113 protein-coding genes and 7 tRNA genes (1 of these 120 running past the window's edge) are annotated in these 115,343 nt (G+C 53.9%); 55 read left to right on the forward strand and 65 right to left on the reverse strand.

All coding sequences use genetic code 11. The features are described 5' to 3' along the window. Positions 1–215: 215 nt before the first annotated feature. The 19 genes from cpoB to sdhC form a co-directional block, all read right to left on the reverse strand. Positions 216–1,025 carry a cell division protein CpoB gene (gene cpoB / locus IBT47_RS06205; protein ID WP_105591098.1) on the reverse strand — a complete coding sequence of 270 codons (810 nt, stop codon included), beginning with the start codon at positions 1,023–1,025 and terminating at the stop codon, positions 216–218. A 9-nt stretch (positions 1,026–1,034) separates the two neighbouring features. After that, positions 1,035–1,550: a peptidoglycan-associated lipoprotein Pal gene (pal, locus tag IBT47_RS06210; RefSeq protein ID WP_105591097.1), complete on the reverse strand. Its 516-nt coding sequence runs from the start codon at positions 1,548–1,550 to the stop codon at positions 1,035–1,037. Between the two features lie 42 nt (positions 1,551–1,592). Further along, positions 1,593–2,885 (reverse strand): Tol-Pal system beta propeller repeat protein TolB, encoded by a 1,293-nt coding sequence (gene tolB, locus IBT47_RS06215; protein ID WP_105591096.1) that lies wholly within the window; start codon positions 2,883–2,885, stop codon positions 1,593–1,595. A gap of 109 nt (positions 2,886–2,994) precedes the next feature. After that, entirely contained in the window at positions 2,995–4,308 is a 1,314-nt protein-coding gene (gene tolA / locus IBT47_RS06220; RefSeq protein WP_200559815.1) for a cell envelope integrity protein TolA, read from the reverse strand. Positions 4,309–4,337: 29 nt separating this feature from the next. Continuing rightward, positions 4,338–4,766 (reverse strand): colicin uptake protein TolR, encoded by a 429-nt coding sequence (gene tolR, locus IBT47_RS06225; RefSeq protein WP_105591094.1) that lies wholly within the window; start codon positions 4,764–4,766, stop codon positions 4,338–4,340. Between the two features lie 12 nt (positions 4,767–4,778). Beyond that, the gene (gene tolQ / locus IBT47_RS06230) at positions 4,779–5,456 is read right to left on the reverse strand and encodes a Tol-Pal system protein TolQ (RefSeq protein WP_200560051.1); all 678 of its coding nucleotides are present in this window, start codon (positions 5,454–5,456) and stop codon (positions 4,779–4,781) included. 5 nt (positions 5,457–5,461) lie between these two features. Then, on the reverse strand, positions 5,462–5,866 hold the full coding sequence (gene ybgC, locus IBT47_RS06235) for a tol-pal system-associated acyl-CoA thioesterase (protein ID WP_105591092.1): 405 nt from the start codon (positions 5,864–5,866) through the stop codon (positions 5,462–5,464). A gap of 250 nt (positions 5,867–6,116) precedes the next feature. Next, positions 6,117–6,410 (reverse strand): cyd operon protein YbgE, encoded by a 294-nt coding sequence (ybgE, locus tag IBT47_RS06240; protein ID WP_200559816.1) that lies wholly within the window; start codon positions 6,408–6,410, stop codon positions 6,117–6,119. After that, positions 6,410–6,517, reverse strand: coding sequence for a cytochrome bd-I oxidase subunit CydX (gene cydX, locus IBT47_RS06245; RefSeq protein WP_105591090.1), 108 nt, complete (start codon positions 6,515–6,517; stop codon positions 6,410–6,412). Before cydX ends, ybgE begins: the two co-directional genes overlap by 1 nt. 14 nt (positions 6,518–6,531) lie before the next feature. After that, positions 6,532–7,671: a cytochrome d ubiquinol oxidase subunit II gene (gene cydB / locus IBT47_RS06250; RefSeq protein ID WP_105591089.1), complete on the reverse strand. Its 1,140-nt coding sequence runs from the start codon at positions 7,669–7,671 to the stop codon at positions 6,532–6,534. A 15-nt stretch (positions 7,672–7,686) separates the two neighbouring features. Next, entirely contained in the window at positions 7,687–9,255 is a 1,569-nt protein-coding gene (cydA, locus tag IBT47_RS06255) for a cytochrome ubiquinol oxidase subunit I (RefSeq protein WP_105591088.1), read from the reverse strand. A gap of 606 nt (positions 9,256–9,861) precedes the next feature. Beyond that, positions 9,862–10,737, reverse strand: coding sequence for a succinate--CoA ligase subunit alpha (gene sucD, locus IBT47_RS06260; RefSeq protein ID WP_105591087.1), 876 nt, complete (start codon positions 10,735–10,737; stop codon positions 9,862–9,864). Beyond that, a complete protein-coding gene (gene sucC, locus IBT47_RS06265) occupies positions 10,737–11,903 on the reverse strand; it encodes an ADP-forming succinate--CoA ligase subunit beta (RefSeq protein WP_105591086.1) in 1,167 nt (388 codons plus the stop codon). The genes sucD and sucC overlap by 1 nt, the downstream gene beginning before the upstream one ends. A 91-nt stretch (positions 11,904–11,994) precedes the next feature. Beyond that, positions 11,995–13,215 carry a 2-oxoglutarate dehydrogenase complex dihydrolipoyllysine-residue succinyltransferase gene (gene odhB / locus IBT47_RS06270; protein WP_200559817.1) on the reverse strand — a complete coding sequence of 407 codons (1,221 nt, stop codon included), beginning with the start codon at positions 13,213–13,215 and terminating at the stop codon, positions 11,995–11,997. A 14-nt stretch (positions 13,216–13,229) separates the two neighbouring features. Continuing rightward, positions 13,230–16,037, reverse strand: a complete 2,808-nt coding sequence (gene sucA / locus IBT47_RS06275; RefSeq protein ID WP_200559818.1) for a 2-oxoglutarate dehydrogenase E1 component — start codon at positions 16,035–16,037, stop codon at positions 13,230–13,232. A 229-nt stretch (positions 16,038–16,266) separates the two neighbouring features. Further along, positions 16,267–16,983: a succinate dehydrogenase iron-sulfur subunit gene (locus tag IBT47_RS06280; RefSeq protein ID WP_105591083.1), complete on the reverse strand. Its 717-nt coding sequence runs from the start codon at positions 16,981–16,983 to the stop codon at positions 16,267–16,269. Between the two features lie 15 nt (positions 16,984–16,998). Beyond that, positions 16,999–18,765, reverse strand: coding sequence for a succinate dehydrogenase flavoprotein subunit (gene sdhA / locus IBT47_RS06285; RefSeq protein ID WP_105591082.1), 1,767 nt, complete (start codon positions 18,763–18,765; stop codon positions 16,999–17,001). Continuing rightward, a complete protein-coding gene (gene sdhD / locus IBT47_RS06290; protein ID WP_105591081.1) occupies positions 18,765–19,112 on the reverse strand; it encodes a succinate dehydrogenase membrane anchor subunit in 348 nt (115 codons plus the stop codon). The genes sdhA and sdhD overlap by 1 nt, the downstream gene beginning before the upstream one ends. Next, positions 19,106–19,495, reverse strand: a complete 390-nt coding sequence (sdhC, locus tag IBT47_RS06295) for a succinate dehydrogenase cytochrome b556 subunit (RefSeq protein ID WP_105591080.1) — start codon at positions 19,493–19,495, stop codon at positions 19,106–19,108. The genes sdhD and sdhC overlap by 7 nt, the downstream gene beginning before the upstream one ends. Before the next feature lie 628 nt (positions 19,496–20,123). Here sdhC and IBT47_RS06300 point away from each other — a divergent pair. After that, positions 20,124–21,407 carry a citrate synthase gene (locus IBT47_RS06300; protein WP_105591079.1) on the forward strand — a complete coding sequence of 428 codons (1,284 nt, stop codon included), beginning with the start codon at positions 20,124–20,126 and terminating at the stop codon, positions 21,405–21,407. A 76-nt stretch (positions 21,408–21,483) separates the two neighbouring features. Here the strand turns inward: IBT47_RS06300 and nei are convergent, their stop codons facing one another. The 8 genes from nei to IBT47_RS06340 form a co-directional block, all read right to left on the reverse strand. Beyond that, positions 21,484–22,275 carry an endonuclease VIII gene (gene nei / locus IBT47_RS06305; protein WP_200559819.1) on the reverse strand — a complete coding sequence of 264 codons (792 nt, stop codon included), beginning with the start codon at positions 22,273–22,275 and terminating at the stop codon, positions 21,484–21,486. Positions 22,276–22,403: 128 nt separating this feature from the next. Next, entirely contained in the window at positions 22,404–23,156 is a 753-nt protein-coding gene (pxpA, locus tag IBT47_RS06310; RefSeq protein ID WP_200559820.1) for a 5-oxoprolinase subunit PxpA, read from the reverse strand. After that, positions 23,153–24,079 carry a 5-oxoprolinase subunit PxpC gene (gene pxpC / locus IBT47_RS06315; RefSeq protein ID WP_200559821.1) on the reverse strand — a complete coding sequence of 309 codons (927 nt, stop codon included), beginning with the start codon at positions 24,077–24,079 and terminating at the stop codon, positions 23,153–23,155. The genes pxpA and pxpC overlap by 4 nt, the downstream gene beginning before the upstream one ends. Then, complete coding sequence (gene pxpB, locus IBT47_RS06320; protein ID WP_200559822.1) at positions 24,073–24,729, reverse strand: 5-oxoprolinase subunit PxpB; 657 nt, start codon at positions 24,727–24,729, stop codon at positions 24,073–24,075. The genes pxpC and pxpB overlap by 7 nt, the downstream gene beginning before the upstream one ends. Positions 24,730–24,851: 122 nt before the next feature. After that, positions 24,852–25,595, reverse strand: coding sequence for a type 2 GTP cyclohydrolase I (locus IBT47_RS06325; RefSeq protein ID WP_105591074.1), 744 nt, complete (start codon positions 25,593–25,595; stop codon positions 24,852–24,854). A 2-nt stretch (positions 25,596–25,597) separates the two neighbouring features. Continuing rightward, complete coding sequence (gene phrB, locus IBT47_RS06330) at positions 25,598–27,028, reverse strand: deoxyribodipyrimidine photo-lyase (RefSeq protein WP_200559823.1); 1,431 nt, start codon at positions 27,026–27,028, stop codon at positions 25,598–25,600. Positions 27,029–27,046: 18 nt separating this feature from the next. Continuing rightward, on the reverse strand, positions 27,047–28,024 hold the full coding sequence (locus IBT47_RS06335; RefSeq protein WP_200559824.1) for a 2-thiouracil desulfurase family protein: 978 nt from the start codon (positions 28,022–28,024) through the stop codon (positions 27,047–27,049). 184 nt (positions 28,025–28,208) lie between these two features. Next, a complete protein-coding gene (locus tag IBT47_RS06340; RefSeq protein WP_200559825.1) occupies positions 28,209–28,415 on the reverse strand; it encodes a YbfA family protein in 207 nt (68 codons plus the stop codon). Positions 28,416–28,715: 300 nt separating this feature from the next. Between IBT47_RS06340 and kdpE the strand changes: the two genes are divergently transcribed. Further along, the gene (gene kdpE, locus IBT47_RS06345; protein ID WP_200547386.1) at positions 28,716–29,399 is read left to right on the forward strand and encodes a two-component system response regulator KdpE; all 684 of its coding nucleotides are present in this window, start codon (positions 28,716–28,718) and stop codon (positions 29,397–29,399) included. 68 nt (positions 29,400–29,467) lie between these two features. Here kdpE and pgm read toward each other — a convergent pair whose 3' ends face one another. Both pgm and seqA read right to left on the reverse strand, forming a co-directional pair. Then, the gene (gene pgm, locus IBT47_RS06350) at positions 29,468–31,108 is read right to left on the reverse strand and encodes a phosphoglucomutase (alpha-D-glucose-1,6-bisphosphate-dependent) (protein WP_200559826.1); all 1,641 of its coding nucleotides are present in this window, start codon (positions 31,106–31,108) and stop codon (positions 29,468–29,470) included. A 24-nt stretch (positions 31,109–31,132) separates the two neighbouring features. Further along, entirely contained in the window at positions 31,133–31,669 is a 537-nt protein-coding gene (seqA, locus tag IBT47_RS06355; RefSeq protein WP_105591068.1) for a replication initiation negative regulator SeqA, read from the reverse strand. 262 nt (positions 31,670–31,931) lie between these two features. Here seqA and ybfF point away from each other — a divergent pair, with 262 nt between their 5' ends. The 4 genes from ybfF (at position 31,932) to fur (ending at position 34,638) form a co-directional block, all read left to right on the forward strand. Further along, a complete protein-coding gene (gene ybfF, locus IBT47_RS06360) occupies positions 31,932–32,696 on the forward strand; it encodes an esterase (RefSeq protein WP_200559827.1) in 765 nt (254 codons plus the stop codon). A 146-nt stretch (positions 32,697–32,842) separates the two neighbouring features. Next, positions 32,843–33,124 carry a LexA regulated protein gene (ybfE, locus tag IBT47_RS06365; protein WP_105591066.1) on the forward strand — a complete coding sequence of 94 codons (282 nt, stop codon included), beginning with the start codon at positions 32,843–32,845 and terminating at the stop codon, positions 33,122–33,124. A gap of 145 nt (positions 33,125–33,269) precedes the next feature. Further along, positions 33,270–33,800, forward strand: a complete 531-nt coding sequence (fldA, locus tag IBT47_RS06370) for a flavodoxin FldA (protein WP_123336569.1) — start codon at positions 33,270–33,272, stop codon at positions 33,798–33,800. Positions 33,801–34,194: 394 nt separating this feature from the next. After that, positions 34,195–34,638, forward strand: coding sequence for a ferric iron uptake transcriptional regulator (fur, locus tag IBT47_RS06375; RefSeq protein ID WP_105591064.1), 444 nt, complete (start codon positions 34,195–34,197; stop codon positions 34,636–34,638). Between the two features lie 56 nt (positions 34,639–34,694). Here the strand turns inward: fur and mtr are convergent, their stop codons facing one another. The 3 genes from mtr to IBT47_RS06390 form a co-directional block, all read right to left on the reverse strand. Then, complete coding sequence (gene mtr / locus IBT47_RS06380) at positions 34,695–35,942, reverse strand: tryptophan permease (RefSeq protein WP_200559828.1); 1,248 nt, start codon at positions 35,940–35,942, stop codon at positions 34,695–34,697. A gap of 116 nt (positions 35,943–36,058) precedes the next feature. Next, positions 36,059–36,448 carry a hypothetical protein gene (locus IBT47_RS06385; protein ID WP_200559829.1) on the reverse strand — a complete coding sequence of 130 codons (390 nt, stop codon included), beginning with the start codon at positions 36,446–36,448 and terminating at the stop codon, positions 36,059–36,061. Next, positions 36,445–37,800, reverse strand: a complete 1,356-nt coding sequence (locus IBT47_RS06390; RefSeq protein WP_370569863.1) for an MFS transporter — start codon at positions 37,798–37,800, stop codon at positions 36,445–36,447. The genes IBT47_RS06385 and IBT47_RS06390 overlap by 4 nt, the downstream gene beginning before the upstream one ends. Positions 37,801–37,886: 86 nt before the next feature. Between IBT47_RS06390 and IBT47_RS06395 the strand changes: the two genes are divergently transcribed. Then, entirely contained in the window at positions 37,887–38,783 is an 897-nt protein-coding gene (locus IBT47_RS06395) for a LysR family transcriptional regulator (protein WP_200559830.1), read from the forward strand. Between the two features lie 104 nt (positions 38,784–38,887). On the opposite strand, the gene glnS is transcribed toward IBT47_RS06395, so the two are convergent. Continuing rightward, on the reverse strand, positions 38,888–40,555 hold the full coding sequence (gene glnS, locus IBT47_RS06400; protein WP_105591057.1) for a glutamine--tRNA ligase: 1,668 nt from the start codon (positions 40,553–40,555) through the stop codon (positions 38,888–38,890). Positions 40,556–40,712: 157 nt separating this feature from the next. Continuing rightward, entirely contained in the window at positions 40,713–42,668 is a 1,956-nt protein-coding gene (nagE, locus tag IBT47_RS06405) for a PTS N-acetyl glucosamine transporter subunit IIABC (protein WP_200559831.1), read from the reverse strand. Between the two features lie 332 nt (positions 42,669–43,000). Here nagE and nagB point away from each other — a divergent pair, with 332 nt between their 5' ends. The 12 genes from nagB (at position 43,001) to IBT47_RS06465 (ending at position 49,935) form a co-directional block, all read left to right on the forward strand. Beyond that, positions 43,001–43,801 carry a glucosamine-6-phosphate deaminase gene (gene nagB / locus IBT47_RS06410; RefSeq protein WP_105591055.1) on the forward strand — a complete coding sequence of 267 codons (801 nt, stop codon included), beginning with the start codon at positions 43,001–43,003 and terminating at the stop codon, positions 43,799–43,801. A 101-nt stretch (positions 43,802–43,902) separates the two neighbouring features. After that, entirely contained in the window at positions 43,903–45,051 is a 1,149-nt protein-coding gene (nagA, locus tag IBT47_RS06415; RefSeq protein WP_200559832.1) for an N-acetylglucosamine-6-phosphate deacetylase, read from the forward strand. Between the two features lie 7 nt (positions 45,052–45,058). After that, positions 45,059–46,279 (forward strand): N-acetylglucosamine repressor, encoded by a 1,221-nt coding sequence (locus tag IBT47_RS06420; protein WP_200559833.1) that lies wholly within the window; start codon positions 45,059–45,061, stop codon positions 46,277–46,279. A gap of 17 nt (positions 46,280–46,296) precedes the next feature. Continuing rightward, positions 46,297–47,049, forward strand: coding sequence for an HAD-IIA family hydrolase (locus IBT47_RS06425; RefSeq protein WP_105591052.1), 753 nt, complete (start codon positions 46,297–46,299; stop codon positions 47,047–47,049). Positions 47,050–47,316: 267 nt separating this feature from the next. Further along, the gene (gene asnB / locus IBT47_RS06430; RefSeq protein ID WP_105591051.1) at positions 47,317–48,981 is read left to right on the forward strand and encodes an asparagine synthase B; all 1,665 of its coding nucleotides are present in this window, start codon (positions 47,317–47,319) and stop codon (positions 48,979–48,981) included. 221 nt (positions 48,982–49,202) lie between these two features. Then, a tRNA-Met gene (locus tag IBT47_RS06435) sits at positions 49,203–49,279 on the forward strand. 11 nt (positions 49,280–49,290) lie between these two features. After that, positions 49,291–49,375, forward strand: a tRNA-Leu gene (locus IBT47_RS06440). 26 nt (positions 49,376–49,401) lie between these two features. After that, positions 49,402–49,476, forward strand: a tRNA-Gln gene (locus IBT47_RS06445). A 55-nt stretch (positions 49,477–49,531) separates the two neighbouring features. After that, a tRNA-Gln gene (locus IBT47_RS06450) sits at positions 49,532–49,606 on the forward strand. A gap of 28 nt (positions 49,607–49,634) precedes the next feature. Continuing rightward, positions 49,635–49,711, forward strand: a tRNA-Met gene (locus tag IBT47_RS06455). 6 nt (positions 49,712–49,717) lie between these two features. Next, positions 49,718–49,792, forward strand: a tRNA-Gln gene (locus tag IBT47_RS06460). A gap of 68 nt (positions 49,793–49,860) precedes the next feature. After that, positions 49,861–49,935 (forward strand) — tRNA-Gln (locus tag IBT47_RS06465). 131 nt (positions 49,936–50,066) lie between these two features. Here IBT47_RS06465 and ubiF read toward each other — a convergent pair. Next, positions 50,067–51,245: a 3-demethoxyubiquinol 3-hydroxylase gene (ubiF, locus tag IBT47_RS06470; protein ID WP_200559834.1), complete on the reverse strand. Its 1,179-nt coding sequence runs from the start codon at positions 51,243–51,245 to the stop codon at positions 50,067–50,069. A 179-nt stretch (positions 51,246–51,424) separates the two neighbouring features. Between ubiF and miaB the strand changes: the two genes are divergently transcribed. The 5 genes from miaB (at position 51,425) to lnt (ending at position 57,092) form a co-directional block, all read left to right on the forward strand. After that, on the forward strand, positions 51,425–52,849 hold the full coding sequence (gene miaB, locus IBT47_RS06475) for a tRNA (N6-isopentenyl adenosine(37)-C2)-methylthiotransferase MiaB (RefSeq protein ID WP_200559835.1): 1,425 nt from the start codon (positions 51,425–51,427) through the stop codon (positions 52,847–52,849). A gap of 203 nt (positions 52,850–53,052) precedes the next feature. Then, positions 53,053–54,117: a PhoH family protein gene (locus IBT47_RS06480; protein WP_105591048.1), complete on the forward strand. Its 1,065-nt coding sequence runs from the start codon at positions 53,053–53,055 to the stop codon at positions 54,115–54,117. Next, entirely contained in the window at positions 54,114–54,581 is a 468-nt protein-coding gene (gene ybeY / locus IBT47_RS06485; protein ID WP_200547372.1) for an rRNA maturation RNase YbeY, read from the forward strand. The genes IBT47_RS06480 and ybeY overlap by 4 nt, the downstream gene beginning before the upstream one ends. 83 nt (positions 54,582–54,664) lie before the next feature. Further along, positions 54,665–55,543: a CNNM family magnesium/cobalt transport protein CorC gene (gene corC, locus IBT47_RS06490; protein ID WP_105591046.1), complete on the forward strand. Its 879-nt coding sequence runs from the start codon at positions 54,665–54,667 to the stop codon at positions 55,541–55,543. Positions 55,544–55,550: 7 nt separating this feature from the next. Continuing rightward, a complete protein-coding gene (gene lnt, locus IBT47_RS06495; protein ID WP_200559836.1) occupies positions 55,551–57,092 on the forward strand; it encodes an apolipoprotein N-acyltransferase in 1,542 nt (513 codons plus the stop codon). A gap of 44 nt (positions 57,093–57,136) precedes the next feature. On the opposite strand, the gene IBT47_RS06500 is transcribed toward lnt, so the two are convergent. Then, positions 57,137–57,325: a hypothetical protein gene (locus tag IBT47_RS06500; RefSeq protein ID WP_200559837.1), complete on the reverse strand. Its 189-nt coding sequence runs from the start codon at positions 57,323–57,325 to the stop codon at positions 57,137–57,139. A 355-nt stretch (positions 57,326–57,680) separates the two neighbouring features. Here IBT47_RS06500 and IBT47_RS06505 point away from each other — a divergent pair, with 355 nt between their 5' ends. From IBT47_RS06505 to IBT47_RS06520, 4 genes are all read left to right on the forward strand, one after another. Then, positions 57,681–58,601 (forward strand): amino acid ABC transporter substrate-binding protein, encoded by a 921-nt coding sequence (locus tag IBT47_RS06505; protein ID WP_105591044.1) that lies wholly within the window; start codon positions 57,681–57,683, stop codon positions 58,599–58,601. Positions 58,602–58,794: 193 nt separating this feature from the next. Continuing rightward, a complete protein-coding gene (locus IBT47_RS06510) occupies positions 58,795–59,535 on the forward strand; it encodes an amino acid ABC transporter permease (protein WP_200559838.1) in 741 nt (246 codons plus the stop codon). Continuing rightward, on the forward strand, positions 59,535–60,212 hold the full coding sequence (gene gltK, locus IBT47_RS06515) for a glutamate/aspartate ABC transporter permease GltK (protein WP_200559839.1): 678 nt from the start codon (positions 59,535–59,537) through the stop codon (positions 60,210–60,212). The genes IBT47_RS06510 and gltK overlap by 1 nt, the downstream gene beginning before the upstream one ends. Further along, on the forward strand, positions 60,213–60,938 hold the full coding sequence (locus tag IBT47_RS06520; protein ID WP_105591041.1) for an amino acid ABC transporter ATP-binding protein: 726 nt from the start codon (positions 60,213–60,215) through the stop codon (positions 60,936–60,938). A gap of 90 nt (positions 60,939–61,028) precedes the next feature. On the opposite strand, the gene IBT47_RS06525 is transcribed toward IBT47_RS06520, so the two are convergent. After that, complete coding sequence (locus IBT47_RS06525) at positions 61,029–61,511, reverse strand: zinc ribbon-containing protein (RefSeq protein ID WP_200559840.1); 483 nt, start codon at positions 61,509–61,511, stop codon at positions 61,029–61,031. Positions 61,512–61,739: 228 nt separating this feature from the next. On the opposite strand from IBT47_RS06525, the gene leuS reads away from it, so the two are divergent. From leuS to lipA, 13 genes are all read left to right on the forward strand, one after another. Then, positions 61,740–64,322 (forward strand): leucine--tRNA ligase, encoded by a 2,583-nt coding sequence (gene leuS / locus IBT47_RS06530; protein WP_200559841.1) that lies wholly within the window; start codon positions 61,740–61,742, stop codon positions 64,320–64,322. Between the two features lie 14 nt (positions 64,323–64,336). Continuing rightward, complete coding sequence (lptE, locus tag IBT47_RS06535; RefSeq protein WP_105591038.1) at positions 64,337–64,933, forward strand: LPS assembly lipoprotein LptE; 597 nt, start codon at positions 64,337–64,339, stop codon at positions 64,931–64,933. Next, the gene (holA, locus tag IBT47_RS06540) at positions 64,930–65,961 is read left to right on the forward strand and encodes a DNA polymerase III subunit delta (protein WP_200547367.1); all 1,032 of its coding nucleotides are present in this window, start codon (positions 64,930–64,932) and stop codon (positions 65,959–65,961) included. Before lptE ends, holA begins: the two co-directional genes overlap by 4 nt. After that, positions 65,954–66,634, forward strand: a complete 681-nt coding sequence (gene nadD / locus IBT47_RS06545) for a nicotinate-nucleotide adenylyltransferase (protein ID WP_200559842.1) — start codon at positions 65,954–65,956, stop codon at positions 66,632–66,634. The genes holA and nadD overlap by 8 nt, the downstream gene beginning before the upstream one ends. Before the next feature lie 49 nt (positions 66,635–66,683). After that, positions 66,684–67,001 carry a ribosome silencing factor gene (gene rsfS / locus IBT47_RS06550; RefSeq protein WP_105591035.1) on the forward strand — a complete coding sequence of 106 codons (318 nt, stop codon included), beginning with the start codon at positions 66,684–66,686 and terminating at the stop codon, positions 66,999–67,001. A 3-nt stretch (positions 67,002–67,004) separates the two neighbouring features. Then, entirely contained in the window at positions 67,005–67,475 is a 471-nt protein-coding gene (rlmH, locus tag IBT47_RS06555; protein WP_105591034.1) for a 23S rRNA (pseudouridine(1915)-N(3))-methyltransferase RlmH, read from the forward strand. 33 nt (positions 67,476–67,508) lie between these two features. Beyond that, entirely contained in the window at positions 67,509–69,413 is a 1,905-nt protein-coding gene (mrdA, locus tag IBT47_RS06560; protein ID WP_105591033.1) for a peptidoglycan DD-transpeptidase MrdA, read from the forward strand. Between the two features lie 5 nt (positions 69,414–69,418). Continuing rightward, entirely contained in the window at positions 69,419–70,531 is a 1,113-nt protein-coding gene (mrdB, locus tag IBT47_RS06565; protein WP_105591032.1) for a peptidoglycan glycosyltransferase MrdB, read from the forward strand. An 11-nt stretch (positions 70,532–70,542) separates the two neighbouring features. Beyond that, on the forward strand, positions 70,543–71,679 hold the full coding sequence (gene rlpA / locus IBT47_RS06570; protein WP_200559843.1) for an endolytic peptidoglycan transglycosylase RlpA: 1,137 nt from the start codon (positions 70,543–70,545) through the stop codon (positions 71,677–71,679). A gap of 98 nt (positions 71,680–71,777) precedes the next feature. Further along, a complete protein-coding gene (gene dacA, locus IBT47_RS06575) occupies positions 71,778–72,989 on the forward strand; it encodes a D-alanyl-D-alanine carboxypeptidase DacA (protein WP_105591030.1) in 1,212 nt (403 codons plus the stop codon). 157 nt (positions 72,990–73,146) lie between these two features. Beyond that, on the forward strand, positions 73,147–73,410 hold the full coding sequence (gene ybeD / locus IBT47_RS06580; protein ID WP_105591029.1) for a DUF493 family protein YbeD: 264 nt from the start codon (positions 73,147–73,149) through the stop codon (positions 73,408–73,410). Positions 73,411–73,494: 84 nt separating this feature from the next. Next, positions 73,495–74,163 (forward strand): lipoyl(octanoyl) transferase LipB, encoded by a 669-nt coding sequence (gene lipB / locus IBT47_RS06585; protein ID WP_105591028.1) that lies wholly within the window; start codon positions 73,495–73,497, stop codon positions 74,161–74,163. Between the two features lie 225 nt (positions 74,164–74,388). Then, complete coding sequence (lipA, locus tag IBT47_RS06590; protein ID WP_105591027.1) at positions 74,389–75,354, forward strand: lipoyl synthase; 966 nt, start codon at positions 74,389–74,391, stop codon at positions 75,352–75,354. Between the two features lie 65 nt (positions 75,355–75,419). Here the strand turns inward: lipA and tatE are convergent, their stop codons facing one another. From tatE to pagP, 5 genes are all read right to left on the reverse strand, one after another. Further along, positions 75,420–75,623 (reverse strand): twin-arginine translocase subunit TatE, encoded by a 204-nt coding sequence (gene tatE, locus IBT47_RS06595; protein WP_200559844.1) that lies wholly within the window; start codon positions 75,621–75,623, stop codon positions 75,420–75,422. Between the two features lie 106 nt (positions 75,624–75,729). After that, the gene (locus IBT47_RS06600) at positions 75,730–76,530 is read right to left on the reverse strand and encodes a deaminated glutathione amidase (protein ID WP_200559845.1); all 801 of its coding nucleotides are present in this window, start codon (positions 76,528–76,530) and stop codon (positions 75,730–75,732) included. A gap of 3 nt (positions 76,531–76,533) precedes the next feature. Continuing rightward, positions 76,534–76,959 carry a GNAT family N-acetyltransferase gene (locus IBT47_RS06605; RefSeq protein WP_200559846.1) on the reverse strand — a complete coding sequence of 142 codons (426 nt, stop codon included), beginning with the start codon at positions 76,957–76,959 and terminating at the stop codon, positions 76,534–76,536. Positions 76,960–77,438: 479 nt separating this feature from the next. Further along, positions 77,439–77,648 (reverse strand): transcription antiterminator/RNA stability regulator CspE, encoded by a 210-nt coding sequence (cspE, locus tag IBT47_RS06610; RefSeq protein WP_004156612.1) that lies wholly within the window; start codon positions 77,646–77,648, stop codon positions 77,439–77,441. Positions 77,649–77,798: 150 nt separating this feature from the next. After that, positions 77,799–78,368 carry a lipid IV(A) palmitoyltransferase PagP gene (gene pagP / locus IBT47_RS06615; RefSeq protein ID WP_105591172.1) on the reverse strand — a complete coding sequence of 190 codons (570 nt, stop codon included), beginning with the start codon at positions 78,366–78,368 and terminating at the stop codon, positions 77,799–77,801. A gap of 532 nt (positions 78,369–78,900) precedes the next feature. Between pagP and IBT47_RS06620 the strand changes: the two genes are divergently transcribed. The 6 genes from IBT47_RS06620 to IBT47_RS06645 all read left to right on the forward strand — a co-directional run bounded on the left by IBT47_RS06620 (position 78,901) and on the right by IBT47_RS06645 (position 82,952). Beyond that, positions 78,901–79,113, forward strand: coding sequence for a hypothetical protein (locus IBT47_RS06620; protein WP_200559847.1), 213 nt, complete (start codon positions 78,901–78,903; stop codon positions 79,111–79,113). Between the two features lie 303 nt (positions 79,114–79,416). Beyond that, on the forward strand, positions 79,417–80,136 hold the full coding sequence (locus tag IBT47_RS06625; RefSeq protein WP_105591023.1) for an MtnX-like HAD-IB family phosphatase: 720 nt from the start codon (positions 79,417–79,419) through the stop codon (positions 80,134–80,136). Beyond that, positions 80,133–80,978: a carboxylesterase gene (locus IBT47_RS06630; protein ID WP_200559848.1), complete on the forward strand. Its 846-nt coding sequence runs from the start codon at positions 80,133–80,135 to the stop codon at positions 80,976–80,978. Before IBT47_RS06625 ends, IBT47_RS06630 begins: the two co-directional genes overlap by 4 nt. Further along, positions 80,975–81,331: an EamA family transporter gene (locus tag IBT47_RS06635; RefSeq protein WP_105591021.1), complete on the forward strand. Its 357-nt coding sequence runs from the start codon at positions 80,975–80,977 to the stop codon at positions 81,329–81,331. The genes IBT47_RS06630 and IBT47_RS06635 overlap by 4 nt, the downstream gene beginning before the upstream one ends. Then, positions 81,331–81,732, forward strand: a complete 402-nt coding sequence (locus IBT47_RS06640) for a multidrug efflux SMR transporter (RefSeq protein ID WP_105591020.1) — start codon at positions 81,331–81,333, stop codon at positions 81,730–81,732. The genes IBT47_RS06635 and IBT47_RS06640 overlap by 1 nt, the downstream gene beginning before the upstream one ends. Next, positions 81,729–82,952 carry a DegT/DnrJ/EryC1/StrS family aminotransferase gene (locus IBT47_RS06645; protein ID WP_200559849.1) on the forward strand — a complete coding sequence of 408 codons (1,224 nt, stop codon included), beginning with the start codon at positions 81,729–81,731 and terminating at the stop codon, positions 82,950–82,952. Before IBT47_RS06640 ends, IBT47_RS06645 begins: the two co-directional genes overlap by 4 nt. Here IBT47_RS06645 and IBT47_RS06650 read toward each other — a convergent pair. The 8 genes from IBT47_RS06650 to ltnD all read right to left on the reverse strand — a co-directional run bounded on the left by IBT47_RS06650 (position 82,941) and on the right by ltnD (position 91,781). Beyond that, positions 82,941–83,837: a hypothetical protein gene (locus IBT47_RS06650; protein WP_200559850.1), complete on the reverse strand. Its 897-nt coding sequence runs from the start codon at positions 83,835–83,837 to the stop codon at positions 82,941–82,943. The two genes, IBT47_RS06645 and IBT47_RS06650, sit on opposite strands and share 12 nt — an antisense overlap. Continuing rightward, the gene (locus IBT47_RS06655; RefSeq protein ID WP_200559851.1) at positions 83,813–84,904 is read right to left on the reverse strand and encodes a GNAT family N-acetyltransferase; all 1,092 of its coding nucleotides are present in this window, start codon (positions 84,902–84,904) and stop codon (positions 83,813–83,815) included. The genes IBT47_RS06650 and IBT47_RS06655 overlap by 25 nt, the downstream gene beginning before the upstream one ends. Further along, on the reverse strand, positions 84,894–86,276 hold the full coding sequence (locus IBT47_RS06660; protein ID WP_200559852.1) for an aspartate aminotransferase family protein: 1,383 nt from the start codon (positions 86,274–86,276) through the stop codon (positions 84,894–84,896). Before IBT47_RS06660 ends, IBT47_RS06655 begins: the two co-directional genes overlap by 11 nt. Before the next feature lie 429 nt (positions 86,277–86,705). Further along, a complete protein-coding gene (locus tag IBT47_RS06665; protein ID WP_200559853.1) occupies positions 86,706–88,061 on the reverse strand; it encodes a GntP family transporter in 1,356 nt (451 codons plus the stop codon). 142 nt (positions 88,062–88,203) lie between these two features. After that, positions 88,204–88,980 carry an HPr family phosphocarrier protein gene (locus IBT47_RS06670; RefSeq protein WP_200547347.1) on the reverse strand — a complete coding sequence of 259 codons (777 nt, stop codon included), beginning with the start codon at positions 88,978–88,980 and terminating at the stop codon, positions 88,204–88,206. A 4-nt stretch (positions 88,981–88,984) separates the two neighbouring features. After that, positions 88,985–89,608, reverse strand: a complete 624-nt coding sequence (locus IBT47_RS06675) for an aldolase (protein ID WP_200547346.1) — start codon at positions 89,606–89,608, stop codon at positions 88,985–88,987. Next, positions 89,605–90,867, reverse strand: coding sequence for a 3-oxo-tetronate kinase (gene otnK / locus IBT47_RS06680; protein ID WP_200559854.1), 1,263 nt, complete (start codon positions 90,865–90,867; stop codon positions 89,605–89,607). The genes IBT47_RS06675 and otnK overlap by 4 nt, the downstream gene beginning before the upstream one ends. Beyond that, positions 90,867–91,781: an L-threonate dehydrogenase gene (gene ltnD, locus IBT47_RS06685; RefSeq protein WP_200559855.1), complete on the reverse strand. Its 915-nt coding sequence runs from the start codon at positions 91,779–91,781 to the stop codon at positions 90,867–90,869. Before ltnD ends, otnK begins: the two co-directional genes overlap by 1 nt. 319 nt (positions 91,782–92,100) lie before the next feature. Here ltnD and ygbI point away from each other — a divergent pair, with 319 nt between their 5' ends. From ygbI to IBT47_RS06700, 3 genes are all read left to right on the forward strand, one after another. Further along, positions 92,101–92,862 (forward strand): DNA-binding transcriptional repressor YgbI, encoded by a 762-nt coding sequence (gene ygbI / locus IBT47_RS06690; RefSeq protein WP_200559856.1) that lies wholly within the window; start codon positions 92,101–92,103, stop codon positions 92,860–92,862. A gap of 294 nt (positions 92,863–93,156) precedes the next feature. Further along, a complete protein-coding gene (locus IBT47_RS06695) occupies positions 93,157–93,402 on the forward strand; it encodes a hypothetical protein (RefSeq protein WP_200547343.1) in 246 nt (81 codons plus the stop codon). 333 nt (positions 93,403–93,735) lie between these two features. Continuing rightward, positions 93,736–94,806 (forward strand): malate/lactate/ureidoglycolate dehydrogenase, encoded by a 1,071-nt coding sequence (locus IBT47_RS06700; protein ID WP_200559857.1) that lies wholly within the window; start codon positions 93,736–93,738, stop codon positions 94,804–94,806. A gap of 45 nt (positions 94,807–94,851) precedes the next feature. Here the strand turns inward: IBT47_RS06700 and IBT47_RS06705 are convergent, their stop codons facing one another. Continuing rightward, positions 94,852–95,478: a LysE family translocator gene (locus tag IBT47_RS06705; protein WP_200559858.1), complete on the reverse strand. Its 627-nt coding sequence runs from the start codon at positions 95,476–95,478 to the stop codon at positions 94,852–94,854. A gap of 758 nt (positions 95,479–96,236) precedes the next feature. Here IBT47_RS06705 and IBT47_RS06710 point away from each other — a divergent pair. From IBT47_RS06710 to IBT47_RS06720, 3 genes are all read left to right on the forward strand, one after another. After that, positions 96,237–97,661, forward strand: a complete 1,425-nt coding sequence (locus tag IBT47_RS06710) for a cytochrome ubiquinol oxidase subunit I (protein ID WP_105591008.1) — start codon at positions 96,237–96,239, stop codon at positions 97,659–97,661. A 1-nt stretch (position 97,662) separates the two neighbouring features. After that, the gene (gene cydB, locus IBT47_RS06715) at positions 97,663–98,670 is read left to right on the forward strand and encodes a cytochrome d ubiquinol oxidase subunit II (RefSeq protein WP_105591007.1); all 1,008 of its coding nucleotides are present in this window, start codon (positions 97,663–97,665) and stop codon (positions 98,668–98,670) included. A 154-nt stretch (positions 98,671–98,824) separates the two neighbouring features. Further along, positions 98,825–99,079: a CsbD family protein gene (locus IBT47_RS06720; protein ID WP_105591006.1), complete on the forward strand. Its 255-nt coding sequence runs from the start codon at positions 98,825–98,827 to the stop codon at positions 99,077–99,079. A 60-nt stretch (positions 99,080–99,139) separates the two neighbouring features. On the opposite strand, the gene IBT47_RS06725 is transcribed toward IBT47_RS06720, so the two are convergent. Further along, on the reverse strand, positions 99,140–99,397 hold the full coding sequence (locus IBT47_RS06725; RefSeq protein ID WP_105591005.1) for a hypothetical protein: 258 nt from the start codon (positions 99,395–99,397) through the stop codon (positions 99,140–99,142). A 229-nt stretch (positions 99,398–99,626) separates the two neighbouring features. Here IBT47_RS06725 and IBT47_RS06730 point away from each other — a divergent pair, with 229 nt between their 5' ends. Both IBT47_RS06730 and IBT47_RS06735 read left to right on the forward strand, forming a co-directional pair. Further along, complete coding sequence (locus IBT47_RS06730) at positions 99,627–100,013, forward strand: carbohydrate porin (RefSeq protein ID WP_200559859.1); 387 nt, start codon at positions 99,627–99,629, stop codon at positions 100,011–100,013. Positions 100,014–100,342: 329 nt separating this feature from the next. Next, a complete protein-coding gene (locus tag IBT47_RS06735) occupies positions 100,343–101,656 on the forward strand; it encodes a carbohydrate porin (protein WP_370569864.1) in 1,314 nt (437 codons plus the stop codon). A 187-nt stretch (positions 101,657–101,843) separates the two neighbouring features. Here the strand turns inward: IBT47_RS06735 and fetB are convergent, their stop codons facing one another. From fetB to xylB, 13 genes are all read right to left on the reverse strand, one after another. Further along, positions 101,844–102,605, reverse strand: coding sequence for an iron export ABC transporter permease subunit FetB (gene fetB, locus IBT47_RS06740; RefSeq protein WP_105591003.1), 762 nt, complete (start codon positions 102,603–102,605; stop codon positions 101,844–101,846). Continuing rightward, positions 102,592–103,257, reverse strand: a complete 666-nt coding sequence (fetA, locus tag IBT47_RS06745) for an iron ABC transporter ATP-binding protein FetA (protein ID WP_200559860.1) — start codon at positions 103,255–103,257, stop codon at positions 102,592–102,594. Before fetA ends, fetB begins: the two co-directional genes overlap by 14 nt. A 58-nt stretch (positions 103,258–103,315) precedes the next feature. Continuing rightward, entirely contained in the window at positions 103,316–103,699 is a 384-nt protein-coding gene (gene arnF, locus IBT47_RS06750; protein WP_200559861.1) for a 4-amino-4-deoxy-L-arabinose-phosphoundecaprenol flippase subunit ArnF, read from the reverse strand. Beyond that, positions 103,699–104,034 (reverse strand): 4-amino-4-deoxy-L-arabinose-phosphoundecaprenol flippase subunit ArnE, encoded by a 336-nt coding sequence (arnE, locus tag IBT47_RS06755; RefSeq protein WP_200559862.1) that lies wholly within the window; start codon positions 104,032–104,034, stop codon positions 103,699–103,701. Before arnE ends, arnF begins: the two co-directional genes overlap by 1 nt. Then, positions 104,031–105,692, reverse strand: coding sequence for a lipid IV(A) 4-amino-4-deoxy-L-arabinosyltransferase (arnT, locus tag IBT47_RS06760; RefSeq protein WP_200559863.1), 1,662 nt, complete (start codon positions 105,690–105,692; stop codon positions 104,031–104,033). Before arnT ends, arnE begins: the two co-directional genes overlap by 4 nt. 6 nt (positions 105,693–105,698) lie before the next feature. Then, positions 105,699–106,595: a 4-deoxy-4-formamido-L-arabinose-phosphoundecaprenol deformylase gene (arnD, locus tag IBT47_RS06765; RefSeq protein ID WP_200559864.1), complete on the reverse strand. Its 897-nt coding sequence runs from the start codon at positions 106,593–106,595 to the stop codon at positions 105,699–105,701. Beyond that, a complete protein-coding gene (gene arnA / locus IBT47_RS06770; protein WP_200560054.1) occupies positions 106,592–108,574 on the reverse strand; it encodes a bifunctional UDP-4-amino-4-deoxy-L-arabinose formyltransferase/UDP-glucuronic acid oxidase ArnA in 1,983 nt (660 codons plus the stop codon). The genes arnD and arnA overlap by 4 nt, the downstream gene beginning before the upstream one ends. Continuing rightward, positions 108,574–109,548, reverse strand: a complete 975-nt coding sequence (gene arnC, locus IBT47_RS06775) for an undecaprenyl-phosphate 4-deoxy-4-formamido-L-arabinose transferase (protein ID WP_200559865.1) — start codon at positions 109,546–109,548, stop codon at positions 108,574–108,576. Before arnC ends, arnA begins: the two co-directional genes overlap by 1 nt. A 1-nt stretch (position 109,549) precedes the next feature. Beyond that, positions 109,550–110,689, reverse strand: coding sequence for a UDP-4-amino-4-deoxy-L-arabinose aminotransferase (gene arnB, locus IBT47_RS06780; RefSeq protein WP_200559866.1), 1,140 nt, complete (start codon positions 110,687–110,689; stop codon positions 109,550–109,552). Between the two features lie 444 nt (positions 110,690–111,133). After that, complete coding sequence (locus IBT47_RS06785) at positions 111,134–112,123, reverse strand: substrate-binding domain-containing protein (protein WP_370569866.1); 990 nt, start codon at positions 112,121–112,123, stop codon at positions 111,134–111,136. Between the two features lie 78 nt (positions 112,124–112,201). Beyond that, on the reverse strand, positions 112,202–113,239 hold the full coding sequence (locus tag IBT47_RS06790) for an ABC transporter permease (protein WP_105590994.1): 1,038 nt from the start codon (positions 113,237–113,239) through the stop codon (positions 112,202–112,204). A gap of 83 nt (positions 113,240–113,322) precedes the next feature. After that, entirely contained in the window at positions 113,323–114,828 is a 1,506-nt protein-coding gene (locus tag IBT47_RS06795; protein WP_200547331.1) for a sugar ABC transporter ATP-binding protein, read from the reverse strand. Further along, positions 114,825–115,343 carry the 3' portion of a xylulokinase gene (gene xylB / locus IBT47_RS06800; RefSeq protein ID WP_200559868.1) on the reverse strand. 996 nt of this gene lie beyond the right edge of the window, so 519 of the gene's 1,515 nt are visible here — the last part of the coding sequence; its start codon lies off the right edge, out of view; the stop codon is at positions 114,825–114,827. Before xylB ends, IBT47_RS06795 begins: the two co-directional genes overlap by 4 nt.

Consider the following 115,343-nt stretch of genomic DNA (forward strand, 5'->3'; position numbering starts at 1 on the left):
TGCGACCAATTGATTAAAAGTCAACTGCTCTACCAACTGAGCTAACGACCCAATTTTGTGCTGCTGGATGCTATTTACATATCCCCCGGCAACGGCGGCATATATTACTGATTTGAATTTCCAGCGCAACCACTATTTCAACACATTACGTTCAACTGCTTAGCTTTCACGCGTTAAGACCAGAATTCAGGCGTATTCTGGTCAAATCGCGCCAGTTAAAGAGCTGCGGAACGCTTTTGCGCCTGCTTTGCCGCTTCACTGTTTGGATAAAGTTTTATAACCTGCTGGTAAACGGCTTTGGCTTTTGCCTTATCGCCCTTCTCCTGCATGATCACTCCAACCTTAAACAACGCGTCGGCGCTTTTTGGCGATTTAGGGTAATTTTTGACAACCGTAGCGAAATAGTAGGCCGCATCGTCTTTTTTGCCCTTGTTGTAATTCAACTGCCCAAGCCAGTAGTTGGCATTAGGCTGATAGGTTGAATCCGGATACTTTTTCACAAAGGCCTGAAACGCTGCGATAGCCTGATCGTACTGTTTTTTTTCCAGTACCAGCGCCACCGCTGCGTTGTAGTCGGTATTCGCATCGCCGCTTTGCGTCGGCGCGGCCGTTGGGGCCGCCGCCGTTGCATCGCCTGCCGCACTGCCAGTTGCAGCCGCCGCTCCGGCGGCTGCATCTCCCGCACCGCTGGCCTGCGCACCGGCATTAGCACCACCGCTGCTCAGACTGTCGATCTGCTGAAGGATACCTTTCTGTCGCTCAACAACCTGGTTCAGCTGATAGCTGTTTTCCTGGATCTGGCCGCGCAGAGAATCAATATCGTTTTGCGTGTCGGATAGCTGCTGCTGGAGCTGCTGGAGGAGTTGTGCCTGAGCATTAGAAATACGCTCAAGAGTGGTGACGCGGTCTTCGACCGAGCCTGAGCCAACGCTACTGATTGTTGCCTGGGCATTAGCGGCCCAGGGGGCCGCTATGCCAATCAGTAACGACAGACTCAATAGTTGAGTTCTGAAGCTACTAATCATGTGAGTCTCTTAGTAAACCAGTACGGCACGACGGTTTTTAGCATAGGCTGCTTCGTCGTGGCCCAGTACAGCTGGCTTCTCTTTACCGTAAGAAACGATAGAGATCTGGTCAGCAGAAACACCTTTACCCTGCAGGTACATCTTAACTGCGTTAGCACGACGCTCGCCCAGTGCGATGTTGTACTCAGGAGTACCGCGCTCATCCGCGTGACCTTCAACAGTCACTTTGTAAGACGGGTTGCTACGCAGGAAGTTAGCGTGCGCATCCAGCATCTGAGCGAATTCAGACTGGATGTCATATTTGTCCAGACCGAAGTAAACGATGTTGTTCTGCTGCAGCTGCTGCATCTGCAGACGCGCCTGCTCGTCAGAAGACATGTTGCCGCCGTTGTTGTAGCCGCTGTTAGAACCGTCCAGGCCTGCATTGGTCTGGTCGTTGTTGTTGTTCTTATGTGAGCTACAAGCCGCTACCGCGATTACTGGCAGTGCCAGCATTAAGCCTTTCAGCACTTTGTTCAGTTGCATTTTTGATTCCTAATTATTGTTTGTCATACATATTTATATGCATTACAGATACGGCGACCAGGCAGGAAACTTGACCTGTCCATCAGTTGCCGGAAGACGCGCTTTGAAACGCCCATCCGTCGAAACCAACTGCAATACGGAACCCATACCCTGAGTTGAGCTGTAGATTACCATTGTGCCGTTAGGTGCGAGACTTGGCGTCTCATCCAGGAACGTGTCCGTTAATTGTTGAACGGCTCCCGTTACCAGATCTTGTCGGGCGACGTGTTGAGCGCCACCGTTGGTGCTGATCATCACCATTGATTTGCCATCAGCGCTCACGTCCGCATCCTGGTTCTGTGAACCTTCCCAGGTAATACGCTGCGGTGTACCACCGCTTGCACTGACTTTATAAATTTGTGGGCGTCCGGCCTGGTCAGAAGTATAGGCCAGGCTCTGGCTGTCCGGGAACCAGGTCGGCTCGGTGCTGTTGTAACGACCGTCGGTCACCTGGCGGATCTGGCCGGAGCCAATATCCATCACGTACAGGTTCAAACTGCCGGTTTTAGAAAGAGCGAAAGCCAGCTTGCTGCCGTCCGGTGAGAATGCCGGTGCGCCGTTGTGACGTGGGAACGAAGCAACCTGACGGATAGCACCGTTGGCCAGCGTCTGGATCACCAGCGCTGATTTACCGCTCTCAAAGGTCACATAGGCCAGTTTGCTGCCGTCCGGAGACCAGGCCGGGGACATCAGCGGCTGAGGTGAACGGTGAACCACAAACTGATTGTAGCCATCGTAGTCGGAAACGCGCAGCTCATACGGGAACTGGCCGCCGTTGGTGGTTACCACGTAAGCGATACGCGTACGGAACGCACCTTTAATGCCGGTCAGCTTCTCAAAGCTTTCATCACTGGCGGTGTGCGCCGCATAGCGCAGCCACTGTTTGGTGACTTTGAACTGGTTTTGCGCCAGTACCGCACCCGGGTTGCCGGAGGTATCGACCAGCTGGTAGGAAACCAGATAGCTACCGTCGGCACCAGGCTGCACCTGACCAACCACCACGGCATCAATACCCAGCGCGGTCCATGCAGCAGGCTGCACTTCAGCGGCAGAGGTTGGCTGCTGTGGCAGACGTGAACGATCCAGCGGGTTAAATTTGCCGCTGTTACGCAGGTCGGCAGCAACGATGCCACCAATATCTTCCGGGGCAGCGCCAGGGCCATCCCACTTAAACGGAACCACGCCGATAGGGCGCGCGGTGTTCACACCCTGAGTAATTTCAATGCGTACTTCTGCATGCGCCACGGCGACAAACAGCAGTAAAAAACTCAGCGCTACACGAAATGCCTGCTTCATTATTTCTCCCTTATCCGGACAAAACGCCCATGATAATTAGCCTTGTATCAACAAACCTAAGAGTACGGCATGTTTAACATAGTTCAACATGCCGCTGGTTACCGGATTCTTACGGTTTAAATTCCAGCGTTGCATCTTTAACAGCCTGCCACACTTCCGGGCTAGGTGGTTTAGGAATCTTCGCCATATTGGCGGCATTCACCGCTGCCTGGCAAAGTGCCGAGTCACCGCCCGCCGGCTTCGCGGAGATCAGTAATCCGTCTGCTGCCAGTTTAATCCGAACATCGCAGGTTTTACCGGCGAAGGTATCTGCATCATAGAACTTACTCTGGATCGCACCTTTAACCTGCCCCAGATAACTGTCTATTGCCGCGCCGGAGGCACCGGATTTTTTCTGTGTACCCTGCCCTGCAGCGCCGCCACCGCCTGCGGCATTACCTGATTTCGGCGCATTCTTACCGGAGGAGAGATCCCCCAGCAGGTCGCCTACGTCACCGGCATCTTTCGCTGCCTCGGCTGCCGCTTTCTTCTTGGCTGCGGCATCCGCTTTGGCTTTGGCCGCGGCGTCGGCTTTCGCTTTCGCGGCAGCATCGGCTTTTGCCTTCGCTTCAGCGGCAGCTTTCTCTTTGGCTTCCGCTGCGGCTTTTTCTTTTGCTTCTGCGGCGGCCTGGGCTTTCGCCTCGGCAGCAGCCTGCGCCTTGGCTTCCGCTGCTGCAGCTTTCGCATCCGCGGCTGCTTTCACTTTAGCCGCTTCCGCAGCGGCCTGCTTAGCCTGCTCTTCCGCTTTTTTCTTCGCGTCAGCAGCAGCCTTTTTGACCTCTTCTTCCGCTTTTTTCTTGGCATCCGCTGCGGCTTTCGCCTGAGCATCGGCCTCTGCTTTAGCCTGCGCCTGAGCGTCGGCCTTGGCTTTCGCCTGGGCATCCGCTTTCGCCTTAGCCTGTGCGTCCGCTTCGGCTTTCGCTTCGGCCTTGGCTTTTGCTGCAGCCGCCTCGGCCTGTTTCTGTTCCTGCTGCGCCTGTTTGGCTGCGGCTTCCGCCTGTTTCTGCTCGGCTGCCTGTTCCGCTGCCTGTTGCTTAGCGTCTTCCTGCGCCTGCAGACGCTCTTTTTCCAGCTGCTTCAGCCGCTGTTGCTCAGCGGCCTGCTTCTGCTGCAGCTCTTCCGCCTGCTGTTTTGCCTGCTTCTGACGCTGCTGCTCGGCGCGCTTGCTGTCGCTCTGCTGATTTTGTTGGCGATTGTACTGTTCAACGACAGCACCAGGATCGACCATCACCGCGTCAATATCGCTACCGCCACCGCCGCCGCTGGCGTCGATATTTTCGTCAAACGAGCTCCATACCAGCGCCGCAATCAAAATGATATGCAGCACCACGGAAATGGTTATGGCTCGTTTTAACTTATCGTCTTGCTCGGTTGCCTTCGACACTCTCGGTTCCCAAAAACGGTTCGGATGAATTAAATCGGCTGCGTCATCAGTCCGACGGACTTAACGCCTGCCTGATGCAGCAAGTTCAGCGCCTTGATGATTTCGTCGTAAGGCACTTCTTTAGCACCGCCAATCAGGAACACGGTCTTCGGATTCGCCGTAATGCGGCTTCGCGCTTCGGCAATCACCTGTTCCGGCGGCAGCTGCTCCATCCGGTCGTGATCGACCACCAGGCTGTACTGTCCGACGCCCGCAACTTCGACAATCACTGGCGGATTATCGTCACTGGAGACTGTTTTTGAATCGGTTGCGTCCGGCAGATCCACTTCCACACTCTGGGTGATAATCGGTGCCGTTGCCATGAAAATCAGCAACAGCACCAGCAGCACGTCCAGCAATGGAACAATATTGATTTCGGACTTCAGATCGCGACGACCGCGACCACGCGTTCTGGCCATAAAACCTCCGACTTACTTGCTTGCGTCGCTGGAGAAAGCCTGACGATGCAGGATAGCCGTAAACTCTTCCATAAAGTTGTCGTAGTTCTGTTCCAGCTTGTTCACACGCTGGTTCAGGCGGTTATAGGCCATAACGGCCGGAATCGCCGCGAACAGACCGATCGCAGTGGCAATCAGTGCTTCAGCAATACCCGGAGCAACCATTTGCAGGGTGGCCTGTTTCACCGCGCCCAGCGCGATAAAGGCATGCATAATCCCCCACACCGTACCAAACAGGCCGATGTAAGGACTGATGGAGCCCACTGTACCGAGGAATGGAATGTGGTTTTCCAACGCTTCCAGCTCGCGGTTCATGGAAATGCGCATGGCGCGCGTCGCCCCTTCCACCGCCGCTTCGGGGGCATGGTTGTTCGCACGATGAAGACGTGCAAACTCCTTAAAGCCCGCGTAGAAGATTTGTTCAGAACCGCCAAGTTCATCGCGACGCGCCTGGCTTTCCTGATAAAGACGAGACAGTTCGATACCCGACCAGAACTTGTCTTCGAAGGCGTCCGCATCGCGTGCAGCAGCATTAAGGATACGGGTGCGCTGAATAATGACCGCCCAGGAAGCGATTGAAAACCCGATCAAAATCAACATGATAAGTTTGACCAGAAGGCTCGCCTTCAGGAACAAATCAAGAATGTTCATGTCAGTCACTGCTTGAACTCCGCGACAATAGACTTGGGAAGCGCTATCGGCTTCATTAGATGTGGGTTGATGCAGGCGATAAGGACTTCTGCTTCATTGAGCACACGGCCATCTGCATTAAGGATACGCTGGGCAAATGTCATGGTCGTTCTGCTCATGGCAATGACCTCGCTCTGCACGTCGAGCATATCGTCGAGGCGGGCAGCTGCAAGGTAATCGACCGTGATACGACGCACGACAAAAGCGACCTGTTGTTCCAGAAGCGCCTGCTGATTGAAATGACGCTGACGCAGCATCTCAGTCCGTGCTCGTTCATAAAAAGCGACATAGCTGGCGTGGTAAACCACACCACCGGCATCGGTGTCTTCGTAATAGACGCGAACCGGCCATTGAAACAGCGTTGTACTCACTCTACATCCCGGTAATGCTTAAACGTTGGTACATGAAAACGTTGCTACTATACGCAAGAGATTACGCCTTTGGAATGGGTTGCCAGAGGGGAACGAAAATAATTATCAGCCGGTAACAACTTAGCTGATTTCAGCACATTTATCAGACAAAGACTGACAGAAATGCAGCTAAAAAAAGATTTCTTAGCACTGAATCGAACAGAAGGAAGAAGAGAGTGAAAGGGCCAGCCACTGCTGACCCCAGAGGCGTTTATAAAAAGAAAAATGCCAGACCGATGATAAGTACCACCAGAGCCGGGAGCGGCGAGAAAAATCCCTGCCAGCGCAGGCGGCGCGGACGAAAGCCTACGCCGTGAATCACTCCGCTGCAAACGGCCCACATCAGCACCAGTCCCTGCCAGATGGCAAGCTGGCTACTGTTAGCAGCAAAGCGTGACGGGTCCCAAAACATACAACCCGCCAGCAGCAGTGCGGCTATCAGTGAAAGGGCCCGCAGCGGGCCCTTATCCATCAGCCGATAAAGATGAGCGATGCCCTGCCCCATTAATGTTTATCTTTCGCTGTTGCTTCTGCCTGCTCCAGAGCCAGCGCGGTGATCACACCGAAAGCACAGGCCAGCAGCGTGCCAAGTATCCAGGCAAAATACCACATAGTGTCGCTCCTTCTTAGTAGAGAGAATGGCTGTTACTTTCAATCTGCTCTTTGGTCACGCGACCGAACATTTTGTAGTAACACCAGATGGTGTAAGACAGGACGATTGGCACAAAGATAATTGCCACTACGGTCATTACTCTCAGCGTCAGCAGAGTCGACGTTGCATCCCACATTGTCAGGCTGACGTTAGGTACGGTTACTGAAGGCATGATGAATGGGAACATCGCCACGCCCGCGGTCAGGATAACGCAGGCCATCGTCAGAGAAGAGAAGACGAATGCCCAGGCCCCTTTCTCCAGACGAGAGCAGAGAATCGTCAGCAGCGGCAGCACAACGCCCAGCGCAGGAATTACCCACAGTATCGGAGCGCTGTTGAAGTTCCGCATCCAGGCTCCCGCTTCATGGCTTACTTCTTTCAGTAACGGATTAGAAACGCCGTTATGATCGATAGCGGAAGTCACTACATAGCCATCAATGCCGTAAACAACCCAGACACCTGCCAGCAGGAAACACACCATCATCACCAGTGCAGAAATCTGCGCGGTAACGCGTGAACGCAGATGCAGTTCACCCACGGTACGCATTTGCAGATAAGTTGCCCCCTGGGTCAGGAACATCGTCAGGCTGACGATACCTGCCACCAGGCCAAACGGATTCAGCAGCTGGAAGAAGTTGCCGGTGTAGAACAGGCGCAGATCGCTATCAATGTGGAACGGCACACCCTGCAGCAGGTTACCAAACGCCACACCGATCACCAGCGGCGGCACAAAGCTACCGATGAAAATGCCCCAGTCCCACATTCCGCGCCAGCGCATGTCTTCAATTTTCGAGCGGTAATCAAACCCAACCGGACGGAAGAATAAAGACGCCAGCACCAGAATCATCGCCACGTAAAAGCCGGAGAACGCCGCGGCATAGACCGTTGGCCAGGCAGCAAACAATGCACCACCAGCAGTAATCAGCCAGACCTGGTTACCGTCCCAGTGCGGTGCAATACTGTTAATCATCACGCGGCGCTCGGTATCGGTTTTACCCAGAATACGCGACAGCATACCCACGCCCATGTCAAAGCCTTCGGTGACGGCAAACCCAATCAGCAGTACACCGATCAGCACCCACCATACAAAACGCAATATCTCGTAAGAAAACATGTGAGAACTCCTGTCTTAGCGTGCTGGCTGCGAATGAGTACTGGACAGCTCATAGTGATAGCGTCCGGTTTTCAGGCTACTCGGTCCAAGGCGGGCGAATTTAAACATCAGATACATTTCCGCGACCAGGAACAGGGTATACAGTCCGCAAATCAGACCCATTGAGAACAACAGGTCACCAGCGGTCAGTGAGGAGTTCGCCACGGCAGTTGGCAGCACTTCACCGATTGCCCAAGGCTGACGACCGTACTCGGCAACAAACCAGCCGGACTCAATAGCAATCCACGGCAATGGAATACCGTACAGAGCACACTTGAGCAGTGTTTTGCAGTTACCAATGCGGTTACGAATTACTGACCAGAACGACAGACCGATAATCAGCAGCATCAGCACGCCACAGCCAACCATGATGCGGAAGGAGAAGTAGAGCGGTGCTACGCGTGGAATTGAATCCTTGGTTGCCATCTCGATTTGCGCTTCGCTGGCATCAGTGACGTTTGGCGTATAGCGTTTGAGCAGCAGGCCATATCCGAGGTCATGTTTCGCCGCATTGAAGGCAGTACGAACAGCCGGGTCCTGGTTGCCGCTGCGCAGTTCCTGCAGCAGTTCATAGGCTTTCATCCCGTTACGGATACGGACTTCATGCTGGCCAAGCAGTTCTTTCAGACCGGTTACCTGTTTATCCACCGAACGGGTAGCAATCAGGCCCAGCGCCCACGGAATTTGCACCGCGTATTTATTTTCCTGCGTATCCTGATCGGGAATACCGAACAGGGTAAACGCAGCAGGAGCCGGCTGGGTTTCCCACTCGGCCTCTATCGCCGCCAGTTTAGTTTTCTGTACGTCACCAATTTCATAACCGGATTCATCACCCAGTACGATAACCGACAGAATAGCGGCCATACCGAAGCTGGCAGCAATCGCGAATGAGCGTTTAGCAAATGCCAGATCGCGGCCACGAAGCAGATAGTAAGAACTGATACCGAGGATAAACATCGCTCCGCAGGTGTAACCCGCAGCAACGGTGTGAACGAATTTAACCTGAGCGACCGGGTTCAGCACCAGCTCAGAGAAGCTGACCATTTCCATACGCATGGTTTCGAAGTTAAATTCTGAGGCAATCGGGTTCTGCATCCAGCCGTTGGCGACCAGAATCCACAGCGCAGAAAGGTTTGATCCCAGCGCAACCAGCCAGGTCACAGCCATATGCTGCACTTTACCCAGACGATCCCAACCGAAGAAGAACAGGCCGACAAAGGTCGATTCGAGGAAGAACGCCATCAGGCCTTCGATCGCCAGCGGCGCACCGAAGATATCGCCTACGTAGTGAGAGTAATAGGACCAGTTGGTACCGAACTGGAACTCCATGGTGAGTCCTGTTGCGACGCCAAGAGCAAAGTTAATCCCAAATAACTTGCCCCAGAACTTAGTCATATCCTTATAGATTTGCTTACCTGAAAGCACATATACCGTTTCCATTATTGCCAGCAGAAACGCCATACCCAGCGTTAATGGTACAAACAGGAAGTGATACATGGCAGTCAAGGCAAACTGTAACCGCGACAGTTCGACAATATCCAACATTTTGACTCCTTGCTCCGCTAATGGGTCGTGGCAAAAAATAATTGAGTAAATTACTCAGGTATATTCCGCTGACCCGAAAATACATAATTATTCCTGGTATTGGTTTCAGACGCATAACAGCGCGCCTCCCGCCAGGGTGATCTAAAAGTTAAAGACAGGTTAAAAAGCTCGGTAAGACTTGCACCAGCTATAATACGCCCCAATAGACTTATATTTAAAGGGGTTTATCACTGCATTATTGTTTTTTATATCCAGATCAAATTTCTGCACATGGCGGGCCAGAACATCCATTTGATATAGCGCAATTTATACCAAAATTGACAAATTCTTCCAGTTAAATACCTGGTAAATAACTCGCGTTTTTTTGATCTAAAATAACATTTAGACTATTAGCAAATGGTAGCAAAGGCATAATTGTTAATTATTTGTACCTTATATTTACGTAACAGTTAAACATTAAGGTAATATGATGGGCAATTTAAGACATGACGAGAAATATTATATTAAATAATAAATAAGCCATTTTTTGATGAACTGCTTAAAGCCTGGCAGAGGATCAAAAAAAAGGCCACCCGAAGGTGGCCAATATGTCGAGTTTTTTTAACGTTATTTCTGTGGCAGAACGGCTTTAACCGCATCGCCGATGTCAGCCAGGCTACGCACGGTTTTAACACCGGCCGCTTCCAGTGCTGCAAATTTCTCGTCAGCAGTACCTTTACCACCGGCGATGATCGCACCGGCGTGGCCCATACGCTTGCCCTTCGGCGCGGTAACACCAGCAATGTAGCCTACAACAGGTTTGGTGACGTGTTCCTTGATGAACGCCGCAGCTTCTTCTTCAGCGCTGCCGCCGATTTCACCGATCATCACGATCGCTTCAGTCTGCGGATCGTCCTGGAACAGCTTCAGAATATCAATGAAGTTAGAGCCAGGAATTGGGTCACCGCCGATACCGACACAGGTAGACTGGCCGTAGCCGATATCAGTCGTTTGCTTAACGGCTTCATAAGTCAGGGTACCGGAACGTGAAACGATACCGATACGACCCGGCTGGTGAATGTGACCAGGCATGATGCCGATCTTACATTCGCCAGGGGTGATAACGCCCGGACAGTTAGGACCGATCATGCGCACACCGGCTTCGTCCAGCTTCACCTTCACGGTCAGCATATCCAGCGTCGGAATACCTTCGGTGATGGTGATAATCAGTTTGATACCGGCATCGATAGCTTCCAGGATACCGTCCTTACAGAACGGAGCCGGAACATAGATAACAGATGCGGTTGCGCCTGTCGCTTCTACGGCTTCACGCACGGTGTTAAATACCGGCAGACCCAGGTGCTCAGTACCGCCTTTGCCTGGCGTTACGCCGCCAACCAGCTGCGTACCATAGGCCAGCGCCTGTTCGGAGTGGAAGGTACCCTGACCGCCGGTGAAACCCTGGCAGATCACTTTGGTGTTTTTATCGATCAGAATTGACATTATTTACCCTCCGCTGCGGCAACAACGCGCTGCGCCGCGTCACTCAGGCTGGTTGCTGCAATAATATTCAGGCCGCTGTCTGCCAGTTTTTTGGCACCCAGTTCAGCATTGTTACCTTCCAGACGCACAACAACCGGTACGTTTACACCCACTTCCGCCACGGCACCGATGATACCGTCAGCGATCAGGTCACAGCGAACAATGCCGCCGAAGATGTTCACGAATACCGCTTTCACTGCGTCATCGGACAGAATGATTTTAAACGCTTCAGTCACGCGCTCTTTGGTTGCGCCACCGCCAACGTCCAGGAAGTTAGCAGGCTGGCCGCCGCTCAGCTTAACGATGTCCATGGTACCCATCGCCAGACCTGCGCCGTTAACCATACAGCCGATGTTGCCTTCCAGCGCCACGTAGTTCAGTTCCCACTGTGCTGCGTGCGCTTCACGAGAATCTTCCTGGCTTGGGTCGCGCATTTCGCGCAGTTCAGGCTGGCGGAACATCGCGTTACCATCGGCAGTCAGTTTGCCGTCCAGGCAGACCAGATCGCCCTGCTTGGTGATCACCAGCGGGTTGATCTCAACCAGTGCCAGATCGCGCTCCAGGAACAGCGTTGCCAGACCCATGAAGATTTTGGTGAACTGACCAATCTGCTTACCGGTCAGGCCCAGTTTAAAGGCCAGCTCGCGACCCTGGAAAGGCTGCGGGCCAGTCAGTGGGTCCAGCGCCATTTTATGAATCAGGTGCGGGGTCTCTTCCGCCACTTTTTCAATTTCCACGCCGCCTTCGGTTGACGCCATAAACACAACGCGACGCGTTGCACGGTCAACCACTGCACCAAGATACAGCTCCTGGTCGATGTCGGTTGCCGCTTCAACCAGAATCTGGTTTACCGGCTGGCCGTTAGCATCGGTCTGGTAAGTAACCAGGTTTTTACCCAGCCAGTTTTCAGCAAAAGCACGAATGTCTTCTTTGCTGTTAACCACTTTCACACCGCCCGCTTTACCGCGGCCACCGGCATGAACCTGACATTTCACTACCCACGGACCGGCGCCGATTTTAGAGGCGGCTTCTTCTGCTTCACGTGGCGTGGTGCAGGCATAACCGGTTGGTGCCGGTAAGCCATACCGTGCAAACAACTGTTTTGCCTGATATTCGTGTAAGTTCATGATGTTCTATCCATTCAGGTCTGAAAAGACTTAGCCGTCAGCAACGGCTACACATAGGATGGGTGCGGCACAAGGCCGCACGCCAGGGGTTTTAAACGTCCAGCAGCAGACGAGCCGGATCTTCCAGCAGTTCTTTAATCGCCACCAGATAACCGACGGATTCGCGGCCATCAATCAGACGGTGATCGTAAGAAAGTGCCAGATACATCATTGGCTGAATCACAACCTGACCGTTTACCGCCATAGGACGATCTTTAATGGCATGCATGCCCAGGATCGCGCTCTGCGGTGGGTTGATGATCGGCGTGGACATCAGTGAACCAAAGACGCCGCCGTTGGTAATGGTGAAGTTACCGCCGGTCAGTTCATCTACGGTCAGCTTGCCGTCACGGCCTTTAATAGCCAGCTCTTTAATTTTCTTCTCGATGTCCGCCATGCTCAGGGCATCGACATCTTTCAGCACCGGAGTCACCAGGCCACGTGGAGTGGAGACTGCAATGCTGACGTCGAAGTAGTTGTGGTACACCACGTCTTCGCCGTCGATTGAGGCATTCACTTCCGGGTAACGCTTCAGCGCTTCTACCACGGCTTTGATGTAGAAAGACATAAAGCCCAGACGCACACCGTGACGTTTTTCGAAGGCTTCACCGTACTGCTTGCGCAGTGACATGATTGGCTGCATGTTCACTTCGTTGAAGGTGGTCAGCATGGCGGTGCTGTTTTTAGCCTGCAGCAGACGTTCAGCTACGCGCTTACGCAGACGAGTCATCGGCACGCGTTTTTCACTGCGGTTGCCCAGCGAACTGGCTGGTGCAGCTTCAGCTGCTTTAGGTTCGGCGGCTTTCGCTACCGGTGCCTTAGCCAGGTGTTTCTCCACATCTTCACGCGTCAGACGACCGCCGACTCCGCTACCTTTAATTGCGGCTGCATCAAGGTTGTGCTCCGCGATCAGGCGACGAATTGCCGGGCTCAGGGCATCGTTGCTCTCTTCTTCCAGAGAAGCGCTCTGACGCTGTGCCGGAGTCGACTCTTTGCTGTCGGCTTTCGCTGACGTTTCTTTGCCCGCGCTGTTGCCCTCTTTCAGGCGACCCAGCACCTGACGAGACGTTACGGTTGCACCTTCATCTTCAACGATCGCTTCCAGTACACCGTCTGCTGAAGCAGGAACTTCCAGGATCACTTTGTCAGTTTCGATCTCGACCAGCACTTCATCACGCTGAACGCTATCGCCAGGTTTTTTATGCCAGGTTGCAACAGTCGCATCAGCAACGGATTCTGGCAGATCGGGAACAAGAATCTCTACACTACTCATTATTTTTCCTTAATTTATTCAACGTTCAGCGCGTCATCAACCAGATCTTGCTGCTGCTTCTGGTGAACGGACATATAGCCAACTGCCGGCGATGCAGATGCGGGACGACCGGCATAACGTAATGAAGCCCCAAACGGCACGACTTCGCGGAAATGATGCTGACTGCAATACCATGCACCCTGGTTCAGAGGCTCTTCCTGACACCAGACAAAATCATGCACGTGAGCGTACTGCTGCAGGATATCCTGTACCGCTTTATGCGGGAACGGATACAGCTGCTCGATACGAACGATGGCCACGTTGGTTTGCTCGTTTTTACGACGTTTTTCCAGCAGGTCGTAATAAACCTTACCGGAACACAGCACAACGCGCTTCACGCCCTGCGGATCAAGCTCATCGATTTCACCGATAGCAGGCTGGAAACCGCCGTTAGCCAGTTCTTCCAGAGAAGATACCGCCAGCGGATGACGCAGCAATGACTTCGGTGACATCACCACCAGCGGACGGCGCATACCGCGCAGCGCCTGGCGACGCAGCATGTGATAAACCTGAGCCGGTGTGGACGGCACGCAAACCTGCATGTTCTGCTCGGCGCAAAGCTGGAGATAACGCTCCAGGCGTGCGGAAGAGTGCTCCGGTCCCTGACCTTCATAGCCGTGCGGCAACAGCATCACCAGGCCACACATACGGCCCCACTTCTGCTCGCCGGAACTGATGAACTGATCGATTACCACCTGAGCACCGTTGGCGAAGTCGCCAAACTGCGCTTCCCAGATGGTCAGAGTACGGGGTTCTGCGGTGGCGTAACCGTATTCAAAGGCCAGTACCGCTTCTTCTGAGAGTACAGAGTCCCAGACTTTGAAGGTCCCTTGTCCATTGTGCACGTGCTGCAGTGGAGTATAGGTAGAACCGTTGGACTGGTTGTGGATCACTGCGTGGCGATGGAAGAAGGTACCGCGCCCCATATCCTCACCGGACAGACGGCATGGGATGCCCTCATCAACCAGCGTGGCGTAGGCAAGGTTTTCAGCTGCGCCCCAGTCGAACAGTTTATTACCCGCGGCCATTTCGGCACGGTCGTTATAAATTTTCGCTACGCGCGACTGCATTTCAACCGCTTCCGGCACTGTACTGATGCGCTTAGCCAGTTCCTGCAGGCGCTTCAGATCTGTGGTTTCCGGATATTTCTCGTCCCACTCGTGGTTAAGATAAGGAGACCAGGTAAAGGAGTGCAGGCTCATCGGACGCCACTCAGGCACCACGCATTCACCAGCATCCAGAGCATCACGGTACAGATTGACCATTTCCGTGGCATCTTCCAGGCTGGCGACCTTCTCGGCTTCCAGCTTGTCAGCATAGAGTTTACGCGGCGTAGGGTGTTTCTTGATTTTCTGGTACATCACCGGCTGCGTCGCACTTGGCTCATCAGCTTCGTTGTGGCCATGACGGCGATAGCAAACCAGATCGATAAAGACGTCGCGTTTGAAGGTGTTACGGAAATCCAACGCCAGACGAGTGACAAAGGCAACGGCTTCCGGATCGTCCGCGTTTACGTGGAAAATCGGTGCCAGCACCATTTTACCAATATCGGTACAGTACTGAGTCGAACGGGCATCTTTCGGGTTTGAGGTGGTGAAACCAATCTGGTTGTTGATCACGATACGTACGGTACCGCCCACTTCATAACCACGAGCCTGCGACATGTTCAGGGTTTCCTGCACCACGCCCTGCCCGGTGACTGCTGCATCGCCATGAATGGTAATCGGCAGTACTTTATTGCTGCTCGGCTCATCAAGACGATCGAGGCGCGCGCGAACGGAGCCCATAACCACCGGGCTAACGATCTCCAGGTGCGATGGGTTGAATGCCAGCGCCAGGTGCACGCTGCCACCCTCTGTTTCAACATCAGAGGAGAAGCCCATATGGTACTTAACGTCGCCGGTACCCAGATGTTCTTTATGCTTGCCGGAGAACTCGTCGAACAGCTCCTGCGGCCTTTTACCCAGCACGTTGATCAGCACGTTAAGACGTCCGCGGTGCGCCATACCCAGCACCACTTCACGCGTGCCGCTCTTACCGGCATGACGGATCATCTCATTGAGCATTGGCACCAGTGCATCGCCGCCTTCCAGTGAGAAGCGTTTAGCACCCGGGAATTTTGCCCCCAGATAGCGCTCCAGACCTTCTGCTGCGGTCAGCTGCTTGAGGAAGCCTTTCTTCTCTTCTGGAGAGAACGAAGCGCGCCCCATTACCGACTCAAGACGCTGCTGAATCCAGCGCTTCTCATCGGTATTAGTGATGTGCATGTACTCAGCGCCGATTGAACCACAGTAGGTTTGCTTCAGTGCTGCATACAGGTCGGACAGCTTCATCGTGTCTTTGCCGATGGCAAATGAACCGACGTTGAAACTCTCCTGGAAGTCAGCCTCACTTAATCCATGATAGGCAGGATCAAGATCCGGAACCGTCTCCAGTTTCCACAGCCCTAACGGATCGAGGTTGGCATGCTGATGTCCGCGGAAACGGAAAGTGTTAATCAGCTGGAGAACCTTGACCTGCTTGGCGTTGGTTTCAGGATCGCTAACGGAGGTGGTATAACGCGATGCGTCTTTCGCCAAACGACGAAAGTACTCGCGAGTCGTGGAATGAAATTGCTCAGGTTTAACCCCAGTACCGGGAAGCTGCTGGAAAAGAGATTTCCATGCATCATCGACAGAGTCAGGATCGGTTAAAAAGTCCTCATAGAGTTGCTCTATGTAGGACTGGTTCGCGCCGGCCAGCCAGGAGGAGTCCAGCCAGGGTTTCATCGCGCTGTTCTGCATTGTGATCCCTTAAGCATTTTTTGCTTTTTTTCGCCGTGGTTGTTTAATGGAACCTTTGCAAGTCCCGCGCCGCGTAAACGGCTTACCGAAATACGGTTCTTCGATACGAGCGACCGGCCCGTAAGGGAACCTTTGCAAGACGTTTCCAACAACTGCACTCTATTGGAAACATCTTACAAAGATGTCCTGTTAAAACTCCGGGAACCAGAGGTTCCCGGAAACAACACTATTATGCACCACGCTGCAGCAACATCGACTTGATATGGCCGATGGCTTTGGTCGGGTTTAGCCCTTTCGGGCAGACACTGACACAGTTCATGATGCTGTGGCAGCGGAATACACTGAAAGCATCACTCAGATTATCCAGACGCGCATCGGTTTCTGTATCGCGGCTGTCAATCAGGAACCGGTACGCAGCCAGTAACCCTGCCGGGCCAATAAATTTGTCCGGGTTCCACCAGAATGACGGACATGAGGTGGAACAGCATGCACAAAGAATACACTCGTACAGGCCATCCAGTTTTTCACGCTGCTCCGGCTGCTGCAAATGCTCCCTTGCTGGTGGTTTTTTCCCATTATTCAACAGGTAAGGCTTAATCTTCTCATACTGAGCATAGAATTGCCCCATGTCTACCACCAAATCACGAATAACCGGTAATCCTGGCAGCGGGCGGATAACAATTTTCTTTTTGCCATTGCCCAATGCGGAAACCGGTGTGATGCAGGCCAGACCGTTTTTACCGTTCATGTTGATACCGTCAGAACCACATACCCCTTCACGGCACGAACGGCGGAAGGCTAATGTCGGATCTTTCTCTTTCAAACGCATCAGCGCATCCAGTAGCATCATGTCGCGGCCTTCTTCAGACTCCAGCGTGTAATCCTGCATCCGCGGAGCATCATCGACATCCGGGTTGTAACGATAGATGGAAAATTCGAGTCTCATGTGTTTCTCCGCAAACTAGTAAGTACGCGCTTTCGGCGGGAAGGCCGCACGCAGTTTCGGCTGCATGTTCACCTCACGGCGAGTCATGCTTTCACTTTGCGGCAGATACAGGCTGTGACATAACCAGTTCGCATCATCACGCTCAGGATAGTCGAAGCGGCTGTGCGCTCCACGGCTTTCGGTGCGGTAGTTAGCCGACACCGCGGTGGCATAAGCCGTTTCCATCAGGTTATCCAGCTCCAGGCACTCAACGCGCTGGGTGTTGAAGTCGCTGGAACGATCGTCAAGACGGGCATTTTTCAGGCGCTCACGCAGAACTTTAAGTTCGGCCAGGCCTTTCGCCATCGCATCACCTTCACGGAATACCGAGAAGTTATTCTGCATACAGGACTGAAGCGCTTTACGAAGCTCGGCAGGATCTTCACCCGAAACGTTGTTATTCCAGCGGTTCAGACGTGCCAGAGAAGCTTCGATCTCTTCTTCTGTCGCATCGCGCAGCTCACCCTGCTCGGCGATAGATTCCTGCAGGTGCACACCCGCAGCACGGCCAAAGACCACCAGATCGAGCAGCGAGTTGCCGCCCAGGCGGTTAGCACCGTGTACCGATACGCAGGCGATTTCGCCCACGGCAAACAGGCCAGGGATCAACACATCTTCACCCTGTTCATTTACCGTCAGCGCCTGGCCGCTTACGCGGGTCGGAATGCCACCCATCATATAGTGGCAGGTCGGTATAACCGGGATCGGCTCTTTCACCGGATCGACGTGCGCAAAGGTACGGGACAGTTCGAGAATGCCCGGCAGACGCGCTTCTAAAACATCTTTACCCAAGTGATCGAGTTTCAGCTTGGCGTGCGGGCCCCACGGACCATCGCAGCCGCGGCCTTCACGAATCTCGATCATGATCGAGCGTGCAACCACATCGCGACCGGCCAGATCTTTTGCATTCGGCGCGTAGCGTTCCATAAAACGCTCACCGTGCTTGTTCAGCAGGTAGCCACCCTCACCGCGACAGCCTTCCGTTACCAGTACACCGGCACCGGCAATACCCGTCGGGTGGAACTGCCACATTTCCATATCCTGCACCGGCACACCGGCACGCAGTGCCATACCCACGCCGTCACCGGTGTTGATATGCGCATTGGTGGTTGACTGGTAGATACGTCCGGCACCGCCGGTTGCCAGCACGGTAGCGCGGGCTTTGAAGTAAACCACTTCACCATCTTCAATATTCAGTGCGGTACAACCCACGATGGCACCGTCGGCGTTTTTCACCAGGTCCAGCGCGTACCATTCGGAGAAGATAGTGGTGTGGTTTTTCAGGTTCTGCTGATACAGCGTATGGAGAAGCGCATGGCCGGTACGGTCTGCGGCTGCTGCGGTACGAGCCGCCTGCTCACCGCCGAAGTTCTTCGACTGGCCGCCGAACGGACGCTGGTAGATTCGGCCATCATCAAGACGGGAGAACGGCAGGCCCATATGCTCCAGTTCCAGAATCGCTTCCGGACCAACGTTGCACATATATTCAATCGCGTCCTGGTCTCCGATGTAGTCGGAACCCTTGACGGTATCGTACATGTGCCATTCCCAGTTATCTTCGTGGCTGTTACCCAGCGCTACGGTAATACCGCCCTGAGCAGACACGGTGTGGGAACGGGTTGGGAAAACTTTCGACAACAGGGCACAGGTCTGGCCCGATTGGGAAATCTGCAGTGCGGCGCGCATACCTGCACCACCGGCACCAATAACTACGGCATCAAATTCTCTGACTGGCAAACTCATTACGCACCCCACACCACTACAGTTCCATAAATTGCATATACCAACAGCGCAACCACTATCACCAGCTGCAGCATCATGCGCAGCGCCAGTGGTTTAATGTAGTCGGTCAGTACCTGCCACATACCGATCCAGCCGTGCACCAGGATGGAGAACAGCGTCAGAAGGGTGAAAACTTTAGTAAAGGAAGAGGCGAAAAAACCACGCCAGATGTCATAGGTCAGGGTCCCAGACATCACCAGAAAACCGAGGATATAAATCACATAGAGGGTCATCACCATGGCGGCGGCACGTAGCAGCAGCCAGTCATGGATGCCATTACGACCCAGTGCAGAAGCATTGCTTACCATACAAGGACTCCAGCCAGGATTGAGAGCACGACAGTAATACCGAACGCAATTTGCGCAGAAAGTTTGCCCGTTTCTAATGTTTCACCCAGATAGCCAAAGTCCATCATTAAATGGCGAATGCCGCCGGCAATGTGATAAGCCAGCGCGGTCAGAATGCCCCACATAATGAATTTAGCGATAAAGCTGTCCATCACGGCGGATGCCTGCTGGAAGCCTTCGGGTGAAGAGAGTGACAGACCCAGTAACCAGAGCAGGATCCCGATCGCCACGAAGGTGATCACACCGGAAACGCGGTGGAGAATGGATGCTATTGCAGTAACGGGAAACCGGATCGTAGTGAGATCCAAGTTGACAGGTCTTTGTTTTTTCACGGTTTTGCCCACACAGCTTTTCTTATTTTGCTTCCTCCGGTCCTGAGGGCGGGTCAGACAGCGTTAACAAGTCAAACATTGCGCCAGGCACCTAAAACAACATCCAGTGTCAAAACGACGCGTATGAAACGCTGGGTGGCTCCTACAACAGGGTATTCCCGGAGACCTGGCGGCAGTATAGGCGGATCACATTCTCATTACAATTCCCCTACAAACACTTTGGAGACATTTCGATAGAACAGTGATCGCATTCACGGTTTTCATATTTGATACAAATTTAATTATCTGATTTGACATAACTTCAACATCTCTGTTACAAACTGAGCAATAAAAGTTCTATGATGCACAAAAGTTATGGGGATACACTTTCCCCTAAGCACAAGTTATGTAACATTGAGTCGTATTCTTTATAAAGCAACGGTATTGGTTATAACGTAAGCATGTTTAGACCGGATCTCTTAACTACCATGCTACACTCTCAGGAATGTGCCTAACCCAGCCCACGAGCGCCCGTCACTCTGTACCCTGCACGCCTTAAAGATGCCACAGAGATGATTACCTTCTGCGCCTGGCAATGAGCTGGGAGTGCGTGACTTCCCGGTGTTAAAGATCCCTATATAAGGCGCTAAGGAGACTATAAATGGCTGATAAAAAAGCGACGCTAACCCTCGAAGGCGAAGCTCCTATTGAACTTAATGTGCTAAAAGGCACATTAGGTCAGGAAGAGATTGATGTCCGGGCTTTAGGTTCTAAAGGGTATTTCACCTTTGATCCAGGCTTTACCTCTACCGCGTCCTGCGAATCAAAAATTACCTACATCGACGGCGATGAAGGCATTTTGCTGCATCGTGGTTTCCCCATCGATCAGCTGGCTCTGCATTCCAACTATCTGGAAGTGTGCTACATCCTGTTAAACGGCGAAGCCCCGACAAAAGCCCAGTTTGACGAATTCAGAACGACAGTGACCCGTCACACCATGCTGCACGAGCAGATCCACCATCTGTTCCGCGGCTTCCGTCGCGACTCGCATCCGATGGCCGTTATGTGCGGCGTAACCGGCGCGCTGGCTGCTTTCTATCATGATGCCATGGACGTTAATATCGAACGCCATCGTGAGATCGCCGCTTTCCGCCTGCTGTCTAAAATGCCTACCATGGCGGCAATGTGTTACAAATATTCAATCGGTCAGCCGTTTGCCTATCCGCGCAACGATCTTTCCTATGCCGGTAACTTCCTGCACATGATGTTCTCCACACCGTGTGAGGATTATGTCGTGAATCCGGTACTGGAAAGAGCGATGGATCGTATTCTGATCCTGCATGCCGATCACGAGCAAAACGCCTCCACCTCTACCGTGCGTACCGCCGGTTCTTCCGGTGCGAACCCGTTTGCCTGTATCGCCGCGGGCATCGCCTCGCTGTGGGGACCGGCTCACGGCGGCGCGAACGAAGCCTGCCTGCGCATGCTGGAAGAGATCAGCACCGTTGAACACATTCCTGAGTTCCTGCGCCGCGCCAAAGATAAGAACGATTCGTTCCGTCTGATGGGCTTCGGCCACCGCGTGTACAAAAACTACGATCCGCGTGCCACCGTGATGCGTGAAACCTGCCATGAAGTGCTGAAAGAGCTGGGTATGAAAGATGACCTGCTGGAAGTCGCCATGGAACTGGAGCACATCGCGCTGAACGATCCGTACTTTATTGAGCGCAAACTCTATCCAAACGTCGACTTCTATTCCGGCATCATTCTGAAAGCAATGGGCATTCCATCTTCAATGTTTACCGTTATCTTCGCGATGGCGCGTACCGTTGGCTGGATTGCACACTGGAAAGAAATGCACGACGACGGCGTGAAAATTGCCCGTCCGCGCCAGCTGTACACCGGCTACGACAAACGCGATTTTACCTCTCATCTGAAGAAGTAACTGCGAGGCTGGCCTGATTTTCAATCAGTGCCAGAAAAGAGCCAGTAAAAAGCCGGGATCTGCATCCCGGCTTTTTTTATTTCTGGCAACCGGGGCACCAATAAAACGGCCGGGACGATAGCGTGGTTTTCACAATGGTTTCTCCGCAGCGCTCGCAGGCCTGCCCTGCACGATGAAATACCTTAAAGCTGAAAATCGCGCCGTGATGGCGGTTTTCATCGGCTTCACCCCGCGTTCGGTAAGAAAGTCGCGGTATGGCCAGCAGTGCTTCCGCCAGTACATCACACTGCGCATCACTCAGGTCCTCGGCCCGATGACTCGCCGCCAGCTCAGCCTGCCAGAGAATTTCAACCCGCAGGTAGTTACCCAATCCGGCGAGAAAGCTTTGATCGAGCAACAGTCCGCTGAACTGACGACGGCGAAAACGCTTCGACAGCAAACGCTCGCGTACCTGCTCAGCCGTCAACTTCATATCCAGCACGTCCGGCCCGACTCGGTTCAGAAACGGATGGGCGGCCACGCCGTTGGCATCCAGCAGTTCGATATCCGATGCGCTATATAAAAGCAGCGTTTTGTCCGCCGTTGACAGTTTGACCCGCAGCACACGCTTGCTGTCAGGCTCTTTGCCGGTTGGCACCACGCGCCATACACCGTAAAGCTGATTGTGGCTGTATAGCGTCAGCCCGTTGGAAAAGTGAGTCAGTAAGGCCTTACCGCGCGTCTCAATTGCCGTCACCCGCTGCCCCACCAGCTCATGCTGACGGGCCTGCAGCGCAGGATAGGCGAACCAAACCTCGGTCAGCACTTTACCTTGAATTGCCTCTTCCAGGCGGTCCGCCGCCCGGCGAATTTCAGGACCTTCCGGCATGCAAACTCCGTTGCGTCTGTAAGAAAAAACCGGCGACAGAAACATTTCTGACGACGACCGTGGAATAATCAGCTTGTAAGGCTTTATGACCGGGAACGCTGCGCCGTTACAAAAAGAGAGTATCTTGACTAAGAATGGCGGGTTTCATGGCAGGTAACATCGATTTGATGCGCACGAAAAGCCTGCCGAAGCCGCTGTGCAAAGTTAAGCGCGTGGGGCCCGTCGCCGTGCAGGCAGACCGTTTCAGCCCGAACGGCCACCCACTCCCCCGTCACGCTCTGCACTTCGCCACGCTGTACCATATCCAACGTCTGGCGAATCGCCAGCTCCGCCTCTTCGATTAATGCGCCTGGCTGGCCGCGCGGCACCAGTGAACCATCATACTGATAGCCGCGATCGGCAAACACTTCTTCACAGGTTACCAGCCCCTGCGACCGCGCAGCACGAATGGATTCACTACCGGCTAACCCGACCAGCACCAGTGCCGGATCGACAGCTTTTACCGCCTGAGCTATCGCCTCCGCCAGCGGTGCTTCTCTCGCCGCCTGGTTGTACAACATACCGTGAGGTTTGACGTGAACCAGCCTGCCGCTGAGGCTTTCGGTCAGCGCCTTCAGCGCGCCAACCTGATAGATCACCTGCGCATAGACCTCTTCCGGTGGCAGATGCATCGCCGTACGACCAAAGTTTTCCCGATCCGGAAAGCTGGGATGTGCGCCAATCGCCACGCCAGCCTCCAGCGCCTGTCGTACCGACTGCAACATGGTGGAGGCATCGCCTGCGTGGAAACCGCAGGCGATATTCACCGAGGTGACCAACGTCAGAAGCTCACGCTCGCCGGAGCATCCTTCACCGATATCAGCATTCAGATCGATCTTCATGCACGTAACCCCCAGGCGATCTGATCCAGAACTCGCTGCTGTTCCCTTTTGGCCCGCAGCGCCTCTTCCAGAGTACAGTGCACAAAGTGGATCGGCTCTCCCAACCGCAGCTGCGCCAGATGATAAAGATCCGCTTCAATGACGCAGGCAATGCGCGGATAGCCACCGGTTGTTTGTGCGTCGGCCAGCAGCACGATTGGCTGCCCTCCGGCGGGAACCTGGACTACGCCGGGAACCAGCCCGTGGGAAAGTAGTTCACGATCGGCATCGCGCTGTAGCTTACGCCCCTGCAGGCGGTATCCCATCCGGTTACTTTGCGGATCGAGCCGCCATGCAGTGCGCCAGAAGGCCTCACGGCTCTCGGCACTGAATTCATGATACTCCGGCCCTGGTAATGCGCGTACCCGGTTACCCCACAGCAATTGCCGTACGCCTGCGGGTTCACTAAAATCACACGTCGCGGCCCTCAGAGGAAGCCGATCGCCATCCTGAATCTTGCGCCCATCAAGCCCGCCAAAACCCGCTTTCAGATCGGTGCTCATCGACCCCAGCTGCGGTTCAACAGCAAAACCGCCATTGATGGCCAGATAGCTGCGCATACCACGCTGCGGCATACTTAAAGTCAGCCGCTGGCCTTTCTTTACTGCGGTTCGCCAGCCGGTCCAGACGGTCTTTCCGTCCAGTTTTGCGTTACAGCCCGCGCCGGTCAGTGCCAGCCAGCCGTCGCGGCCAAACTCCGCAGTAAACTGCCCAAGAGTGATTTCCAGCACCGCATCCTCCGGCGGGTTGCCTACCAGCATATTTGCGGTCTGCATTGCCGGATTATCCAGCGCTCCACATCGGCTGATGCCGTACTGACGCCAGCCGGTGCGACCAGCATCCTGGATGCTGGTGCTGATCCCGGCGCGAATGATTTTTAGCATATCCCCTCCTTCTGTGGCACAAAGCGCACCCGATCGCCGGACCGCAACAGCACCGGCGGCTGATGTCCAGGGGTGAATAGCATCGTTTTCGCCTGACCGATCAGTTGCCAGCCACCGGGTGTGGCCAGAGGATAAATACCAGTTTGTGCCCCGCCGATACCAACCGAACCGGCAGGAACCGTGAGCCGGGGATCGGCACGCCGTGGAGTGTACAGACGACGGTCAAGGCCGCCAAGATAAGGAAAACCAGGCTGGAAACCGATGAAGTAGACGACGTACTCCACTGCGCTGTGGCATTCAACCACCTGTGAGGCACTCATTTCGCAGTGATGTGCAACCTGATCCAGGTCGGGACCTGCCGCTCCACCGTAGATAACCGGTATCTCGATTAACCGTGACGCCGGTACCTGAACCTCGCTATTTTCCCACCACTGCTGCAGCCACTCGATGGCATCCAGTGCGGTTTGCTGCGGATCGCTTAACACGACGGTAATATTATTCATCCCGGGGACAACATCGATAACTTCAGGACGATCGTGAAGGCGCTGAGCCAGTCCCCATATTCGCTGCTGGCTGCTGAGTGAAACCGGCGGGTCCAGTTCCAGCACCACCGTGCGTTCTCCTAACAAATAACATCGTGCTCGCTGCACTCAAGCCTCCTGAGCGGAAGTGATAGCCATTAACGGACAGGAAAATAGTTATGCGAGATTGCGGTAACGGTGTCAACCCGCCGGGCTTCGACGATCGCACCCGGCAGGTTGCTTATCTGGGATCAGACCGGGTTATTGATATCGATAAAAGTGACATCCAGCCCGTGATTTTCTGCCAGCCACTCGCCGAGCGCCTGTATACCGCAGCGTTCGGTGGCGTGGTGACCGGCGCCATAAAAATGCAGCCCCTGCTCGCGCGCGCTGTGAATGGTCTGTTCGGAAGCTTCACCGCTGATAAACGCATCGACGCCGAACGCGGCGGCGGCATCAATAAAGCCCTGTCCGCCGCCGCTGCACCACGCCACGCGTTTAATCAGTGCCGGTGCATTGTCGCCACAGTGCAGAGGAGTGCGCCCCAGCGTATCTTCAATACGCTTCGCCAGCTGTTCACCGCTAACCGGCTGGGCAAATTCGCCCCAGAACAGCAGTTCTTCCACTTCACCTTTAACTTCAATCCCAAACAGCTTCGCCAGCAGCGCGTTGTTGCCCAGTTCAGGGTGCGCATCCAGCGGCAGATGCCAGCCAAACAGGTTAATGTCGTTTGCCAGCAGCGTTTTCAGGCGCTGGCGCTTCATCCCTTTGATAACAGAAGGTTCGTTCTTCCAGAAATAGCCGTGATGCACCAGTACAGCATCGGCTTCCAGCCGCACGGCTTCGTCGAGGAGTGCCTGGCAGGCGGTGACGCCGGTGACGATTTTTTTAATTTCGCTTCTGCCTTCAACCTGCAACCCGTTCGGGCCGTAGTCTTTGAAGGCGGCGGCATTCAGTAACTGGTTAACCAGCTGTTCGAGTTCACTATTGCGCATAATTAATCCATCTGTTTTCGTGCAGCTTCAAAGGCGTCCAGCGTTTGCTGGCGTGCCTGTTTATGTTCCACGATCGGCACAGGATAATCGAGCTTTTGGTTAGTTTTCTTTGCCCACTCGTGGGGCTGATGGATATATTTTTCCGGCACCTGCCGCAGCTCTGGCAGCCACCGGCGGATAAACTCACCTGCCGCATCGAAACGTTCACCCTGTGTGGTCGGGTTAAAAATGCGGAAATAGGGTGCGGCATCGGTGCCGGTAGACGCGGCCCACTGCCAGCCGCCGTTGTTAGCCGCCAGGTCACCATCGATCAGCTGCGACATAAAGTAGCGTTCGCCCTCGCGCCAGTCGATTAGCAGATCTTTCACCAGAAAACTGGCAGTAATCATCCGCAGCCGGTTGTGCATCCAGCCAAGGCTGTTTAGCTGGCGCATAGCGGCATCGACAATCGGATAGCCTGTTTTGCCTTCCTGCCAGGCGGCAAGATGCCTGGGTTCATCGCGCCAGGCGACTTTTCGCGTCCAGCGAACAAAAGGCTGATGGCGGCACAGCGCCGGATAAGCCACGATCAAATGGCGATAAAACTCGCGCCAGATAAGCTCATTCAGCCAGACAAAAACCTTACCGTCTTCCAGTCCGCGCGGATGTTCTTTGAGCAGTCGATAAAGGCATTGACGCGGAGACAGCACGCCGATGGTCAAATAGACTGAAAGACGGCTGGTGCCGTCAAGCGCAGGCAAATCACGCCGGTCGGGGTAGTGTGTCACAGGCTGCTGGCTGAACTCCCGCAACCTGGCAATCGCGGCCTTCTCGCCGACGGGAAACAGCGAGCTGTCGACGGATTCTCGTGGATAGTTAAACGGCTTCAGCGGAGAAACGTCTTTTATCGGCCCGCTTTCTCGTGCGGCAGGTGCTGAAAAGCATTCAGGTAATCCTTCCTGCAGGCGCTTAACAAACGCCTTGCTGAACGGTGTAAACACCTTATACATCTCACGATTACCGGTCAGTACGCTGCCGGGAGGTAACAGCAGGCTATCGTCAAAACCCTGCGCCATCACATCATTATCAAACAGCACCCGTTCGGCAGCAGCATCACGCTGGCGCTCATTGACCTCGTACTGATAGTTATAGAACATCCGGTCAACATGGTGCTTCTGGCAAAAGTCCAGTAGCACATCTACGGAAGCGCTGAAATCATCACATTCAGCGAGGTGCAGCTCAATGCCCTTTTGCGCCAGCGATTGCTGCAGGTCCTGCAAATTCTGCCAGATAAACTCCGCCTGCTTCGCCGCCATATCATGGCTGTGCCACTGTTTCGGCGTGGCGATAAATAGCGCAATGACTTTTGCGCTGTTCGAGCGACAGGCGGCATAAAGGGCATGATTGTCATTGATGCGCAGATCGTTACGCAGCCAGACAAGGTGGGTTGTCATAATGTTCCCTGAATTTAATTAGTATCCATAACGCAGCCGCAGGGCTTCGGGATAAGGAGAGAAGTAACGCTGCGCGCTCAGCCAGGGATGCGGATACTGCGCCATATAGTGTTTCAGCAGGGTCATCGGTGCCAGTAAAGGCTGGATGCCACGGCGGTAACTGTCAATCAGCATGGACAGCTCCTGGCGCTGCGGCGAATTGAGCTCGCGACGGAAATAGCCCTGAACATGCATCAGTACATTGGTGTGGTTGCTGCGCGAGGCAGGCAGCTTCATCAAATCCATCAGCAGCTGGCGGTAGGCAAAAGCGAACTCCTCCAGCGATTCCCAGCGATCCATTTTTGCCACGAACGGGCCGATTTCCCGGTATTTTGGCTGGGAGTGGGCCAGCAGCAGCAGTTTGTATCGGCTGTGGTAGTCCATCAGTTTTGCCCGGGTCAGGCCACCTGCCCACAGCTGGTTAAATTCATGCAGCGCGTAAACGCGCGCGACAAAATTCTCCCGCAGGATAGGGTCGTGAAGCCGCCCGTCTTCTTCCACCGGCAGCCACGGCAGTTGTGCCATCAGCTCGCGGGTGAAAATGCCGACGCCCTCTTTTTGATTATTATTATTGTCAGGTTGATAGACACGGACGCGTTCCATGCCGCAGCTGGGCGATTTGGCACAAACAATGTAGCCGCACAGGTGGTGAAGCTGGGCCACCTTTTCAGCGGAAAACGCCTGCATATCTTCTGTGACGGCAGAGTTCTTCCCGCTGACGGCAGACTCTTTGCCGTTACTGAAGCGAAGGGCTACATCCCCGCCTTCAACTTGAGTCAAACGAAGTGCGGGTCGGGGAGCAGGTAAACCAATCGCCATTTCCGGGCAGATCGGTTCATAGTGAAGATAAGGGGCCAGCTCTTCTGCAGCGAAAACAGAACGCTTATGCCCACCGTCAAATCTCACCCGCTCACCCAGCAGGCAGGCACTGATGCCAACAGGAATTTTTTTGCTCATATCTATACAACCAAATAATTATTGTACAGGTTTGAGTGTAGATCAATTTCGCTATTTTTTCTCTTAAAACCTTAATCGCTGAATTTTTCGCAAAAAAAATCCCGCACTCCGGCGGGATAGTAAACAGAACAAATTCATTGAAATCGTTGGGGTTAGCTTTAGAGCTGTAACATCAAAGCGATACTTAATAAAAATCGCAGCAGGCCGATTCAGCTTCGGCCAGCCAGACGGGCTTATCGCTGGTTTTTACCCAAACACGATGCAGATAACTGTAAAAGCGGGCACGGTCGGCGCGGAAAAGCATAACCGGCAGCGCGAGCACACCGGCGAGCACTACCGCTGCACGACGCATGAAAATCCGCGTAGTGGAATAAGAGTGATAAAGATTCATACGTCCTCCTCAAATCGGCTAAAAGATTGTCTGTAATCTGAGCAAAATAATACCGCCTTTAATGTAATTTTACTACTGATCGGACCACTTTTTTGACGAAAAATTGTGCTGTTTTTGCTCTGACTGTAATTCTGTTACAGAATGGTTAATTAAGGCTTAAAAAAGCCGTTAATAAGATCGATTAATTAACAATTACCCTCCGGCAAAACTGCGATGGGCGAGCCGCATCATCTTTTGCTAAATTACCCGCCATAATGACGTTTTCCGGCAAGGCTCTCTGGCTGCCGGTGCGGAGGAACCTTGACCACTATTCTGATCGTTGAAGATGAAAAAGAGATCCGCCGTTTTCTGCGCGTGGCACTTGAAGGCGAAGGCTTTCGCGTGGTTGATGCCGATACACTCAGCCGCGGGTTAATTGAGGCCGCTACACGCAAGCCTGAGATGGCGATCCTCGATCTCGGATTGCCGGACGGCGACGGTATTCAGTTTATTCGCGAGGTACGTCAGTGGAGCAGTATGCCGGTGATTGTCCTGTCAGCCCGCAGTGACGAACAGGACAAAATCAACGCGCTGGATGCCGGTGCGGATGATTTCCTGACGAAACCTTTCGGCGTGGGTGAACTGCTGGCGAGAGTGCGTGTTGCCCTGCGCCACCGCCCGAGTTCCACCAGCAGCAGTGAACAGGCGCAAATTACCTTTGGCGAGGTCAGCGTCGATATTGCTGCCCGGCGAGTCACACGCGATGGCAGCGATCTGCATCTGACGCCGATTGAATTTCGTCTGCTGGTCAGCCTGCTGAACCATCCAGGCAAAGTGATGACCCAGCGCCAGCTGCTGGTTCAGGTCTGGGGACCTAATGCGGTTGAGCACAGCCACTACCTGCGGATCTATATGGGGCACCTTCGCCAAAAACTGGAACGCGATCCTGCCCAGCCGCAGCATTTGCTGACGGAAACCGGCGTTGGCTATCGCTTTATTCCCTGAATCACGGCAATAAAAAAGGCCATTCAGTGAATGGCCTTTTCATATTTACTGCAAAAATAACGTCAGACTCAGGCGTTTTTCAACACCGCGCTAACGATCTCTACTGCTTCTTTCTCTATCTTCTCGCGATGCTCGGCACCGAGGAAGCTTTCACAGTAAATTTTGTAGGCATCTTCAGTACCTGAAGGACGCGCGGCAAACCAGCCGTTTTTGGTCATCACTTTCAGGCCACCAATGGAGGCTCCGTTGCCTGGCGCGGCGGTCAGACGATCGGTGATCGGATCGCCTGCCAGCGTGTCTGCACTCACCATTTCCGGCGAAAGCTTCGACAGCGCGGCTTTCTGAGCAGACGTTGCCGCTGCCTGGATACGGTTGTAGCTTGGGGCACCAAAACGCGCGGCCAGTTCATCATAGTGCTGCTGCGGATTCTTACCGGTTACGGCGGTGATTTCTGCCGCCAGCAGACACATGATGATACCGTCTTTGTCGGTCGACCATGGGGTGCCGTCGAAGCGCAGGAAGGATGCACCCGCGCTCTCTTCACCGCCGAATCCGAAGGTCCCGTCAAACAGGCCATCAACGAACCACTTAAAGCCCACCGGCACTTCCACCAGCTTACGGCCGATATCGTCAACCACACGGTCAATCATTGCACTGGACACCAGCGTTTTGCCGACTGCAACATCTTTGCCCCACTGCGGACGATGCTGGAACAGATAGTTCACCGCAACCGCCAGATAGTGGTTAGGATTCATCAATCCGGCAGGCGTGACAATACCGTGGCGGTCATAATCCGGGTCGTTAGCAAACGCCAGATCGAACTTGTCGCGCAGCGCCAGCAGGCCCGCCATTGCACACTCGGATGAGCAGTCCATACGGATCACGCCATCTTTATCCAGGTGCATAAAGCGGAAAGTCTGATCGACCGCATCGTTAACGATGGTCAGATCGAGCTTGTAGAACTCAGCGATCCGCTGCCAGTAGGCAATGCCGGAGCCACCCAACGGATCGACACCAATCTTCAGGCCCGCTTTCTGGATTGCCGGGATATCAACGATCTGCGCCAGGCCTTCGATGTACGGCTGGATCAGATCCTGCTCCTGAAGATGGCCGCTGGCCCATGCCTGATCCAGAGAAATACGCTTAACGTCTTTCAGACCGCCCTTAATTAAGGCATTGGCACGATCTTCCACCACTTTGGTGACGTTGGTATCCGCCGGTCCGCCGTTTGGCGGATTATATTTGATGCCGCCATCTTCCGGTGGATTGTGGGAAGGCGTAATCACAATGCCGTCCGCCAGTACCGCGCCAGCTTTGTTATGCTCAAGGATGGCGTTGGAAATCGCAGGGGTCGGCGTATAGCCATTATCCTGCTGCACAATCACATCCACACCGTTTGCCGCCAGCACTTCCAGCACCGAGATAATCGCCGGTTCAGACAGCGCATGGGTGTCCTTACCGACGTAGCAAGGCCCGGTCACGCCGTTCTTTTTACGTTCTTCGGCAATAGCCTGAGCAATAGCCAGGATATGCGTTTCATTGAAACTGTGACGACCCGCGCTACCGCGATGGCCTGAGGTACCGAATTTTACTGCATGTTCAGCATTACCCAGTTCAGGCTGCAATACGTAGTACTGCGACGTTAATTGTGCAACGTTAATTAAATCGCTCTGCCGGGCTGGCTGCCCGGCACGGGGGTGATTGGCCATTGGCGCTTCTCCCTGACGCTTCGGTTAAAGGGTACCGCAAACTTTCTCGGTCAGTTCCGCCGGGAACTGCATCGATAACATGATATGTTCCACCATGCTGCGCTTGCGGCCGGTATTAGTGTTGGTGATTACCCAGTAAGGGGTACCCGGAATATGCTGAGGCTTGGTATGCGTACCATTCTGAGTCAGCGTCTGCTGGTTACCCGCGAAATAGACCCGCGTGCGGCCATGCAGCGACTCGGTGGCATCGCCAAAGGCTTTGGCGTCCAGGGTGTATAAAGTCGATAAAATCAGCATAAACCTGTTCACCACTTTCTTCTGCTCGGCATATTCGTCAGAAAGCAGCAGTTCACGCACGGCGCGAACGCGATCCTGCGGGCGAGGTTCAGATTTCACGACAGCGGGCTCTTTAACCACCTGGGCAACGGGTGCCGCAGGCGCGGTCTGCCCCGCAGTGAACTTCAGCATACGGCGTAAAATGTCCGATGCGCTTTCCCCAATATGCTGAGTATGGCTGGCAATATAGCGGTATAGCTCTTCGTCGACTTCTATCGTTTTCATCTTTATCCAGTACGGTTGTTGCTTCTATCAGAATCGAGCGCAAAAACAGATACGATCTTCAGGATCGTCTGCTTTCTGGAACCCGGATCCTAACTTCAGGATTATAAAGTTAAATCCAGCCCGGGTGTAGCCTAAGCCCTCTTTGCCAGCAAAAGTCAGAATTTGCCGTAAAAAGATCGTTGGCAGCGCCTGTGCTATCCCCGGCAGAAAATGTAAAATCCATGATACCCTAAGCCTTCGTCCCAACTGTAAGAACTTTGCTATGAATTTGAATGTCCGCCTGCAATCTGAACAATCTGCAACAAACGATCTGCCTCTGGTATTGATCCACGGGCTTTTTGGCAGTCTTGATAACCTGGGAATCCTCGCTCGTGACCTCAAGCAGAACCGTCGGCTGATTCAGATTGATGTACGCAATCATGGTCTGTCGCCACGCTCGAACGAAATGAGCTACGCGCTGATGGCGCAGGACGTGCTGGAAACGTTAGACGGGCTGGGCATTGAGCGTTTCGGCGTTATCGGCCATTCAATGGGCGGCAAAATCGCCATGATGCTAACCGCGCTGGCACCGGACCGCGTGGCAGGACTGGTGGTGATTGATATGGCACCGGTCGCCTACCCTACCCGCCATCATGATGATATCTTCGCCGCGCTCCAGGCAGTTACCCATGCTGGTATCACCTCACGTAGTCAGGCCGCAGCGCTCATGCGCCAGACACTGGCGGAAGAGGGCGTGATCCAGTTTCTGTTAAAATCTTTCCACGAAGGTGAATGGCGTTTTAATGTCCCGGTGCTGTATCAATGCTACGACCAGATTATTGGCTGGCAGCCAGTGCCTGCCTGGCCGCATCCTGCGCTGTTCATTCGCGGTGAGCGTTCCCCCTACCTGGCCGATGAATATCGTGACGCACTGCTGGCACAGTTTCCTCAGGCGCGGGCGCATGTTGTGGCCGGGGCCGGTCACTGGGTTCACGCTGAAAAACCTGATGCAGTTTTACGCGCAATTCGTCGATTTTTTGTGCTGTAAAAACAATTATTTCCCTATGTTGTTAAAACATTGTCGTCATCACTTTCACTGGGGTATGATGCGCGCTGACATTTTTCCGCTGGTGATTTTTACGGCGGATAACGGCCTGACACATCAGAAATCCAGCCTTTCAGTATCACTAATCTATGGCAAAAGAGAACACGGACCGCACAACGATCGATCTGTTCGCAGATGAACGTCGCCCGGGACGACCGAAAACTAATCCGCTGACGCGTGATGAGCAGTTGCGCATCAATAAACGTAATCAGCTTAAACGCGATAAAGTTCGCGGGCTTAAGCGTGTCGAGCTGAAAATGAACAGTGAAGCCGTTGACGCACTTAACCAACTGGCCGAAGCGCGCAATATGAGCCGCAGTGAACTGATTGAAGAGATGTTGCTAAACCAGTTAAAACACCTTCAGTCCTGAATACACCGCGTGCTATCAACGCACAAAGCGACAAATGCCGCAGCATTACTCATTTATCCATTGACGGCGGTCTGCTATTATTACGGCTATCTGCAAAAATTTTGGCAGCCACCATATCATTAAGATTCAAGAGGTTATTAAACTCATGGCAATCGTAGGCATTTTCTTTGGCAGCGATACAGGCAATACGGAAAACATTGCAAAGATGATCCAGAAACAGCTGGGTAAAGACGTTGCAGAAGTTCGTGATATTGCCAAAAGCAGCAAAGAAGACCTTGAAGCCTTCGACATTCTGCTGCTGGGCATTCCCACCTGGTATTACGGTGAAGCCCAGTGTGACTGGGATGACTTTTTCCCTACGCTGGAAGAGATCGACTTCAACGGTAAGCTGGTAGCCCTGTTCGGCTGTGGCGATCAGGAAGACTACTCAGAATATTTCTGCGATGCGATGGGCACTATCCGCGACATCATTGAACCAAACGGTGCGATCCTGGTGGGCCAGTGGCCGACCGAAGGCTACAATTTCGAAGCTTCTAAAGGCCTGGCGGATGACAACCACTTCCTGGGTCTGGCGATTGACGAAGATCGTCAGCCAGAACTGACCAACGAACGCGTTGATAAGTGGGTTAAGCAAATTTTTGATGAACTTCAGCTGAAAGAAATCATCGAAGCCTAAGCTAAACGGCCTGATGTGAGAGACATCTCACATCAGGCCAGTGATTTTTCCTATAGAAGTAATAGATACGTATTTGTAACTTCCACCTGTAAAAATGTACAATAACCCTATCGGTTACCCGCTTTCTCATCCTTCAGCCTCTCTAAACGATCTTTTGCGATCGCCGTGCGGCGGAGTGAGATAGAGCGAAATGTTAACTTTGTAAGATTTGGACGCAGGCCTCACTGGACGTAATGACATTAATCCTTACATCCAATAGTGGTATCAGACATTCCTTGTTGTTTTCATTTCGATGTATGAGTTCTATACTGTGACGCATCCAACTCTAGCGTCAACCGATGTTCAGGGCTTTTCAGCCACTAAGTGACTAGCAAAGTAACAGGACAATATCCGCATGACTGACAACAATACCGCATTAAAGAAGGCCGGCCTGAAAGTCACGCTTCCACGACTGAAAATTCTGGAAGTGCTTCAGGAACCAGAAGGCCATCACGTCAGTGCGGAAGACTTGTATAAGCGCCTGATTGATATGGGCGAAGAAATCGGTTTAGCCACGGTCTACCGCGTGCTTAACCAGTTTGATGACGCAGGGATCGTTACCCGTCATAATTTTGAAGGCGGTAAATCCGTTTTCGAACTGACTCAGCAGCACCACCACGATCATCTGATCTGCCTGGACTGCGGTAAAGTTATTGAATTCCGCGACGAGTATATCGAAGCACGTCAGCGTGAAATCGCGACTCGCCACGGAATCAAGCTGAGCAATCACAGCCTGTATCTCTATGGCCATTGCTCTAAGGGCGACTGCCGCGAAGACGATACGCTGCACGACGAGTAATCCGTTCTGAAATCAGTATGAAACCGGTGGCTATGCCCACCGGTTTTTTTTGCGCGTTATCCGGCATAGACCGGCAGGACGTTCCAGTACGAAAGTATGGAAACCAGCGCATTCACCGCGCCGAAGATCAGCACCAGAACGATCGGTGCCGTCCCTCCTCTCACCTGCCAGGCCGCGTTGGTGAAACGTTGTCGGGCCTTTCTCGCCAGCATTGCCGGAGTGATCACCGCCCACAGCGTAGCCGCCAGCCCGGCATAACCAATCGCCACAAGAAAACCGTTTGGCCAGATCATCGCCGCCGCCAGCGGCAGAATAAAGGTGACCACCGTCGTTTTTAACCGACCGAAGGCTGAACGATCAAACTTAAACAGATCGGCAAGATAGTCGAAGAACCCCAGACTGACACCCAGGAATGAACAGGCGACAGCAAAGTTCGAGAAGATATCCAGCAGCAGATTCAGATAGGGGCTGTGCAGCACACCCGACAGTGCGGCGACCAGCACGTCGATATTTCCGCCCTGTGCTGCAATCGCTTTGAATTCGTGGCGCGGGATATTGCCCATCGTGCCAATAATCCAGATAAAGTAGATCACCAGTGCCAGCAGTGTGCCAAACACCAGACAGCGACAAACCCGGCTGCCGTTCTTTTGATAGTAGCTGATCAGCCCGGCGATATTACCGTGATAGCCAAATGAAGCGAGGCAGAATGGGATCACCATCCACAGATAGCGCAGGTAGTGGCTTTCCTCCCCATGACTGTCCAGCAGTTTCACCGGTTCGATATGCCACAGCAGTCCGCCAAAGATAATCAAAAACGTAATCACTTTCGCGCCGAGAAAAATCAGCGTCATACGACTGACCATTGCCGTACCCAGCCAGATAAACAGCGCTACCAGTAGCGTAAAAGCGAACCCAGCGCTGCGGGCAGAAACCGGCAATGATAGCTGGCTCAGCGTATGCTGAATAATCGCTCCGCTGGCTGAGATATAGGCATAGGTCAGTATCCCCAGAACAAAGGCGACGGACAGACCGTTAATCAGATTCCAGCCCCGTCCCAACAGATCGCGAGTGATCGTGTCAAAGCTGGAACCGGCCGGATAATGCAGGCTGGCCTCCAAAAACAGCAACCCGGAAAGCAGCATGCAGAACCAGGTGATAATCAGTAATGCTGACGACCAGAGAAACCATGCACCGGACATCACCACCGGTAACGAGAACATCCCGGCACCGATAATCGTGCCGCTAATAATTAGCGTTCCCCAGAGTGTAGAAGGCAGGCGGGCGATGGAAACCGGTAAATCCATGACTAATCCTTAGCAAAAAACGGAAACTTACCGCCATCACCGGAATTATTCACTGGATGCACGGCATTAATGCCGCATATTCTACACCAGGCCGAACCCGCGAACTAGTACGATAATCAGTTTGTTACCATGGTTTCCTGCAGATAACGCCAGCTCGGCGGCTGGGTTGCGCAGTTAATGACCGCCAGCGAAATACGATGCGAATGATTATTCTGCTGCTGTTGCAGTTCGTGATACTGGATGACCACCTCATCCCCCCGCTGCGAAATAACGTTGAACTGCTCAATGCTTATCGTCATCCCCTGACGCGCGCCGGTTAAGCGGTTGAATAAGTCCTCAACGTCTGCCAGCGCCAGGCTTTTACCGGTCGGGGTGACCATCACAAAATCTTCAGCAAAATGCGTGAGCAGCTCAGCAGTCTTGCTGCCGTCGCCGTGAAAGACAGCCTCAATCAGCTGATGCAGAACAATGACGCTCTGTGATGCCTTGTTAGTAAGATCGATCATTGGATTTCCTTATGAAAACGTCGTTGATAAATTAGCCACAGCGGTAGTAAACCGCTCACGGCTGCAATAATAAATGCCAGATGCCACGCCAGTTCACCAGGAAAATAACGGCTCAGCACCGCCAGCAGCAGCGTAAACAACGCGGTGCCGAGGCTGAACGTCAGCTGCCGGTTAATATTCCACAGCGTACTTCCCCCACTCATTTGCTGCTCGTTCAGTTCAATTAACACCGTGGTCTGCGCGCAGTTTGCAGCAATCCCGCCGCCAATCCCCATCAGCAGATAGGCCGCACACAGGATCCCACTGCTACTTGTATCACTAACTAAGGACAGCAGCGCAATGCCGCCGCTATGCAGCAACATGCCGCAGGTGAATAAGCGAGGTGCGCCTGCGCGATAATAAATCCGCCCGGCCACCAGCATCGCCGCCAGCGCGCCGACGCCGTAAAGCAGCATAAAGCTACCGGTATGCCCGGCACTGAAATGCAAAACCTGCTGCAGGTAGAAAATGTTAAGCAGGTTAACCCCGGTAAACACGCCCGGAACGGCATAGTAAACGGCGATGGACAGATTCAACTGAGGATTGCGCAGCAGGCTGAGATCGAGAATGGCCGTCGACTGGCGGCGGTAGTGCCGTAGATAGCCCCACCCCAGCAGTAAAGAAACGCCCAGCCATAATGCAGCCTGCGGTACAGCGTGCTGCTCGCTAAACAGCGACAGGCTTCTCAACAGCGTACCCAAAGTGCCGCAGACCAGAATGATCCCGGTGATATCTGCACGTGTGCGCTCCATTGCCTGTGGGCGAATCCATATCGCCGCCAGCAGCGCCGCAAGCAGGCTGAAAGGAATATTGCTATAGAAGATCCAGCGCCAGGAAAGCACATCCACCAACATGCCCCCCAGCAGAGGGGACAGCGCCGGGGCAATCAGCGCTACGCACATGATCAACGTCGATATAGCGGCGCGCTGCCGCCCCTGAAACAAATTAAAGGTTAGCGCCTGCCCTACCGGGATCAGCAACCCTCCACCCGCGCCCTGGATAAAACGCCATGCAACCAGCGTGCTAAAAGAGTCGGCCTGCGCACAGCCCAGCGCAGCGATGCTGAAAATCAGCATTGAGGCGACGATGGTTTGTCGTGTGCCAAAACGCGAAGCCAGCCAGCCGCTCAACGGCACGATCAGCGTCAGCCCCAGAATATAACTATTAGCCACCCAACTGATGGATTCCGTCGCCACCGACATCTGCACCGCAATCGACGGTAGCGCAATGGCTGACATAAAAATATTAATACAATCAATGAAAAAGCCGAGCAGAAAGATCGCTGCAACCCGATAACCATAGTGCATTGTCATACCTCCACGCGCAGCATAGCGGTGGTTGACCTGGCAAATAAAGGCGCATAAATTTAAATGATTGTTTGATTAAACTGAATAATCCCATGCATGCCCATCTCGATAAGATCCACACCTTTTTTGCCATTGTCGACAGCGGCAGCTTTACCCGGGCCGCCAGTAATCTCGGCTTGAGCCGCGCGATGGTCAGCCTGCATATCAAAAGCCTGGAACAGCTGCTTGGCGTCACACTCCTGGTACGCAATACCCGTAGCCTCGCCCTCACCGGCCACGGACAGCAGTTTTATCAGGATTTTAAGCTGATTTTCGCTGATATTGACCGGGCGGTATCGCGAGTCGCCACAGAGCATCACTCACTTTCAGGGGAACTGCGCATCACCTCCACGTGGGAGTATGGTCAGCAGTTCCTGATGCCGCTGGTCAGCGAATTTTGCCAGCGCCACCCGTTGCTGAAACTGAACTACAGCGTGGGGGCTTCACTGGATGATTTGGTCAGTAATAAACTGGATGTGGCGATAAGACTGGGTGCACTGCGCGACTCATCGTTAAAAAGCCGCAGGCTGGCAGACTATGCCATTTTACTGGTGGCTTCACCTGCTCTGGTAAACCGCTTTCACCCGCAGGATCTGCAGGAGGTTTCCGCCCTGCCCTGGATACACAACAGCAACCTGACTCATCCCGGCCGCTGGACGTTTCGTGGAGCGGATAATCGTTTGTCCGAACTGAAGTCCGATGCTGCTTATACCGCCAACTCCGCGCAAATCGTCCGCCAGATGGTACTGGCCGGGATGGGCGTCGCGGTGCTGCCGGAATGGCTGGTACGCGAAGATATTGCCGCAGGCAGGCTACAGCATCTGTTTAAGGCGTGGCAGCTGCCGGATCAACCGGTCAGTGCCGTATTTTCCGGGCAGGGGGAAATGCAGCGAAAAACCCGGCTGTTTATCGATTTTCTTTCTCAGAAACTGTCGATACAGCCGGGTTAGATCCGATTGGGAGTGGCATAAGGTATTCTACAGGGCACTGCGGTTACGGTGATTAAGGCGAAAAAAAAGGGCGAATCATCGCCCTTTTATTAAAACAGAATCGGTTAGTCGCCGATTTTAGCCCAGGTATCACGCAGGCCTACGGTACGGTTAAATACCAGATTATTGGCTGAAGAATAAACGCTGTCAGCACAGAAATAGCCTTCACGCTCAAACTGATACGCCGCTGAAGCTTCCGCTTTCTGCATGCCCGGCTCGACGAAACCGTGACGGATCACCAGAGATTCCGGGTTGATGCTGGCAAGGAAATCTTCCGCTGCCGCCGGGTTTGGCACGCTAAACAGGCGATCGTACAGACGGAACTCTGCCGGTAGCGCATGCACGGCGGAAACCCAGTGGATCACGCCTTTTACTTTACGGCCATCGGCGGGATCTTTGCTGAGGGTATCAACGTCGCAGGTGCAGAACAGGCAGGTAATATTGCCGTCTTCATCCTTCGCCACGCGTTCGGCTTTAATTACATAAGCGTTACGCAGGCGAACTTCTTTACCCAGCACCAGACGCTTATACTGCTTGTTCGCTTCCTCACGGAAATCGGCGCGATCGATATAGATCTCGCGGCTGAACGGGACTTCACGGGTGCCCATTTCCGGCTTGTTCGGGTGGTTCGGCATGCTAATCATCTCTTCATGATGAGCAGGCAGGTTTTCAATCACCAGTTTAACCGGGTCCAGCACCGCCATCGCGCGCGGGGCGTTTTCGTTGAGATCGTCACGAATACAGGATTCGAGAGCGGCCATCTCAACATTGTTGTCCTGCTTGGTCACACCGATACGACGGCAGAACTCACGGATTGACTCCGCGCTATAACCACGACGGCGCAGACCGGAAACGGTCAGCATGCGCGGATCGTCCCAGCCCTCAACCACGTTCTCGCTCACCAGCTGGCTCAGCTTGCGCTTCGACATAATGGCGTATTCAAGATTCAGGCGAGAGAACTCATACTGACGCGGGTGAACCGGGATAGTGATGTTATCCAGCACCCAGTCATACAGGCGGCGGTTGTCCTGGAATTCCAGCGTACACAGGGAATGGGTAATTCCTTCCAGCGCATCAGAAATACAGTGCGTAAAGTCGTACATCGGATAGATGCACCACTTAGAACCGGTCTGATGGTGGTCCGCGAATTTAATGCGGTACAGCACCGGGTCGCGCATCACGATAAAGTTTGACGCCATATCGATTTTGGCACGCAGGCAGGCTTTCCCTTCTTCAAAACCGCCGCTGCGCATTTTCTCGAACAGCGCCAGGTTCTCTTCTACGCTGCGATCGCGATAAGGGCTGTTTTTGCCCGGCGCGGTCAGGCTGCCGCGGTATTCACGGATTTGCTCCGGTGAGAGTTCATCCACATACGCCAGCCCTTTTTCGATCAGTTCTACTGCATAGTTGTGCAGCTGGTCGAAATAGTCAGATGAGTAACGCACCTCGCCGCTCCATTCGAAGCCGAGCCACTGCACGTCACGCTTAATTGACTCAACGAACTCCAGGTCTTCCTTCACCGGGTTAGTATCATCAAAACGCAGATTGCACTGACCCTGGTAATCATTCGCGATACCAAAGTTCAGGCAGATCGACTTAGCGTGGCCAATATGCAGGTAGCCGTTTGGCTCAGGCGGGAAGCGGGTATGCACGCTCTTGTGCTTACCGGACGCCAGATCTTCGTCGATAATCTGACGAATAAAGTTCGTTGGGCGGGCTTCAGCCTCACTCATCTCAATTTCCTCAATTAATGCCTGGAATAAATTCGCTACGAAATAACGGAGTATGATCCACAAAGCGGGGGACTGAGACAACCGTTTGTTACGGAAATCCAATAAAAAAAGGGCGGGAATTGCTCGCCGCCCTTTCTGCTTACGTTAGTATCGTATTTTAGCCATTAATCTCGTAGATACGGCTCTCACCGGCAACCACGGTATCGCCTGCCAGCAGCGTTAATCCGGAGAAGTCCTCGATGTTGCTGACCACGACCGGGCTTATCATCGAACGGGCATTCGCCTCAAGGAAAGCCAGATCCATCTCCAGCACCGGCTGACCGGCAACCACATGAGCACCCTCTTCCACCAGTCGGGTAAAGCCTTTACCCTGCAGCGCAACGGTATCCAGCCCCATGTGCACCACGATTTCTGCCCCTTTTTCCGTTTCCAGACAGAAGGCATGATTGGTGTTAAAGATTTTCACCAGCGTACCGCTGGCTGGCGCAACAACGGTGCTGCTGGTCGGTTTGATCGCCAGACCGTCACCTACCGCTTTACTGGCAAAGGCTTCATCAGGTACCTGATCAATCGCTACAACGGTACCGCTTACCGGTGCCACCAGCGTACCAACAATCCCTTTGCTGGCGTTTGGCACGGCCTGTGGCGCAGCAGCAGGTGCTACAGGAGCGACTGGCGTAGCGGTAGCCGCTGCCGCCGCGACAGGTCCTTTAGCAATCAGTTTTTTCATGCTTTCAGCGATGGATTCCGCTTTCGCCCCCACAATCACCTGAATCGTCTGTTTGTTCAGCCGAACAATACCGGATGCGCCCAGGCGCTTACAGGCCGCATCGTTAACCAGTCCGGCATCTTTCACCGACAGGCGCAGACGAGTGATACAGGCATCTATGACATTGAGGTTATCGGAACCACCAACGGCCCCGATATACTGACGGGAAAGCTGCTCCATCCCCTCTTCGGTATTGCTGTTTGCCTCTTCTTCTACCACCAGGTCAGATGCATCCTCGCGGCCCGGCGTTTTCAGGTTCATCAGGCGGATGACGGCGCTGAACAGCACAAAGTAAATCACGAAGGCAACAACACCCATCACCAGCAGCATCCAAACGTTCTTACTGGCGGCAGGCAGGTTGTACATTAACGCATAGTCGATGGCGCCCGCAGAGAAGGAGAAACCGGCATGAATACCCAGCAGCGTGGCGACAAACAGGCTGATGCCGGTTAGCAATGCGTGGATCAGATACAGCATCGGTGCCAGGAACATGAACAGGAATTCAAGCGGTTCGGTAACACCGGTCAGGAAAGCGGTTACCGCAACGGACAGCAGCATACCGCCAACCATTGGACGACGCTCTTTTGGTGCGGCCATATACATCGCCAGCGCGGCGCCCGGCAGACCGAACATCATGATCGGGAAGAAGCCCGACATAAACATCCCTGCGGTGCCATCACCGGCGTAGAAACGGTTGATGTCGCCGTGGAAGACGGTGCCTGCTGCGTTGGTGAATTCACCAATCTGGAACCAGGCAATGGTATTCAGCACCTGATGCAGACCGGTAGGAATCAGCAGACGGTTAACGAAGCCGAACACGCCTGCCCCGAATGCACCTTCTGCCACAATCCACTCACCACCGGCGTGAATTGCGTTCTGAACCGGCGGCCAGACATAGCCAAAAATGGCTGCCAGCACCAGACAGAAGAAGCCCGTCGCGATTGGCACAAAGCGCTTGCCGCCGAAGAAACTGAGGAAGTCAGGCAGTTTGATGTCGGCCCAGCGGTTATAGGTTGCGCCCGCGACCAGACCGGTGATGATCCCGGCCAGCACGCCCATATTGATCGCGGGATTGATGGTGACCATCGCTTTAGTCAGGATGAAATAACCCACTGCACCAGCCAGCGCTGCCGCACCGGCATTATCTTTTGACCAGGTTGACGCCACGCCGATGGCGAAGATTAGCGCCAGGTTATCGAAGATTGCACCACCGCCCTGCGCGATGAACGGCATATTCAGTAAATCAGGCTGACCAAAGCGCAGCATCAGTGCAGCAACCGGTAGTACGGCTATCGGCAGCTGTAGCGAACGCCCCAATCGTTGAAAGAATCCTAAAATATTCACCTTTTCCCCCTTTGAACCCGTTAAGGTGCCAGAAATCGTTTATTTTTTTACGGTCTTCTGCAGTCTGAGTGACAGTATACACCACAGCCATAAGTGTAAAAAAAAATTAATTCGCTTCGCAAATTATATCGCTACTTATGTGACTAAAATCACCAAAAAGAGCATTTTTGTAACCATTTCACTGGTCAACAGAACAAACTTATTTTATGATACGAAAAATCAAAACGGACTTATCCCTCTGTTATCTGTTCGTAATCACGTTACGATAATTCTTAACTAGCAGAGCAGCGTTTTCAGACCCATTTCATATTGCGCAATTGACGAGGTTCATCATGAGACTGATTCCACTGGCAACATCTCCTCAGGTCGGCAAGTGGGCAGCACGCCACATTGTTAACCGCATTAATAACTTTAAGCCTACCGCAGAGCGCCCTTTCGTTCTCGGCCTGCCGACCGGCGGCACTCCACTGGAAGCCTATAAACACCTTATTGATATGCATAAAGCGGGCCAGGTTAGCTTCAAACATGTTGTTACGTTCAATATGGACGAATATGTAGGTCTGCCAAAAGAGCACCCTGAAAGCTATCACAGCTTTATGCACCGTAATTTTTTCGATCACGTTGATATTCAAAGCGAAAACATTAATCTTCTCAATGGTAATGCGCCTGATATTGACGCAGAATGTCGTCAGTATGAGGAAAAAATTCGTGCTTACGGCAAAATCCATCTGTTTATGGGTGGCGTAGGCAACGACGGACACATCGCCTTTAACGAACCCGCATCCTCTCTGGCTTCACGTACCCGCATTAAAACGCTGACCCACGATACCCGTATCGCCAACTCGCGTTTCTTCGGTGGCGATGTGGATCAGGTACCTAAATACGCGCTAACCGTGGGCGTCGGTACGCTGCTTGATGCAGAGGAAGTAATGATTCTGGTTACCGGGCACCTGAAAGCCCATGCCCTGAAAGCGGCCGTTGAAGGCAACGTGAATCATATGTGGACCATTAGCTGCCTGCAGCTGCATGCTAAATCCGTTGTTGTCTGCGATGAGCCAGCGACCATGGAATTGAAAGTGAAGACCGTGAAGTACTTCCGCGAAATGGAAGCGGAAAATATCACCGGTCTGTGATGCCGGGAGCTAAGCCTCCCCTTCACCGATCGCATCCGGCCAAACGCGGTTTCGTTAACGCTGGCCGGATCGTACCAGCATTAAAAGTCAGGAGAATGACTATGTACGCTTTAACACAGGGTCGCATTTATACCGGCCATGAAGTCCTCGACGGGCACGCAGTGGTGATCGCTGACGGCCTGATCGACCGTGTTTGCCCGCAGGGCGATGTGCCTGCCGGTATTGAAATCCGTGACGTCAACGGTGCCATTATTGCCCCTGGCTTTATCGATCTGCAGCTTAACGGCTGTGGCGGCGTGCAGTTCAATGATGATCCTGCTGCAATCAGCGTTGAAACGCTGAATATTATGCAGAAAGCGAATGAAAAATCAGGCTGCACCAGTTTCCTGCCGACGCTTATCACCAGCACGGACGAGCTGATGAAGCGTGCGGTTGAAGTGATGCGAGCCTGGCTGGCACAAAACAGTCATCAGGCGTTGGGTCTGCACCTGGAAGGTCCGTGGCTGAATCCACTGAAGAAAGGTACGCACAACCCGGCACTGATTCGTGCACCGGATAAAGCGCTGGTCGACTTCCTGTGTGAAAATGCGGATGTTATTACCAAGATCACCCTCGCCCCTGAAAAAGTGGGCACGGAAGTGATCCGCCAACTGCGCGCGGCCGGAATCGTGATTTCCGCCGGGCATTCTCACGCCACGTATGACGAAGCGCGCAGCGGCATCTCCGCGGGCGTCAGTTTTGCGACCCACCTTTACAACGCAATGCCAACCACCACCGGCCGTGAACCGGGTTTGATCGGTGCACTGTTTGATTCACCGGATGTCTGGTGTGGCGTGATTGCCGACGGTTTACACGTTCATTTCGCCAACATTCGGAATGCAAAACGCATCAAAGGCGACAAGCTGGTACTGGTTACCGATGCCACCGCACCGGCAGGCGCTAATATTGACCAGTTCATTTTTGCTGGCAAAACAATATACTATCGTAACGGGCTGTGCGTTGATGAGAACGGCACGCTGAGTGGTTCTGCGCTAACTATGATTGAAGCTGTCGAGAACAGCGTCGAACATGTTGGTATCGCTCTGGATGAAACGCTCCGTATGGCAACGCTTTATCCCGCCCGTGCAATGGGGGTTGATAATCAGTTAGGGTCAATTGAAGCCGGAAAAGTGGCGAACCTGACGGTATTCACCCGCGACTATAAAATCACCCGGACCATCGTTAATGGTAACGAGGTCTTTAGCGAGTAGATATTTAATGACCACTGGCGGCCAGGCCCAAATTGGAAATGTTGATCTTGTTAAACAACTGAATAGCGCAGCCGTGTACCGGCTCATCGATCAGCAAGGGCCGATATCGCGCATTCAGATTGCCGAACACAGCCAGCTTGCACCCGCCAGCGTCACCAAGATCACCCGGCAGCTCATTGAACGCGGGCTGATCAAAGAAGTTGAGCAGCAGGCTTCAACCGGCGGCCGCCGGGCAATATCGATTGTCAGCGAAACCCGTGGCTTCAACACCATTGGCGTTCGTCTTGGCCGTAACGATGCCACGCTGACCCTGTTCGATCTCAGCGGCAAATCGCTGGCGGAAGAGCACTACCCTCTGCCAGAGCGCAGCCAGGAAACGCTGGAAAATGCGCTGTTTAATGCCATAGCCGCCTTCCATGAGCAGCATCAGCGCAAGCTGCGCGAACTCATCGCGATCTCGGTTATTCTTCCCGGACTGGTCGATCCGAAGAACGGTGTGATCCGCTATATGCCGCATATCAGCGTCAGTCACTGGCCGCTGGTCGCCAACCTCGAAAAACGCTTTAACGTCACCAGTTTTGTCGGACATGACATCCGTAGCCTGGCCCTGGCGGAGCACTATTTTGGTGCCTCGCGCGACTGCGCAGACTCCATCCTGGTGCGCGTTCATCGCGGAACGGGGGCGGGAATCATCGCCAACGGGCATATCTTCCTCGGTAGTAACGGCAATGTCGGTGAGCTGGGGCATATCCAGGTCGATCCGCTGGGAGAGCGCTGCCACTGCGGCAACTTTGGCTGCCTGGAAACCATTGCCGCTAACAGTGCGATTGAAAATCGCGTACGGCATCTGCTGACGCAGGGCTATCCGAGTAGCCTGAGTCTGGACAATTGCCAGATCCAGCATATTTGCAGTGCCGCCAATCGCGGCGATGTGCTGGCCGCCGAGGTTATCGAACATGTGGGCCGACATCTGGGTAAAGCGATTGCCATTGCGATTAACCTGTTTAACCCGCAGAAAATTGTTATCGCCGGTGAAATAACCGAGGCCGATAAGGTCCTGCTACCCGCGATTGAAAGCTGCATCAATACCCAGGCGCTAAAAGCGTTCCGAAAAAATCTGCCGGTAGTACGCTCAGAGATCGATCATCGCTCGGCTATCGGCGCCTTTGCGCTGGCAAAACGGGCGATGCTTAACGGCATCCTGCTACAGCGACTTCTGGAAGCGTAATCAAGGACAGTAAGTGCATGACGATTAAGAACGTAATTTGCGATATTGATGGCGTATTAATGCATGACAATACTGCCGTACCCGGGGCTCGCGAGTTCCTGCAGCGGATCATGGGAAATAATATGCCGCTGGTGGTACTGACCAACTACCCGTCACAAACCGCCATGGATCTGGCCAACCGTTTTGCCTCTGCGGGTATAGACCTCCCGGACAGCGTCTTTTATACCTCTGCCATGGCTACCGCCGATTTTCTTAAGCGCCAGGAAGGGAAAAAAGCCTATGTCGTCGGCGAAGGCGCACTGATTCATGAGCTGTATAAAGCCGGGTTTACGATTACCGATATCAACCCGGATTTTGTGATCGTCGGCGAGACGCGTTCCTTTAACTGGGACATGATGCACAAAGCCGCCTTCTTTGTGGCGAACGGTGCGCGCTTTATTGCCACCAACCCCGACAGCCATGGTCACGGGCACTCCCCTGCCTGCGGCGCGCTCTGTGCAGGAATTGAACGCATCTCCGGCCGGCAGCCTTTCTACGTCGGTAAGCCCAGCCCGTGGATTATGCGTGCCGCACTGAATAAGATGCAGGCCCATTCAGAGGAAACGGTTATCGTTGGCGATAACCTGCGCACCGATATTCTGGCCGGATTCCAGGCCGGACTGGAAACCATACTGGTGCTTAGCGGCGTTTCCAGCCTCAGCGATATTGACGCCATGCCCTTCCGACCGACATGGGTTTATCCCTCCGTCGCGGATATTGACATATTTTAATCCCCAGCCCGGTTAACCCCGGGCTTTATACTTCCATATCGCGCAAAATTCATCCGCTTTTTGCCATCTTTTGCTGATTCAACAATAAAAACACCCATTAATTGAATAATCATCAAAGATAAGGCCAGGTCAACAGGCTATTTTTCAGGTATTGGCTAAATTGCTTGCATAGTCTGCTCTGTTAGCGCATTTTCTTATACATCAGGCGGCAACTCTCGCCTCAAACCAATATCAATACCGCAAGGTAAGTCGTTTAGGGAGCTGTGTATGTGTTCTATTTTTGGTGTACTCGATCTGAAAACCGATCCTACTGAACTGCGTAAGAAAGCGCTGGAGCTTTCTCGCCTGATGCGCCACCGTGGCCCGGACTGGTCTGGCATTTATGCCGATGACTATGCCATCCTGGCACACGAGCGTCTGTCGATCGTTGACGTGAACAATGGCGCACAGCCACTGTACAACGCTGCGCACACCCACGTTCTGGCGGTTAACGGCGAGATTTACAACCATCAGGCACTGCGCGCTGAACTGAGCGACCGCTATGAATTCCAAACGGATTCCGACTGCGAAGTGATCCTCGCGCTGTATCAGGAAAAAGGTATCGACTTCCTCGACGATCTGCAGGGCATGTTCGCCTTTATTCTGTATGACACAGAGAAGAAAACCTGGCTGATCGGCCGTGACCATATCGGTATCATTCCGCTGTATATGGGCAACGACGAGCACGGTAACCTGTACGTCGCTTCTGAAATGAAGGCGCTGGTGCCGGTTTGCCGCACAATCAAAGAGTTCCCGGCGGGCAGCTATATGTCCAGCACCGACGGTGAAATCAAGCGCTACTGGCAGCGTGACTGGTTCGACTATGCCGCAGTGGCTAACAACACCACGGATGCAGCGGCTCTGAAAGGCGCGCTGGAAGAGTCAGTAAAAAGCCACCTGATGTCAGATGTGCCTTACGGCGTTCTGCTGTCCGGCGGTCTGGATTCTTCCATCATTTCCGCGGTGACCAAAAAATTTGCTGCCAAGCGCGTAGAAGATCACGACAAGAGCGAAGCCTGGTGGCCGCAGCTGCACTCCTTTGCCGTGGGTCTTGAAGGTTCACCGGACCTGAAAGCAGCGAAAGCCGTGGCTGAGCATCTGGGTACCGTGCACCATGAAATTCACTTCACCGTGCAGGAAGGTCTGGATGCGATTCGCGATGTGATTTATCACATTGAAACCTATGACGTGACCACCATTCGTGCATCCACCCCGATGTATCTGATGTCACGTAAGATCAAAGCAATGGGCATCAAGATGGTGCTGTCCGGCGAAGGTGCGGACGAAGTCTTCGGCGGCTACCTGTACTTCCATAAGGCACCAAACGCACAGGAGTTCCACGAGGAGAACGTGCGTAAGCTGCATGCGCTGCACATGTTTGACTGTGCGCGTGCCAACAAGGCGATGTCAGCCTGGGGCGTGGAAGCTCGCGTACCGTTCCTGGACAAGAAATTCCTTGATGTGGCGATGCGCATCAACCCGGAAGACAAAATGTGCGGTAGCAACGGCAAAATGGAAAAACACATCCTGCGTGAGTGTTTTGAATCCTACCTGCCGGCAAGCGTAGCATGGCGCCAGAAAGAGCAGTTCTCTGACGGCGTTGGTTACAGCTGGATTGATACCCTGAAAGAAGTTGCGGCAGAGCAGATTAGCGACCAGCAGCTGCAAACCGCGCACTTCCGCTTCCCGTACAACACGCCAACCTCTAAAGAGGCGTATCTGTACCGTGAAATCTTTGAAGAGCTGTTCCCGGTACCAAGCGCGGCTGAATGCGTTCCGGGTGGTCCTTCAGTCGCCTGCTCGTCGGCTAAAGCCATCGAATGGGATGAAGCGTTCAAAACCATGGACGATCCGTCAGGACGTGCGGTTGGCGTGCATCAGGCAGCCTACTAATCCTTACCGTTTCACAAATACTTACGGGCCTTTATGGCCCGTTTTTTTTTTGCCATAACGCTGTTTAGACTCAGAATTCGTCGATTTTATCGACATAATGGTCACAAGCCATGCAAACAACACGTTTATGGCAAAAAACGGGAAAAAACTAGTTGACGCTTTTGGGCCAACTCCGCATAATGCGCCCCGCAACGCCGATGAAGGTGACGCAAAAAAAAGAAGGCTACTTAGCTCAGCTGGTTAGAGCACAGCACTCATAATGCTGGGGTCACAGGTTCGATTCCCGTAGTAGCCACCACTTCTTTTTGCGCGGGAGTGGCGAAATTGGTAGACGCACCAGATTTAGGTTCTGGCGCCGCAAGGTGTGCGAGTTCAAGTCTCGCCTCCCGCACCATTTCCGACAGAGGTTTGCAGCAAGGATGGGGTATCGCCAAGCGGTAAGGCACCGGTTTTTGATACCGGCATTCCCTGGTTCGAATCCAGGTACCCCAGCCAGTTTTTTGTAGTAGAATGTGTAGTTCTGACTGTCGTGTTATCACGATGCGGACATTGGGATATCGCCAAGCGGTAAGGCACCGGTTTTTGATACCGGCATTCCCTGGTTCGAATCCAGGTATCCCAGCCAGTCAGAAAGTTGTAAAGCAATAATGTACGGCTACTTAGCTCAGCTGGTTAGAGCACAGCACTCATAATGCTGGGGTCACAGGTTCGATTCCCGTAGTAGCCACCAAATTATTGGGGTGTCGCCAAGTGGTAAGGCTCTGGTTTCTGATACCAGCATTCCGGGGTTCGAATCCCTGCACCCCAGCCATATAAAGACGGCTGGTTGTATTAAGTCGCAAAGTAAAAGTCGCCTGGTTCGCCAGTCGCAGTAAAAATTGGGGTGTCGCCAAGTGGTAAGGCTCTGGTTTCTGATACCAGCATTCCGGGGTTCGAATCCCTGCACCCCAGCCATAAAGTAAAGAAGCCCGCGCAAGCGGGCTTTTTTACGTCTGCCGATCATGGAATTCCAGTCGCATACAGCACTCTCAAAACAGACCGCGCTATGGATTAACGGGCAGGCGGTTAACCTACCCAGAGTAAAACTACAGTCCCAGCGCGTACCGCAACGCCTGTCGCTTCAGCCCGCCGGAATGCTGTGCCGCCATCAATCCCAGATTACGCACAAGCTTCAACGGGCCCAGCTGGTTGCTGAAGGCGAAATAGAACAGATCCATGCCGCTCTGCATCAGCTGATTATCTTTCTGGCGCTGACGCTGATAACGCATCAACACCGCTTCAGAGGCCCAGTCTTCAGCACGCAGACGTGATTCACTCAGCACGTTAATCAACGCATCCACATCGCGATAGCCGAGGTTTACACCCTGCCCTGCCAGCGGATTAATGGTGTGTGCCGCATCCCCCACCAGCGCAAGGCCTGGTTTGACGTAGTCAATGGCATGCCGGCGTACCAGCGGGAACGATCCGGCCGCCACGGCAGTCACTTTGCCTAACCGCGCCGGGAAATGTGCAGCAACTTCTTTTTGCAGCTGAGGGATCGGCATCGCCTGTAGCTGGCGAATGCGCGCCGGGCTGTCATACCAGACCAGTGATGCCCAGTTATCAAACAACGGCAGAAATGCACGTGGCCCCTGCGGAGTAAACTGCTGCCATGTGGTATCTCCCGCATCATGCTCACAGCGCACGCTGATTAACATACAGGACTGAGCATAATTCCAGCCGCGAATACCAATACCAGCCATCTGGCGCACCTGAGAATTGGCCCCGTCAGCACCGATCACCAGACGGGTATTCAGCCGCTGACCGCCGTCCAGCGTTAGCTGCCAGCCACCGTTGACCGGTTGTAAACTCTGTAACCGCGTGGGGCAGATTATCCGCACGGGCTGCTGTTGCAAGCGCTGCCACAGTGCCCGCTGCAGCACGCTGTTCTCCACCATATAGCCGAGTTCCGGCAGTCCAAGCGAGGCGGCATCAAAGGAGACCTGAGCCGTCTGCCACTCCCAGGTTTCCAGCCGACGATAGGGCGCACAGCGCATCGCGGTAACCGCTGGCCAGACATCAAGCTGTTTGAGTAAAGCGACGGATGCAGCACCAATAGCTGAGATACGCACATCGGGAGGACTGACCGGATCAAAATCCACCGGGGCTTCCTGCTCCAGAACCGCTACCTCAAACCCGTGCTGTGCCAGACCACTGGCCAGCGCGGCACCAACCATGCCACCGCCCACAATGGCCACATCTACCTTCTGCTCATTTTCTGTCATTGTTTTTCCTTCACCGGCGTTGCCAAATATGCTCTACAGCTACACCTCACCGGGCGAATTCTGTTATCCTGATAGTTAGTAAGTGTACCGGATTTTAACCCCGTTACCTCAGTTTCACTGGTCGCGAAACAATAGGATACGCGCCCTGCACTCTTTTCTGCATGACAAATGGCAAGTCGATGACAAAAAAACTGCATATTAAAACCTGGGGCTGCCAGATGAATGAGTATGACTCATCCAAAATGGCTGACCTGTTAAACAGCACCCACGGCTATACGCTGACCGAAGAAGCGGAAGACGCTGACGTACTGCTGCTCAACACCTGCTCAATTCGTGAAAAGGCTCAGGAAAAGGTTTTCAATCTGCTTGGCCGTTGGCGAAAACTGAAAGAAGCGCGACCGGACGTCATTATCGGCGTGGGTGGCTGTGTGGCATCGCAGGAGGGTGAACATATTCGTCAGCGTGCCAGCTGCGTGGATATTGTTTTTGGCCCGCAAACCCTGCATCGCCTGCCGGAAATGATCAACACCGTTCGCGGCACCAAAAGCCCGGTGGTGGATATCAGCTTCCCGGAAATTGAAAAATTCGACCGCATGCCAGAACCGCGCGCGGACGGTCCTACTGCTTTTGTTTCTATCATGGAAGGCTGCAATAAGTACTGTACGTTCTGCGTGGTGCCCTATACGCGTGGTGAAGAGGTCAGCCGACCTTCGGATGACATTCTGTTTGAAATTGCTCAGCTCGCCGCTCAGGGCGTGCGTGAAGTCAACCTGTTGGGGCAAAACGTTAACGCCTATCGGGGCGAAACTTACGACGGCGGTATCTGCACGTTTGCCGAATTGCTGCGCCTGGTCGCCGCCATTGACGGTATTGACCGCATTCGTTTCACCACCAGTCATCCGATTGAATTTACTGACGACATTATTGACGTCTATCGCGATACGCCTGAACTGGTCAGCTTCCTGCATCTGCCGGTACAAAGCGGTGCCGACCGCATACTCACACTGATGAAGCGCTCGCATACCGCGCTGGAATATAAAGCGATTATTCGTAAGCTGTTGGCCGCACGGCCCGATATTCAGATGAGCTCCGACTTTATCATCGGCTTCCCGGGCGAAACTCAGGCCGACTTTGAACAGACCATGAAGCTGGTTGGCGAAATCAACTTCGACGTCAGCTTCAGCTTTATCTACTCCGCGCGCCCCGGTACGCCTGCCGCCGACCTCCCTGACGATGTGTCAGAAGAAGAGAAGAAGCAGCGCCTGTATATTTTGCAGGACCGCATTAACCAGCAGGCGATGGCGTGGAGCCGCCGCATGCTCGGTACCGTCCAGCGAATTTTGGTCGAAGGCACCTCGCGTAAAAATGTAATGGAGCTTTCAGGCCGCACGGAAAATAATCGCGTGGTCAACTTTGAAGGTACGCCAGAACATATCGGCAAATTCGTTGATGTCGAAATCGTGGATGTTTACACCAACTCACTGCGCGGCGTGCTGGTGCGCAGCGAAGAACAGATGGGCCTGCGCAGTATTGAATCCCCTGCCTCGGTGATTGCCCGCACTCGTAAAGAAAACGAGCTGGGCGTAGGTACTTTCCAGCCCTGATCCCGCCATTAAAATGCGGCGAGGCTTCCAGTTCGCCGCATTATTTCATGCAACAACGGTTGGTTTCTGAAATCTCAGCCCAAATATCGCTTGAGACGCTTGCACCTTTGCGCCTCGCCATAAATAATTCCCTTATGGCACTGGCGCTTAAGTCGGTGAAGCCCATTTTCTCAACCTGGCCCTGAGTGACCCAAAGGATTAGTTTGAATATTGAAACACGTGAAATTACTTTAGAACCGGCCGATAACACCCGGCTGTTGAGCCTCTGTGGTCCGTTCGACGACAACATTAAGCAGCTGGAGCGCCGTCTTGGGATTGAAATAAATCGCCGCGATAATGCGTTTAAGCTGGTAGGCCGTGCGCTCTGTGTTAATGCCGCCGTGGACATCCTGCGCGATCTTTACGTGGATACCGCCCCCGTGCGTGGCCATATCCCGGATATCGATCCGGAACAGATTCACCTGGCAATTAAAGAGAGCCGGGTACTGGAGCAGACCGCTGAAAGCGTGCCTGACTTTGGTAAAGCGATTCACATTAAGACCAAGCGCGGCGTCATCAAGCCACGTACGCCTAATCAGGCGCAGTATATTGCCAATATTCTCGACCACGACGTTACTTTTGGCATCGGACCTGCGGGTACCGGTAAAACCTACCTGGCGGTGGCCGCAGCAGTAGATGCCCTTGAGCGACAGGAAATACGCCGTATCCTGCTGACCCGCCCGGCAGTGGAAGCTGGCGAGAAGCTGGGTTTCCTGCCCGGCGATCTCAGCCAGAAGGTCGATCCTTATCTGCGTCCGCTGTATGACGCCCTGTTTGAGATGCTGGGCTTTGAGCGCGTAGAGAAACTGATTGAGCGCAACGTAATCGAAGTGGCTCCGCTGGCTTATATGCGCGGCCGTACCCTGAATGACGCGTTTATCATTCTGGACGAAAGCCAGAACACCACCATCGAACAGATGAAGATGTTCCTGACGCGTATTGGCTTCAACTCAAGAGCGGTGATTACCGGTGACGTCACCCAGATAGATCTGCCGCGTAACCTGAAATCCGGCCTGCGCCACGCTATTGAAGTGTTATCCGACGTACCGGAACTGAGCTTCAACTTCTTCCACAGTGAAGACGTAGTGCGCCACCCGGTCGTTGCCCGAATTGTCATTGCCTATGAAGCCTGGGAAAGTGCCGATCAAAAACGGCGCGATGCCCTGGCAGAAGAACGTAAACGTGAAGCGCTCGCCCTGCAGCAGGCTGCTTCACAGGAGCCCAAATGAGTACAGTCATTCTTGACCTGCAGTTAGCCTGTGAAAGTGAACAGGGGCTGCCACCGGAAGCCGATTTCCGCCGCTGGCTGGAAGCGGTGCTGCCGCAGTTTCAGCCGGAAAGTGAAGTTACTATTCGCGTGGTGGATGAAGCCGAAAGCCATGAGTTAAACCATACCTATCGCGGCAAGGACAAGCCTACCAACGTGCTCTCTTTCCCGTTTGAAGCACCGCCGGGGATAGAACTTCCCCTGCTGGGCGATCTGATTATCTGCCGTCAGGTTGTAGAACAGGAAGCGCTGGAGCAGGAAAAAGCGCTGGAGGCGCACTGGGCGCACATGGTGATCCACGGTAGCCTGCATTTATTAGGTTATGATCACATCGAAGATGACGAAGCCGAAGAGATGGAATCGCTGGAGACCGAGATAATGCTTGCTCTTGGCTATCCCGATCCGTACATTTCGGAGAAAGAATAAGTGCTGGCGTATCCAGCTTGCTGTACGCCTTGCCCCTGCGGGGGCAGCCGATCCCTTAACAGAGAGACTAACTCAAAAACGCCATGAGCGATGACCATTCACAGAATAACGACAGTCCCAGTAGTAAAAAGGGATTTTTTAGCCTGATCCTCAACCAGCTTTTCCACGGTGAGCCTAAAAACCGTGATGACCTGCTTGAGCTAATCCGTGATTCCGAGCAGAACGAACTGATCGATCCGGATACACGGGATATGCTGGAAGGGGTGATGGATATCGCCGAACAGCGTGTACGCGATATTATGATCCCCCGCTCGCAGATGATCACGCTCAAGCGTAATCAAACGCTGGAAGAGTGCCTGGCGGTGATCATTGACTCTGCCCACTCGCGCTTCCCGGTGATCAGTGAAGACAAGGACCATGTTGAAGGCATCCTGATGGCGAAAGATCTGCTGCCGTTTATGAGCAGCAGTTCCGAGCCGTTCAGTATAGAAAAAGTTCTGCGCCAGGCCGTTGTGGTACCGGAGAGTAAGCGTGTTGACCGCATGCTAAAAGAGTTCCGCTCGCAGCGCTACCACATGGCGATCGTCATCGATGAGTTTGGTGGCGTTTCCGGTCTGGTGACCATCGAAGATATTCTCGAACTGATCGTCGGTGAAATCGAAGATGAATATGATGATGAGGAAGATCGTGATATCCGTCAGCTGAGCCGTCATACCTATACCGTGCGTGCGTTAGCCCCGATTGAAGACTTTAATGAGGTATTCGGCACCCACTTCAGCGATGAAGAGGTGGATACCATTGGTGGACTGGTGATGCAGGGCTTCGGCCATCTCCCGGCTCGCGGAGAGAGCATCGAAATCGACGGCTACCAGTTTAAAGTCGCAATGGCCGACAGCCGCCGTATCATCCAGGTCCACGTCAGGGTTCCGGAAAACTCGCCACAGCCCACTCTGGAAGAGTAATTACCTTATGGCAATTGCCTCAATTTACCAGCGCCAGCGGGTTCGCCTGCTGCTCGCGCTGTTAACGGGTGCCGCTGGCACCCTTTCTTTCTCACCCTATGATTTCTGGCCTGCCGCCCTTGTTTCTTTAATCGGGCTCCAGGCGCTGACGCTGAACCGCACAACGCGGCAGGCCTGCGCAATTGGCTTCGCATGGGGCTTCGGCCTTTTCGGCAGCGGTATTAACTGGGTCTATGTCAGTATCGCCACCTTTGGCGGTATGCCAGGACCGGTGAATATCTTCCTCGTGGTTCTGCTGGCAGCCTATTTGTCGCTGTATCCGATGCTGTTTACCACCCTGCTAAACCGCCTGTTCCCAAAAACCACGCTGCTGCGCCTGGTGCTGGCAGCACCGGTACTCTGGCAGGTGACAGAGTTTTTACGCGGCTGGATCTTAACCGGCTTCCCGTGGCTGCAGTTCGGCTACAGCCAGATTAACGGCCCTTTAAAAGGACTGGCACCGTTGCTCGGTGTGGAGGGCATCACCTTCCTGCTGATGATAATAGCGGGTCTGTTGGTCTTTGCCGCCAATCAGCGGCGCTTGAGTGCGGGTATCATCGCCCTGGCCCTGCTTTTACTGCCGTGGCCACTGCGCCTGATCAACTGGTTCCAGCCGCTGCCGGAACGCACCGTTGACGTGGCGCTGGTGCAGGGCAACATCGCACAATCGATGAAATGGGACCCTAACCAGCTGGTTAATACGCTAAAAACCTATACCACGCTCAGTCGTCCATACGTTGGTAAAGCGCCGATTATTATCTGGCCGGAGTCAGCCATTCCCGATCTGGAAACGCGCCAACAGCCGTTCCTGAAAGAAGTTGATGAGCAGCTTCGCAACGGCGGCAGCAGCCTGATTACCGGTATTGTTGACTCACGCCTCGAAAATAATCGCTACCACGATTACAACTCGATCATCGTGCTGGGTGGTCCACAGCCTTACAACTACTTCAGCGGTAATCGCTACCAGAAAAATCACCTGGTGCCTTTTGGTGAATTCGTCCCGCTGGAATCGCTGCTGCGTCCGCTGGCGCCGTTCTTCGATCTGCCGATGTCCTCTTTCAGCCGTGGCAGTTACATTCAGCCGCAGCTCAAAGTGGCGGGCTTTAATCTGACCGCCGCGATTTGCTACGAAATCGTACTGGGTCAGCAGGTGCGGGATAACTTCCAGCCGGATACTAACTTCCTGCTGACTATCTCAAACGATGCCTGGTTTGGCCATTCGATCGGCCCATGGCAGCATCTGCAAATGGCGCAGATGCGCGCGCTGGAGCTGGGTCGTCCTCTGCTGCGCAGCACCAATAATGGCGTAACGGCTATCGTGGACGCTAAAGGGGATATCAGCCAGATGATTCCTCAGTTCACCGCCGAGGTGCTCTCCGCAAAAGTCACGCCGACGACGGGCCTGACGCCTTACGCGCGTATCGGTAACTGGGGCGTGTGGTTTATCACGCTGCTCTTCGCCGCGGTGGGCACACTGTGCTGCTGGCGCTCACGCGGGGCTCAACGTTAAATCCTCCCGGAGCCAGCCTTTTCGCTGGCTCCGTATTTTGTGCTTCATTCAAGATGTCCTCCCCCTGTTACCTTCGCGACATTTTCCCTCGCCAGACCTTTTCTGCCTTTTCCACTTCGACTTCCGACCTCTGCAAGTTTCACATTCTGTTCTTCTAACGCATATATGCTCTTCGCCAACCATCTGCCTTTCGCTTCCGGGCTGGGCTTCGCCATCCCAATAGCATCCATCATCGCGCTCGCCGTTTATGCTGCACTTTTGTTAAAAAGCCGCCGTTGGCACGATGATTGCAAAATATTTCCGTGAAAACGTGTGTCGCCCTTAAAAAAGTCACGATGAAACGCCACCCGCACCATAAAAGGGCATTCGTCGCACCACCATGGAGCGGAGCGAGCCATCAGGCGCCAGATTGGTGCGGCATGACTCGCAAAAAGGAAACTTTTTCGTATCCTGCCGTTAACATTCGGCTATGTTATTTGAGAAAGACCACGTTAACCGCTGTACATAAAACAGATAAACAGCTGGAAATACACACAACATCACGTCGGCGTAGTTTAATTAACGCCACAACTGCAAAGGAGTTGGAACATGAAATTACGGAAACTGGGGCTTTGCCTTGCACTGGCTGGTTTTGCCTCCGGTATTGCACATGCGGAAGACGCTGCACCACAGGCCGCTGATGCACAAACTCAGACCCTGGAAAAAATTGCTAAAAACGGCGTCATCGTCGTGGGCCACCGTGAATCATCCGTCCCGTTCTCCTACTACGATAATCAGCAAAAAGTGGTGGGTTATTCTCAGGCATACTCCGACGCCATCGTTGAAGCGATCAAAAAGAAACTCAACAAGCCTGACCTGCAGGTTAAACTGCTGCCAATCACGTCACAGAACCGCATTCCGCTGCTGCAAAACGGCACCTACGATTTCGAGTGCGGTTCCACCACCAACAACCTGGAACGCCAGAAACAGGCCGCGTTCTCTGACAGCATCTTCGTTGTGGGTACCCGCCTGCTGGTGAAAAAAGGTGGCCCGATTAAAGACTTCGCTGACCTGAAAGGGAAAAGCGTCGTAGTGACTTCCGGTACAACGTCTGAAATTCTGCTGAACAAGCTGAATGATGAGCAGAAAATGGACATGCGCATTATCAGCGCCAAAGATCACGGTGACTCCTTCCGTACCCTGGAAAGCGGCCGCGCGGTGGCCTTTATGATGGATGACGCACTGCTGGCCGGTGAACGCGCAAAAGCGAAGAAACCATCTAACTGGGAAATCCTCGGCACGCCGCAGTCACACGAAGCCTACGGCTGTATGCTGCGTAAGGGCGATGGCGAATTTAAGAAGCTGATGGATGACACCATCGCGCAGGCACAGACGTCCGGCGAAGCGGCAAAATGGTTTGATAAATGGTTTAAACAGCCAATCCCACCGAAAAACATGACCATGGACTTCGATCTGTCTGACGATATGAAAGCGCTGTTCAAGTCTCCTAACGACAAGGCAATGAATTAATAACGAAAATAAAGGGCAGTCTGCTGCCCTACGATTGTTGAACACAGGCCCGGACAGACACGGCCAGGCTGATGTGGCACTCAGTCACGCAGCCTGGCTAAGGTATTAAGCGGTCGTTCCCCGTAGCGTACATCAGGGCCTCTCATCAATCTTCAGGGTAGCAGCCGCTACCCTTTTTTTACCGGAGTCGTTTATGTCAATTGATTGGAACTGGGGTATCTTCCTGCAACAGGCCCCGTTCGGTAATACCACCTACCTTGGCTGGCTATGGTCTGGTTTCCAGATCACCGTTGCCGTCTCAGTCTGCGCCTGGATTATCGCTCTGCTGGTTGGATCGCTGTTTGGCATTTTGCGCACCGTTCCTAACCGATGGCTGTCTACGCTGGGCACCTGCTACGTTGAGCTTTTCCGCAACGTGCCGCTGATCGTCCAGTTCTTTATCTGGTATCTGGTTGTCCCGGAACTGCTGCCCGAAAGCATCGGCATGTGGTTTAAATCAGAGCTGGACCCGAATATTCAGTTCTTCACCTGTTCGGTACTCTGCCTGGGGCTGTTTACCGCCGCGCGCGTGTGCGAGCAGGTCCGTGCAGCCATTCAGTCCCTGCCTTCCGGGCAGAAAAACGCCGGTCTGGCAATGGGGCTGACGCTGCCACAAACCTACCGTTACGTCCTGCTGCCTAATGCCTATCGCGTTATCGTGCCGCCAATGACCTCTGAAATGCTGAACCTGGTGAAAAACTCGGCGATCGCTTCAACCATTGGTCTGGTGGATATGGCGGCGCAGGCTGGCAAACTGCTGGATTACTCCGCGCACGCCTATGAATCATTTACGGCTATTACGCTGGCCTATATCGCCATCAATGCGGTGATTATGCTGCTGATGAGCCTGGTTGAACGTAAAGTGCGCCTGCCCGGCAATACGGGAGGAAAATAATGTACGAATTTGACTGGAGCACCATCGTGCCCAACCTGCCGTTCCTGTGGAACGGTATGGTTGTTACCCTGAAAATCACGATTACGGCGGTAATCTTCGGCATCATCTGGGGCACCCTGCTGGCGGTGATGCGGCTGTCGTCGATTACCGTCGTCAGCTGGTTTGCCCGCCTGTACGTCAACCTGTTCCGCTCAGTGCCGCTGGTGATGGTACTGCTGTGGTTCTATCTGGTGGTTCCGAGTTTCCTGCAGCAGGTACTGGGGCTGTCGCCCAAAACGGATATCCGCCTGATTTCAGCCATGGTGGCCTTCTCGCTGTTTGAAGCCGCATACTACTCCGAAATTATCCGCGCCGGGATACTGAGTATTGCCCGTGGTCAGGGCAACGCCGCGCTGGCGCTGGGGATGACCAAGTGGCAGTCAATGCAGCTAATCATTCTGCCGCAGGCGTTTCGCGCGATGGTACCGCTGCTGCTCACCCAGGGTATCGTTTTGTTCCAGGACACCTCACTGGTTTACGTTCTGAGCCTTGCCGATTTCTTCCGCACAGCCGATACCATCGGAATCAACAACGGTACGGAAATTGAGATGGTGCTGTTTGCCGGCGCGGTTTATTTTGTTATCAGCCTCAGTGCTTCGCTGTTGGTCAGCTATTTAAAGAAAAAAAGGACTGCTTAAATGATTACCCTGAAAAATGTTTCTAAGTGGTATGGTCAATTTCAGGTGCTGACCGACTGCTCAACGGAAGTGACGAAAGGTGAAGTGGTGGTGGTCTGCGGCCCTTCCGGCTCCGGTAAATCCACGCTGATAAAAACCGTCAACGGCCTGGAACCCATCCAGCAGGGCGTGATTGAAGTGAACGGCACGGCGGTGAATGATAAACGTACCAATCTTGCGCAATTGCGTTCACGCGTTGGCATGGTGTTCCAGCACTTTGAGCTGTTTCCCCACCTTTCCATCGTTGAAAACCTGACTCTGGCGCAGGTCAAGGTTCTTAAACGTAATAAAGATGAGGCGCGTCAGAAAGGACTGAAGCTGCTGGAGCGCGTCGGGCTGGGAGCACACGCAAACAAGTTCCCGGGGCAGCTTTCCGGCGGCCAGCAGCAGCGCGTGGCCATCGCGCGCGCGCTGTGCATGGACCCGATCGCCATGCTGTTTGATGAACCCACCTCAGCGCTGGACCCGGAAATGATCAACGAAGTGCTGGATGTAATGGTTGAGCTGGCGAATGAAGGAATGACCATGATGGTGGTGACACACGAGATGGGCTTTGCCCGTAAAGTGGCTAACCGGGTGATCTTTATGGACGAAGGTAAAATTGTGGAAGATTCACCGAAGGATGACTTCTTCAACAACCCGCAGTCGGAGCGCGCAAAAGAGTTCCTGGCGAAAATCCTGCATTAAGGCGGACTTCTCATAGCTAAAAAACGGTATCCGGAGAATGATATTTTCACTTTATCCGGATACCGATTTCACCCTTCTCCGGCTCCCAGCCTACGGTTCAAACGGCTGACGCTGAAACTGATCGTGCCCACACTCTGAGCAGCGGGTTAATACCTCCGGCGTATAGATGGCACGAGTGTACTGGCATTTCTCACATACCAGATTTCCCAACCCAACCACTTCACCGCTTTGATACACACCGTGATGATTCAGATCCTGAAACACCTCACGCCACTCAAGCTGGCTTTTATCGGTAATATCAGCCAGTTCTTTCCACAGGCTCTGGCGAATGACGCGCATAAACACGCTGTCGCCGAGTTCCTGTTCGTTTTCAGCATAGCTGCGCGCGAACTCTTCCAGATCGCGGCGAACCGCTCGCGTAACGTCATCAATTTCGCTGCGGGTCAGTTCGCCACGGTTATTCATCCGCTGCCGCGCGCTGTCTACCAGCGCATCAATGTCACGCTCACCCTGCTCCAGGCGCTTCGTTAAGGATGAAATAAACTCGCGATAGTACTGAGCAACCTTGTTCATGGACTCTCCTTATTGATAACGAAAGCATTTCCCTATCATTCTAGTTCCTGTACAAAAAATACGGCTTTTCATTGCACAAATTTGCCGCAGCGCTTCCAGCTTAAAGAGAAATGCCGCCTCGCCGCTCGCTTACTGTTGTTGCGTTGGGGGGGGATCAGCTATGCTATGCGGATCTTAAATGAAATCAGAAATAAGCTTAGCGCTATTCAAAAAGGACCACTGGCAGCCATGCAAGAGCAATACCGCCCGGAAGAGATAGAATCCCACGTCCAGAAGCACTGGGATGAGAAGCAAACGTTCAAAGTGACCGAAGAGGAAGGTAAAGAGAAGTATTACTGCCTCTCAATGCTACCCTATCCTTCTGGCCGCCTACATATGGGCCATGTGCGAAACTACACCATCGGTGATGTGATTTCTCGCTACCAGCGCATGCTGGGTAAAAACGTGCTGCAGCCTATCGGCTGGGATGCATTCGGTCTGCCTGCGGAAGGCGCGGCGGTAAAAAACAATACCGCTCCGGCTCCGTGGACCTACTCCAATATCGATTACATGAAGAACCAGCTGAAGCTGCTCGGCTTTGGCTACGACTGGAGCCGCGAACTGGCGACCTGTCAGCCTGAGTACTATCGCTGGGAACAGTGGTTCTTCACCAAGCTGTACGAAAAAGGCCTGGTCTATAAAAAGACTTCTGCGGTTAACTGGTGCCCGAACGATCTGACCGTGCTGGCCAACGAGCAGGTGATCGACGGCTGCTGCTGGCGCTGTGACACCAAAGTTGAGCGTAAAGAGATCCCGCAGTGGTTTGTGAAAATCACCGCCTACGCTGACGAACTGCTGAACGACCTCGACACGCTGGAAAGCTGGCCTGAACAGGTTAAAACCATGCAGCGTAACTGGATTGGCCGCTCTGAAGGCGTGGAAATCGAGTTCAACGTTGCGGACAGTGAAGAGAAACTCAGCGTTTATACCACCCGCCCGGATACCTTCATGGGTGTGACCTATCTGGCCGTGGCCGCAGGTCATCCGCTGGCTGCTGCCGCCGCCGCATCGAACCCGGCGCTGGCTGACTTCATTGCTGAATGCCGGAATACCAAGGTTGCCGAAGCCGATATGGCCACCATGGAGAAAAAAGGCATGGCCACCGGCCGCTTTGCGGTACACCCGCTGACCGGCGAGCAGGTTCCTGTATGGGTCGCTAACTTTGTGCTGATGGAGTACGGTACAGGTGCAGTGATGGCCGTGCCTGGCCACGACCAGCGCGACTGGGAATTTGCGACCAAATACGGTCTGACCGTTAAGCCGGTTATTCTGGCCGCAGACGGCACAGCGCCGGACCTGAGCGCTTCGGCAATGACCGAAAAAGGTACGCTGTTCAACTCCGGTGAGTTTGACGGCCTGTCGTTTGAAGACGGCTTTAACGCGATTGCCAACAAGCTGGCTGAGAAAGGCGTCGGCGAGCGTAAAGTGAACTATCGTCTGCGCGACTGGGGCGTTTCACGTCAGCGTTACTGGGGTGCGCCAATTCCAATGGTCACGCTGGAAGACGGCACCGTGATGCCTACCCCGGAAGATCAGCTGCCGGTTATCCTGCCGGAAGACGTGGTGATGGATGGCATTACCAGCCCGATTAAAGCCGATCCTGAGTGGGCTAAAACCACGGTTAACGGCCAGCCTGCGTTGCGTGAAACCGATACGTTTGACACCTTTATGGAGTCATCCTGGTACTACGCGCGCTACACCTGCCCGGACTATGATAAAGGCATGCTGGACCCGGCTGCGGCCAACTACTGGCTGCCGGTCGATCAGTACGTCGGTGGGATTGAGCACGCAATCATGCACCTGCTCTATTTCCGCTTCTTCCACAAACTGCTGCGCGATGCAGGTCTGGTGACGTCCGACGAACCGGCTAAACGTCTGCTGTGCCAGGGGATGGTACTGGCCGATGCGTTCTACTACACCGGTAACAACGGCGAACGTAACTGGGTCTCTCCGGTTGATGTGACCGTTGAGCGCGACGAGAAAGGCCGTATCACCAAAGCATCCGATGCCGCTGGCCATGAGCTGATTTACGCGGGCATGAGCAAAATGTCGAAGTCGAAAAACAACGGCATCGACCCGCAGGTGATGGTTGAGCGCTACGGTGCAGATACCGTTCGTCTGTTCATGATGTTTGCTTCTCCGGCAGATATGACTCTGGAATGGCAGGAATCCGGCGTTGAAGGGGCGAACCGCTTCCTCAAGCGCGTGTGGAAACTGGCCTTTGAGCACAGTGAAAAAGGCGCAACCGAAGCGCTGGATATCGCTTCACTGAACGACGAGCAGAAATCGCTGCGCCGCGACCTGCACAAAACCATCAGCAAAGTCAGCGATGATATTGGCCGTCGTCAGACCTTCAACACCGCTATCGCTGCGATTATGGAGCTGATGAACAAACTGCTCCGTGCGCCGCAGGAAACCGCTCAGGATCGCGCGCTGATGCAGGAAGCGTTGCTGGCCGTTGTCCGTATGCTGTATCCGTTTACCCCGCACGCCAGCTTCGTGCTGTGGCAGGCACTGGGCGGTGAAGGCGAAGTGGATAATGCACCATGGCCGCAGGCTGATGAATCAGCGATGGTTGAAGACTCGCTGCTGGTGGTTGTTCAGGTTAATGGTAAAGTTCGCGGTAAAGTTACCGTTGCAGCAGACGCGACTCAGGAGCAGGTGCAGGCTCGCGCAGCACAGGAGCATCTGGTGGCGAAATATCTCGACGGCGTTACCATTCGTAAAGTTATTTACGTGCCGGGTAAACTGCTTAACCTGGTTGTGGGTTGATGTCAGGAGGAATTGTGCGACATCCGATAGTCTCTCTGCTTGTTGGCCTGGCGGTGTTGATCACCGCCGGTTGTGGCTACCATCTTCGCGGTACGACCTCTGTACCTGCTGAGATGAAAACGCTGGTGTTGGATTCGTCCGATCCTTATGGTCCGCTGGCTCGTTCAGTGCGTGAACAGCTGCGCCTGAATGATGTGAAGATTCTGGATAGCACGGATAAAAATACCGATGTGCCATCGTTACGTCTTCAGGGCGAGCGTATCAATCGCGATACCGCGTCGATCTTCCAGGATGGTAAAACGGCTGAATACTCAATGATGATGGTCGTGAGCGCTCAGGTACTGGTGCCGAATAAAGGCATCTACCCGATCAGCACCACCGTTTATCGTTCATTCTTTGATAACCCGCTGGCCGCACTGGCAAAAGATTCTGAACAGCAGATTATCATTAGTGAAATGCGTACTCAGGCATCACAGCAGCTGGTGCGTAAACTGCTGACGGTGCATGCGGCAGAGAACGATTCATCGATCAATACGCTGGATCGTACGCCATCTTCAGTCGATCACCTGCATTCTGACAATGCAGTGTCGGACGATTCCTACACCCGATGATCAGGATTTACCCTGAACAGCTAGGCGCGCAGCTCCGTGAGGGGCTGCGCGCCTGCTACTTATTAAGCGGTAATGAGCCGCTGCTGCTGCAGGAATCACAGGATGCTATCCGTGATGCCGCCCAGCTGCAGGGCTTTACCGAACATCATAGTGCCACGCTGGATGCCAGCACCGACTGGCAGTCAATTTTCGCACTCTGCCAGGAACTCAGCCTGTTTTCTTCCCGCCAGACGCTGTTACTGATCCTGCCGGAAAATGGCCCTAACGCAGCGATGAACGAGCAGCTACTCACCCTATCTGGCTTGCTGCACAGCGATATCCTGCTGATCCTTCGCGCGGCTAAACTGACCAAAGCGCAGGAAAACAGTGCCTGGTATAAGGCGTTGAGCAGCCAGGGTGCCACTATCCCCTGCCAGACACCGGAGCAGGCACAGCTGCCTCGCTGGGTCAGTGCACGGGCGAAAAAAATGCAGCTGACGTTAGACGATGCCGCCAGCCAGCTGCTGTGTTACTGCTATGAAGGAAATCTGCTGGCGCTTTCACAGGCGCTTGAACGACTGTCGTTGCTCTGGCCGGACGGGAAACTGACGCTGCCTAGGGTTGAGCAGGCGGTCAGCGACTCGGCACATTTCACCCCTTACCACTGGGTTGACGCTCTGCTGGCCGGAAAAAGTAAGCGCGCACTTCATATTTTGCGCCAGATGCGCAATGAAGATAGCGAACCGGTGATCCTGCTGCGCACCCTGCAGCGCGATCTGTTGCTGCTGGCGACGCTTAAGCGCCAGATGGCCCACACACCGATGCGTACGCTGTTCGATCAGCATCGCGTGTGGCAGAACCGCAGAACGCTGTTCAGCGAGGCGCTACAGCGGCTGTCATCAGCGACCCTGACCCAGGGCATTCATCTGCTGGCGCGCATTGAACTGACGCTCAAGCAGGATTACGGCCAGTCCGTATGGTCAGAACTGGAAATGCTGGCGCTGCTCCTTTGCCATCCGGCCTTCCCGGCGAGCTTCTGCGATGTCTGATAAAACAGAGCTTCATGCCCTTTATGGCGGCACGTTTGACCCGATTCACTACGGACATCTGAAACCCGTTGAAGCCCTGGCGGCGCTGGCCGGTTTGCATACCGTGACGCTACTGCCGAACAACGTGCCACCCCATCGCCCACAGCCGGAAGCCTCTCCGGCACAGCGAATCGAAATGGTCAGGCTGGCAATTGCGGACAATCCGCTGTTCGATCTCGATCTGCGGGAAATGCAGCGCAATACGCCCTCGTTCACGGTTGATACGCTGGACGAGCTTCGCCAGGAACGCGGAGTGAAGCAGCCACTGGCGTTTATTATCGGCCAGGATTCGCTGCTCACCCTGCACAAGTGGCATCGCTGGCAGGATCTCCTGTCGCTGTGTCACCTGCTGGTATGCCAGCGCCCGGGATACAGCAGGGAAATGACCACGCCGGAACAGCAGCAGTGGCTTGAGAAGAATCTGGCCAAACGGCCTGAAGAACTGCACCAGCAGCCTGCCGGTAAAGTTTTTCTGGCTGAAACGCCACTGGTGTCAATCTCTGCAACCGAGATCCGCGATCGCCTTCATCAGGGCCATCCTGATGCCGACCTGCTGCCGCCGTCAGTCAGCGAATTTATCGCGCACGAGGGTTTATATCGGAACCCAAATCCGCATGCTATACTGCGCCGCTAATTTTTTGGGGCATCAGCCCAACACGAACTCAATCCCAAGGGGGAACCTTTTGCAAGGTAAAGCACTCCAAGACTTCGTCATTGATAAAATCGACGATCTGAAAGGCCAGGACATTGTCGCTATCGACGTCCAGGGCAAATCCAGCATCACCGACTGCATGGTTATCTGCACCGGTACTTCGACCCGTCACGTGGTTTCAATTGCGGAACACGTTGTGCAGGAAGCCCGCCTGGCAGGTCTGCGCCCGTTTAGCGTAGATGGCCGCGCCGCCGCCGATTGGGTTGTTGTCGATCTGGGTGAAATTATTGTTCATGTCATGCAGGAAGAGAGCCGCAAGCTCTACGAACTGGAAAAGCTCTGGAGTTAAGCCGTGAAGCTGCAGCTGGTTGCCGTCGGCACAAAAATGCCCGACTGGGTACAGACGGGATTTATGGAATATCTGCGGCGCTTTCCGAAAGATATGCCGTTCGAACTGGTCGAAGTCCCTGCCGGGAAACGCGGTAAGAATGCCGATATCAAACGTATTCTGGAAAAAGAAGGCGAGATGATGTTGGCCGCTACCGGAAAAGGCAACCGCATCGTGACGCTGGATATACCCGGCCAGCCGTGGGAAACCCCACAGCTCGCCAGTCAGCTGGAACGCTGGAAGCAGGACGGGCGTGATGTCAGCCTGCTGATCGGTGGTCCGGAAGGCCTGTCACCCGCCTGCAAGGCTGCGGCGGAACAAAGCTGGTCACTCTCGGCGCTGACCCTGCCCCATCCGCTGGTACGCGTTTTGGTTGCAGAGAGTTTGTATCGTGCATGGAGCATTACTGCGAATCACCCCTATCATCGTGAATAACGAACTGGGTTAACCGGACAGACAAAGCAGCGGATGAAATTACAACGTAACTCCTTTCGTGACTATACCGCCGAACAGACGCTGTTTGTTCGGCGGGCGCTTATCGCATTTTTGGGCATTCTTGTGCTCTCCGGTGTGCTGGTGGTCAACCTTTACCACCTGCAAATCGTCCGCTTTGAAGATTACAGCACCCGCTCTAACGAAAACCGTATCAAGCTGGTGCCCGTCGCGCCAAGCCGCGGCATAATTTATGACCGAAATGGCATTCCGCTGGCGCTAAACCGCACCATCTATCAAATTGAGCTGGTGCCGGAAAAAGTCGACAACCTGCCGCAAACGCTGCAGGAGTTGAAACCGATCGTCGATCTGACCGACGAAGATATCGAAGCCTTCCAGAAAGAACGTAAACGCTCGCGCCGCTTCACCTCTATCGCACTGAAAACCGGTCTGAACGATGTTCAGGTTGCGCGATTTGCCGTTAACCAGTACCGCTTCCCAGGCGTAGAAGTCAAAGGCTATCAGCGCCGCTACTATCCGTACGGATCGGCACTGACCCACGTGCTCGGCTACGTCTCCAAGATCAACGACCGCGACGTTGAGCGACTGGATAAAGAAGGCAAATGGCCAAACTACGCCGCCACCCACGATATCGGCAAGCTGGGGATCGAACGCTACTACGAAGACGTCCTGCATGGGAAAACCGGCTACGAAGAGGTGGAAGTTAACAACCGTGGCCGGGTAATCCGCCAGCTTCATGAGCAGTCTCCGCAGGCCGGTCGTGATATACATCTGACTATCGACCTCAAGCTGCAGCAGTACATAGAAACGCTGCTGGCGGGAAGCCGTGCGGCGGTGGTGGTGTCCGATCCACGTAACGGTGAGCTGCTGGCGATGGTTTCCATGCCAAGCTATGACCCGAACCTGTTTGTTGACGGTATCTCCAGCAAGGACTACAACAGCCTGCTGCATGATGAAAACCGTCCACTGATCAACCGTGCTACCCAGGGGGCCTATCCCCCGGCTTCCACAGTGAAGCCGTATATTGCCGTTTCTGCGCTGACGGCAGGCGTCATTACTCGCAACACCAGCCTGTTTGATCCCGGTTGGTGGCAGCTGCCGGGTTCTGAAAAACGCTTCCGTGACTGGAAGCGCTGGGGCCATGGCCGCCTGAACGTCACCAAGTCTCTGGAAGAGTCGGCGGATACCTTCTTCTACCAGGTGGCCTACGATATGGGCATCGACCGGCTGAGCGAATGGATGAGCAAATTCGGTTACGGTCACCTCAGCGGCATTGACCTGGTGGAAGAGACACCGGGCAACATGCCAACGCGCGACTGGAAAATGAAGCGCTTTAAAAAGCCGTGGTACCAGGGTGACACTATTCCGGTGGGGATCGGCCAGGGATACTGGACTGCAACGCCGGTACAGATGAACAAAGCACTGATGATCCTGATTAATGACGGTGTGATTAAAACGCCGCATCTGATGATGGACACCATGCAGGGCGAAACCAAAATCCCGTGGCGTCAACCTGCGGCGGCGCCGATCGCCGATATTCATACCGGTTACTGGGAAATTGCCAAAGACGGCATGTACGGCGTGGCAAACCGGCCAAACGGAACCGCGCGTAAAAGCTTTGAAGATGCGCCGTATAAAATCGCCGCTAAATCAGGTACTGCCCAGGTATTCGGCCTGAAAGCCAATGAAACTTATAACGCCCATAAGCTGACCGAACGTCTGCGCGACCACAAGCTGATGACCGCCTTTGCGCCGTACGATCATCCCCGCGTTGCGGTTGCGATGATCCTGGAGAACGGTGGCGCAGGCCCGGCCGTCGGTACGATCATGCGCCAGATCCTCGATCATATTATTTTGGGCGATAACAATACCAACCTGCCTGACGCTGCGCCTACGCCGCCGGGCTATGAAGGTGAATAACCGGTATGAACGATAGCCGTCAGAAACAGTCAATCTGGACCCGAATCCATATTGATCCGACATTTTGCCTGATCATTGCCGCGCTGCTGATTTACAGTGCGCTGGTGATGTGGAGCGCCAGCGGCCAGGACCCGGGCATGATGGAGCGTAAAATTGGCCAAATCGCCATGGGCATCCTGGTGATGCTGGTGATGGCGCAGATCCCACCGCGCGTCTACGAAGGCTGGGCCCCCTATCTTTACATTGTCTGTGTCGTATTGCTGATTGCCGTGGATGCTTTCGGCCATATCAGTAAGGGTGCACAGCGCTGGCTGGATTTGGGAATTGTGCGTTTTCAGCCTTCTGAAATTGCGAAAATTGCCGTGCCGCTGATGGTGGCAAGGTTTATTAACCGTGACGTCTGCCCACCTACGCTGAAGAATACCGCCATCGCGCTGGTGCTGATCTTTATGCCCACGCTGCTGGTTGCCGCTCAGCCAGACCTCGGTACATCCATTCTGATTGCCGCTTCCGGACTGTTTGTGCTGTTCCTGTCCGGGATGAGCTGGCGCCTGATTGCCGTTGCCGTAATTCTGGTGGCGGCCTTTATTCCGGTACTCTGGTTCTTCCTGATGCATGATTATCAGCGCGATCGCGTAATGATGCTGCTTGACCCGGAAAGCGATCCGCTTGGCGCCGGCTACCATATTATTCAGTCCAAAATTGCCATCGGCTCCGGTGGCCTGCGCGGTAAAGGCTGGCTGCACGGCACACAGTCACAGCTGGAATTTCTGCCCGAACGCCACACCGACTTTATTTTTGCCGTACTGGCGGAAGAACTGGGACTGGTCGGCGTGCTGATCCTGCTTATACTCTACGTGCTGCTGATCATGCGAGGGCTAATGATGGCGGCTCGTGCGCAGACTACGTTTGGTCGCGTGATGGCCGGAGGATTAATGCTGATCTTCTTTGTCTATGTTTTTGTTAATATTGGCATGGTCAGCGGTATTTTACCGGTGGTAGGGGTGCCGTTACCGCTGGTAAGCTACGGTGGTTCAGCCCTGATAGTATTGATGGCCGGGTTTGGGATCATTATGTCGATTCACACCCATCGAAAACTGTTGTCGAAGAGCGTTTAAGAGGCATAGACATGCGTAAGGATTGGCTTTGGATTGCCCTGGCATCAGCCATGCTGGCAGCCTGCACCACTGATACAGAGCAGCAGGCCCCGGCCCCGCAGCAGCAGACTTACAACGGACCGGTGGTGGAAATTGGCGGAGCAGAACCACGCTATGAGCCGATCAATCCAGGCACCAGCCAGGATTACTCGGTGAATGGCAAGACCTACAAAGTCATCAAGGACCCCTCCAACTTTAGCCAGGTCGGCCTGGCCACCTCATACGGTGAAGAAGTCGGTGGCAATCGCACGGCTATCGGTGAGATTTTTGACCCTAACGCTTTGACGGCTGCGCATCCCACGCTGCCGCTGCCGAGCTACGTTCGCGTAACCAACCTGGCAAATGGCCGGATGATTGTGGTACGGGTTAACGATCGTGGCCCCTATACGCCAGACAGGATTATCGACCTGTCGCGGGCAGCAGCCGATCGGCTGAATACCTCCAACAATACTCGGGTACGCCTCGACTATATTGCCGTTGCTCCTGACGGTACGCTCTCTGGCCCTGGTACAATCGGTACTACAGTAGCAAAACAAAGTTACGCCCTGCCCGCTCGCCCTGACATTGGTGCAGGACTGACTATGGGCGGTGGTGCCGCAATGTCACAGCCTCAGACCTATGCTGCTCCGGCGGAGCAGGCTGAGCAGCAAAATGTCCGCGCGGTCGATAACAGTACATTGAGCAGCGATGACAACATTGGTGCGCCGGTACGCAGCGGTGGCTTCCTCGGTGCCGCTCAGCCGTTACGTAGCGGCGTACTTGAAGGTAGCGAGCCGGTCAGCACGCCTGTCGCCTCATCAACGTCTTCAGCACCACCGGCCATTGTTGCCGCAGCGGCAGTCTCGCAGCCCCAGTCGCAGCCAGCATCCGGCAGCGGAAATTATGTGGTGCAGGTGGGCGCGCTGAGCGACGGCACCCGCGCCCAGCAGTTGGCTAACAGCCTGGGCAAACAGTTTGGCGTCCGCGGCTCGGTCGACAGCCGTGGCAATGTTTATCGCGTTCAGCTGGGCCGTTTCAGTTCCCGCCAGCAGGCTGCTGCATTGCAGCAGCGGCTGGCAAATGAAGCCAACCAGCAGTCGTTTATTACCGTCGCACCAAATGCAATGTGATTCTGCCCGACCCGTTGATTTAGCGCGGGTCGCTGTCAGAGGATTTTGCTATAGTGAGTCACTTTTTTTAACTTATCCAGGATGTTGTCGTTCTTAACATGAGCAATTTCACCTCTTCTCGACTGATCAAACGCCTGACGGTAGGATCGCTGATCGCCCTCAGCCTCAACGTTGTCGCCTATGCCGATGACGTAAACATTAAAACCATGATCCCGGGCGTGCCGGAAATTGATGCTGAAGCTTATGTCCTGATCGACTATAACTCCGGTAAAGTTCTGGCAGAGAAAAATGCCGATACCCGGCGCGATCCAGCCAGCCTGACTAAGATGATGACCAGCTACGTTATTGGCCAGGCAGTCAAAGCAGGTAAAATCCATCAGGACGATATCGTTACCGTCGGTAAAGATGCGTGGGCAACCGGCAATCCGGTGTTCAAAGGCTCTTCTTTGATGTTCCTCAAGCCCGGTGACCGCGTGCCGGTTTCCCAGCTGACCCGTGGTATCGTGCTGCAATCAGGTAACGACGCCTGCGTGGCAATGGCCGACTATGTTGCCGGTAGCCAGGATGCGTTCGTTGGTCTGATGAATAACTACGTCAAGGCACTCGGCCTGCAAAATACCCACTTCCAGACGGTACACGGTCTGGATGCGGAAGGTCAGTACAGCTCTCCACGTGATATGGCGCTGATCGGTCGCGCGCTGATCCGCGATGTGCCGGATGAGTATGCGGTTTACCACGAGAAAGAGTTCACCTTTAACAACATCCGCCAGATGAACCGTAACGGTCTGCTGTGGGATACCAGCCTGAACGTTGACGGAATCAAAACCGGTCATACCGACGCGGCGGGCTATAACCTGGTGGCCTCCGCGACCGAAGGCCAGATGCGTCTGATCTCTGCAGTGATGGGTGGACGTACCTATAAAGGTCGTGAAACCGAAAGTAAAAAGCTGCTGACCTGGGGCTTCCGCTTCTTTGAAACCGTGGCACCGTTGAAAGCTGGCAAAGAGTTTGCTTCTGAGCCGGTCTGGTTTGGTAACAGCGATCGCGTACAGCTGGGCGTGGAAAACGATGTCTATCTGACGATCCCACGCGGACGGATGAAAGATCTGAAAGCCAGCTACACGCTGAGCAATACCGAACTGCATGCGCCATTGCAGAAAAATCAGGTCGTAGGCAGCATCAACTTCCAGCTGGATGGCAAAACCATTGAACAGCACCCGCTGGTGGTCCTGAACGAAGTGCCGGAAGGCGGTTTCTTCGGTCGTATCGTGGACTACATCAAACTGATGTTCCATCACTGGTTCGGTTAATTCCGCACACGAAGGGACCGATCGCCGATCGGTCCCTGCAAGAGAGCATGTTGGCCACACGTCTGTCTCTTGAAATTATCCCGTATAATCCCCATATTGTTAGTATCTGTGAACTCCCGCAGCGACGGGGTTCCTTGTATGTGTTACCGGAGTCCATATGAAAACCAATCTTAAAGATCTGCTCGAATTCCCTACCTCTTTTACCTACAAAGTAATGGGGCTGGCACAGCCAGAGCTGGTCGATCAAGTGGTTGAAGTCGTGCAACGTCACGCGCCGGGCGACTACTCTCCGGACGTTAAACCGAGCAGCAAAGGAAACTTCCATTCCGTTTCTATTACCATTACCGCCACGCACATCGAGCAGGTTGAAACGCTGTACGAAGAGCTGGGCAAAATAGAAATTGTTAGGATGGTGCTGTAACCCCATATCTGGTGCGGGCATACTGGTTCTTGCCCTGCACCAGCGCTATACTGCACTTCTGCTTTTCTAACCGGATCGTGCGTTTTGTCTCCTGATACTCTGATTATTCGCCAGCTGGGTCTTCAGCCCTGGGCACCTGTCTCTCAAGCCATGCATCAGTTTACCGACCAGCGCAGCGAAGCCACGCCTGATGAAGTCTGGCTGGTGGAACACCCGGCGGTTTTTACTCAGGGCCAGGCCGGGAAAACTGAACATCTGCTGATGCCGGGGGATATTCCGGTGATGCAAAGCGATCGTGGCGGCCAGGTAACCTATCACGGTCCGGGTCAGCAGGTGATGTATGTGATGATTAATCTTAAGCGCCGCAAAGTGGGCGTTCGCCAGTTGGTCACCGCGCTGGAAGAGACGATTATCACCACTCTCGCCCAACTCGGCATTACCGCCAGCGCGCGCCCCGATGCTCCCGGTGTTTACGTCGACAACAAAAAAATTTGCTCACTGGGTCTGCGTATTCGCAACGGCTGTTCGTTTCACGGCCTGGCATTGAATATTGATATGGACCTCGCGCCGTTTCTGCGCATCAATCCCTGCGGCTATGCCGGCCTGGAGATGACGCACATTCACGCGCTGCGTCCTGAGGTCACGCTGGCATCCGTTCAGCCGCTGCTGATCGACAATTTTGCACGCCAGCTGGCAATTACCGACGTGCAGTGGAGCAAAGAGTGCGATTTACCGCTAAAATGTGCGCTCTGATTTACAATTCTGTAACGCTTTCTCGCACTGGCAGTGCTGTTTCTGTAAACGAGAGATGATATAATTTTTATGCTTTTTCAAAAAAAGTTGAATTCACCCATACAATTTTACGTTGGAGCAGACGGTCAGACAGGCTGATGTCCGATAGTTAAAAGGGTGTACCACAAACTCATTTAGTGTTTAGCGGGTAATTTCGCCGCAATCCAACCTGGAACTAGCAAGACTATGAGTAAACCGATTCTGATGGAACGCGGTGTTAAATACCGCGATGCAGACAAAATGGCGTTGATCCCGGTAAAAACCGTGATGACCGAGCGTACTGAAATACTGCGTAAGCCAGAGTGGATGAAAATCAAACTCCCAGCAGATTCCAGCCGTATTCAGGGCATTAAAGCCGCAATGCGTAAAAATGGTCTGCATTCCGTCTGCGAAGAGGCTTCCTGCCCAAACCTTGCTGAATGTTTTAACCACGGTACCGCGACCTTTATGATCCTTGGTGCCATCTGTACCCGCCGCTGCCCGTTCTGCGACGTTGCCCACGGCCGTCCTGTCACTCCCGACAGCAACGAGCCGGGTAAACTGGCGCAAACCATCGCGGATATGGCATTGCGTTATGTGGTGATTACTTCCGTTGACCGTGATGACCTGCGCGACGGTGGTGCTCAGCACTTCGCCGACTGCATCACCGCCATTCGTGAGAAGAGCCCGAACATTAAAATTGAAACTCTGGTACCGGACTTCCGTGGTCGTATGGACCGTGCGCTGGAAATCCTTAACGCGTCCCCGCCTGACGTCTTCAACCACAACCTTGAGAATGTGCCGCGCGTTTACCGCCAGGTGCGCCCGGGCGCAAACTATGAGTGGTCACTGAAACTGCTGGAGCGCTTTAAAGAAGCGCACCCGAATATCCCAACCAAATCAGGCCTGATGGTCGGACTGGGCGAAACTAACGAAGAAATCGTTGAAGTGATGCGCGATCTGCGTCGCCACGGCGTCACCATGTTAACGCTGGGCCAGTATCTGCAGCCAAGCCGTCACCACCTGCCGGTACAGCGCTACGTCAGCCCGGCTGAGTTTGATGAAATGAAGGCCGCAGCCATGGATATGGGCTTCACCCATGCAGCCTGTGGTCCGTTTGTACGTTCTTCTTATCATGCAGATATGCAGGCCAAAGGGCTGGAAGTGAAGTAATTCCGCGCTGCATGCATAAAAAAACGGATGACCCAGCCATCCGTTTTTTTTCGCCTGATTCCTGCTCACTCTTTACGAGTTTGCTGTTCGGCCGGTTTATCTTCAGGCACGGATTGCTTCGCGGCGGTGTCATCGTCGCTCATCGCTTTTTTAAACCCCTTAATGGCAGCACCTAAATCACCGCCCAGCGTGCGCAATTTATTGGTACCGAAAAGCAGGACGATAAGCGCGCCAACAATCAGCAGTTTGCCGATACTTAAACCTTCCATATCTACCTTCTTTGCGTTAAGCAGTGGGGAAAGTCCCCGTATCAGCTGATTTTAACGCGGGAAAACGGCACGGGTGCAGCAGCAATCTGTAACAGGATACGATCCGTCAGCGATTTTTAACGGCCAGTTCCGGCGGGGCAAAACGTCGATTAGCCAACACCGGCAGCGCCTGTCGCACGGCCACAATCCGTTGCGGGTCTACTTCTGCCGTTAGCAGAGCGGGAACCTCAGCTGCCCTGACTGTGGCAATACCGAGTGGATCAACCAGCAGACTGTTGCCAATATTGCGTGGGCCGCACTCCCCGACTGCAAGCACGTAGCAGGTATTTTCCAGCGCCCTGGCAGTGACCAGAACTTCCCAGTGCATCTCTTTATGCGGGCCTCTTACCCACGCTGCGGGTAGTACCAGCAGCGAAGCACCGTCCAGCACCAGCCGCCGTGCCATCTCAGGGAAACGCAAATCGTAGCAGGTCATCAGCCCGACCTTGATGCCCTCGACATCAATCAGCGGCGGCAGCTCATCACCCGCACTCACGTTGCGGGACTCCTGCATGGCAAAAGCATCGTACAGATGCAGCTTGTTATAGCGGGCGATAATCTCGCCGCACCGAATAGCGATAAGCGTATTAAACACCCGACCTTCACCATCAGGCACGTGCAGCGTGAGTATCGTCGTGAGCGTATTTTGCTGGCTGGCGGAGAGCAGCTGGTTAACAAACGGTCCGTCCAGCGGCTGTGCCGAGCGCACACCCCAGTCAGGGTTGTCGTTGTCCCGAGCCAGTACGGCTTCTGGCAGTACCAGCAGACTCGCCCCTTCACCCACGGCATCATGCATCAGCCCGATACAAATCTCCGCGTTTTCCTGCCATTCGCGGCGTACGGCAAACTGCCCGGCGGCAACTTTCATCGTTCAGCCCAGCTCCTTAACGTGGTAGCGCGGTGACTCTGTGAACCCTTCGCGCAGATAGAAGGCGTTGGCTTTTTCGCGGCGCTCATGGCAGTGAACCTCCATTCGGTCACAGCCGCGATCGCGGGCCAGTTGTTCTGCATACGCCAGCAGATGCTGCCCCGCCCCTTTGCTTCGTTCACCTTCGGCGATGCAAAAATAGCTGATACGGGCAAAATCCCCCGCCAGCGCCAGCTGAGGGATAAAATGCAGCGACAGGAATCCCAGCACCGTATTACCCTGTTCAGCCATCAGCAAACGCTCGGTGTCATCTGCGATCAGTTGCGCCAGCCGCCGCTCAATAAACGGAGCAGTACCCTCATAACCCAGCTCCGCCAGCAGCGCACTCAGGGCAAAAGCATCTTTTGGTTCGGCAAGACGAATATTCATCCACACTCTCCAGACTAAGCCAGCTGTTAATACGATAAACGCTAACAGAAAAAAACCTGTCATTGTTTATAGCCTCAGCCCGGCCCTCCCCGCAAGGGGCCAGATCACAGCCTAATGTTACAAATGCTGATAAGTGTAATCCTAAGTGAAACGGATGGAATTTGTCAGCAGGCAGGACGCCCGATTAATGTTTCCTTAATAATCTTTCGGCAGACTCAGCTCATCCCACTGTAAGAGGTACTCAAGATGAACTGGCTTCCCCGTACCCCAATTGAAAGTCTTGCTATGCTACTGGCCTGTTCAGCAGCAGTGGCCTGGCTGCTGCTATTTTTCTCACGTTAGAGTACAGCGGTCCGGCTTATCCCCTGTGCCGGGCCAGCGTTAGCACGCTCAGAACGTCGGTTTTATCTCAAACCACGATCTTCAGGCGAAAAAAAACCCGCCTCACGAAGCGGGTTTTAAAAATTCTGTCTGATAACTTAAATAGCGGCAACGTTAGCAGCAGATGGGCCTTTGGCACCGTTGGTGATTTCGAACTCTACGCGCTGACCTTCAGCCAGAGTTTTGAAACCATTGCTCTGGATGGCAGAGAAGTGTACGAACACGTCTTTGCTACCATCTTCAGGAGTAATGAAACCGAATCCCTTGGACTCATTAAACCACTTAACGCTACCTTTGATCTTAGACATCTATATTACCTTTACATGAAAAATGGACACTAAACTGTGTCGGTATCTAGTACAGCAATTGCGAAGGCTTTTGTCCAGTAGACAATGATGAAAAAGTGATAAATATCGCCTTTTTTTAACATCACTCATTTTTTTCGCACTTTTCTTCCATTAAAACTGCCAGCGTAGCCAGGCAAAATAAACATTGCCGTTATTGTAGGTACCGGGAATATAGGTCATCTGAAATGATGCAGGACCATAACCTATTGATGCAAGGGGCAATACCACTGGGATAGGAATATAATTCCAGTTGTCGCGCATTGTCACCCCCGCGGTGAAGCCGGCCCCCAGATGGAAGTTATCATCGGCCAGCGGCCGCCATGTTTTTTCCCACCCGTAACCCCCTATAGGCTCCCACTTGTTATAGGAATCTTTGAATGCCATCACGTAGAGACCGTTCCAGTTACCCTGTTCGTTGTAGTGGCTGACTCCAAAGCCCGCACCCCATGGACGCTCGTTATAACGATCGGTTTTCTCTTTGTCATAGGTCCAGCGGTTATGCCAGGTGATAGCAGGAATGTAAAGGTCTACAGTCTGCGGATCGTTCCATGTCTGACTGAGGTTATCAGTTAAAGATTGCCATCCTTCCGCTACTGCATCGTTCAACTTAGAGGCCTGTGCGCCTGCTGAAAGAAGGCCATTCAGCAACAGTAAAAAAAGATATTTTTTCAGGCTTGCCATAATAATTCTCACTTCTCCCCGGGAATGATTAAGAATCAACTTCCTGTAAGGGCCCAAAATTTTGGCCCGGTCAACATTAGGCTATTAATGTTAATTATAGCGTTTTCACCTAAACACACCATTAACTCCTGTTTTTTCTCTATATTATGCAGAAAGCATACTCTGCTAAAAACCAGAATGCATTGATATAAATGAAAAAAAACCAAAACACCGCTCTCTTACCACCTCGAGAAATGGACAGTTTCGAATCAGTTCAGGCTGAAAGTAGCGCTTTATCGCCCCTGATTAATCTCGCTCAATCATATTTACTGCGAAAGTGAACAAAATTTACGCTAAATCATATAAATCATGATTAATTTACGAATGGAGAACAAAGTTATGATCAAAAAACATACCACCAAGCGAATAAAAAGCATAAAATCAATAACTTAAAAAACAACAGCCCCGTAAAAAACTAATAAATCTTATTTATGGATCTGCATCTGAAATTTGATAAGATAATTCTTATCCATCAGAAGACAGGGAGGCTGTAGTGATTAAAATGTTAAGGTGTGGACAATGTGGCAGTACAAAATTCTTCTTTACCGAAGGCAACAACAGCGGTGGGCATCACGGTGCGATTTGCGCCTGCTGTCGTAAACAGCTTAACAGCCAGGATACTGTCGCCGGTTTATCCATCCTTTCCAAAGCCTTATCCACAGCGCTTGCCGAAAAAGTTCTTAATCAAACTTTAAACAAACAGTAATCCCCCTCGCCTGTACCCAACTTCATAAGGCTTAAACGCGCTTCAGAACGCGATGCCAATAGAAGTAACGGGATAATTCGCATTTTGTCACAGGTTGAAAATATCATTCAGAACTGATAATTCATCTATGAATTAAAATACAATTCGTGCCTTTTAAAGGGTGATTACATGCCGAATGGTTTATGTGCCAATCCCGTTTATGTCTTATTTACACGGCTTATTATAGACTGCACTCGTTAATAACCGAGCATTCTTTACGCCTGAGAATGCCTTATTTATCAAATCAACCGTCGGACGCTATATATGAAAAAGCAGGGATTATCCGGCATTATTACGCGCACGGATTCACACTGGATTATTGTTTGTGATTTTGATGGCACAATAAGTTGTGCTGATGTCACTGATACATTAATGGAAAAACTGGGTCATCCTGACTGGCAATTACTGGAGAAACGCTGGATAAATGCCGAAATAGGATCCAGAGAGTGCCTGAGTGGGCAAATATCATTACTTGATGCTTCTCGCCAGCAGATAGATGCCTGCCTGGATCAAATCAAAATCGATCCTGAGTTTTGCCGGTTTGCCCGATGGGCGAAAGCTGAGGCGATACCGCTTTATGTCGTCAGCGATGGTCTTGATTATGCGATCGAACGTATTTTACGCAACAACAATATTGCTGGTCTGCCGGTGATTGCTAACCATCTTGAACAGGTAAGCGACCGGGGCTGGCGCATCAGCTTTCCGCATTTTTCCCCTGACTGCCAGTACGCAAGCGGCACCTGCAAATGCCGGGTGGCGAAAATGTTAAATTACGACGAATTTATCGCCATAGGCGACGGGCGATCCGATTTTTGCGTGGCATCCATAGCGGATCATGTGTTGGCCAAAAAAAGTTTGCTGACTCATTGCCAGAAGGCTGGAATTCCTCATACACCGTTTAACAGTTTCAGAGAAGCTCAAGCCTGCCTTGAACGACTGGTTGCAAAAGAATCACGGTTGATTCCATCTCAGGAGATCTCATGATCGAAAAGCACGACTATTTGCTGCCTGCCGGGCGGATCGGCGTGCTACTGATCCATGGGCTGACGGGAACCCCCGTAGAAATGCGCGGTGTGGCTCGTGAATTTCATCGCGCGGGATATACCGTCTATGCCCTGCAGCTTGCCGGGCACTGTGGCAGCGTTGAAGACCTCATAGCTACCCGTTGGCAGGACTGGTATCAAAGCGTGATCGACGGTGCAGACATACTGCGCAAACAGGTTGATACACTTTTCGTTTGTGGCCTCTCGATGGGAGCGGTACTGGCATTAAAATATACCGCGTCTCACCCCAACGAAGTCGCAGGCGTACTGGCCTATAGCGTGACGTTTCGCTACGACGGGTGGAGCATTCCGCCGCTCTCACGCTTTGCCGCACCCTGGCTACTTCCGCTGGCTGGAATGCTAAATGTGGGTCGCCACAAAATGTTTAATGAAGAACCGCCTTACGGTATTCAAAACGAAGTGCTGAGAAAAAAAATTGCCGACAAAATGCAAGGTGGTAACAGCGCTGAAGCCGGTTTGCCGGGTAATCCATGGCCTTCACTCAACGAATTTTTACTGCTATCGCGAAACGTCCGCCGCAAGTTACGCCATATTCACACCCCCTGCCTGCTGTTACATGCCAGCAACGACGATATCTCGCATCGCCGTAATGCCGAACTGGTGCGTGATACCGTCAGTGGTCCAGTGGAAATGGTACTGCTCCCCAATAGCTATCATATGATTACCATCGATAACGATCGGCAGGAACTGTTTCAACGTTCGATTGCTTTCATCCGCCGCTACAGCGTTAACACGGCGCTTACGCTGAGTGAGGCGCTATGAGCCAGCTCACCCTGATACTGTGGTTACTGAATGTACTTGTCGACAGCCTCGGCCAGCTCTCATTTAAAGCAGCAGCCAGCGGCAGCGTACACTATGAAGGTATGCAACAGTGGCGATATATGCTGCGGCGGCCGTGGCTTTGGCTGGGGATGGCATGCTATATCCTGGAGTTTTTGCTGTGGCTGGCCTTCCTCACGCTTGTTCCTCTCTCTGTCGGTATGCTTCTTGGCTCAACCAGCATTGTCACCATTATGCTCGCCGGGCGGATCTGGTTTAAAGAATCGCTGACCCGCTGGCGGGTAATCGGTATTTTGTTGATTTCTCTGGGCGTTGCGATAATAGGGATTAATTGATGAAACGTTTCTACATTGTTGGTTTCCTCGCACTGATGATTTTCGACACGCTGGCTCAGATCAGTTTTAAGGCAGCGGCTATCCATGCATTTCCGCTCACCATGGATTCCGCGTGGCTCTCTCGTGTATTCAGCCACCCGTGGATTTATGGCGCATTCGTAGGCTATGCCGGTGCCTTTTTCACCTGGATGACGCTGCTGAAATACGCCCCCATTGGGCCAGCCTTTGCCGCATCCCACCTTGAAATTATCAGCGTCACTTTGCTATCGGTATGGCTATTCGATGACAGCCTGACACTCATAAAAATAGTCGGTGGATTGCTAATCCTCGCCGGAATACTCTTCCTGGCAAAAGGTGAAATCGCCCATGTTAAGGCTGAAGCGGAACAGCAGGCAGAATGAGCCGTTCTTTTTTTCAACGCCAGCTGCCGCCAACCGCCGGATTGCCGCTGCTCTGGCGCGATTTACTCCCACCTCGCGCTGATTTTTCAGATCGACTGGCGCAGGAACTGGGTATTCCTCCACCGCTGTTAACCTGCTCAGGCACTGCTGCACTGATTATTGCCCTACGCACCTTGCAGCAGCGACAGCCCAATCGACATCGTATTATTGTCCCCGCCTGGACCTGCCCGCTGGTAGCGCTGGCTGCGCATTATTGCCCTCCGCTCAAAATCGTTCCCTGTGATATGGAGTACGGTGGCATTAATTTCGACAGGGAGCGCTTGGCACAGCTGTGTGATTCGCAAACGCTGGCCGTCGTAGTCACTCACTATGCTGGCCGGGTGGCCGATACAGCTGCCGTGATTAAAATCGCAGCAGCTCACGGCACGGCGGTCATTGAAGATGCAGCACAATCAATGGAGGCAAAAAATGCCGGTGAAAGCGTCGGCCTGGCGGGAGACATTGGCTTTTTCAGTCTGGCGATGGGAAAAGGGTTAACGACGGTAGAGGGAGGAGTGCTGTTCAGCCGCTCGGCTGAACTGCAAAAAGAGATGGAACGACAGATCGCCCGCGATTTACCCTGGCGCGCGGGCTGGGAACTGCGCCGTATCATCGAACTCTGGGGCTATCGGCTGATGTATCATCCTGACAGGCTGGACTGGGTTTATGGCCGGCAGCTTCGCAGTGCGCTGAATCGCGGCGATGCGGTTACCGCCGTTGGCGATGATTTCACCGTAGACGATATCCCTTTGCACACATTGGGCCACTATCGTCAGCGAGTCGCCGCCTCGGCTTTGACTCGATTTTCAGCCTGGCAACAACAAAACAGCCTGCGGGCAAAGAGCAGACTCGCCGAGCTCAGGCAGCTTGCTGGCGTAACGGTCCTGCAGGATGGGCCGCACCAGCAGGGAGTGTGGCCATTCTTTCTACTGCTGATGCCTGACCGCGGCTCTCGCGACCGTGCGATGCAGCACCTTTGGACGGCTGGATTGGGCGTGACCCGGCTGTTTATTCATACTTTATTCGGCTATCCCGCCGTTACGCCATTATGTCTGCCCTCCTCCATACCCAACGCGGAAGACTTTGCTGCTCGTTCACTGAGCATCAGCAACAGTCACTGGGTTGAAGACGATGATTTTGCACTGATTGTTTCCGTGCTGCGCGCTGCACTAACCACCTGAAGCCCGCTGAACAACAGCCAGCAGCTGTTGATTAAGACGGTTTTGCGAACGCTGCCATTCCGCAGCTTCACTGGCCGATATCAACTGCTGGCCATCACCGGCGCTTAACCAGCGTTTGAGGCGGCTGTGATACTCACATGATGAGACTTCTCCGGTGATATCCATCCCCACCAGCCGATTGGCACAGGCCTCAATCAGTAATTCCAGATGTTTTAGCTCAAAACATCCCTGATCCCAGTTGGTTTGTACCACCTGCTTGCTTAAGACATCTTTATCCAGTGACAGATAAATCGGGTCGCCGCTTAGCTGACGTAAAAATGCCGACAGTAAACTATCCGGATCATCAAAACGGTGATTACACTCCCCTGCACCCAGCCAGTTAAGCCACCGGGTATCCACACCGATGCTCCAGTAGTGCAGCTTCTTAGATAACAGAGGGCGCAGATGATTTTCCCAGGCGTGACTCAGAGCAATATCGGATGAACAGATACCCAACACGTGTATTTGACTAATCTGCGGCAAACGGCTGGCATGATAAACCCAGGAGCCACAGTGGATGCCGAAAGGATAGAGCATATTATCCGGATGGTTATCGCAGATAATCAGCTGCACCGGGCGGTCCGCTGGCAGACGCTGTAACAGCAAATAGCTGAGATGGTGGTAGTCCCCACTTCCGGTGAAGACGCAGCCATAGCGCTCGGGCAACAGATCCCGACTGGCGGCTATTAGCTTTCGCCAGTCACCCCAGCCGGCCCCAAAGCGGACCCGCTGCTGCCAGTCAGACAACGGCAGTATTGTTGCCTGCTCCAGTCCGGCCACTGAACCATCAAAGTCCAGCACCAGTGGCCGATCTTCTGCCGTCAGCCAGGGGGAGGATCGGACCACTTTTTATCCCCCTCCAGATAATGACGAAAATAGCACACCGCTGCCCGCAGGAGCGGATTTCGCACGCGCACCAGATGCCGGGTAAAAGTAAAGCTGGCACCGAGGCTGGCCTTGACTTCCGGGTCGGTCCAGCCCGCAACGTATTCCTGCAATCCCTGCTCGATGGCGTACTCCAGATTGACAAACCAGCTGACAAAATAGAGGTTAAATTTCATCGCCAGTGAATAGTCGAAGCCAATATACTTATCCACCAGTCGGCCCTGAAACTGATAGCAAAGGTTGAAACCGACCAATCGATCTTCGTACCAGTAGCAGAACAGTTTTCCGGCACTGTGCCGGTCCAGCAGCAAATGGTCAAAGAACTCGGCGCTAAGCAAATCAAAATGCACCTCACTCTGCTGCCACACCGAAAGATAAAACTGATAGAGCTGAGCACGCCAGTGGGGATCTTCCAGGCGTTCTTCACCACAGTGAATTACCTCAATACGAAGCTCATCACGGCTGCGAAGCTTGCGGCGAAGATTACGACGCCGGCTACGGGACATGCGCGCCAGAAACTCATCGGTGCTGGTAAAATCGATCGGAACAACCGCCAGCGCCTGGCCTTCCACACAAATGTAACCTTGCGCTTCCGCCGCCGCTATCAGGCGGCGACTGTAGTCGTTATCCGCTGCAGACAGCAGCGGTGACGAAATGGGAAGATCTTTAATAATGGTCAGAGAATGCTTATTACCGCAGTGGGTTTCAATCCATCCCAGCAGCGCGGCCGGCTCCTGCTGCCGTGGCAGGCAGGCATATTCGCTGGTCGTTGCCCCAATAAAACAGGTATCCAGCGTGAGCCACTTCCGCCAGCCCGGGAAACCGGGCCAGCGGGCTAACCGCTGGCGCAGCGCGGGTTCAACGGTCGTTAACAGATCGAACCGGGTGGTAAATATCGGCAGGCCGTTTTCGGCAATCCGCACGTTAAATCCTTCAGGCGGATGGAGTGCAAACGCCGAAATAAGCCCCGCCGGTTCCAACTGATTGACGTACCCGTCTTTCATCATATGCAGAGGATTACCGCTCACGTTTTGCCCGAACCAGCAGTTGATCCAGCAGCACGATAGCCTGATCGATTTCAGCGCGACTGATCTCCAGAGATGGCGCAAAGGTGATCACGTTTTTATAGTATCCCCCGACATCCAGAACCAGTCCGGTTTTCTGCCCCTGATACTCCAGCGTACCGGAAAGGCCAATATCCACCATTTTATCGAGCAGTGCTTTATCAGGCGTGAATCCATCAGGTCCGCAAAGTTCCGCACGCAGTGCCAGACCAAGACCGTCAACGTCACCAATCTCTTTATGCTGGCTCTGTAGCGATTTCAGCCCTTCAAGGAAATAAGCTCCACTCTCCATAACCTGACGTTCATAATCTTTCTCTGCCAGCATATGCATCACTTCCAGGCCAACGGCGGTGCCCAACGGGTTCGAAGCAAACGTCGAGTGGGTGGAACCTACCGGGAAGGTGGTCGGATTAATCATCTCTTCACGCGCCCAGATGCCCGCCAGTGGATTAAGCCCGTTAGTCAGCGCTTTACCAAACACCAGCACATCCGGAGTAATGCCAAAGTGTTCAATCGACCACAGCTTGCCGGTACGATAGAAGCCCATCTGGATTTCATCCACCACCAGCAGAATGCCGTGCTGATCGAGCACCTTTTTCAGCGCGGGATAGAAGTTACGCGGTGGAATAACGTAGCCGCCGGTTCCCTGCACGGGTTCGATATAGAACGCAGCGAATTCTGCCTGCTGCGCTTTAGGATCCCACAGGCCGTGGTACTCGTTTTCAAACAGACGGGCAAAATCGGCCACCAGTTTTTCCGCATATTCTTCAGGCGTCATGCCTTTTTGACGGCGGAACGGATACGGGAATGGAATAAACTGAGCGCGTTCGCCAAAGTGACCAAAGCGACGGCGATAGCGATAACTGGAGGTGATAGATGATGCACCCAGTGTGCGACCGTGATAGCCCCCTTCAAAGGCAAACATCCGGCTTTTACCGTTGCAGAAATTTCGTACCAGCTTCAGGGAATCATCAACGGACTGCGAACCGCCCACGTTAAAGTGTACTCTTCCTGGCAGGCCGAACTTACGTTCCATATCCTGAGCAATAATTTTTGACAGCTCGATTTTGGTGGGATGCAGATACTGGCTGGCCAACTGTGGCAGCCGATCGATCTGGCTTTTTAACGCATTATCGAGCCGGGCGTTAGCGTAGCCAAAATTAACCGCTGAATACCACATTTGCAGATCGAGATAGGGAGTATCTTCCGCGTCAAACAGAAAGCTTCCCTGACAGCGGTCAAATATTTTCGGGGGGTTAACGTAATGAACCGTATCGCCATACGAACAATACTTCGCTTCATCCTGCAACAGCTGCTCTTCATTAGACGTCATCATATCTCCTTGGCACTTTACTCCATATAAGTTCTGCGAGTATATCCTGCAAAAAAAATATTTCAGCGCATGCAGAGGGTATGTTGACGTTTAGTTGATAATTAAAATAGCCATATTTATTTTGAAATTCTTTCTCGAACCAAAAAACAAAAATAGTAAATAATTACATTTTAGAATTTAAAAAAGCATGATTACTCAAGAATATTATTAATATTCCGGCCATCTGAAAAACACAAATGACCGGAATAAAAAATCAGAAAATAAGCTTAAAGACACCGGTAATCGTTAACAGGCCGACGATAAAAATAATTGCGATGACCCAGAGAATAATTTTCATTCTTCATCTCCTTCAAAGGAAAAAGCCACAGGACTCGTCAGTAAGTCCCTGTGGCTTAAGTATAGAAGAAGATTACCGCTTCGCCGATTTGTGGGTTACAGCACCGCCGACAGCAGCCACACCAGCACAAAACCGGTCAGGCCCATTGCGGTCGTTAACACCGTCCAGGTTTTCAAGCCGTCGGCAACCGACAGGCCTAAATAGCGGGTCACCACCCAGAAACCGGCGTCATTGACGTGGGAAAGTCCCAGCCCGCCAAAACAGGTCGACAGCGTGACCAACACCAGCTGCATATCGCTCAGCCCTGTCACCGCCTGAGTTAATAACCCGCTGGTGGTCAGAATCGCCACGGTGGCCGACCCCTGCGAGGCCCGCAGCGCCAGCGAGAGCAGGAACGCAGCCGGGATCAGCGGCAGATTAATCGTCTCCAGCGACAGTGCCAGCGCTTTACCTACGCCGGATTCAACCAGTACCTTACCAAATGCGCCACCGGCACCGGCAACCAGAATGACACCTGCCGAGCTGGGAATAGCGCGATCCAACAGGTCACTCAGTTTGTCGCGGCTCCAGCCGCGGCGCAGCCCCAGTAGCCAGGCGGAGAGCGCCAGCGCAATCAGCAGCGCAATAGCCGGCGTTCCCACCAGCGTTAACACCTGACGAATGATATTGCCTTCAGGCAGGACGCTGTGTGCCAGGGTGCCCACCACAATCAGCACGATAGGTACGACGATCAGTGAGGAAATCAGCCAGGCACCGGGGGCCTGCTCATCTTTCGCGCTCTGACTGCCTTCCGGTTTTGCCAGCTGTAACTGCTCCAGCACGCTGACCGACAGCTGATACTGACGGCGGTTCATCGCTTTCGCGACGAAATAGCCCACCACGCCAACGGGAATGGAAACGGCTATACCCAGCAGCATCAGCCAGCCCATATCGCTGCCTAACAGCCCCGCCGCTGCCGCCGCACCGGGATGGGTTGGCAGCGCCACGTGCACGGTCAGCATGACACCGGCCATCGGCAGACCATATTTCAACGGTGAAACGCGGGCCACCTTAGTAAAGCCATAGATAAGCGGAATAACGATAATAAAGCCAACTTCAAAGAACACCGGAATGCCGAGAATAAAGGCCGCCATGGTCAGCGCCGCAACGGTACGCTTAATTCCCAGCACCTGGGTAAAGCGCTGGGCCAGGGATTCTGCGCCACCGGAGCATTCAATAATCGCCCCCAGCATTGCACCCAGCACGATAATAATGGTTATCGAACCCAGCAGGCCGCCCATTCCGGCGGAAATGACCTTCATAATATTATCGGCGGGAATACCGGTGGCGATGGCGACCAGCAGGCTAACCACCAGCAAGGCGACAAAGGGATGCACTTTAGCTTTGATGACCAGCAGCAGCAAAATCAGCACGCTGGCAACGGCAATGGTTAATAACAGGGCGGTAGACATAAAAAAGCCTCAATAATTATTTTATTTCAGTACTTTAGAGCACTGTTAGCAGCAGCATTTTCCCTGGCATTTAGCCAGATTCAGGCAACAGAAACCCGACGCTGCGCAGAATTTGCGCAGCGCGGTGAGTCATAACGTCAGATTATTTCCAGGCGTCGAACCAGCCCAGACCTTCCAGAGTGGTAGTACGTGGGAAATATTCGCAGCCGATCCAGCCCTGATAACCGCTGCGGTCAATCAGATCGAACAGCCACGGATAGTTCAGCTCGCCTTCATCCGGTTCATGGCGATCGGGCGCGGAGGCAATCTGAATATGTTGGTACTGACCGACGTAATCGGCGATCAGATGGCTCAGGTTGCCATCCACCAGCTGTGCGTGGAACAGATCGAGCTGGGTGAAAACATTGGGCCTGTCGACGCGCTTAACGATGTCCAGCGTCTGATACTGGCTGGAGTAGAGATAGTTCAACTTGGTTTTCGGGTTCAGCGCCTCAAGCAGCACGCGAATACCGTGTGGCGCAAAGCGGTCAGCCGCATAACGTACGTTGTCGATGAAGGTTTGGCACCAGGCTTCGCGGTCGGCACCCGGCGGCACCACCGAAGCCATCACGTGGACCTGGCGGCAGTTCAGCGCCAGCGCATACTCCAGCGCGCGATCGATATCACGACGGGCATCGTCTTCTCGCCCCGGGATAGCGCAAACGCCCCACTCTCCCGCCGCCGCATTCCCCGGTGCGGTATTGAACAATACCAACTCCAGGTTATTACGCGTCAGCGCCTCTTTCAGTACCGCCGCGTCGTAATCGTAAGGGAATAAAAATTCAACGCCTTTAAAGCCAGCCTTTGCCGCCGCATCAAAGCGCTCAAGGAAAGGCAGTTCGTTAAACAGGGTAGACAGATTAGCAGCAAACTTAGGCATGTCTTCAGCTCCGTAATTCAGCCACTTCGTCATCGGTCAGATAACGAATAGGGCGATCGCCCAGGGTAAATATCAGTCGGGCAGTCTCTTCCAGTTCTTCGGTATTATCCGCCGCCTCACGCAGCGTTTTCCCCACCACCACCGGTCCGTGATTCGCCAGCAGGAATGCCCGGTAGTTCGGCGCCAGCTTCGCCAGATCCTCACCGAGACGAGGATCGCCCGGACGATAATAAGGAACAACCGGCACATCGCCAACGCGCATCACAACATACGGCGTGAAAGGACGAATGCAGTTTTTGCTGTCCAGCCCTTCCAGGCAGGAAAGTGCGGTCAGATACAGGCAGTGCAGATGCACGATGGCACCGCACTCCGGGTTGTTCTGATAGATCGCACGGTGGAAGCTGATCTCTTTCGAGGGTTTATCGCCACCGATCCACTCTCCTTCCGGAGTGACCTTCGACAGTCGTTCGGCCACCAGCTCGCCAAGGCAGGAGCCTGTCGGCGTCGCCAGCAGCGTGCCGTCCTCCAGGCGCATCGATAAATTCCCTGCCGAACCGGTGGCATATCCGCGCTGGAAAAATGAGGCTCCCAGCCGGACCATTTCTTCTCGTGCCTGCTGTTCAGTCATACTACGAACTCCGTTTGCGCCCGGGCAAAAAAGTTTTCATCACCGAAATTACCGGATTTCAGCGCAAGGGACACCGGCTGCGTGACCGATCTGACCCACGGAACTCCGGGAGAAATCACCGGACCGATGTGGAAAGCATCAATGTTCAGCGTCTGCGCCACCACGCCCGAGGTTTCGCCTCCGGCAACGATAAAGCGCTGCCAGCCCCGCTGTTGCAGTTCACGCACTACGCTGGCAAACAGCTGCTCAACGGCCTCGCTGCTCTGCTGCGCACCGTACTGTTGCTGAATCCGCTGCAGCGTTTCCGGTTCAGAAGTGGCAAACAGCATCGGAGCCAGCGGCTCATCAGCATGCTTCGCCACCCAGTCGCACAGCTCGTGTGCATAGGCCTCGCGCTGTTGCAGCGCGCGCTCCACATCAACCGCCTGCGAGGAAGCCTGTTGACGGTAGCGGGAAACCTGGCGGTTGGTCATCGTCGAACAGGAACCTGAAATCACCACCGCCCGTCCACCCTGCGGTTTACCCGCTGCCTGCGCCTGTTCGCGATCCCAGCCGCTGGTTGCCCACTGCCGCGCCAGGCCAATTGCCAGCCCGGAACCGCCGGTCACCAGCTTCATCTCACGCAGCGCTTCCCCCTGAGTCAGCAGATGCTGCTCGTTAAGCGCATCCAGTACCACATAACGCACGCCCGCTGCCGCCAGCTCGGCCAGCTCTGCCCGTACCGCCTCAACACCGCGATCCAGCGTCTGGCTGGCGATCAGCCCGGCTTTACCCGCTGCCTGTGCTTCCATCAGGCGCAGCAGATTGCTGTCGGTCATTGGCGTAACCGGATGATGGCGCATACCTGAATCGGACAGCAGCTGGTTCATCACGAACAAATGCCCTTGATAGACGGTACGACCATTCACCGGCAGCGACGGCGAAATGACCGTCTGAGTTTCACCCAGCGCGGCCAGCAACGCATCGGTGACCGGGCCGATATTCCCTTTCGCGGTGCTGTCAAAGGTCGAGCAGTATTTAAAATAGAACCGTTCGCAGCCCTGCTGCTGCAGCCAGGCCAATGCCGCAAGGGAATCCTCGACGGCTTTTTCCGCCGCGCAGGAACGCGACTTCAGGCTAACCACAATCGCTTCGGCATCCAGCTGGCGGTCGTCCTGCGGCACACCGTTAACCTGCACCGTTGACATACCGTTCTGCACCAGAAAACTGGCAATATCGGTAGCACCGGTAAAATCATCAGCAATCACACCCAGGCGCATTATTTCTGCTCCTTTTTTTCCGGCAGCGTAATGCCGCTAAAGATCTTGATCACCGCGCTGTCATCCTCGCGGCCGTAGCCTGCGTTACTGGCGGAGGTGAACATGTTGAACGCCGTTGAGGCCAGCGGCAGCGGAAAGTGCAGCGCTTTCGCCGTATCAGCGACCAGACCGAGATCCTTCACGAAAATATCGACGGCGGATTTCGGCGAGTAATCACCGTCAACAACGTGGCGCATACGGTTTTCAAACATCCATGAATTTCCCGCCGCGTTCGTCACCACGTCGTACATGGTATCCAGCGGGATACCCGCACGTGCCGCCAGCGCCATCGCTTCTGCTCCGGCCGCAATATGCACCCCGGCCAGCAGCTGATGAATAATCTTCACCGTCGAGCCAAGACCGATTTCACTGCCAATGCGATACACCTTGCCCGCCACCGCATCCAGCACCGGCTGCAGGCGTTCGAAGGCAGCATCGCTGCCCGACGCCATCACCGTCATCTCGCCCGCCGCGGCTTTCACCGCGCCACCGGAAACCGGCGCATCCAGCATGATCAGCTGATACTGTGCCAGCTGCTGTTCAATGCTCTGCGCATCGGCGGAAGAAATCGTCGAGGAAACCATCACGGCGGTACCCGGCTTCAGGTGTGAAGCCAGGCCATTTTCACCAAACAGAATGGCCTTAACCTGAGCGGCATTGACCACCAGCAGCAGCACCGCATCCAACTGGTCGGCGAAATCATCAGCACGGCTCTCTGCCGCCTGTGCGCCGCTATCGCGCAGGGTTTGTAATGCCTGTGGATTGAGATCCACGCCCCAGGTCCGCAGGCCTGCCTTAATACAGGATTGCGCCGCGCCCATGCCCATAGAACCGAGGCCAACGACACAAACCGACATTGATGCTGCGTTTGACATACGCTCTCCGTGTTAATTTTGGTGATAATTTGTTTTCTTGTGTGAAGTATAGGCGTTTTAAACCGCAAACTTGGTGATACACATCACAATAATTAACAATAAGGACAACAAGGTTCACATAGATTAACAGTGGAAAAAGAATATTTATGAAAATAAAATCATCATTATTCAGTAGGATAGGTGAATTCACTGGCTGAAAAGCTGTGACGGAAAATCTTCGGCGTGATAAATTGGTAAAAATTGTGGTGTTGTATCGCTGAGCCGATGACATTTTTCAACACCGTTTGCAGGTTACGCCGCTTATTCGCAAGGAGAGTTCATGATACCCGTTGAACGCCATCAACAAATTTTATCGCTGGTGCAGGAACGTGGCGTAGTCAGTATTGCCGAACTGACCGAACGACTGGCGGTCTCCCATATGACGATTCGCCGCGATCTGCAAAAGCTGGAAGAACAGGGAGCGGTAATGTTGGTTTCCGGTGGTGTGCGTTCTACGGAGCGATTATCCAGTGAGCCTTCGCATCTGGATAAAACCAGTATGTTCAGCCAGGAAAAACAAGCCATCGGCGCTGCGGCAGCCCAGCATATTCCCCGTAACAGCTGCCTCTATCTGGACGCAGGCACCACCACGCTGGCGCTTGCCCGCGAACTCAGCGTTCGTGATGATCTGCTGATCGTCACCAACGATTTCGCCATTGCCAATTTTCTGATTGATGGCAGCCAGTGCAGGATGATCCACACCGGCGGCACCCTGTGTCGCGATAACCGATCCAGCGTTGGAGAAGCCGCCGCTCAGGCCCTGCGCGGACTGTCCATTGACATCGCTTTTATCTCGGCATCCTGCTGGGGCACGCGCGGAACCTTCACGCCGGATGAGGAAAAAATTGCCGTTAAGCGTGCTGCCAGCGAAGTAAGCCGTAAACGGGTACTGCTGGCCGACAGTTCAAAATACAATAAAATTGCCACTTTTCTGGCACTACCGCTCGAACAGTTTGATGGCATAATCACCGATCCACATCTTTCGGCGTCCGCCAGTCGTGAGCTGGCAGCAATGAATATAGATATCACTATTGCGGGTTAAGCCCCTGCATCACGGTGTAGTGGCCATGATGTTCACTACACCCGATGCGATTTACCTTTACATAACCATTCATTTATTAGCGATTGCCATCACAAACTGTCATTTTGCTCGGAACATCCTCTCCGGATGCGGCGCTTTATAGCTAAACTTATGAAGTCATCTTAAGGACTCACTTGTTACCAACTTCACCCTGACCGTTATACCCACTCTGTTCAAGCTCAGTAAAGGGAACGGATTGTCCGGCAACTATCAAACCGGGTGCTTGAAAGAGGCAGGGTATACAAGGAGATCCCTATGAGCACAATCAATACCAGCATGGGCCGTTACAGCCTGACAGCCAAAGATGCGGGAAACCATATCAAAGGTTCGATTGCTATCAATGATGAAGGCGGCACGCAACTCACCTGCCAGGAGTTTAAAGAGCACTACCTGGATGATGTTGTAAATAATGTGATTTATCCCGTCACCGGAGGTAACCGGCAAATAACGCAGGCGCTCCGTGACGAAATGATCAAGGCCGGTTTTTATCAGCCTCACTAACTAAAGTGTAAACTTCAGACGTCAGTGAAACGGCTTTCGTAACGGAATTTGTTCAGCTGTTTCCGTAATCGATTTATAAGATCGATATCAACTAATCGATCTATATAACCAATTATATTTTATACAGAATTTGTGCGACCATGCCCCTGTACCACCCAATGGTAAAGTCGAGAAATAGCTTTATTTGCCCACGTTTCGTGGGCTTTTTTTTATAAAAACGCTACGCTCCCCAGTCACAAGACGGATAGGATATGTTCAATTGTATACTGCGATACTCATCGCAGCAGGCAAATAAAACATCCGTCACCTGACGGCTAAACATGGAGCGTAACGATGGACGAAATTCGTATTCACCCCGCTAAACTGCACCAGATGGTTAACAGCCTGTGGCAGCATGCTGGCAGCAGCCAGTCTGAAGCAAGAAAAATTGCCGATCATCTCGTTGCCGCCAATCTTGCCGGCCATGATTCCCACGGCGTGGGCATGATCCCTACCTATATGACCTCCCGCGCGTTAGGAAATCTGCAACAAAACCGTGAACTGCGGATCGTCAAGGATACCGGGGCCGTGTTAACGGTTGATGGCCAACAGGGATTTGGCCAGGTGATGGCCGCTGAAGCGATGGAATTGGCCATTGGCCGTACCCGCGAGCTGGGCATGTGCGCCATCGCCCTGCGTAATTCCCACCATATCGGCCGTATTGGTCACTGGGCCGAGATGTGCGCCAGCGCCGGATTTATCTCGTTCCACTTTGTCAACGTCGTTGGCGATCCGCTCGTCGCTCCTTTTAACGGCAGCGACCGCCGGTTTGGCACTAACCCGTTCTGCGCCGTTTTTCCGCGCCCCGGCCAGCCGCCTCTGCTGTTGGACTTCGCCACCAGCGGCATTGCCTACGGTAAAACCCGCGTGGCGTGGAATAAGCGCGCAACGGTTGCCGAGGGGAACCTGATTGACAACCACGGCCAGCCGACCTGCGATCCCGCCGTGATGCATGAAACGCCTTACGGCTCTCTGCTGGCATTCGGCCTGCATAAAGGGTATGCGCTGGCGGTGATGTGTGAAATTCTCGGTGGCGCACTTTCCGGCGGCAAAACCACCCACCAGGATTCGCTGCAAACCTCATCGGCAGCGATTTTCAACTGTATGACCAGTATCGTGTTGGACCCTGCCGCGTTCGATGCACCGGAAATGCAGCAGGAAGCGCAACGGTTTATTGACTGGACGAAAACCTCCCCGCAGGCAGGTGAGCAGCCGATTAAAGTGCCCGGTGAATGGGAAGAAGAACAGCGCGCCGAACGTCAGCAGCACGGTATTCCGATTGATGCCAACAGCTGGCAGCAGCTGTGTCAGTCAGCACGTGAAGCCGGAATGCCGGAAACCGAGCTGGCAGGTTACCAGCCCTGATCCATCGGCAAAAGCGGCGGAGCTTATGCAGCCGCCGCTGGCCGCTCAGCGGGAGAACAGCAGCTTAATTCCCGCCGCCGTGAAGAACAGCGCAAACACGCCTTCAATTCCGCGACGGCATTTCTGGTAGCCCCGGCTCATCATCTGAGTAGAAAACAGCAGCGCGTAGCTGCCAAACACTAAGATACCCAGCAGCGCGCAGCCACAGACAATAAACGGCAGCAGCAGCGGTGAAGCGTCAGCATGAATCCCCAGAGACATAATAGCTGTCCACACCAGTATCGCCTTCGGATTACTGAGATGCAGCAGTAAACCACGCCGATACAGCGCGCGGTAAGAAACTGGCATCGTTACGGCTGCGTTCAGCTGGTATGGCTTGCTTTGCGCTGCGCTGCGGGCCGCCTTAAATGCCAGCCAAAGCAGGTAGATGCCGCCGACGATCTTAATCACCGTCACCGCCTGCGCCCACGCCAGCAGCAGCGTCGACAGACCGGTTGCGACCAGCAGCGCCCAGCACAGCGAACCACTGATCACACCGGCAGCCAGCATCAGAGCAGGGAGTCGCCCCTGGCTCATCGCCACCCCCATAATGGCCATATTGCTGGGGCCCGGGCTGGCCGTTCCCAGTAAGTAGGCCGCATAAACCGGCAACAGCGCCAGCAGAATATCCATCTTCCCTCCCCTGTAAAATGGCCAACGGTGGCCCTGTATCGCTGTTATAGCACGCCGGTCTGCACTGCGGCTAATGCGCATATTCCGCACGGTGAAATCTTGATTTTCGACAATCATCGAACAGATAAACCGCATAAAAATGTAACCAAACATTTCAATATGCGTGTTTTTATGTATTACATTATTAACATTTTCCGGGGAGGTGTTGAAAATAGCAGAATGAGATAAGGTTCTAAAAATGCAGATAAATTAACAATTTCAATTACACTCTAAAAAAATAACACACAGTTTACATATTTCACTAAACCTTTATATTTTCTGTGGTTATTATATCCATACTGTTCCACAAAATTATATTTATATCCCTCGCAGCTATAAAAAAACGATAAAATGAACGTCGACATTTCTTCTCAAGGAGAAATTTCCTTCGTATTTACCCCGGACCGACAGAGATAAAAAATCCTTACTCATCATAATTATACATTTCATTCACATCTAATCATCATTTAACCAGCCTGAGTTAACATTTTCCGCCAGCGATTTAACCTCTCCACGAAACACTTCCACGTAATAATGATTGCTGTTATAGCCGCGATCAATATTACTGTTACTACTCCTTCACCTGATTTGGTCTTAGGATCAAACCGTAGTCGATGAGAATCCCACAATTATCCACCTTCACTTTTCCGTAATGTAGTCTATTTGTTAATTGTGGGTAAAAAAATAAAAGGCAGTATTATGTTAGATCGAGGTAAGCAATGTTCGGATTAGATGCGTATCACCTGGCAAGGATACAGTTTGGCTTTACCGTAGCCTTTCACATCCTTTTCCCCGCTATCACCATCGGGCTGGCCAGTTTCCTTGCGGTACTGGAAGGTCTGTGGCTGAAAAGCAAAAACGAGGTTTATCGCGACCTCTATCATTTCTGGTCAAAAATTTTTGCCGTCAACTTCGGAATGGGCGTGGTATCTGGCCTGGTGATGGCCTATCAGTTCGGTACCAACTGGGCTGGATTCTCGCAGTTTGCCGGCAGTATCACCGGCCCGCTGCTGACCTATGAAGTCCTGACCGCATTCTTCCTTGAGGCCGGCTTCCTCGGCGTCATGCTGTTTGGCTGGAACCGCGTCAGCCGTGGCCTGCACTTCTTTGCAACCTGCATGGTGGCGCTGGGAACGATTATTTCCACCTTCTGGATACTCGCTTCCAATAGCTGGATGCAAACGCCACAGGGCTACGCGGTGGAAAACGGTATCGTGGTCCCTGCCGACTGGATGGCGATCATCTTCAACCCGTCATTCCCTTACCGACTGCTGCATATGTCCGTGGCGGCTTTCCTGGTGACCGCGTTCTTCGTCGGCGCTTCGGCAGCCTGGCACCTGTTGCGTAAAAACGATACGCCCGCCATTCGCAAAATGCTGTCAATGGCGCTGTGGATGGCGCTGATCGTGTCGCCGATTCAGGCGATGATCGGTGATGCACACGGCCTGAATACGCTGGAGCATCAGCCAGCCAAGATTGCCGCGATTGAAGGACACTGGGAAAACCCGCCGGGTGAAGCCACACCGCTGATCCTGTTCGGCATCCCGGACATGAAAGAAGAAAGAACGCGCTATGCGCTCGAAATTCCCTACCTCGGCAGCCTGATTCTGACTCACAGCCTCGATAAACAGGTTCCGGCACTGAAGAGTTTCCCGAAAGAAGATCGCCCTAACTCGCTGGTGGTATTCTGGTCATTCCGCGTCATGGTTGGCCTGGGCATGCTGATGATTCTGATGGGAGTTGTCAGCCTGTGGATGCGCCGCGGACAGCGTCTTTACACCTCTCGTCCGTTCCTGTGGTTTGTGCTGCTGATGGGGCCATCCGGGCTGATTGCGCTGGTCGCAGGCTGGATCACCACGGAAATGGGGCGCCAGCCGTGGGTCATTTATGGCCTGCTGCGCACCCGCGATGCCGTTTCGCTGCACAGTACGCTGCAGATGGCGATCTCGCTGATCGCTTTTATCCTGGTTTATATCTCCGTGTTCGGCATCGGCTACACCTACCTGGCTAACCTAATCAAAAAAGGTCCACAGGCAGGTGAAGGTGACCATACGCCAGAAGGTGGGCCGGGGACTTCGCACACGCCTTCTCGCCCACTGTCGGCGGTGCAGGAAAAATTAAATTCATCGGAAGAGGGAAAATAAGATGGGAATCGATCTCTCCATTATCTGGTTTACCATCATTGTCTTCGCCACCCTGATGTACATCATTATGGATGGCTTCGATCTCGGTATCGGCATCCTGTTCCCGTTCAATAAGGACCCGGTTGAGCGCGACATGATGGTGAATACCGTCGCCCCTGTGTGGGACGGCAACGAAACCTGGCTTATCCTCGGCGGTGCCGCGCTGTTTGGTGCCTTCCCGTTGGCCTACGCGGTGATCACCACTGCGCTTGCCGCACCGTTAACGATTATGCTGATCGGCCTGATTTTCCGCGGCGTGGCTTTTGAGTTCCGCTTTAAGGCAACGGAAGAGCACCGTCCGTTCTGGGACAAAGCCTTTATCGGCGGCTCGTTTGTTGCCACCTTCAGCCAGGGCGTCGTGCTGGGCGCGGTGATCAACGGTTTCGAAGTCACCAACCGTACCTACAGCGGCCCGGCGCTGGCATGGCTGACGCCGTTTAGCCTGTTTTGCGGAGTAGGTCTGGTTCTGGCCTATGCGCTGCTGGGCAGCACATGGCTGATCATGAAAACCGAAAATGAACTGCATCGCAAAATGACCGCGCTGACTAAGCCGCTACTGCTGGCGCTGCTGGTGGTGATTGCCATCGTCAGCGTCTGGACACCGCTGCTGCACGAGAACATTATGCACCGCTGGTTCAGCCTGCCTAACCTGTTCTGGTTCCTGCCGGTTCCGGTGCTGGTGCTGGCCGCTGCGTGGGGCCTGCTCAGCGCGCTGAAGCGCCACGCGCACTACACGCCGTTCCTGCTCACCCTCGCGCTGGTATTCCTTGGCTTTACCGGCCTCGGCATCAGCATCTGGCCAAACATCATCCCACCGTCGATCACCATTTGGGATGCGGCTTCGCCACCGCAGAGCCAGGGCTTTATGCTGGTTGGCGGTCTGCTGATCATTCCGGTGATTCTGGTTTATACCTTCTGGAGCTACTACGTCTTCCGTGGGAAAATTAAGCCGGACGAAGGTTATCACTGATATTTAACATTCAGGGTGGATCAAGCGATCCACCCTTTTTTACATCCGGTTAAACGTAAATTCATATTTTCATACAAATTCCGACAGTCATCTGCCCTCAGTGGGCTACGCTTATTATCCCACATGAGGAAATCATGCCATCAAAGGAGGCAGTATGAGTCTGTTTGATAAAGCGAACGATAAAGCGGAAGAAGCTCTCGGCAAAGGCCAGGAAGAGTTTGGCAAAGCCGTCGACTCTCCTGAGCATGAATTTAAGGGGAAAGTCCGCCAGCAGGCGGCAAAGGCATCCTACGCCATAGATGATGCGCTGGACTGTGTGAAAACCAAGACCAAAGACTCTCCGCTGGTTTCACTGGCGATTGCAGCCGGGGTCGGTTTCCTTGCGGCTAAAATTTTCGGCCGCAGATAGTTAACCCGATAAAATCGCGAAACTATTAACGAAAAAACGCCCGCGAACGGGCGTTTATTTTCAGGCTTCAGCGTGATGCTGCATCGCCCACACTTCATGACAGGTCATAATAGCTAAAAGTAACGATAACCCACTTCCTGAGAAATAGAGCCAGCGGGTAAAGGCTACATCACCGGTCATTGATAAAAGTTCGAGAAAATTTTCCAGCATTTCACGCGGGATAATATTGATTTGAATAAATGTAATCAATAAAAAGAATATCAAATAAGATAAGACAAAAGAAAACACACACCATATAGCAAACAGTAGTCTTCTCATAGACTCCCTCCCTGATCAATACTTATCAAAAACTCCCTTCAGTTGCATTGAGGACATCTTACCTTAACCCTCTACCAGGTGAAAATCAGTTGATGCTGTCTGCCCTCAATATCATAAAAATGTCCTTAAAACGCATTTTTGAGAGAAACCGTCACCGGGTGGCATGGTGTAATGACAACGAGAACAAAAAGGATTTCACCACTGATGGTATCGATAAAGGGGGTCACATATGGACAGGCTATCATCCTCAAAAAGTTGGCACCATGCCATGTTTTCCAGCACTGCCGCACTGGCGATGCTGTTCTTTAGCAGCACGCTTTGCGCAAAACCGCTAACGTTGAATAATATACCCGAACAGCAGACATCATCTGTTTATCCAAATACTAATACTGCTCAACCTCTCGCCAACAACTTACCCCCCATGCCGAATTATCAGGATCACAGACCGGAGCCGCTAATGCACGGCGAAGGGTTTAACTACGATCTTTATTATAACTATCATTTAACGCCCCACGTTATTCTTCATCCTAACTTGCAACAAACAACCAAACCCGGAGCTGTAGAAGATAACTCACGGCTGTTCGTTGGCGGTCTGGGCGCTGAAATTAAGTTTTAAGTTTTACCCGCCGGTTTATTACACTGCTGAACTGGCGGGACTCCCGCTATATATTACCTGCCACAGAAATAAATAGTAACCATGCTAATTATTTCCATACAATAAATTCACTTCGCTAAGCATTCTCCGCACAAAAATATAATCCCTGCCACTTGTTTACATGCTGTCATACGGCAGTCGTAAAACATTGACTACGGCAGGCATGACAACAGCATTTTATCTCTACGCGCCCGGCGGTTAACCGTTAATGGAATTCGGTGAAGCAAGACCGTCGGGTGATAATAAAAAAGGTCATTATTATGCAAAGAAAAGCAGATACAGGTCGGAGAATGAAAACACTCGCGCTAGTGTGCAGCGGTGCCCTGGTGATGTTTTCTACGGTTTCCCGGGCCGACATGGCACCGTTGAGCGTTGATTCATCCTATATGTTCGGTGACTGGGGTGGCCTGCGTTCGCAGTTAAAAGACGACGGCGTGGATTTCCAGGTGAACTACACCATGGAATCCGCCAGCAATCTGGCCGGCGGCTATAAAACATCAACCACCGCCCGCTATACCGATCAGTGGGCGTTTGGTACGACTCTCGATTTAGAGAAACTGCTCAACTGGGACGATACCCAGTTCCAGTTCACCGTCACCAGCCGTAACGGCCACGACCTCACCGAACATATTAACGATCCCCGCACCGGCGGCCTGTCATCGGTAGAAGAAGTTTATGGTCGCGGTCAGACCTGGCGCCTGACTCAGTTCTGGATGAATAAAGGCTTCTTCGATCGTCTTATCGAAGTGAAAGCCGGTCGTGTTACCGTCGGCGAAGATTTTGATTCCTTCCAGAGCAATTTTGAAAACCTGGCGTTCGGCAGCGGGCAGCCGGGAAACTGGCGCGGCGACCGCTGGTTTAACTGGCCGGTTTCCCAGTGGGGCGGCCGCGTGAAGCTTAACTTTACGCCGGAAGTTTTCCTGCAGGTCGGCTTCTACAATCAGACCGCCAGCAACTACGATACCGGGAACGGCTTCCGCCTGGATACCAGCCCGACGCTCGGTAATTTGGTCCCGGTAGAACTGGGCTGGAAGCCGGTGTTCGGGCCTGAAAAACTGCCGGGCAACTATCGTATGGGCGTGTTTTACTCATCGGTCAACGGCGATAAGTACTCCAGCTATCGCAACGGCAGCTATAACGACGATGCCCACGCCTACGGCGGCTATCTGCTGCTGCAACAGCAGCTGACGGCTATGGACGGTGATAATCAGCGTGGGCTGAGTATGACGGTACAGGGCGTGATGAACGATCGACGCACCTCGAAAACCGATAACTATCAGGCGATGACCTTTGTCTGGAAAGGACCGTTCGCCGCACGCTCACAGGATGAAATTGGCATGGGTGCGGCACGCATTCACGTCAACAGCAACTACGGGCGCATGCAGCATCGTATTAATGAAGAAAACGGGGAGAGTAATTATCACAGCCCGACCTATCTGCCCATCCAGCACGGTTCGGAATATAACTACGAGATCTACTATAACGCGCGCCTGACTAACTGGTTCAGCCTGCGGCCAAACCTGCAGTACGTCGCCTCTCCGGGCGCTGTCAGCGAAGTGAAAAACGCCTTTATCGGCGGTCTTAGCGCTAACGTTAATTTCTAACGTTCGTGTATTAAAACTGTGCGAGAGCGGTGTTCTCAGGCCCCTTTGGGGCCTGAGCATTGGCATCTACACCGCGTCATTTCAGATAAAAGCAGAGCGGCCCGTTAGCTGCCAGCCTGACCAATGACTGACGGGCAACACGGCTGCCTGAAACGTTCCAAATACGCTACCGCACCACGAGATGACTTCACGGCTTCAACTGCACCCGCGCGGTGTAAAAGCGCCGGCAGGCGAGGTAACCGGCCACGATAGTCGACAGACTGGCCGTCCCCAGCAGCATAAACGTCACCATAATCTGATACTTAATCGCCTTCACCGGATCGATACCGGCGAAAATAAGCCCGGACATCATTCCCGGCAGGCTGACCAGCCCAACGGTTTTAGCCGCGTCCACGGTGGGGATCATCGCCGCGCGAATGCTGTCGCGCACAATGCTGCCAGATGCCATCCGCGCACTGGCCCCCAGGCTCAGCATCTCCTCCACCTTTTGCCGGTTATCGGCAAAGCGCTGATTAAGATTGCTGAAGCACAGCCCCACCGCCACCATCGCATTACCCGCGATCATGCCGGAGATCGGAATGACCTGCATGGGCATAAACTCAATCGCCCGACTCAGCACCAGAATAGTTAAGGTCAGCGTGGTGCCCAACGTTATCGCCACAAACGAAATCAGAAAACCGTTATCGATCGCCCGGCTGCGCTTTTTAGCATTCAGCGCGGCATTCACGCAGATAAACAGCACCATCAGGACCGTCAGCCAGCCGTTGTCCAGTTCGAAAATGTACTTCAGCACATAGCCGACGATCACCAGTTGGACGATAGCCCGCGCCACGCTCCAGACAATGTCTTTTTCCAGCCCCAGTTTCTCTTTACTGCTGACCAGCAGAGCAATTAGCACCAGTACCAGCGCCAGGCCAAGCGACTCATTGGTGATATTATGCTGGTTCATGCTGCCCCCGGTTTTGCGGTGCCGACAGCGTCAGAATGCGCTGCGCGTTATCGGTTTCATGACGATCGTGGCTGATCCAGATCGCGGCGGTGCCCTGCCCGACCTGTTCATCAATGAGTTGATGTACCGCCTGCTTATTTTCCTCATCCAGCGCGCTGGTTACTTCATCCAGCAGCAGAATATCAGGCGGAAACTGTAGATTACGCAGAAGGGCCACGCGCTGTTTTTCCCCCCCGGAAAGCTGGTCGATGGTGCGATCCAGCGCGGCAGCCGGCAGATTCATCCGCTGCAGGCCGTCGATCATCGCCTGCCGCTGCGGCGGGCGCTGGCGGATCTGATACGGCAGCGCCAGATTGTCATACACCGTGCTGCCAAACAGCACCGGGGTCTGGAAAACGTAGGAAACCTGCTGCCGATAGTGCTCCGGTTTTAACGTCGCCAGCGGCTGGCCGTTGAAGATCACCTCACCCGATGACGGCTCCAGCAGCGAGGCAATAATTTTCAGTAACGTGCTCTTCCCTGCCCCGGAAGGACCGGTCAGCCAGAGAAACTCCCCTTTGCCCAGCGAGAAGGACAGCGGTGCCAGCAGGAGCTTATCCTGCAGCGCAAAGCTGACCTCCCGAACCTCCAGAAGGCGATTTTTATCCATCATTTAAATGACCTGCTAATTAAGAATCCCAAAACCCGGCAATCATAACGCCTTTAGCCGGTTAACGGTCTTTTTTGTCCGGCCAGAATATCAGCAGCAGGCCCGCGAGGATCAGCATTCCCCCCGCCAGCTTGCCCCAGAGAAACCATTCATTGAGCGAAGGGATAAGCAGCGCGCCCCCCCAGACCAGCAGATAGCTGAGGCTGAGCAGCGGATAAGCGCGGCTGAGCGGCAGACGCTTCAGCGCCAGCAGCCAGCACAGCATGGAAAACGCGTAGGCGAATAAACCGGCCAGTAGCGCCAGTGCGGGCGGTGAAAAACCGAGAATAGCGGCAGCGAAGTCCAGCGGCCGGGCAATAGCCGGCAGTTGGATCATCGCCCATTTCATCAACAGCTGCGCCGCGCTGACCAGCAGCACGCTGCCCAGAGCACATAGCCAGCCCATCAGGTATACCCGCCCATCACCGCCACGCCGCCCACGATCAGCAGAATGCCGCAGCAGTGGCGCAGCGAGAGGTGCTCATGCCACAGCCAGCGGGCAGCCAGCGCGACCAGGACAAAATTCAGGCTGAGCATCGGATAGGCCACCCCTACCTGAACCTCCTGTAAAACCCGTAGCCAGACCAGCATCGCCAGCCCCAGCAGCAGTACGCTCAGGCCAAGCCAGCGCAGCAGATGCCGCCGTGGCCGGGGATTCCCGTCAACTGCCGTTGCCTGCTTCTGGCACAGCTGCCCGGCACAGCTCAGCAGACTGACCAGCACGATCAGCAGAATATTCATGGTTGCTGGTGATAGTAGTAAAGGACCATCCGCTGCTGACGATACACCTCATCCGGTGCGGGCAGTCCGGGGTCAACATCGCGAGCGCTGTCGGTCAGCTTCAGCACCAGCGACACATTGCCGAGCCGACGGTGAGCGGCCAGCCAGTCGGCAAACCGGTCACGCGCCACCAGCCGGTCACGGCTGTCGGGATAGCTTAACCCCCAGGTCAGTTCGCCCGACTGTCCGTACATGTCCACGTCGCTGCGCTTCAGCTGCCACGCGACCGCCGAAGCCATTCCGCTGTTGTTAGACAAAATAAAACGACTGTCCTCCAGCTGCTTTTGCGTTGCCTGAATAAATTCCTGCGGCTGTTTAGAGCTGACCACCTTATCCGGGATAACCAATGCCACCGCCAGCGCAATACCGAGCGGGCACAGCGCGGCGAGCGGCCAGTTTCTACCTCGCCCGATAAAGGTGACGGCCCCCATCAGCGCCCAGAATAAAAACGCCATACCGCCCAGCGCCACCTTAAAGCCCTCGGACGGCTGGAACACCGGACGGTGAGAAAGGCCCCACGGCGAAAGCACCAGCCACACCGCCAGAGCGGCCAGTGCGCCGAACGCCAGGTTTATCAGCGCATTGGCACGTAACGCCCGGCCTCCTGCCTTCGCCGACTGCACGGCATAGTCAGCCAGCAAAATCGCCAGCGGTGCAAAGCACGGCAGGATGTAGGTCGGCAGCTTACCTTTGGCGATGCTGAAAAACAGCAGCGGCATCACCACCCAGCTCAGCAGATAGAGGCCACCGCTACTGGCGTTCCGTTCCCGGCCCGCGCGCAATAATGCCCCCGGCAGCAACCCCAGCCAGGGCAGAGAACCGGCAATCAAAACGGGCAGGTAGTACCAGAACGGCGCACTGTGCTGCGCATCTTTCTCGGCAAAGCGCTGAATATGCTCAACCCAAAAGAAGTAAGACCAGAAATCAGGCTGCTGCCGGGCAATAGCAATTCCCCAGGGAAGGGAGATGGCAACGGCGGCAATCACGGCCAGCGGCCCGAAGATAAGGACTTCGCGGAAGCGACGCTGCCAGATAGCCCACGGGACAATCGCCACCACCGGCACCGCCAGTGCCAGAAAGCCCTTGGTCATAAACCCCATGCCGCAGGCCAGCCCCAGCAGCAGCCACGCCAGCCCCCTCTGCCACTGAGTCTCCGCCTGCACCACCAGCCAGTAACAGCACATCGCCGCAACCAGCCACAAAGTAATCATTGGGTCGAGCACCGCATAGGTGCCAATACCGTAAACCAGCAGGCTGGTGAGGAAAACGATCGCCGCCAGCCACGCCGTACGCTGCTGCCGGACAATCTGCATTGCCAGCCACCAGACCAGCATGGCGCTCAGGGTAATCGAGAACACTGAACCGAATCGCACAGAGAAGTTGTTGCCGCCAAACAGCAGCTGGCTGAGGTTATTAATCCAGTATCCCGCTACCGGTTTCTCAAAATAACGCAGGTCAAGAAAATGCGGGGAAACCCAGTTGCCGCTGACCAACATTTCGCGGCTGATTTCCGCATAACGAACCTCATCCGGCTGCCACAGTGCGCGGTATTCAAGCGGGATCAGATAGTACAGGGCATACATCAGGATCAGGGAGAGGGTAATGCGCCAGCTCTTCATCCAGTCTCACTCAATAAATTGCTGGCATCCCAACCAGCCTTCGCGGCCGGGGAAGCTACCCCGGACAATGCTGCCCATCGGCAGCTGTGTAACATCTTCGGGCAGCAGCTCACCCAGCGGGCAGAAGCGAATGCCCCGCTCCCGCGCCTGGGTCAGGAGATCGTCAAACATCGCGCTGAGCGCGATGCCTTCGACTTCGGCATGAATGGTATACACCGGCACGCCATTCCGCTGCTCAATGATGCGGTCGAGAATAAAGTCATTGAACGCCTGGCGGCTCACCGAAGTCCCTGCCACTTCATCCCAGGTAGGTAACGTTACCGGAATCTGCACCGTGCCCGGCTTACCGTCCGGCAGACGTGGCCGGAACGGATGCGTACCCCGGCAGTCGCTGTTCCAGGCAAAGCCAAAATGCTCTTTAGCCGCTACAACCCGCCCGTCAGCACGCCAGCCCGCCACGGCAGAGCAGTTAACCGGCCTGCCGAGGATTTCCGCCAGCTCACTGGCACCGCGTTCAATCTCCGCATGCAGCTTCTCCTTCGGCCAGACGCCTGCCCAGGTTTGCCAGGCGAAATGGTCCCAGGCATGCAGCCCGATTTCATGCTGCTCCGCCGCTGCACGGATCAGATCCGCATGGCCCCGGCCAATATTGCGCCCCGGCCACGCGGTTCCCGCCAGCAAAATATCCCAGCCGTAGAGCGATGCGGCGTTGGAGCGCAGCATCTTCCACAGGAAACGCGGCTTCAGCAGCCGCCACAGGTGGCGGCCCATATTGTCCGGACCAACGCTGAAGAAAAAGCTCGCCTGAGTCTGCTGCTGCTGCAAGATTTCCAGCAGGCGTGGCACACCGTCACGGGTCCCGCGCCAGGTATCAACATCAATACGCAGACCAACGTTGATCATTCAGCTGACTCTCCGCCATCCACCGAATTGAGGAAGAAGTCCAGCGTGGCATCGATGGTACGGTTCATCTGCACCTCTGGCTGCCAGCCGAGCAGCCGTTTCGCATTGCGAATCGACGGCTTGCGGTGCTCAACGTCCTGATAGCCCTTACCGTAATAGCTGCTGCTTTCCACCTCGCGGAATCCGGCGAACGGCGGGAAACGATCGCGCAGCGGATGGCGGTCAAAGCTCTCCAGCAGCTGCTCCGCCAGCTGTTTGATGCTGGCTTCGTTTTCAGGGTTACCGATATTAATAATCTGCCCGTCACAGTTCTGCTGCTTGTTTTCAATAATCAAAAACAGCGCTTCAATGCCGTCACGAATATCGGTAAAGCAGCGCTTCTGCCGCCCGCCGTCGATCAGCTTAATCGGTGAACCTTCCACCAGATTGAGGATCAGCTGAGTAATCGCCCGCGAACTGCCGATACGGGCGGCGTTGAGGTTATCCAGCCGCGGCCCCATCCAGTTAAACGGCCGGAACAGGGTGAAGCGCAGCCCCTCTTTCTCGCCGTAGGCCCAGATAACCCGATCGAGCAGCTGCTTGGAGACGGAGTAAATCCAGCGCTGTTTGTTAATCGGCCCGACCACCAGATTCGAATGGTCTTCGTCGAAGGTGTCATCAGTACACATACCGTACACTTCGGAGGTAGACGGGAAGATAATGCGCTTCTGGTACTTCACGCAGTCACGAATAATCTTCAGGTTCTCTTCAAAATCCAGCTCGAAGACACGCAGCGGATTACGGGTATATTCAATCGGCGTGGCAATGGCGACCAGCGGCAGCACCACATCACATTTCTTAATATGGTACTCAATCCACTCCGAGTGGATACTGATATCCCCCTCGACAAAGTGGAAACGCGGGTGGCCCACAAAGCGGCTGATGGCGTCTGAACCAATATCCAGGCCGTAAATTTCAAAGTTATCATCCTGCAGCAGGCGCTCGGTCAGATGATTGCCGATAAAACCATTTACGCCGAGGATCAGCACGCGGGTCAGGCGTTTAATCGCCGAAACCGGCTGATTGTGCAGGATCGCCCCGCTGACCAGCCCCAGCGTTTGCGCCAGCTGCCGGCCCTGCATATAAACACCGCTGTCGCCCTGGCCGGTAACGATCTCCAGCGCGCCCTCGCCGGTGGCTACCACCAGCGGGTTCACCGACAGCACGGTGCCCGGCTTCGCCGCCGGGAAATCGTGCCTGACCGCCGACTGCCAGACGATAAATTTGCCGGAACCCACAAAGCTGAATGCCCCCGGCCACGGATCGGTCACCGCACGCACCAGATTGTGAATACGATGGGCGGGCAGAGTCCAGTCAATACGCCCGTCTTCCGGCGTACGACGCCCGACGTAGCTTGCCTGGCTCTCATCCTGTTCCCGCTCGGTAAAATCACCGCGTAAAATATCGGGCAGGCTGGCAGCCAGCAGCTCGGCACTGCTGAGGCACTGCTTGCGGTGCAGAGTAAGCGCATTGTCCTGCGGATCGATAGTCACCCGCTGCTGGGCGACAATCGCCCCGGCATCAGCCCGCTTCACCATGCGGTGCAGGGTCACGCCGGTTTCTTCTTCGCCGTTGACCAGCACCCAGTTCAGCGGCGCGCGGCCGCGATAGCGAGGCAGTAAAGAAGCGTGCAGATTGAATGCCCCTTCGCTGGCGCTGTTGAGGATCGCGTCACTCAGCATCTGGCGATAGTGGAAGGAGAAAATCACCTGCGGCGCCATCGCTTTAATGCGCTCAACCCACAGCGGGTGGTTCACATCCTCCGGGGCATAGACCGGCACGCCCAGCTCTGCCGCCGTGCGGGCCACCGAGGCGTAAAACTGATTTTCAGCGGCATTATCCGCATGGGTGAAAATGGCTTCGATCTCGAATCCTGCGGTATGCAGCGCGCGAATACCCGCGCAGCCAATATCATGGTAGGCAAAAACCACGGCTTTCATCATTGCTTATCCTGTGTGGAGTCGGCGTTGTTACTGACAACGCGCTGAATAAAATAGCGAGGGCGAGCGCGGACATCGTTGTAAATGCGTCCGATATACTCACCAAGCAGGCCCATACCTACAAACTGCGCGCCGACAAAAATAAACAGCACGGCAAACAGCATAAACACCCCTTCCGCCGACCACTCCGGGCCGAGGAACAGCCGCATCACTACCAGCAGTACCGCAATGGCAAATCCCGACAGCGCGATGATGCTGCCGAACACGCTCAGCAGACGCAGTGGCGTGGTGGTCAGGCAGGTAATCAGGTCGTACATCAGGTTAATCAGCCGCATAAAGCTGTACTTGGAATCACCAAATTCCCGCTCGGCGTGCATTACCGGAATTTCCGTCGCCCGGCGGGCAAAGGTGTTGGCAAGAATCGGGATAAAGGTACTGCGCTCGTGGCAGTGCAGCATCGCATCGATGATATGGCGTCGATAGGCACGCAGCATGCAGCCGTAATCCCCCATTGCCTTGCCGGTGGTCCGCTGGATCAGGCGGTTAATCATCTGCGAGGCAAATTTGCGGAACCAGCTGTCCTGGCGGTTCTGCCGTACGGTGCCGACCACGTCATAGCCTTCCATCGCCACTGCGACCAGCCGCGGAATTTCCTCCGGCGGGTTCTGTAAATCCGCGTCCAGGGTAATAATCAGATCGCCTGACACGTGGCTGAACCCGGCCATAATCGCCGAGTGCTGGCCGTAGTTACGGTTCAGCAATACCGCCACCACCTTACTTCCCGGCAGTTCGGCGGCGGCGGTCAGCATCTCCGCCGAACTGTCGCTGCTGCCGTCATCCACCAGCAGAATTTCGTAATCCACCGTCAGCGTGTCGCAGGCGGCCTGCGTCCGGCGGATTAACTCGTTCAGGCTTTCCTGTTCGTTATAAACCGGGATTACCACCGAGACCTTTTTAATATCCTGGTCTGTCATCTTATTTACCTGCAATCTGGCGCAGTGCGGCGATAACGCGATCGGTATCTTCATCGGTCATCGTCGGGAACAGCGGGATGGAACAAATGCGCGCGGAATTCCACTCCGTATTGGGGAGCATTAAGTCAGGGAAGCGTTCGCGGTAATATTTTTGCGTGTGGGCCGCACGGAAATGCAGCCCGCTGCCGATGCCCTGTTCCTTCAGGCGCTGCATCAGCTCATCGCGGCTGAGGCCGCAGGTTTGCGGATCGATGCGCAGAATAAACAGATGCCAGGCGTGCTGGTGCGGCCAGTCGGGCTGCTTCAGCGGCAGGAACGGCGTATCGGCAAGTTCAAGCAGATAGCGCCGGGCAATCTGCTCGCGGCGGGCGTTATGCTGCGCCAGTTTTTTCAGCTGCACCAGGGCAATAGCGGCATTCAGATCGGCCAGGTTGTATTTGTACCCTGGCGCGATCACTTCCGCCTGCGGCGCACGGCCGTGAGTCTGGCGATCGTAGGCATCAACCCCCAGCCCGTGAAACTTCAGACTGCGCACGCGGTCAGCCAGAGCCGCATCGTCGGTGACCACCAGGCCACCTTCGGCGCAGCTCATGTTTTTAATGGCGTGGAAAGAGAAAATCGCCGTTCCCGTCGCTCCCACGTGGCGGCCCTGATAGAAGGTGCCGGCGGCGTGGGCAGCATCATCAATCACGGCAATGCCGTAGCGTTTACCCAGCGCGTGAATCGCGTCGATATCCGCCGGCACACCGGCATAGTGCACGGGAATAATGGCTTTGGTTCGCGGGGTGATCGCCGCTTCAATCAATTCAGGGGTCACCATCAGCGTATCGCGGTCGACGTCGATCATCACCGGTGTGGCACCCAGCAGCGCAATCATATTCAGCGTGGAAACCCAGGTCATCGACGGCGTAATGACTTCGTCGCCCGCCTGAATACCCAGTGCCATCAGCGTGACGTGCATCCCGGCGGTCGCTGAACTGACGGCAATGGCATGACTGTTACCGGTTAACTGGCAAAATTCCTGCTCAAGCTGTTGATTTTTAGGTCCGGTGGTGATCCAACCTGAGCGCAAAACCTCTGCCAGCGCGTCAAGTTCTTCACTGCCCATCGCCGGGCGGGAAAAAGGTAAAAACTCCAACATTGATTAATCTCACTAAACAGTTATCACCAATAAGCTGGCAGAAATTAACCGTGGGGCGTGCAAAACCGCACCTCGGGAAAAGTGGATGATAGTTGGGATAGCCCCGTGAAAACGCCAACGGTAAAAACATCACCGTTAGCCACGAAAACAGACCGAGACAGTAACTCACTAACAATAGGCGAGTTATCTTAGCCTCGCGACTATACACAGAGCATAAATGAATTTTCTTAGGGGAAGATTAAGAACATCTGTCGGCGGAAGATTAAATCAGGTTGGTTGTCGTGCCGTTTATCTAAAGATGGCAGAACAAAAAACAATCTACCAGGATAAAGCTGAACTATAAAATAAACTTCATATTTTTGTCACAAAACATTTGTGAATATTGCGGCAGAGACACAAGCAAAAACAGGGCCACCCGCTAACTCAAGGTGGCCCGGCGGCAGATTACTTACGTGCGTCCAGCAGCTGGGTAGCATTTTCCGGCGTCACTTCGGTCCACGGCACGGAGTAGCGTTTTGATTTGCCGTCGTCCCAGGCCATTTTACCTTCGTACTGTTTCCAGATGGTCGACTGCGGCTGATAGCTGTCGCCCTTCACCGCACGCAGCGCCACGTCGATCGAACCCTGCATCTGCGCGTGTGCATCCTGCAGAATGGAGACCATCTCACCCGCCTGCACCGCACGGATCGCATCGGAAACGCCGTCCACACCGGCGATCGCAAAGTCTTTCACATTCAGATTGGCACCCTTGATCGCTTCAATCGCGCCCAGCGCCATTTCATCGTTCTGCGCGATCACGCCGTTAATCTGTCCACGGTGTTTTTGTAACCAGTTTTCCATCAGCGGCAGTGCTTCGGCGCGTGACCAGTTGGCCGTTTTACGCTCCAGCACCTTCACGTTACCGGCACCGCATTCGGCGATGGCTTTATCGTTGCCCTGGCCGCGCTGGATCTCACCGCTGCCGCCCTTCGGTCCTTCAATAATCACCACGTTGCCTTTGCAGTTCATTTTCTTCAGCACTGCTTTGGCTTCCATATAGCCGCCCAGTACGTCATCGGACACCACTTCGGAGGTCATCTTGTCGGTATTCAGGCGGGCATTGGTCACCACCACCGGAATTTTCGCTTCGTTGGCCATGGTCACCACGTCGATATTCGCTTCGTAGTCCATCGGGTTAATAATAATCGCATCGACGTGGGTCTGAATGGCGGTTTCCGCCTGGTTGTTCTGCACCAGCGGATCGTAACGACCATCGTAAACGGTTAACTGTACGTCACCGCTTTTTACCGCCGGATGTTCTTTACCGGCTTTTTCCATCAGTTGGACAAATTCCGCTTTCATTCCGTACATCAGCACGGCAATTTTAACCGGTGCGGCGTGAGCGGCCATGCTGCCCATTAACAGGCCGGAGGTCAGCAGGGCTATTTTCGTCATCTTATGCATTTTAACTCCTGGTTTTTGTAGGATACTCACCTGTTAAACAGGCTATTTATTTATTCCGCGAACACAGTTTTAATCGCGCTGTTGTTTACGCGACGGATCGAGCAGTACGGCAACCACAATTAATGCGCCTTTAATAATCTGCTGGTAATAAGACTGCACGCCGAGCAGATCCAGGCCGTTATTCATTACGCCGATAATTAAAATACCGAACAGCGTACCGACCAGCGTTCCCACACCTCCGGCCATGCTGGTACCGCCAATCACCACGGCGGCGATGGCATCCAGCTCGTAGGCTGCCCCGGCGTTGGTCTGCGCAGAACCGGTGCGAGCGGTGAGGATCAGCCCGGCAATCCCGGCCAGTGCGCCACACAGGGTGTATACCAGCACCTTAATTTTCACCACGCTGATGCCTGAAGTGCGGGCGCTTTTCTGGTTACCGCCCACCGCGTAAACGTAGCGGCCAAACAGGGTTTTATTCAGCAATACCCAGGCCAGAGCGAACAGCACCACAAACAGGATCACCGGCACCGGAATGCCCAACACGTAGCCATTGCCTAACCAGCGGAAGTCTGAATTAAGCTGCGAGACCGGGTTACCGTCGGTGGTCAGCAGCGCCAGACCGCGCGCCGCAGAGAGCATGCCCATGGTGACGATAAACGGCTGCAGGCGGTAGCGCGCCAGAATCGTGCCGTTCAGCAGACCGCAGACAATGCCGATGCCCAGCGCGATAATCAGCGGCATCAGCACCGCATGGGCGGTATCGCCAATTGCCAGCCCGGTATTGGTGGTGGCAAAGCGCGCGGCCACGATGCCGCTCAGCGCCAGCACCGACCCTACCGACAGATCCACCCCGGCAGTAATAATCACAAAGGTCATACCGATGGCCAGAATGCCGTTAATTGAAATCTGGCGCAGAACAATCAGCATATTTTCATTACTGAGGAAGTAATTACTGCTCCAGGCGCCTTTGGCAACCTGAACTTCACCAATTGCCGTTACCACCAGGCACAGAACGAAGAATGCAATAATAATGCCATATTTATGCAGGTGACGCTTATTTCGGGCGAATAAAGACAACCCAGGTGTCAGTGAATGAGTCGAGTTCATCATTTTTTCTCTTTTAAGCCGGTCAGAATTCAGAGGCCGGATAATTAACGGCCATTGATTCCCGCCAGATAGTTAAAGCGGATTTACACCGCCAGCTTCATTAATTCCGCCTGGGTAACATTGTCAGCCGATAATTCCCCGGCCAGTGCACCATCTTTAAAGACAAGGATGCGATCGCTCATGCCAATAATTTCCGACAGCTCGGAGGAAACCATAATAATTCCGCGATCCTTCAGGGCGAATTCTGACATAAAGCGATAAATCTCTTTTTTCGCGCCGACATCAATGCCGCGCGTCGGTTCATCCAGCAGCATCACCTGCGGATCGACCAGCGCCCAGCGCCCCAGCACCACTTTCTGCTGATTACCGCCGCTCAGATTGCCCACCAGTTGATCGCCGTCCGGAGTTTTGACGTTAAAACGCTGGATCATCTCGCGGGTACGCTGCTGCTCGCGGCGATCGCTGATAAACCCTCCCCGGCTGATATCCTGGAACGAGGCAATATTGATGTTTTCGTTTACCGAACGACACAGCACCAGCCCGGTTTCTTTGCGATCTTCCGTCACATAGGCAATGCCGCTGGCAATCGACTCCTTCGGCGAATGCCGCGCCAGGGTTTTGCCGCCCAGCTGCACCGTTCCGCTGTCGGCGTGGCGAATGCCAAATATCAGATCGAGAAACTCACTGCGCCCTGAACCCACCAGGCCATAAATACCGAGAATTTCTCCGCGCTTCAGCGTCAGGCTGATATCCCGCACCTTCCTTCCCCAGCTCAGGTTATTCACCTGCATCATCACTTCATCGCCGGGGCGATTGAACTTGGCGAACTCGTTTTCAAACTCGCCGCCGATAATGTGTTCAATCAGCTGTTCGCGGGTGATATCGCTCAGCAGGCCTTCGTGGATATAACTGCCGTCGCGGAAAATGGTGTAGCTGTCAGCAATCTGGAAAATTTCCGCCAGCCGGTGCGAAACATAGATAATCCCCTTGCCCTTCTGCGCCAGCCGGGTGATCACCTGGAAAATCTTCTGCACGTCCTCTTCGCCAATCGCCGAGGTCGGTTCATCCATAATGATGATGTCGGCGTTGGCGTGCGACAGCGCCTTGGCGATCTCCACCAGCTGCTGCTCCGCCACGCTGAGATTGCGCATCTTCTCGGTCGGCGACAGGGTGAAGTGCAGATCCGCCAGCAGATCGGCGGTCTGCTGATTCATCCGGCGGAAATCCACAAAACCAAAGCGGCGCGGCTCGCGTCCCAGCCAGATATTTTCGGCTACGGTCAGGTCAGCAATGGTGCTGAGTTCCTGCTGGACGATAGCAATGCCGGCCGCCAGCGCCTCTTTCGGATGAGAGAACTCACAGCGCTTGCCGTTGATAAAGATATCGCCGCTGTCGGGTTGAACAAACCCCATCAGAATGCTGAGAAACGTCGATTTCCCCGCGCCGTTGCCGCCGCACAGGGCGTGGATCGATCCCCGCCGCAGGCAGAATTCAGCATTCTTCAGCGCCACTACCGGCCCGAAGCTCTTCTTCACGCCGCTGACCTCCAGCAGATAAGCGGACTGCTCTCCTCCGGCTGACTGACTCATAAACTCACCTCGTACTCTTTGTGCAGTAAATGCAGGTAGCGCTGATAGAGATCGGCATAGCGGCGTGTGCGATCAGCGTCAGGCTGCGCGCGGCTGCTTTCGTCCAGCCGCACAAACTGCTGGCTCAGTTCGGCAAGCAGCGCGGCCGGGGAGCACTCGCTACCGCCGTGCAGCCGATGGCACCAGATGGCCTGGATCGCCGCGCCCAGCGCCGCACTCTCTTTTTCATGCAGGCACACCACCGGGCAGCCCATCACGTCGGCGACAATCTGCCGCCAGCGCGGGCTGTTAGCCCCGCCGCCGGTCAGACGGATCTCACCCACCGCCACGCCCTGCTGGCGGAACAGATCCAGCCCGAAGCGCAGGCCGTAGGTCGCCCCTTCCACCACCGCCAGACAGAGGTTCGCCGGGGTCAGATTATCGCTGTCCAGATTGTGCAGACTGGCTTTCGCCGCCGGCAGTTCCGGAACGCGCTCGCCGTTGAAGAACGGCAGCAGCAGCATCCCGCCCGCGCC

The organism is Erwinia sp. S43, from assembly GCF_016624745.1.
GTDB lineage: Bacteria > Pseudomonadota > Gammaproteobacteria > Enterobacterales > Enterobacteriaceae > Erwinia > Erwinia coffeiphila.

Excerpts from the sequence above, each read along its gene's own strand:
- IBT47_RS06420 (WP_200559833.1), top strand. The coding sequence starts at position 45,059 with ATGACCACTGGCGGCCAGGCCCAAATTGGAAATGTTGATCTTGTTAAA.
- IBT47_RS06635 (WP_105591021.1), top strand. The coding sequence starts at position 80,975 with ATGAGCCAGCTCACCCTGATACTGTGGTTACTGAATGTACTTGTCGAC.
- IBT47_RS06675 (WP_200547346.1), bottom strand. The coding sequence starts at position 89,608 with ATGACTGAACAGCAGGCACGAGAAGAAATGGTCCGGCTGGGAGCCTCA.
- nagB (WP_105591055.1), top strand. The coding sequence starts at position 43,001 with ATGAGACTGATTCCACTGGCAACATCTCCTCAGGTCGGCAAGTGGGCA.
- cspE (WP_004156612.1), bottom strand. The coding sequence starts at position 77,648 with ATGTCTAAGATCAAAGGTAGCGTTAAGTGGTTTAATGAGTCCAAGGGA.
- holA (WP_200547367.1), top strand. The coding sequence starts at position 64,930 with ATGATCAGGATTTACCCTGAACAGCTAGGCGCGCAGCTCCGTGAGGGG.
- gltK (WP_200559839.1), top strand. The coding sequence starts at position 59,535 with ATGTACGAATTTGACTGGAGCACCATCGTGCCCAACCTGCCGTTCCTG.
- rlpA (WP_200559843.1), top strand. The coding sequence starts at position 70,543 with ATGCGTAAGGATTGGCTTTGGATTGCCCTGGCATCAGCCATGCTGGCA.
- ybfF (WP_200559827.1), top strand. The coding sequence starts at position 31,932 with ATGAATTTGAATGTCCGCCTGCAATCTGAACAATCTGCAACAAACGAT.
- ygbI (WP_200559856.1), top strand. The coding sequence starts at position 92,101 with ATGATACCCGTTGAACGCCATCAACAAATTTTATCGCTGGTGCAGGAA.
- IBT47_RS06325 (WP_105591074.1), bottom strand. The coding sequence starts at position 25,595 with ATGCGCAATAGTGAACTCGAACAGCTGGTTAACCAGTTACTGAATGCC.
- IBT47_RS06395 (WP_200559830.1), top strand. The coding sequence starts at position 37,887 with ATGCATGCCCATCTCGATAAGATCCACACCTTTTTTGCCATTGTCGAC.
- IBT47_RS06625 (WP_105591023.1), top strand. The coding sequence starts at position 79,417 with ATGAAAAAGCAGGGATTATCCGGCATTATTACGCGCACGGATTCACAC.
- miaB (WP_200559835.1), top strand. The coding sequence starts at position 51,425 with ATGACAAAAAAACTGCATATTAAAACCTGGGGCTGCCAGATGAATGAG.
- sucC (WP_105591086.1), bottom strand. The coding sequence starts at position 11,903 with ATGAACTTACACGAATATCAGGCAAAACAGTTGTTTGCACGGTATGGC.
- ybgE (WP_200559816.1), bottom strand. The coding sequence starts at position 6,410 with ATGGGGCAGGGCATCGCTCATCTTTATCGGCTGATGGATAAGGGCCCG.
- lnt (WP_200559836.1), top strand. The coding sequence starts at position 55,551 with ATGGCAATTGCCTCAATTTACCAGCGCCAGCGGGTTCGCCTGCTGCTC.
- IBT47_RS06730 (WP_200559859.1), top strand. The coding sequence starts at position 99,627 with ATGGACAGGCTATCATCCTCAAAAAGTTGGCACCATGCCATGTTTTCC.
- odhB (WP_200559817.1), bottom strand. The coding sequence starts at position 13,215 with ATGAGTAGTGTAGAGATTCTTGTTCCCGATCTGCCAGAATCCGTTGCT.
- ybeY (WP_200547372.1), top strand. The coding sequence starts at position 54,114 with ATGAGTACAGTCATTCTTGACCTGCAGTTAGCCTGTGAAAGTGAACAG.
- pal (WP_105591097.1), bottom strand. The coding sequence starts at position 1,550 with ATGCAACTGAACAAAGTGCTGAAAGGCTTAATGCTGGCACTGCCAGTA.
- nagA (WP_200559832.1), top strand. The coding sequence starts at position 43,903 with ATGTACGCTTTAACACAGGGTCGCATTTATACCGGCCATGAAGTCCTC.
- IBT47_RS06725 (WP_105591005.1), bottom strand. The coding sequence starts at position 99,397 with ATGAGAAGACTACTGTTTGCTATATGGTGTGTGTTTTCTTTTGTCTTA.
- cydA (WP_105591088.1), bottom strand. The coding sequence starts at position 9,255 with ATGTTGGATATTGTCGAACTGTCGCGGTTACAGTTTGCCTTGACTGCC.
- sucD (WP_105591087.1), bottom strand. The coding sequence starts at position 10,737 with ATGTCAATTCTGATCGATAAAAACACCAAAGTGATCTGCCAGGGTTTC.
- IBT47_RS06700 (WP_200559857.1), top strand. The coding sequence starts at position 93,736 with ATGGACGAAATTCGTATTCACCCCGCTAAACTGCACCAGATGGTTAAC.
- IBT47_RS06600 (WP_200559845.1), bottom strand. The coding sequence starts at position 76,530 with ATGAAAGTTGCCGCCGGGCAGTTTGCCGTACGCCGCGAATGGCAGGAA.
- ybeD (WP_105591029.1), top strand. The coding sequence starts at position 73,147 with ATGAAAACCAATCTTAAAGATCTGCTCGAATTCCCTACCTCTTTTACC.
- IBT47_RS06385 (WP_200559829.1), bottom strand. The coding sequence starts at position 36,448 with ATGATCGATCTTACTAACAAGGCATCACAGAGCGTCATTGTTCTGCAT.
- glnS (WP_105591057.1), bottom strand. The coding sequence starts at position 40,555 with ATGAGTGAGGCTGAAGCCCGCCCAACGAACTTTATTCGTCAGATTATC.
- mrdA (WP_105591033.1), top strand. The coding sequence starts at position 67,509 with ATGAAATTACAACGTAACTCCTTTCGTGACTATACCGCCGAACAGACG.
- ybfE (WP_105591066.1), top strand. The coding sequence starts at position 32,843 with ATGGCAAAAGAGAACACGGACCGCACAACGATCGATCTGTTCGCAGAT.
- tatE (WP_200559844.1), bottom strand. The coding sequence starts at position 75,623 with ATGGAAGGTTTAAGTATCGGCAAACTGCTGATTGTTGGCGCGCTTATC.
- sdhA (WP_105591082.1), bottom strand. The coding sequence starts at position 18,765 with ATGAGTTTGCCAGTCAGAGAATTTGATGCCGTAGTTATTGGTGCCGGT.
- IBT47_RS06695 (WP_200547343.1), top strand. The coding sequence starts at position 93,157 with ATGAGCACAATCAATACCAGCATGGGCCGTTACAGCCTGACAGCCAAA.
- IBT47_RS06335 (WP_200559824.1), bottom strand. The coding sequence starts at position 28,024 with ATGAGCAAAAAAATTCCTGTTGGCATCAGTGCCTGCCTGCTGGGTGAG.
- otnK (WP_200559854.1), bottom strand. The coding sequence starts at position 90,867 with ATGCGCCTGGGTGTGATTGCTGATGATTTTACCGGTGCTACCGATATT.
- IBT47_RS06605 (WP_200559846.1), bottom strand. The coding sequence starts at position 76,959 with ATGAATATTCGTCTTGCCGAACCAAAAGATGCTTTTGCCCTGAGTGCG.
- cydX (WP_105591090.1), bottom strand. The coding sequence starts at position 6,517 with ATGTGGTATTTTGCCTGGATACTTGGCACGCTGCTGGCCTGTGCTTTC.
- fetA (WP_200559860.1), bottom strand. The coding sequence starts at position 103,257 with ATGATGGATAAAAATCGCCTTCTGGAGGTTCGGGAGGTCAGCTTTGCG.
- IBT47_RS06735 (WP_370569864.1), top strand. The coding sequence starts at position 100,343 with ATGAAAACACTCGCGCTAGTGTGCAGCGGTGCCCTGGTGATGTTTTCT.
- cpoB (WP_105591098.1), bottom strand. The coding sequence starts at position 1,025 with ATGATTAGTAGCTTCAGAACTCAACTATTGAGTCTGTCGTTACTGATT.
- mtr (WP_200559828.1), bottom strand. The coding sequence starts at position 35,942 with ATGGATTTACCGGTTTCCATCGCCCGCCTGCCTTCTACACTCTGGGGA.
- fldA (WP_123336569.1), top strand. The coding sequence starts at position 33,270 with ATGGCAATCGTAGGCATTTTCTTTGGCAGCGATACAGGCAATACGGAA.
- IBT47_RS06705 (WP_200559858.1), bottom strand. The coding sequence starts at position 95,478 with ATGGATATTCTGCTGGCGCTGTTGCCGGTTTATGCGGCCTACTTACTG.
- mrdB (WP_105591032.1), top strand. The coding sequence starts at position 69,419 with ATGAACGATAGCCGTCAGAAACAGTCAATCTGGACCCGAATCCATATT.
- seqA (WP_105591068.1), bottom strand. The coding sequence starts at position 31,669 with ATGAAAACGATAGAAGTCGACGAAGAGCTATACCGCTATATTGCCAGC.
- leuS (WP_200559841.1), top strand. The coding sequence starts at position 61,740 with ATGCAAGAGCAATACCGCCCGGAAGAGATAGAATCCCACGTCCAGAAG.
- IBT47_RS06645 (WP_200559849.1), top strand. The coding sequence starts at position 81,729 with ATGAGCCGTTCTTTTTTTCAACGCCAGCTGCCGCCAACCGCCGGATTG.
- IBT47_RS06510 (WP_200559838.1), top strand. The coding sequence starts at position 58,795 with ATGTCAATTGATTGGAACTGGGGTATCTTCCTGCAACAGGCCCCGTTC.
- ltnD (WP_200559855.1), bottom strand. The coding sequence starts at position 91,781 with ATGTCAAACGCAGCATCAATGTCGGTTTGTGTCGTTGGCCTCGGTTCT.
- arnA (WP_200560054.1), bottom strand. The coding sequence starts at position 108,574 with ATGAAAGCCGTGGTTTTTGCCTACCATGATATTGGCTGCGCGGGTATT.
- IBT47_RS06790 (WP_105590994.1), bottom strand. The coding sequence starts at position 113,239 with ATGAACTCGACTCATTCACTGACACCTGGGTTGTCTTTATTCGCCCGA.
- IBT47_RS06390 (WP_370569863.1), bottom strand. The coding sequence starts at position 37,800 with ATGACAATGCACTATGGTTATCGGGTTGCAGCGATCTTTCTGCTCGGC.
- IBT47_RS06665 (WP_200559853.1), bottom strand. The coding sequence starts at position 88,061 with ATGTCTACCGCCCTGTTATTAACCATTGCCGTTGCCAGCGTGCTGATT.
- arnE (WP_200559862.1), bottom strand. The coding sequence starts at position 104,034 with ATGAATATTCTGCTGATCGTGCTGGTCAGTCTGCTGAGCTGTGCCGGG.
- IBT47_RS06525 (WP_200559840.1), bottom strand. The coding sequence starts at position 61,511 with ATGAACAAGGTTGCTCAGTACTATCGCGAGTTTATTTCATCCTTAACG.
- IBT47_RS06710 (WP_105591008.1), top strand. The coding sequence starts at position 96,237 with ATGTTCGGATTAGATGCGTATCACCTGGCAAGGATACAGTTTGGCTTT.
- IBT47_RS06500 (WP_200559837.1), bottom strand. The coding sequence starts at position 57,325 with ATGATGGATGCTATTGGGATGGCGAAGCCCAGCCCGGAAGCGAAAGGC.
- IBT47_RS06520 (WP_105591041.1), top strand. The coding sequence starts at position 60,213 with ATGATTACCCTGAAAAATGTTTCTAAGTGGTATGGTCAATTTCAGGTG.
- cydB (WP_105591089.1), bottom strand. The coding sequence starts at position 7,671 with ATGTTTTCTTACGAGATATTGCGTTTTGTATGGTGGGTGCTGATCGGT.
- pgm (WP_200559826.1), bottom strand. The coding sequence starts at position 31,108 with ATGGCCAATCACCCCCGTGCCGGGCAGCCAGCCCGGCAGAGCGATTTA.
- fetB (WP_105591003.1), bottom strand. The coding sequence starts at position 102,605 with ATGAACCAGCATAATATCACCAATGAGTCGCTTGGCCTGGCGCTGGTA.
- IBT47_RS06640 (WP_105591020.1), top strand. The coding sequence starts at position 81,331 with ATGAAACGTTTCTACATTGTTGGTTTCCTCGCACTGATGATTTTCGAC.
- IBT47_RS06795 (WP_200547331.1), bottom strand. The coding sequence starts at position 114,828 with ATGAGTCAGTCAGCCGGAGGAGAGCAGTCCGCTTATCTGCTGGAGGTC.
- pagP (WP_105591172.1), bottom strand. The coding sequence starts at position 78,368 with ATGGCAAGCCTGAAAAAATATCTTTTTTTACTGTTGCTGAATGGCCTT.
- arnB (WP_200559866.1), bottom strand. The coding sequence starts at position 110,689 with ATGTTGGAGTTTTTACCTTTTTCCCGCCCGGCGATGGGCAGTGAAGAA.
- IBT47_RS06340 (WP_200559825.1), bottom strand. The coding sequence starts at position 28,415 with ATGAATCTTTATCACTCTTATTCCACTACGCGGATTTTCATGCGTCGT.
- fur (WP_105591064.1), top strand. The coding sequence starts at position 34,195 with ATGACTGACAACAATACCGCATTAAAGAAGGCCGGCCTGAAAGTCACG.
- nadD (WP_200559842.1), top strand. The coding sequence starts at position 65,954 with ATGTCTGATAAAACAGAGCTTCATGCCCTTTATGGCGGCACGTTTGAC.
- IBT47_RS06720 (WP_105591006.1), top strand. The coding sequence starts at position 98,825 with ATGAGTCTGTTTGATAAAGCGAACGATAAAGCGGAAGAAGCTCTCGGC.
- ubiF (WP_200559834.1), bottom strand. The coding sequence starts at position 51,245 with ATGACAGAAAATGAGCAGAAGGTAGATGTGGCCATTGTGGGCGGTGGC.
- IBT47_RS06785 (WP_370569866.1), bottom strand. The coding sequence starts at position 112,123 with ATGACGAAAATAGCCCTGCTGACCTCCGGCCTGTTAATGGGCAGCATG.
- pxpA (WP_200559820.1), bottom strand. The coding sequence starts at position 23,156 with ATGAAGATCGATCTGAATGCTGATATCGGTGAAGGATGCTCCGGCGAG.
- IBT47_RS06425 (WP_105591052.1), top strand. The coding sequence starts at position 46,297 with ATGACGATTAAGAACGTAATTTGCGATATTGATGGCGTATTAATGCAT.
- IBT47_RS06505 (WP_105591044.1), top strand. The coding sequence starts at position 57,681 with ATGAAATTACGGAAACTGGGGCTTTGCCTTGCACTGGCTGGTTTTGCC.
- arnD (WP_200559864.1), bottom strand. The coding sequence starts at position 106,595 with ATGATCAACGTTGGTCTGCGTATTGATGTTGATACCTGGCGCGGGACC.
- IBT47_RS06280 (WP_105591083.1), bottom strand. The coding sequence starts at position 16,983 with ATGAGACTCGAATTTTCCATCTATCGTTACAACCCGGATGTCGATGAT.
- arnC (WP_200559865.1), bottom strand. The coding sequence starts at position 109,548 with ATGACAGACCAGGATATTAAAAAGGTCTCGGTGGTAATCCCGGTTTAT.
- IBT47_RS06660 (WP_200559852.1), bottom strand. The coding sequence starts at position 86,276 with ATGATGACGTCTAATGAAGAGCAGCTGTTGCAGGATGAAGCGAAGTAT.
- phrB (WP_200559823.1), bottom strand. The coding sequence starts at position 27,028 with ATGACAACCCACCTTGTCTGGCTGCGTAACGATCTGCGCATCAATGAC.
- nei (WP_200559819.1), bottom strand. The coding sequence starts at position 22,275 with ATGCCGGAAGGTCCTGAAATTCGCCGGGCGGCGGACCGCCTGGAAGAG.
- pxpC (WP_200559821.1), bottom strand. The coding sequence starts at position 24,079 with ATGCTAAAAATCATTCGCGCCGGGATCAGCACCAGCATCCAGGATGCT.
- sdhD (WP_105591081.1), bottom strand. The coding sequence starts at position 19,112 with ATGGTAAGCAATGCTTCTGCACTGGGTCGTAATGGCATCCATGACTGG.
- dacA (WP_105591030.1), top strand. The coding sequence starts at position 71,778 with ATGAGCAATTTCACCTCTTCTCGACTGATCAAACGCCTGACGGTAGGA.
- IBT47_RS06630 (WP_200559848.1), top strand. The coding sequence starts at position 80,133 with ATGATCGAAAAGCACGACTATTTGCTGCCTGCCGGGCGGATCGGCGTG.
- tolB (WP_105591096.1), bottom strand. The coding sequence starts at position 2,885 with ATGAAGCAGGCATTTCGTGTAGCGCTGAGTTTTTTACTGCTGTTTGTC.
- IBT47_RS06670 (WP_200547347.1), bottom strand. The coding sequence starts at position 88,980 with ATGCCTAAGTTTGCTGCTAATCTGTCTACCCTGTTTAACGAACTGCCT.
- IBT47_RS06300 (WP_105591079.1), top strand. The coding sequence starts at position 20,124 with ATGGCTGATAAAAAAGCGACGCTAACCCTCGAAGGCGAAGCTCCTATT.
- lipA (WP_105591027.1), top strand. The coding sequence starts at position 74,389 with ATGAGTAAACCGATTCTGATGGAACGCGGTGTTAAATACCGCGATGCA.
- arnT (WP_200559863.1), bottom strand. The coding sequence starts at position 105,692 with ATGAAGAGCTGGCGCATTACCCTCTCCCTGATCCTGATGTATGCCCTG.
- tolQ (WP_200560051.1), bottom strand. The coding sequence starts at position 5,456 with ATGAACATTCTTGATTTGTTCCTGAAGGCGAGCCTTCTGGTCAAACTT.
- cydB (WP_105591007.1), top strand. The coding sequence starts at position 97,663 with ATGGGAATCGATCTCTCCATTATCTGGTTTACCATCATTGTCTTCGCC.
- sucA (WP_200559818.1), bottom strand. The coding sequence starts at position 16,037 with ATGCAGAACAGCGCGATGAAACCCTGGCTGGACTCCTCCTGGCTGGCC.
- corC (WP_105591046.1), top strand. The coding sequence starts at position 54,665 with ATGAGCGATGACCATTCACAGAATAACGACAGTCCCAGTAGTAAAAAG.
- arnF (WP_200559861.1), bottom strand. The coding sequence starts at position 103,699 with ATGGGCTGGCTATGTGCTCTGGGCAGCGTGCTGCTGGTCAGCGCGGCG.
- asnB (WP_105591051.1), top strand. The coding sequence starts at position 47,317 with ATGTGTTCTATTTTTGGTGTACTCGATCTGAAAACCGATCCTACTGAA.
- tolR (WP_105591094.1), bottom strand. The coding sequence starts at position 4,766 with ATGGCCAGAACGCGTGGTCGCGGTCGTCGCGATCTGAAGTCCGAAATC.